At 60.9% G+C, this 113,993-nt stretch carries 106 protein-coding genes, 5 tRNA genes and 1 pseudogene (2 of these 112 running past the window's edge); 25 read left to right on the plus strand and 87 right to left on the minus strand.

What is annotated here, in order from left to right:
• From DKB71_RS25365 to DKB71_RS25395, 7 genes are all read right to left on the minus strand, one after another.
• Positions 1–313: the 5' end (the start) of a TenA family transcriptional regulator gene (locus DKB71_RS25365; RefSeq protein WP_274073019.1), read on the minus strand. The gene continues 482 nt to the left of window position 1, outside the view; only the first 313 of its 795 coding nucleotides appear in the window; its start codon is at positions 311–313; its stop codon lies off the left edge, out of view.
• A gap of 45 nt (positions 314–358) precedes the next feature.
• A complete protein-coding gene (locus DKB71_RS25370; protein ID WP_406591449.1) occupies positions 359–2,818 on the minus strand; it encodes an EAL domain-containing protein in 2,460 nt (819 codons plus the stop codon).
• A gap of 136 nt (positions 2,819–2,954) precedes the next feature.
• On the minus strand, positions 2,955–4,772 hold the full coding sequence (locus DKB71_RS25375) for an ABC transporter ATP-binding protein (protein WP_408598183.1): 1,818 nt from the start codon (positions 4,770–4,772) through the stop codon (positions 2,955–2,957).
• Positions 4,765–5,400, minus strand: coding sequence for a DsbA family protein (locus DKB71_RS25380; protein ID WP_274073016.1), 636 nt, complete (start codon positions 5,398–5,400; stop codon positions 4,765–4,767). Before DKB71_RS25380 ends, DKB71_RS25375 begins: the two co-directional genes overlap by 8 nt.
• 3 nt (positions 5,401–5,403) lie before the next feature.
• A complete protein-coding gene (locus DKB71_RS25385) occupies positions 5,404–6,345 on the minus strand; it encodes a rhodanese-related sulfurtransferase (protein ID WP_323626936.1) in 942 nt (313 codons plus the stop codon).
• A 211-nt stretch (positions 6,346–6,556) separates the two neighbouring features.
• Positions 6,557–6,856, minus strand: coding sequence for a BolA family transcriptional regulator (locus DKB71_RS25390; RefSeq protein WP_274073014.1), 300 nt, complete (start codon positions 6,854–6,856; stop codon positions 6,557–6,559).
• Positions 6,857–6,868: 12 nt separating this feature from the next.
• Entirely contained in the window at positions 6,869–7,393 is a 525-nt protein-coding gene (locus DKB71_RS25395) for a DUF2059 domain-containing protein (protein ID WP_408598186.1), read from the minus strand.
• A gap of 192 nt (positions 7,394–7,585) precedes the next feature.
• Between DKB71_RS25395 and DKB71_RS25400 the strand changes: the two genes are divergently transcribed.
• The gene (locus DKB71_RS25400; RefSeq protein ID WP_323609067.1) at positions 7,586–8,980 is read left to right on the plus strand and encodes a class II fumarate hydratase; all 1,395 of its coding nucleotides are present in this window, start codon (positions 7,586–7,588) and stop codon (positions 8,978–8,980) included.
• A 120-nt stretch (positions 8,981–9,100) separates the two neighbouring features.
• Here the strand turns inward: DKB71_RS25400 and DKB71_RS25405 are convergent, their stop codons facing one another.
• From DKB71_RS25405 to pap, 3 genes are all read right to left on the minus strand, one after another.
• Entirely contained in the window at positions 9,101–10,060 is a 960-nt protein-coding gene (locus DKB71_RS25405) for a DMT family transporter (protein WP_323609068.1), read from the minus strand.
• 238 nt (positions 10,061–10,298) lie between these two features.
• On the minus strand, positions 10,299–11,483 hold the full coding sequence (locus DKB71_RS25410; RefSeq protein ID WP_408598189.1) for a thiolase family protein: 1,185 nt from the start codon (positions 11,481–11,483) through the stop codon (positions 10,299–10,301).
• A 105-nt stretch (positions 11,484–11,588) separates the two neighbouring features.
• Entirely contained in the window at positions 11,589–13,094 is a 1,506-nt protein-coding gene (gene pap, locus DKB71_RS25415) for a polyphosphate:AMP phosphotransferase (RefSeq protein WP_274073009.1), read from the minus strand.
• A 160-nt stretch (positions 13,095–13,254) separates the two neighbouring features.
• Here pap and mnmC point away from each other — a divergent pair, with 160 nt between their 5' ends.
• The gene (mnmC, locus tag DKB71_RS25420; RefSeq protein ID WP_408598191.1) at positions 13,255–15,237 is read left to right on the plus strand and encodes a bifunctional tRNA (5-methylaminomethyl-2-thiouridine)(34)-methyltransferase MnmD/FAD-dependent 5-carboxymethylaminomethyl-2-thiouridine(34) oxidoreductase MnmC; all 1,983 of its coding nucleotides are present in this window, start codon (positions 13,255–13,257) and stop codon (positions 15,235–15,237) included.
• Positions 15,238–15,242: 5 nt separating this feature from the next.
• Here the strand turns inward: mnmC and DKB71_RS25425 are convergent, their stop codons facing one another.
• Positions 15,243–19,907 carry an NEL-type E3 ubiquitin ligase domain-containing protein gene (locus DKB71_RS25425; RefSeq protein WP_408598193.1) on the minus strand — a complete coding sequence of 1,555 codons (4,665 nt, stop codon included), beginning with the start codon at positions 19,905–19,907 and terminating at the stop codon, positions 15,243–15,245.
• A gap of 451 nt (positions 19,908–20,358) precedes the next feature.
• Between DKB71_RS25425 and DKB71_RS25430 the strand changes: the two genes are divergently transcribed.
• The 4 genes from DKB71_RS25430 to DKB71_RS25445 all read left to right on the plus strand — a co-directional run bounded on the left by DKB71_RS25430 (position 20,359) and on the right by DKB71_RS25445 (position 25,610).
• On the plus strand, positions 20,359–22,131 hold the full coding sequence (locus DKB71_RS25430) for an N-acetylglutaminylglutamine amidotransferase (RefSeq protein WP_408598195.1): 1,773 nt from the start codon (positions 20,359–20,361) through the stop codon (positions 22,129–22,131).
• Between the two features lie 3 nt (positions 22,132–22,134).
• Positions 22,135–23,883, plus strand: a complete 1,749-nt coding sequence (gene ngg, locus DKB71_RS25435) for an N-acetylglutaminylglutamine synthetase (protein ID WP_408598197.1) — start codon at positions 22,135–22,137, stop codon at positions 23,881–23,883.
• A 155-nt stretch (positions 23,884–24,038) separates the two neighbouring features.
• Positions 24,039–25,229, plus strand: coding sequence for an osmoprotectant NAGGN system M42 family peptidase (locus DKB71_RS25440; RefSeq protein ID WP_408598199.1), 1,191 nt, complete (start codon positions 24,039–24,041; stop codon positions 25,227–25,229).
• 153 nt (positions 25,230–25,382) lie between these two features.
• A complete protein-coding gene (locus DKB71_RS25445; protein ID WP_008060849.1) occupies positions 25,383–25,610 on the plus strand; it encodes a YheU family protein in 228 nt (75 codons plus the stop codon).
• Here the strand turns inward: DKB71_RS25445 and csrA are convergent.
• The 3 genes from csrA to DKB71_RS25460 all read right to left on the minus strand — a co-directional run bounded on the left by csrA (position 25,599) and on the right by DKB71_RS25460 (position 27,159).
• Positions 25,599–25,790: a carbon storage regulator CsrA gene (csrA, locus tag DKB71_RS25450; RefSeq protein ID WP_274073003.1), complete on the minus strand. Its 192-nt coding sequence runs from the start codon at positions 25,788–25,790 to the stop codon at positions 25,599–25,601. The genes DKB71_RS25445 and csrA overlap by 12 nt on opposite strands.
• Positions 25,791–25,946: 156 nt before the next feature.
• The gene (locus DKB71_RS25455; protein WP_274073002.1) at positions 25,947–26,279 is read right to left on the minus strand and encodes a YnfA family protein; all 333 of its coding nucleotides are present in this window, start codon (positions 26,277–26,279) and stop codon (positions 25,947–25,949) included.
• Positions 26,280–26,343: 64 nt separating this feature from the next.
• On the minus strand, positions 26,344–27,159 hold the full coding sequence (locus DKB71_RS25460) for an SDR family oxidoreductase (RefSeq protein WP_408598202.1): 816 nt from the start codon (positions 27,157–27,159) through the stop codon (positions 26,344–26,346).
• Positions 27,160–27,445: 286 nt separating this feature from the next.
• On the opposite strand from DKB71_RS25460, the gene DKB71_RS25465 reads away from it, so the two are divergent.
• Entirely contained in the window at positions 27,446–27,598 is a 153-nt protein-coding gene (locus DKB71_RS25465; protein ID WP_008060837.1) for a DUF3309 family protein, read from the plus strand.
• 44 nt (positions 27,599–27,642) lie between these two features.
• Here DKB71_RS25465 and DKB71_RS25470 read toward each other — a convergent pair whose 3' ends face one another.
• The 11 genes from DKB71_RS25470 to DKB71_RS25520 form a co-directional block, all read right to left on the minus strand.
• Entirely contained in the window at positions 27,643–28,974 is a 1,332-nt protein-coding gene (locus DKB71_RS25470; protein WP_408598205.1) for an IS4 family transposase, read from the minus strand.
• Between the two features lie 118 nt (positions 28,975–29,092).
• Positions 29,093–31,192, minus strand: a complete 2,100-nt coding sequence (locus DKB71_RS25475; RefSeq protein WP_274073000.1) for an LTA synthase family protein — start codon at positions 31,190–31,192, stop codon at positions 29,093–29,095.
• 274 nt (positions 31,193–31,466) lie between these two features.
• On the minus strand, positions 31,467–32,072 hold the full coding sequence (locus tag DKB71_RS25480) for an START domain-containing protein (RefSeq protein WP_408598207.1): 606 nt from the start codon (positions 32,070–32,072) through the stop codon (positions 31,467–31,469).
• A 41-nt stretch (positions 32,073–32,113) separates the two neighbouring features.
• A complete protein-coding gene (locus tag DKB71_RS25485) occupies positions 32,114–32,368 on the minus strand; it encodes a zinc/iron-chelating domain-containing protein (protein ID WP_046815979.1) in 255 nt (84 codons plus the stop codon).
• 165 nt (positions 32,369–32,533) lie between these two features.
• The gene (locus tag DKB71_RS25490; protein ID WP_408598210.1) at positions 32,534–32,995 is read right to left on the minus strand and encodes a translation initiation factor 2; all 462 of its coding nucleotides are present in this window, start codon (positions 32,993–32,995) and stop codon (positions 32,534–32,536) included.
• A 90-nt stretch (positions 32,996–33,085) separates the two neighbouring features.
• Positions 33,086–34,525, minus strand: a complete 1,440-nt coding sequence (locus DKB71_RS25495; protein WP_020799971.1) for a PLP-dependent aminotransferase family protein — start codon at positions 34,523–34,525, stop codon at positions 33,086–33,088.
• Between the two features lie 313 nt (positions 34,526–34,838).
• Entirely contained in the window at positions 34,839–35,651 is an 813-nt protein-coding gene (locus tag DKB71_RS25500; RefSeq protein WP_274072997.1) for an OmpA family protein, read from the minus strand.
• Entirely contained in the window at positions 35,648–36,004 is a 357-nt protein-coding gene (locus DKB71_RS25505; protein ID WP_274072996.1) for a DUF4398 domain-containing protein, read from the minus strand. Before DKB71_RS25505 ends, DKB71_RS25500 begins: the two co-directional genes overlap by 4 nt.
• Before the next feature lie 9 nt (positions 36,005–36,013).
• The gene (locus DKB71_RS25510; RefSeq protein ID WP_408598213.1) at positions 36,014–36,829 is read right to left on the minus strand and encodes a substrate-binding periplasmic protein; all 816 of its coding nucleotides are present in this window, start codon (positions 36,827–36,829) and stop codon (positions 36,014–36,016) included.
• A 186-nt stretch (positions 36,830–37,015) separates the two neighbouring features.
• Positions 37,016–37,945, minus strand: coding sequence for an electron transfer flavoprotein subunit alpha/FixB family protein (locus tag DKB71_RS25515; RefSeq protein WP_274072994.1), 930 nt, complete (start codon positions 37,943–37,945; stop codon positions 37,016–37,018).
• 2 nt (positions 37,946–37,947) lie between these two features.
• Positions 37,948–38,697, minus strand: a complete 750-nt coding sequence (locus tag DKB71_RS25520) for an electron transfer flavoprotein subunit beta/FixA family protein (protein ID WP_015093946.1) — start codon at positions 38,695–38,697, stop codon at positions 37,948–37,950.
• A 545-nt stretch (positions 38,698–39,242) separates the two neighbouring features.
• Here DKB71_RS25520 and DKB71_RS25525 point away from each other — a divergent pair.
• Complete coding sequence (locus DKB71_RS25525) at positions 39,243–40,907, plus strand: electron transfer flavoprotein-ubiquinone oxidoreductase (RefSeq protein ID WP_406591455.1); 1,665 nt, start codon at positions 39,243–39,245, stop codon at positions 40,905–40,907.
• Between the two features lie 180 nt (positions 40,908–41,087).
• Here the strand turns inward: DKB71_RS25525 and DKB71_RS25530 are convergent, their stop codons facing one another.
• Positions 41,088–41,978: an AraC family transcriptional regulator N-terminal domain-containing protein gene (locus DKB71_RS25530; protein ID WP_408598216.1), complete on the minus strand. Its 891-nt coding sequence runs from the start codon at positions 41,976–41,978 to the stop codon at positions 41,088–41,090.
• Between the two features lie 180 nt (positions 41,979–42,158).
• Between DKB71_RS25530 and DKB71_RS25535 the strand changes: the two genes are divergently transcribed.
• The gene (locus DKB71_RS25535; protein WP_408598218.1) at positions 42,159–43,211 is read left to right on the plus strand and encodes an NAD(P)-dependent alcohol dehydrogenase; all 1,053 of its coding nucleotides are present in this window, start codon (positions 42,159–42,161) and stop codon (positions 43,209–43,211) included.
• On the opposite strand, the gene DKB71_RS25540 is transcribed toward DKB71_RS25535, so the two are convergent.
• From DKB71_RS25540 to DKB71_RS25565, 6 genes are all read right to left on the minus strand, one after another.
• Positions 43,208–44,011 (minus strand): IclR family transcriptional regulator, encoded by an 804-nt coding sequence (locus DKB71_RS25540; protein WP_323628389.1) that lies wholly within the window; start codon positions 44,009–44,011, stop codon positions 43,208–43,210. The two genes, DKB71_RS25535 and DKB71_RS25540, sit on opposite strands and share 4 nt — an antisense overlap.
• A 60-nt stretch (positions 44,012–44,071) precedes the next feature.
• Positions 44,072–45,382 carry an MFS transporter gene (locus DKB71_RS25545; RefSeq protein ID WP_274072989.1) on the minus strand — a complete coding sequence of 437 codons (1,311 nt, stop codon included), beginning with the start codon at positions 45,380–45,382 and terminating at the stop codon, positions 44,072–44,074.
• Between the two features lie 192 nt (positions 45,383–45,574).
• A complete protein-coding gene (gene dgoD / locus DKB71_RS25550; protein WP_046815968.1) occupies positions 45,575–46,723 on the minus strand; it encodes a galactonate dehydratase in 1,149 nt (382 codons plus the stop codon).
• Positions 46,724–46,786: 63 nt separating this feature from the next.
• On the minus strand, positions 46,787–47,407 hold the full coding sequence (locus DKB71_RS25555) for a 2-dehydro-3-deoxy-6-phosphogalactonate aldolase (RefSeq protein ID WP_274072988.1): 621 nt from the start codon (positions 47,405–47,407) through the stop codon (positions 46,787–46,789).
• 19 nt (positions 47,408–47,426) lie between these two features.
• A complete protein-coding gene (locus DKB71_RS25560) occupies positions 47,427–48,419 on the minus strand; it encodes a 2-dehydro-3-deoxygalactonokinase (RefSeq protein ID WP_408598221.1) in 993 nt (330 codons plus the stop codon).
• A 260-nt stretch (positions 48,420–48,679) separates the two neighbouring features.
• Entirely contained in the window at positions 48,680–49,162 is a 483-nt protein-coding gene (locus tag DKB71_RS25565) for a GNAT family N-acetyltransferase (RefSeq protein ID WP_274072986.1), read from the minus strand.
• Between the two features lie 194 nt (positions 49,163–49,356).
• On the opposite strand from DKB71_RS25565, the gene DKB71_RS25570 reads away from it, so the two are divergent.
• The 4 genes from DKB71_RS25570 to DKB71_RS25585 all read left to right on the plus strand — a co-directional run bounded on the left by DKB71_RS25570 (position 49,357) and on the right by DKB71_RS25585 (position 51,687).
• On the plus strand, positions 49,357–50,562 hold the full coding sequence (locus DKB71_RS25570) for an MFS transporter (protein ID WP_408598224.1): 1,206 nt from the start codon (positions 49,357–49,359) through the stop codon (positions 50,560–50,562).
• Positions 50,563–50,646: 84 nt separating this feature from the next.
• Positions 50,647–50,985: a hypothetical protein gene (locus DKB71_RS25575; RefSeq protein WP_274072984.1), complete on the plus strand. Its 339-nt coding sequence runs from the start codon at positions 50,647–50,649 to the stop codon at positions 50,983–50,985.
• A gap of 39 nt (positions 50,986–51,024) precedes the next feature.
• On the plus strand, positions 51,025–51,279 hold the full coding sequence (locus DKB71_RS25580; RefSeq protein ID WP_274072983.1) for a hypothetical protein: 255 nt from the start codon (positions 51,025–51,027) through the stop codon (positions 51,277–51,279).
• Between the two features lie 27 nt (positions 51,280–51,306).
• Entirely contained in the window at positions 51,307–51,687 is a 381-nt protein-coding gene (locus DKB71_RS25585) for a Rho termination factor N-terminal domain-containing protein (RefSeq protein WP_408598226.1), read from the plus strand.
• Positions 51,688–51,803: 116 nt separating this feature from the next.
• Here the strand turns inward: DKB71_RS25585 and DKB71_RS25590 are convergent, their stop codons facing one another.
• Both DKB71_RS25590 and DKB71_RS25595 read right to left on the minus strand, forming a co-directional pair.
• On the minus strand, positions 51,804–52,733 hold the full coding sequence (locus DKB71_RS25590; protein ID WP_408598228.1) for a PfkB family carbohydrate kinase: 930 nt from the start codon (positions 52,731–52,733) through the stop codon (positions 51,804–51,806).
• Entirely contained in the window at positions 52,726–54,192 is a 1,467-nt protein-coding gene (locus tag DKB71_RS25595; protein ID WP_274072980.1) for a cytosine permease, read from the minus strand. The genes DKB71_RS25590 and DKB71_RS25595 overlap by 8 nt, the downstream gene beginning before the upstream one ends.
• Here DKB71_RS25595 and DKB71_RS25600 point away from each other — a divergent pair.
• Positions 54,191–54,358, plus strand: a complete 168-nt coding sequence (locus DKB71_RS25600; RefSeq protein ID WP_274072979.1) for a hypothetical protein — start codon at positions 54,191–54,193, stop codon at positions 54,356–54,358. The two genes, DKB71_RS25595 and DKB71_RS25600, sit on opposite strands and share 2 nt — an antisense overlap.
• On the opposite strand, the gene DKB71_RS25605 is transcribed toward DKB71_RS25600, so the two are convergent.
• The 24 genes from DKB71_RS25605 to DKB71_RS25720 form a co-directional block, all read right to left on the minus strand.
• Positions 54,345–55,343 (minus strand): ADP-ribosylglycohydrolase family protein, encoded by a 999-nt coding sequence (locus DKB71_RS25605; protein ID WP_408598231.1) that lies wholly within the window; start codon positions 55,341–55,343, stop codon positions 54,345–54,347. The two genes, DKB71_RS25600 and DKB71_RS25605, sit on opposite strands and share 14 nt — an antisense overlap.
• Positions 55,340–56,053, minus strand: coding sequence for a GntR family transcriptional regulator (locus DKB71_RS25610; protein ID WP_408598233.1), 714 nt, complete (start codon positions 56,051–56,053; stop codon positions 55,340–55,342). Before DKB71_RS25610 ends, DKB71_RS25605 begins: the two co-directional genes overlap by 4 nt.
• Positions 56,054–56,261: 208 nt before the next feature.
• Positions 56,262–57,230: an L-arabinose ABC transporter permease AraH gene (gene araH, locus DKB71_RS25615; RefSeq protein WP_408598235.1), complete on the minus strand. Its 969-nt coding sequence runs from the start codon at positions 57,228–57,230 to the stop codon at positions 56,262–56,264.
• Positions 57,231–57,242: 12 nt separating this feature from the next.
• Positions 57,243–58,787, minus strand: a complete 1,545-nt coding sequence (gene araG / locus DKB71_RS25620; RefSeq protein ID WP_408598237.1) for an L-arabinose ABC transporter ATP-binding protein AraG — start codon at positions 58,785–58,787, stop codon at positions 57,243–57,245.
• 64 nt (positions 58,788–58,851) lie between these two features.
• A complete protein-coding gene (locus tag DKB71_RS25625) occupies positions 58,852–59,856 on the minus strand; it encodes a substrate-binding domain-containing protein (protein WP_274072974.1) in 1,005 nt (334 codons plus the stop codon).
• 99 nt (positions 59,857–59,955) lie between these two features.
• Positions 59,956–60,774: an SDR family oxidoreductase gene (locus DKB71_RS25630; RefSeq protein WP_274072973.1), complete on the minus strand. Its 819-nt coding sequence runs from the start codon at positions 60,772–60,774 to the stop codon at positions 59,956–59,958.
• 272 nt (positions 60,775–61,046) lie between these two features.
• On the minus strand, positions 61,047–61,922 hold the full coding sequence (locus DKB71_RS25635; protein ID WP_408598240.1) for an SMP-30/gluconolactonase/LRE family protein: 876 nt from the start codon (positions 61,920–61,922) through the stop codon (positions 61,047–61,049).
• A gap of 61 nt (positions 61,923–61,983) precedes the next feature.
• Positions 61,984–62,736, minus strand: a complete 753-nt coding sequence (locus DKB71_RS25640) for a FadR/GntR family transcriptional regulator (RefSeq protein WP_406591464.1) — start codon at positions 62,734–62,736, stop codon at positions 61,984–61,986.
• A 187-nt stretch (positions 62,737–62,923) separates the two neighbouring features.
• Positions 62,924–63,484: a DUF1285 domain-containing protein gene (locus DKB71_RS25645; protein ID WP_274072970.1), complete on the minus strand. Its 561-nt coding sequence runs from the start codon at positions 63,482–63,484 to the stop codon at positions 62,924–62,926.
• A 16-nt stretch (positions 63,485–63,500) separates the two neighbouring features.
• Positions 63,501–64,109 carry a DUF4823 domain-containing protein gene (locus DKB71_RS25650; protein WP_323628401.1) on the minus strand — a complete coding sequence of 203 codons (609 nt, stop codon included), beginning with the start codon at positions 64,107–64,109 and terminating at the stop codon, positions 63,501–63,503.
• 66 nt (positions 64,110–64,175) lie between these two features.
• Entirely contained in the window at positions 64,176–65,144 is a 969-nt protein-coding gene (locus tag DKB71_RS25655) for a GTP 3',8-cyclase MoaA (protein WP_274072968.1), read from the minus strand.
• Positions 65,145–65,280: 136 nt separating this feature from the next.
• Complete coding sequence (locus tag DKB71_RS25660; RefSeq protein WP_274072967.1) at positions 65,281–65,919, minus strand: TetR/AcrR family transcriptional regulator; 639 nt, start codon at positions 65,917–65,919, stop codon at positions 65,281–65,283.
• Between the two features lie 342 nt (positions 65,920–66,261).
• Positions 66,262–67,047: a TatD family hydrolase gene (locus DKB71_RS25665; RefSeq protein ID WP_274072966.1), complete on the minus strand. Its 786-nt coding sequence runs from the start codon at positions 67,045–67,047 to the stop codon at positions 66,262–66,264.
• A 72-nt stretch (positions 67,048–67,119) separates the two neighbouring features.
• Positions 67,120–68,106, minus strand: coding sequence for a DNA polymerase III subunit delta' (locus DKB71_RS25670; protein WP_274072965.1), 987 nt, complete (start codon positions 68,104–68,106; stop codon positions 67,120–67,122).
• Positions 68,099–68,731, minus strand: coding sequence for a dTMP kinase (tmk, locus tag DKB71_RS25675; protein WP_274072964.1), 633 nt, complete (start codon positions 68,729–68,731; stop codon positions 68,099–68,101). Before tmk ends, DKB71_RS25670 begins: the two co-directional genes overlap by 8 nt.
• Before the next feature lie 19 nt (positions 68,732–68,750).
• Positions 68,751–70,031 carry an endolytic transglycosylase MltG gene (gene mltG, locus DKB71_RS25680; protein ID WP_408598244.1) on the minus strand — a complete coding sequence of 427 codons (1,281 nt, stop codon included), beginning with the start codon at positions 70,029–70,031 and terminating at the stop codon, positions 68,751–68,753.
• A gap of 3 nt (positions 70,032–70,034) precedes the next feature.
• Positions 70,035–70,850 carry an aminodeoxychorismate lyase gene (pabC, locus tag DKB71_RS25685; RefSeq protein ID WP_408598246.1) on the minus strand — a complete coding sequence of 272 codons (816 nt, stop codon included), beginning with the start codon at positions 70,848–70,850 and terminating at the stop codon, positions 70,035–70,037.
• Positions 70,850–72,094, minus strand: a complete 1,245-nt coding sequence (gene fabF / locus DKB71_RS25690; protein ID WP_077185643.1) for a beta-ketoacyl-ACP synthase II — start codon at positions 72,092–72,094, stop codon at positions 70,850–70,852. The genes pabC and fabF overlap by 1 nt, the downstream gene beginning before the upstream one ends.
• Before the next feature lie 109 nt (positions 72,095–72,203).
• Positions 72,204–72,440, minus strand: coding sequence for an acyl carrier protein (gene acpP / locus DKB71_RS25695; protein WP_007987170.1), 237 nt, complete (start codon positions 72,438–72,440; stop codon positions 72,204–72,206).
• 191 nt (positions 72,441–72,631) lie between these two features.
• A complete protein-coding gene (gene fabG / locus DKB71_RS25700) occupies positions 72,632–73,375 on the minus strand; it encodes a 3-oxoacyl-ACP reductase FabG (protein ID WP_274072961.1) in 744 nt (247 codons plus the stop codon).
• A gap of 16 nt (positions 73,376–73,391) precedes the next feature.
• Positions 73,392–74,330, minus strand: coding sequence for an ACP S-malonyltransferase (fabD, locus tag DKB71_RS25705; protein WP_033043587.1), 939 nt, complete (start codon positions 74,328–74,330; stop codon positions 73,392–73,394).
• Positions 74,331–74,455: 125 nt separating this feature from the next.
• Positions 74,456–75,466 carry a phosphate acyltransferase PlsX gene (gene plsX, locus DKB71_RS25710; RefSeq protein WP_323608683.1) on the minus strand — a complete coding sequence of 337 codons (1,011 nt, stop codon included), beginning with the start codon at positions 75,464–75,466 and terminating at the stop codon, positions 74,456–74,458.
• A gap of 4 nt (positions 75,467–75,470) precedes the next feature.
• Positions 75,471–75,653, minus strand: a complete 183-nt coding sequence (rpmF, locus tag DKB71_RS25715; RefSeq protein WP_003179396.1) for a 50S ribosomal protein L32 — start codon at positions 75,651–75,653, stop codon at positions 75,471–75,473.
• Positions 75,654–75,666: 13 nt separating this feature from the next.
• Entirely contained in the window at positions 75,667–76,194 is a 528-nt protein-coding gene (locus tag DKB71_RS25720) for a YceD family protein (RefSeq protein WP_008066540.1), read from the minus strand.
• 105 nt (positions 76,195–76,299) lie between these two features.
• Here DKB71_RS25720 and DKB71_RS25725 point away from each other — a divergent pair, with 105 nt between their 5' ends.
• Positions 76,300–76,878 carry a Maf family protein gene (locus DKB71_RS25725; protein ID WP_408598250.1) on the plus strand — a complete coding sequence of 193 codons (579 nt, stop codon included), beginning with the start codon at positions 76,300–76,302 and terminating at the stop codon, positions 76,876–76,878.
• A gap of 95 nt (positions 76,879–76,973) precedes the next feature.
• On the opposite strand, the gene DKB71_RS25730 is transcribed toward DKB71_RS25725, so the two are convergent.
• The 3 genes from DKB71_RS25730 to rluC are packed head-to-tail and all read right to left on the minus strand — an operon-like array spanning position 76,974 to position 79,599.
• Positions 76,974–77,963 (minus strand): S49 family peptidase, encoded by a 990-nt coding sequence (locus tag DKB71_RS25730; RefSeq protein ID WP_408598252.1) that lies wholly within the window; start codon positions 77,961–77,963, stop codon positions 76,974–76,976.
• Between the two features lie 24 nt (positions 77,964–77,987).
• Complete coding sequence (locus tag DKB71_RS25735; RefSeq protein ID WP_408598254.1) at positions 77,988–78,650, minus strand: HAD-IA family hydrolase; 663 nt, start codon at positions 78,648–78,650, stop codon at positions 77,988–77,990.
• Positions 78,637–79,599 carry a 23S rRNA pseudouridine(955/2504/2580) synthase RluC gene (gene rluC, locus DKB71_RS25740; protein ID WP_408598256.1) on the minus strand — a complete coding sequence of 321 codons (963 nt, stop codon included), beginning with the start codon at positions 79,597–79,599 and terminating at the stop codon, positions 78,637–78,639. The genes DKB71_RS25735 and rluC overlap by 14 nt, the downstream gene beginning before the upstream one ends.
• 702 nt (positions 79,600–80,301) lie before the next feature.
• Between rluC and rne the strand changes: the two genes are divergently transcribed.
• Positions 80,302–83,526: a ribonuclease E gene (rne, locus tag DKB71_RS25745; RefSeq protein ID WP_408598258.1), complete on the plus strand. Its 3,225-nt coding sequence runs from the start codon at positions 80,302–80,304 to the stop codon at positions 83,524–83,526.
• Positions 83,527–83,705: 179 nt separating this feature from the next.
• Here the strand turns inward: rne and DKB71_RS25750 are convergent, their stop codons facing one another.
• The 12 genes from DKB71_RS25750 to DKB71_RS25805 form a co-directional block, all read right to left on the minus strand.
• A complete protein-coding gene (locus tag DKB71_RS25750; RefSeq protein WP_408598260.1) occupies positions 83,706–84,296 on the minus strand; it encodes an NTP transferase domain-containing protein in 591 nt (196 codons plus the stop codon).
• Positions 84,293–85,276: an XdhC family protein gene (locus DKB71_RS25755; RefSeq protein ID WP_408598262.1), complete on the minus strand. Its 984-nt coding sequence runs from the start codon at positions 85,274–85,276 to the stop codon at positions 84,293–84,295. The genes DKB71_RS25750 and DKB71_RS25755 overlap by 4 nt, the downstream gene beginning before the upstream one ends.
• A complete protein-coding gene (locus tag DKB71_RS25760) occupies positions 85,276–87,597 on the minus strand; it encodes a molybdopterin cofactor-binding domain-containing protein (RefSeq protein WP_408598264.1) in 2,322 nt (773 codons plus the stop codon). Before DKB71_RS25760 ends, DKB71_RS25755 begins: the two co-directional genes overlap by 1 nt.
• The gene (locus DKB71_RS25765; protein WP_323608675.1) at positions 87,594–88,064 is read right to left on the minus strand and encodes a (2Fe-2S)-binding protein; all 471 of its coding nucleotides are present in this window, start codon (positions 88,062–88,064) and stop codon (positions 87,594–87,596) included. The genes DKB71_RS25760 and DKB71_RS25765 overlap by 4 nt, the downstream gene beginning before the upstream one ends.
• 240 nt (positions 88,065–88,304) lie before the next feature.
• A complete protein-coding gene (murB, locus tag DKB71_RS25770) occupies positions 88,305–89,324 on the minus strand; it encodes a UDP-N-acetylmuramate dehydrogenase (RefSeq protein ID WP_408598267.1) in 1,020 nt (339 codons plus the stop codon).
• Complete coding sequence (locus DKB71_RS25775; protein ID WP_408598269.1) at positions 89,321–89,785, minus strand: low molecular weight protein-tyrosine-phosphatase; 465 nt, start codon at positions 89,783–89,785, stop codon at positions 89,321–89,323. The genes murB and DKB71_RS25775 overlap by 4 nt, the downstream gene beginning before the upstream one ends.
• A complete protein-coding gene (gene kdsB, locus DKB71_RS25780; protein ID WP_323608674.1) occupies positions 89,785–90,549 on the minus strand; it encodes a 3-deoxy-manno-octulosonate cytidylyltransferase in 765 nt (254 codons plus the stop codon). Before kdsB ends, DKB71_RS25775 begins: the two co-directional genes overlap by 1 nt.
• Entirely contained in the window at positions 90,546–90,731 is a 186-nt protein-coding gene (locus DKB71_RS25785; protein WP_003179363.1) for a Trm112 family protein, read from the minus strand. Before DKB71_RS25785 ends, kdsB begins: the two co-directional genes overlap by 4 nt.
• Positions 90,732–90,756: 25 nt before the next feature.
• A complete protein-coding gene (gene lpxK, locus DKB71_RS25790; RefSeq protein ID WP_274072947.1) occupies positions 90,757–91,767 on the minus strand; it encodes a tetraacyldisaccharide 4'-kinase in 1,011 nt (336 codons plus the stop codon).
• On the minus strand, positions 91,767–92,195 hold the full coding sequence (locus DKB71_RS25795; RefSeq protein WP_046817688.1) for a biopolymer transporter ExbD: 429 nt from the start codon (positions 92,193–92,195) through the stop codon (positions 91,767–91,769). Before DKB71_RS25795 ends, lpxK begins: the two co-directional genes overlap by 1 nt.
• Entirely contained in the window at positions 92,192–92,827 is a 636-nt protein-coding gene (locus DKB71_RS25800; RefSeq protein ID WP_008066570.1) for a MotA/TolQ/ExbB proton channel family protein, read from the minus strand. The genes DKB71_RS25795 and DKB71_RS25800 overlap by 4 nt, the downstream gene beginning before the upstream one ends.
• A gap of 98 nt (positions 92,828–92,925) precedes the next feature.
• A complete protein-coding gene (locus DKB71_RS25805; RefSeq protein ID WP_408598271.1) occupies positions 92,926–95,160 on the minus strand; it encodes a DNA internalization-related competence protein ComEC/Rec2 in 2,235 nt (744 codons plus the stop codon).
• Between the two features lie 136 nt (positions 95,161–95,296).
• Between DKB71_RS25805 and DKB71_RS25810 the strand changes: the two genes are divergently transcribed.
• Positions 95,297–95,812, plus strand: coding sequence for a DUF2062 domain-containing protein (locus DKB71_RS25810; RefSeq protein ID WP_274072945.1), 516 nt, complete (start codon positions 95,297–95,299; stop codon positions 95,810–95,812).
• A 265-nt stretch (positions 95,813–96,077) separates the two neighbouring features.
• Positions 96,078–97,505: an IS1182 family transposase gene (locus DKB71_RS25815; RefSeq protein WP_408596762.1), complete on the plus strand. Its 1,428-nt coding sequence runs from the start codon at positions 96,078–96,080 to the stop codon at positions 97,503–97,505.
• Positions 97,506–97,921: 416 nt separating this feature from the next.
• Here the strand turns inward: DKB71_RS25815 and DKB71_RS25820 are convergent, their stop codons facing one another.
• The 4 genes from DKB71_RS25820 to DKB71_RS25835 all read right to left on the minus strand — a co-directional run bounded on the left by DKB71_RS25820 (position 97,922) and on the right by DKB71_RS25835 (position 101,090).
• On the minus strand, positions 97,922–98,701 hold the full coding sequence (locus DKB71_RS25820) for an ABC transporter permease (protein WP_408598273.1): 780 nt from the start codon (positions 98,699–98,701) through the stop codon (positions 97,922–97,924).
• Positions 98,698–99,630: an ABC transporter ATP-binding protein gene (locus tag DKB71_RS25825; protein ID WP_323628857.1), complete on the minus strand. Its 933-nt coding sequence runs from the start codon at positions 99,628–99,630 to the stop codon at positions 98,698–98,700. The genes DKB71_RS25820 and DKB71_RS25825 overlap by 4 nt, the downstream gene beginning before the upstream one ends.
• A 133-nt stretch (positions 99,631–99,763) precedes the next feature.
• Complete coding sequence (locus DKB71_RS25830) at positions 99,764–100,387, minus strand: glutathione S-transferase family protein (protein WP_408598275.1); 624 nt, start codon at positions 100,385–100,387, stop codon at positions 99,764–99,766.
• Between the two features lie 43 nt (positions 100,388–100,430).
• Positions 100,431–101,090, minus strand: coding sequence for a transglutaminase-like domain-containing protein (locus tag DKB71_RS25835; protein ID WP_408598277.1), 660 nt, complete (start codon positions 101,088–101,090; stop codon positions 100,431–100,433).
• Between the two features lie 248 nt (positions 101,091–101,338).
• Between DKB71_RS25835 and DKB71_RS25840 the strand changes: the two genes are divergently transcribed.
• Entirely contained in the window at positions 101,339–103,786 is a 2,448-nt protein-coding gene (locus tag DKB71_RS25840; RefSeq protein WP_408598279.1) for an acyl-CoA dehydrogenase, read from the plus strand.
• Positions 103,787–103,867: 81 nt separating this feature from the next.
• Complete coding sequence (locus tag DKB71_RS25845) at positions 103,868–104,275, plus strand: PA2817 family protein (protein ID WP_007991629.1); 408 nt, start codon at positions 103,868–103,870, stop codon at positions 104,273–104,275.
• An 89-nt stretch (positions 104,276–104,364) separates the two neighbouring features.
• Here the strand turns inward: DKB71_RS25845 and DKB71_RS25850 are convergent, their stop codons facing one another.
• Positions 104,365–105,363 (minus strand): LysR family transcriptional regulator, encoded by a 999-nt coding sequence (locus DKB71_RS25850; protein ID WP_323628852.1) that lies wholly within the window; start codon positions 105,361–105,363, stop codon positions 104,365–104,367.
• Positions 105,364–105,454: 91 nt separating this feature from the next.
• Between DKB71_RS25850 and DKB71_RS25855 the strand changes: the two genes are divergently transcribed.
• Positions 105,455–106,081, plus strand: coding sequence for an alanyl-tRNA editing protein (locus DKB71_RS25855; protein ID WP_408598282.1), 627 nt, complete (start codon positions 105,455–105,457; stop codon positions 106,079–106,081).
• Between the two features lie 117 nt (positions 106,082–106,198).
• On the opposite strand, the gene DKB71_RS25860 is transcribed toward DKB71_RS25855, so the two are convergent.
• From DKB71_RS25860 to DKB71_RS25880, 5 genes are all read right to left on the minus strand, one after another.
• Positions 106,199–106,274: transfer RNA gene (locus DKB71_RS25860), tRNA-Gly, on the minus strand.
• Between the two features lie 77 nt (positions 106,275–106,351).
• Positions 106,352–106,427 (minus strand) — tRNA-Gly (locus DKB71_RS25865).
• Positions 106,428–106,430: 3 nt separating this feature from the next.
• A tRNA-Glu gene (locus DKB71_RS25870) sits at positions 106,431–106,506 on the minus strand.
• 104 nt (positions 106,507–106,610) lie between these two features.
• Positions 106,611–106,686, minus strand: a tRNA-Gly gene (locus DKB71_RS25875).
• Between the two features lie 2 nt (positions 106,687–106,688).
• Positions 106,689–106,764: transfer RNA gene (locus DKB71_RS25880), tRNA-Glu, on the minus strand.
• Positions 106,765–107,150: 386 nt separating this feature from the next.
• Between DKB71_RS25880 and DKB71_RS25885 the strand changes: the two genes are divergently transcribed.
• Positions 107,151–107,909 (plus strand): hypothetical protein, encoded by a 759-nt coding sequence (locus DKB71_RS25885; protein ID WP_274072937.1) that lies wholly within the window; start codon positions 107,151–107,153, stop codon positions 107,907–107,909.
• A 120-nt stretch (positions 107,910–108,029) separates the two neighbouring features.
• Here DKB71_RS25885 and DKB71_RS25890 read toward each other — a convergent pair whose 3' ends face one another.
• The 3 genes and pseudogenes from DKB71_RS25890 to DKB71_RS25900 all read right to left on the minus strand — a co-directional run bounded on the left by DKB71_RS25890 (position 108,030) and on the right by DKB71_RS25900 (position 110,890).
• Positions 108,030–108,911 carry a methyl-accepting chemotaxis protein gene (locus tag DKB71_RS25890; protein WP_408601156.1) on the minus strand — a complete coding sequence of 294 codons (882 nt, stop codon included), beginning with the start codon at positions 108,909–108,911 and terminating at the stop codon, positions 108,030–108,032.
• Positions 108,888–109,994, minus strand: a pseudogene (locus DKB71_RS25895) (HAMP domain-containing protein); the annotation flags it as partial. The pseudogene DKB71_RS25895 and the gene DKB71_RS25890, both read right to left, overlap by 24 nt.
• A 134-nt stretch (positions 109,995–110,128) precedes the next feature.
• Complete coding sequence (locus DKB71_RS25900) at positions 110,129–110,890, minus strand: SDR family oxidoreductase (protein ID WP_008062892.1); 762 nt, start codon at positions 110,888–110,890, stop codon at positions 110,129–110,131.
• A gap of 235 nt (positions 110,891–111,125) precedes the next feature.
• Between DKB71_RS25900 and DKB71_RS25905 the strand changes: the two genes are divergently transcribed.
• On the plus strand, positions 111,126–112,130 hold the full coding sequence (locus DKB71_RS25905; RefSeq protein WP_274072935.1) for an NADP-dependent oxidoreductase: 1,005 nt from the start codon (positions 111,126–111,128) through the stop codon (positions 112,128–112,130).
• 105 nt (positions 112,131–112,235) lie between these two features.
• Here DKB71_RS25905 and pyrF read toward each other — a convergent pair whose 3' ends face one another.
• Positions 112,236–112,934 (minus strand): orotidine-5'-phosphate decarboxylase, encoded by a 699-nt coding sequence (pyrF, locus tag DKB71_RS25910; protein ID WP_274072934.1) that lies wholly within the window; start codon positions 112,932–112,934, stop codon positions 112,236–112,238.
• A gap of 296 nt (positions 112,935–113,230) precedes the next feature.
• Between pyrF and DKB71_RS25915 the strand changes: the two genes are divergently transcribed.
• Together DKB71_RS25915 and DKB71_RS25920 are read left to right on the plus strand one after the other, a co-directional pair.
• Positions 113,231–113,989, plus strand: coding sequence for a response regulator (locus tag DKB71_RS25915; RefSeq protein ID WP_408598285.1), 759 nt, complete (start codon positions 113,231–113,233; stop codon positions 113,987–113,989).
• Positions 113,989–113,993, plus strand: the 5' end (the start) of a protein-coding gene (locus DKB71_RS25920) for a sensor histidine kinase (RefSeq protein WP_408598287.1). The gene runs 985 nt beyond the window's last position; only the first 5 of its 990 coding nucleotides appear in the window; the start codon lies at positions 113,989–113,991; the stop codon falls past the right edge of the window. The genes DKB71_RS25915 and DKB71_RS25920 overlap by 1 nt, the downstream gene beginning before the upstream one ends.

Genomic DNA, 113,993 nt, shown 5'->3' on the forward strand with positions numbered 1-113,993 from the left:
CATGGTTCAATTCGACACGAATATTGCGCATCAACCAGCGACGCGCCATGTCCTCGCCGGGGTGGCGGGCAAAACGGGTCTTGGTCAGGTTCTGTGCCATGTATAACGCGAACTGTTCGACTACGGGCCAGCCACCGATCAGGTACTGGCGCATGGTCTTGGCGCTGAGTTTGTTATCTCGCATGCGTTGATACAGTTCGTGTTCGACAACCCGGCGCTTACTCGCGCTGCAATCCTGAATCAGGCGCTGGGCCCAGGCGGGATAACTTGCAGCTTCCATGAGTGGTCCGGTGCGGTTGAAAGTCTCGATCACTGTCGGGCTCCTTTTGATTGTGATTGTTCTGATCGACGAGAGACTTCAACGGAACGTACCGGGCGCCTTGAACAACAAGGGCTGCGGTCTGGCTGGACGACTTTGCAAACTATCGCAGGTAAACAGATGCGGGCGTTCAATAACATACCCTTGAGCGTAATCAACCCCGATCTCCAGCAATGCCTGCTCGATCTGGGGTGTTTCAACAAACTCGGCAATCGTACGCTTACCCATGACATGACCGATGTGGTTGATCACTTCGACCATGGCGCGGTTAATCGGGTCGTCCAGCATATCCTTTACGAAACTTCCGTCGATCTTCAGGAAGTCTACAGGTAAATGTTTCAAGTAGGCGAATGAGGACATACCGGCGCAAAAGTCGTCTAACGAAAACAGGCAACCTAAGCTTTTGAGTTCATTGATAAATCTAATTGCACTACCAAGATTTGAAATAGCGCTGGTTTCAGTGATTTCAAAACAAATTATTTCAGGTGGTATTTGGTAAGTAATGAACTGTTGACGCAGGAAGTCGAGGAACGCGTCATCTCCTATAGTTGTGCCTGACAGATTAATCGCACAAAGTGCTAAAGGTCCTTTGTGCTCTTCGGCAATACATTGGGCAATGATCTTGAATACGTTCTGTACAACCCAACGATCCAACGAAGTCATCAGCCCATAACGTTCGGCTGCCGGAATAAAACTGTCGGGCAATATCATGCGTCCGGCTTCGTCATGCAGGCGCAGCAGAATCTCGATATGCCCGCCACCCTGTTCGACATGTCCGAGCGGGGCAATTTCCTGGGCGTACAGACAAAAGCGGTCTTCTTCCAGGGCCATGTGCAGGCGCTGCACCCAGGCCATTTCGCCAAAGCGCAGGGACAGCTCCGAGTCGTCCGGGTGATACACCTGAACCCGGTTACGACCCTTTTCCTTGGCCATGTAGCAGGCCATGTCGGCAGCACGCAGGGAGACTTCGAGGGTGGTCGGATTTTGCGCGATATGCACCAGCCCGATACTCACGGTGGTCACGAACGGCCGGCCCTTCCAGACGAAGTGCAGGTTCTGCACGGTCTGGCGCAACCCCTCGGCAATTTTCTCGGCCGCCTCCGGCCCACAGTTCTCCAGCAGGATGCCGAACTCGTCACCGCCCAAGCGGGCCAGGGTGTCGCCCTCGCGCAACCCGGACTGCAACAGCGCACAAATGTGCCGCAGCAACTCGTCACCCGCCGCGTGACCGCAGGTATCGTTGACCAGCTTGAACTGATCCAGGTCGAGGAACATCAAGGCGTGGCGCCCCGATTGTCGCGTCAGGGCCTGCAATGCCTGTTCCAGGCGAAATTCGAACTCGCGGCGGTTGGCGAGCCCGGTCAAGGCATCATGGGTCGCCTGCCAGGACAGGTTGGCAATGTATTGCCGTTCCTGGGTCATGTCATGCAACACAAGCACGGTGCCGCTGACCTTGCCGGCATTGTGGATCGGCGCCCCGACCAGGGTGACCGACACCGTGCTGCCATCGAGGCGCTGAATCAGCTTGGAGTGTTCGCTGCCACCACTGAGCTGACCGCTGAGGATGTGCTCGATCAAGGTGAAGCCATCGGCCTGGGCGTTGTCGTCCAGCAGATTGAACAGCGCCGCCAGCGGCAAGCCGGTCGCCTGGTCGGCTTTCCAGTGGGTCAGGGCTTCGGCGGCCGGATTCATGTAGGCGATCGCGCCCTCGACATTGGTGGTGATCACTGCATCGCCGATCGATTGCAGGGTGATTTGCGCCCGCTCTTTCTCCAGTTGCAGGGCGTCGGCGAACGCATGGCGCTGCTTGAGCAGTTTATGCGTGCGCAGCAGCGCCAGGGCGATCAGGCCGAGGGCGGTGGCCAGGTTTGTCGCCAGCAGCAGCCGCAGGATCATCCGCGAGCCCTCGCCCAGCGCATCGCTGAAGGCCTTGGCCGCCGGTGTCACCTCGTCGTTGATGGCGAATATCTGTTCCTTCCAGCGCTGGATATCAGCCGGGGTGGTCTGCCTGACGCTGATGTGCTGATGCATGTCCCTCGCGACGTCATCGAGTTGCACCAGGTACCCGTCACCCACGGTCCACAGGTCGATGGCTTTTTCGAGGAAGCTGAAATGGCGGAAATTGAGGTACAGCCAGATCAGGCTGGGAACGTCGTCGGGGTGGTTGCCACCCTTGAGGATCGCCTGCCTGGCCGCCTCGAGATCGGGTGGCTGCTGATCCAGTGCCACTCGCAACTCGTGCCCTCCCTGAGGGACGGCAATGGCTTCCTGGTATTTGAGGAATTTGCTCTCGTCGCGGCCGTCGGCATACAGGTTGAGGTAATAGATGGCGTCTTTCTGACCCTTGGACCACAGGCTTTCACCCGCAACATAGCCGCGGACCGCCGACAGTACATAAAGGCTGACGCCCCCCAACAGGGCCTGAAATAACACGACGGCGATAAAAGGCCAGACGATGCCCAATAGCCGCGGCGTTCCGAGAGTCCGGGTTTGATTCATGGGGTCCCTTGTTTTAGCACTGCCAGATCATCATCCACGTGATCGCTACCGCTAGACTAGGGGGCCTTCTGCATCCCGGCAAGCGAGAGCCTCCTGCCAATGCGGGAAAGTCCACGCGACCTGCCTTGGCATTGCCTCAATGCTGCTGCAAATGCCCATAAAGCTTGGCGTAAAGACCACCCTCGGCAATCAGCTGCTGATGGTCGCCATCTTCGGCAATCTGCCCGCCGTCGAACACCAGGACCCGGTCGGCCTGCTTCACCGCCGACAGGCGATGGGCGATGATCAGGGTAGTGCGGTGGCTGAGGAATCGCGCCAGCGCCTGGTGCAGGTTGTATTCGGTGGCGGCATCCAGCGCCGAGGTGGCCTCGTCGAGAATCACCACCTTGGGATCGGCCAGCACCATCCGCGCGATGGCCAGGCGCTGGCGCTGGCCGCCCGACAGGCGCACGCCGGAACGCCCGACAACACTGTCCAGGCCATTGGGCAACTCGCGCACGGTGTTGTGCAATTGGGCGATTTCCAGGGCGTTCCAGCAGGCCTCGTCGCTGCGTTCGCGGCCCATGGTCAGGTTCGCCCGCACCGTGTCGTTGAACAGCGCCGGGTGTTGCAGGACCACCGCGACATTTTCCCGCACGGTATCCAGGCCGATCTCCTGCTGGGTCGAGCCGCCAAAGCGAATGGTCCCGGCCAACGGCGTGTACAAGCCCAGCAGCAATTGCACCAGGGTGCTCTTGCCGCCGCCGCTGGCGCCGACGATCGCGACCTTTTCACCGGGTGCGATCGACAGGTTCATCTGGTTCAAGACCAGCTCGTCACCGTAGCCGAAACTCAGGCCCTGAACCTCGATGCCCACGGTCTGGCGACCAATGAACGGGTCGACGCCGTTCGGGTACTGCGGCTCATCGGCGCGCGACAGCAGCTCATTGATGCGCGACAGCGCGCCGCCGGCGGCGTAGTAGGCATATTGCAGGTTGAGCAGTTGCTCGACCGGACCGATCATGAACCACAGGTAGCTGAATACCGCGAGCATCTGGCCGATGGACAGGTCGGAAAACAGCACGGTGAGCATGGCCGCCGCCCGAAAAATATCGATGCCGAACTGGAACAGCAAACCGCTGGCCCGGTTCGAGGCATCGGTTTTCCATTGCGAATTCACCGCGTAATCCCGTACGTCCCGGGCGCGTTGCCCCAATCGGCCGAGGAAGAAGCCTTGGCGATTACCGGCACGCACTTCCTGGATCGCGTCCAGGGTTTCGGTCAATGCCTGGGTGAAGCGCGAGGTGCTGTCGTTCTCGAGTTTCTTCAGGTGCTTGACCCGCTTGCCCAGCTGCACCGTGGCGTAGATCACCAGCGGATTGAACAACAGGATCAGCAGCGCCAGTTGCCAGTGCATCCACACCAGGATGGCCGCAGTGCCCACCAGCGTCAGCATGGCCACCAGGAAACGACTGAGGGTTTCGCCGACGAATTTGTCCAGGGTGTCGAGATCGGTCACCAGGTGCGTGGTCACCGTGCCGCTGCCCAGGCTTTCGTATTCCCCCAGCGAAATACGCTTGAGGCGCTCGATCAGGCGGATGCGAATGCGGTAGACGATGTCCTTGGCCAGGGCGGCGAACAGGCGCGCCTGCACCACGTTGAACAGCAAGGCCGCGCAACGCAGGGCCAGGGTCACCACCAGCATCAGGCCGATGTAACCCGCAGCTTTCTGCCAAGCCTCTGGCAGCGCGAGGTTCATGATTTTCAGCGCGGCGTCACCGTGCCCCAGCAACACTTCGTCCACCAGCAACGGCAGCAGCAAGGGAATCGGCACGCTGCACAGGGTCGCCAGCACGGCCACGCCGTTGGCGATCCACAGGGATTTCTTGTGATGCAGGGCCAGGCGACGGATTTCTGCCCAGCTCAGTCGGTCGACACGCTTTACGGCTGGGGTGTCGTCGGGCTGGTCATGCACAGGCGGCGCGCTCCAGCCAGCGGCCGAGCAACGGGGACAGGACACTGAGGGGCTGATAGCCATTGGTCAGCAACGCCAATTGACCATTACGCTCAGCCAGCAAGGTCGGAAAACCGGCGATGCCGAGGTCCTGGACCCAGGTGAAATCGGCAGCCGTCGCGACGTGCGTATCGGCACGGTCGAAAGCGGCGGCGAACTCGATGCGCGGCACCCCGGCCTGCTCCGCCAGTTCCACCAGAACGCTGGCGTGGGTGACATCGCGACCTTCGGCGTAAAACGCATGCTGGATCAACCCGAGCAGCTTCCAGGCGCAATCCGGCGCCAGCCCACGTGCCGTCACCAGCGCCCGGCAAGCGGGTTCGGTGTCATAGACGAAACCGTCGGGCAAAGCACCTTCAAGCTTGAAGGGTTGGCCGGTGGCCTCGGTGACTGCCTGCCAATGCTCCAGGATGTAGCGACGGGTGGTCGGCTCCAGCGCCGAACCACTGCCAGTGCGCAAACCACCCACCACCAGGTGTACGTCCACGCCGGCGGCTTGCGCCTGCTCGACCAATGCGTTGGCAACCGGCGCGAAGCCCCAGCACCAGGAACACATCGGGTCCATCACATAGAGCAGGCGTGCAGACATGGTTCAGGCCTCGGTGGATGTTTGCTTGTAGTTGTAGCCGATCGGGTGCGGCATGTTGCGCGCCTTGGCCAGTTCGATCTGCTTTTGCCGGTCGATGGCGCTGCGACGGGTCTTCTCGCTCAGCGTATTCCAGCAATGCGGGCAACTGATGCCGGGCACATAATGCTCGGACGCACGGTCGTCCACGCTGACCGGTGTGCGGCAGGCATGACATTGATCGTAGTCGCCTTCGCTCAGGTCGTGGCGCACGGTCACGCGGTTGTCGAACACGAAGCAGTCGCCCTGCCACTTGGTTTCTTCCTGAGGCACCTCTTCGAGGTATTTCAGGATGCCACCCTTGAGGTGGTAGACCTCATCGAAGCCCTCGCTGAGCATGTAGCTCGAAGCTTTTTCACAACGAATGCCGCCGGTGCAGAACATCGCCACCTTCTTGTGCACGGCCGGGTCGAAGTTGGCTTTGATGTAGTCGGGGAATTCGCGAAAACTGGTGGTTTTCGGGTCGATCGCGCCTTCAAAGGTGCCGATCGAGACTTCGTAGTCGTTGCGGGTATCGATCAACAGGACTTCCGGGTCGTTGATCAGCGCGTTCCAGTCCTGTGGGTCGACGTAGGTGCCGACCTTTTTGTTCGGGTCCACGCCCTCGACGCCCAGGGTCACGATCTCTTTCTTGAGCTTGACCTTGGTGCGGTAGAACGGCTGCTCGTCGCAGTACGACTCTTTATGGTCGATGTCGTCCATGCGCGGGTCGTTCTTGAGCCAGGCCATCAGCCCGTCGATGCCTTCGCGGCTGCCGGACACGGTGCCGTTGATGCCTTCTTCGGCGATCAGCAGCGTGCCTTTGATGCCGTTGTCGACCATCGCTTGCAGCAGTGGCTCGCGCAGGGCGACGTAATCTTGCAGGGTGACGAACTTATACAGTGCCGCCACGACAATCTGTTGTGTCATGGGTAAATCTCCAGGTGGCTACCCTCGTAAGGGGTGAACCGGATGCGAAAAAAAACGCGCCGCAGGAGCGGCGCGTTGGACATTCTAACAAAAATTACGCGATCCCTGTAGGAGCTGGCTTGTGTAGGAGCTGGCTTGCCAGCGAAAGCGATCTCATGGACGCCTTCGCTGGCAAGCCAGCTCCTACAACAAGCCAGCGCCACAAGGTGATTCAGGATTTACTGCCACCGGCACAGGTCGGCGAAGCCGGCGCCGCGTCGATCTGCGCCCATTCCTCAGGCGTGTAGGTGTGCAAGGCCAACGCATGGAATTCGCCCATCAGCTCGCCCAGCGTGCCGTAGACCTTCTGGTGGCGCTTGACCCGGTTCAGGCCTTCGAACTGCGCACTGACCACCACGGCCTTGAAGTGGGTTGAAAGCCCACGGCTGTGCATGTGGCTTTCGTCCAGCACCTGCAAATGCTCAGGCTGTAACAGGCCCAGCGTCGATTCGATACGTTGTTGCATGGTCATGCCGAACTCCGCTTATGGCTTTTTCTTGGCTGGAGCGGCGGCGCCTTTCGGATCCAGCTCGGCGGTCATGTCAGCCAGCAGCTTGTTGACCACAGGCACGGCGCTTTCCAGCTTGGCCTGGGTCATCTGGGCCGATTGCTGGGTCAGCTGCGGCATTTTCTCCAGGACTTTCTTGCCCAGTGGCGACTTGTAGAACGCGACCAGGTCCTTGAGCTCCGACTCGGTGAAGTTGGTGGTGTAGAGCTTGACCATGTCCGGTTTCAGCTTGTTCCAGCCAATGGCCTGGTCCAGAGCGGCGTTGGCCTTGGCCTGGTAGGTTTCCAGTACGGCTTTTTTCGACTCGGGGGCTTTGGTTTGCTGGAAGCGCTGGGCGAACATCTGCTGTACTTGCATGTACACCGGAGTGCCCAGTTTGTCAGCGTGCGCCAGGGTCAGGAAAGCCTCGGCACTGGCGTTGTGGCTGGCGGTATCGGCAAAAACAGGGCCGCTGGCGCAGACCAGTGCAACCGCGGTACAGATGGCACGAAGACGAGTCATCGAGTTTCCTTTTCTAGCAGGCGAGGTAAAACCCCAAGGACGACCATTCTGCGCCTAAAAAAGTGTGTCGCTCAACCCCAAGCCTTGTCGCGCCTGATTTAGAGGGGTTGAATGGGCAGAATACAGACTGATGGAACCACGGCCGTCGATCACGGCCTAAACTGCGCAACCAGACCTACAGGAGTGTGCATGATGAGCCGAATCGAAACCGACAGCCTGGGCCAGGTTGAAGTCCCGGAAGAGGCCTATTGGGGTGCTCAGACGCAACGCTCGCTGGTCAACTTCGCCATCGGCGAAGAACGCATGCCGCTGGCGGTACTGCACGGCCTGGCGCTGATCAAGAAAGCCGCGGCAAGGGTCAACGACCGCAACGGCGATTTGCCCGCCGACATCGCCAGGCTGATCGAGCAGGCGGCCGACGAAGTGCTCGACGGCGAGCATGACGATCAGTTCCCGCTGGTGGTCTGGCAGACCGGCAGCGGCACCCAGAGCAACATGAACGTCAACGAAGTGATCGCCGGACGCGCCAACGAACTGGCCGGCAACCCCCGTGGCGGCAAGTCTCCGGTGCATCCCAACGATCACGTCAACCGCTCCCAGAGCTCCAACGACTGCTTCCCCACGGCCATGCACATCGCCGCCGCCCAGGCCGTGCAACAGCGCCTGCTGCCGGCGATCAGCGAACTGTCCGGCGGCCTGGCCGAGCTCTCGGCCCGCCACATGAAACTGGTCAAGACCGGCCGCACCCACATGATGGACGCCACGCCGATCACCTTTGGCCAGGAAGTCTCGGCGTTCATCGCCCAGCTCGACTACGCCGAACGGGCGATCCGCAGTGCGCTGCCGGCGGTCTGTGAACTGGCCCAGGGCGGTACGGCGGTCGGCACCGGGCTGAACTCGCCCCACGGCTTCGGCGAAGCCATCGCCGCGGAACTAGCCGCCCTTTCCGGCTTGCCGTTCATCACCGCGCCGAACAAGTTTGCGGCCCTGGCCGGCCACGAGCCGCTGACCACCTTGTCCGGCGCGCTGAAAACCCTCGCCGTGACCCTGATGAAAATCGCCAATGACTTGCGCTTGCTCGGCTCCGGCCCCCGCGCCGGCTTTGCCGAAGTGAAACTGCCGGCCAACGAACCGGGCAGTTCGATCATGCCGGGCAAGGTCAACCCGACCCAGTGCGAAGCGCTGTCGATGCTGGCCTGCCAGGTCCTGGGCAACGACGTGACCATCGGCTTCGCGGCGAGCCAGGGGCACCTGCAGTTGAACGTGTTCAAGCCGGTGATCATCCACAACCTGCTGCAATCGATCCGCCTGCTGGCCGATGGCTGCAGCAACTTCCAGCAGCATTGCATCGCCGGCCTGGAACCGGATGCCGGGAAAATGGCCGAGCACCTGGAACAAGGGTTGATGCTGGTGACTGCGCTGAACCCGCACATTGGTTATGACAAATCGGCGGAGATCGCCAAGAAAGCCTATGCCGAGGGGCTGACACTGCGGGCGGCGGCGTTGCAGTTGGGGTATCTGACCGATGAAGAGTTCGATGCCTGGGTGAGGCCGGAGAATATGCTGGAGGCTGGGGCCAAGGGCTGAGTCTGTAGCGCCTGACAGTTCGCCTTCGCGAGCAAGCCCGCTCCCACAATGGACCGTGCACGGATCATGTGGGAGCGGGCTTGCTCCGGGCGGCGTTCCGACGAAGAACGATAACGCGGTCTAACTGACCGCCATTCGGGCTTTTCGCGCCTTCAACCCTGCAATCAACGACGGCCCCAACGCCACCAGCGCCGACCCCAACACCACCAACACCGCCCCGCCATACCCCAGGCCATTGATGGTCTCGGCGTGCACATACTCCGGCCACCACCAGGCCGCCACGGCCACGGCGGCCAAGGTCACCAGCGGCGTGATCGCCAGGGTCGCACTGACCCGCGATGCCTCCCAATGCGCCAGCGCCTCGGCGAATGCGCCATAGGCAATCAGGGTGTTCATGCAGCACGCCAGCAGCAGCCAGCCTTGCACGGGGGTCAATTGCAGCGCCTCCAGCGGATGCACCCACGGCGTCAGCAACAGCCCGCAGAACAGGTAGATCACCATCATCACCTGCAACGAATTCCACACGGTCAGCAACTGCTTCTGCCCCAGCGCATAAAATGTCCAGACCGTGGAGGCCAGCAACACCAGCAGGACACCGGCGGTGTAGTCGCTCAACGAGGTCAACAGTTCACTCAGGCGCTGGTTGAAAAACAGCACGAAACCGACCAGCAACACCAGCAAGCCAATCCCCTGCCCCAGGCTGAAGCGCTCCTTGAACACGAACACACTGGCGATCAGCAACATGATCGGGCCCATCTGCACCACCAGTTGCGCGGTGCCGGGGCTGAGCAGGTTCAACCCCATCAGATACAGCACGTAATTGCCCACCAGGCCGAGTACCGCCATCAGCACCAGCCAGCCCCCGCGCGGGCCGAGCACCTTGCGGCTCGGCAGGCGCCGGGTCGCCGCCAGGTAAATGAACAGGCAGCCACCGGAGACCATCAGGCGAAACCAGGTCACGGTGACCGGGTCCATCACCAGCAGCACCTGCTTGAGCTTGATCGGCAGGATTCCCCACAACAGCGCGGTCAGCAAGGCCAGGAACAGCCCATAAACCCAGCGACCCGATGAAATGTGCATGCGAACCCCAATCCGGAAAACAAGTAGCGCCATTCTAGGCGCTGAGTCGCTTCGGACACAGGGACAGTTAAGGACTGGCCGCGAATGAAACTGTGCAGGTCGCAGCAGTTATCTAATAACCAGCGGCCCCTTCGCGAGCAAGCCCGCTCCCACAGGGATCTACTGTGTGACGCAGATCCAGTGTGGGAGCGGGCTTGCTCGCGAAAGCTATCTGACAATCAATACAAATCCTGAAGACCTAACGCACCGCCTCAAACAACCCCGTAGCCCCCATCCCGCCCCCCACGCACATGGTGACGATGCCGTAACGCAGGTTGCGTCGCTGCAACTCGCGAACGATGTGCCCGACCTGGCGCGAACCGGTCATGCCGAACGGGTGGCCGATGGAAATCGAGCCGCCATTGACGTTGTACCGGTCGTTGTCGATCTCCAGCCGGTTACGCGCGTACAGGCATTGCGAGGCGAAGGCTTCGTTGAGTTCCCACAAATCGATATCGTTGATGTGCAAGCCCTTGGCCTTGAGCAGTTTCGGCACCGAGAACACCGGGCCGATGCCCATCTCGTCCGGTTCGCAGCCCGCCACGGTGAATCCGCGGAAGAACGCTTTGGGCTTCAAGCCCAGCGCCAGGGCTTTTTCCAGGCTCATCACCAGGGTCATGGAGGCGCCGTCGGACAGCTGTGACGAGTTACCGGCGGTGACCGAGCCACCCTCGGCAAACACCGGCTTCAATCCGGCCAGGCTTTGCAAGGTGGTCTCGGGACGGTTGCAGTCGTCGTGATCGACGACGCCCTCAAGTATCTGCACCTGGCCGGTGGCCTTGTCTTCCACCCGGTACTTCACCGCCATCGGCACGATTTCATCGTCGAACAATCCGGCGGCCTGTGCCTGGGCAGTGCGCTGCTGGCTTTGCAGGGCGTACAGGTCCTGTTCTTCGCGGCTGACGTCGTATCGACGCGCGACGATTTCGGCGGTCTGGCCCATCGGGAAATAGATACCCGGCACCTGCTCCTTGAGCAGCGGATTGATCAGGTGATCGGTGTTGATGCTTTTCATCGTCAGGCTGATGGACTCGACGCCACCGGCCACGATGATGTCGCTGCAACCGGAGGCGATCTGGTTGGCGGCAATGGCGATCGCCTGCAAGCCTGAGGAGCAGAAGCGGTTGAGGGTCATGCCGGCGACACCGATGCCCAGGCGCGACAAGACCGCGACGTTGCGCCCGATGTTGTACCCCTGGGAGCCTTCGTTGGAGCCGGCACCGACGATGCAATCCTCAACGCTGGCCGGGTCGATGCCGGTACGCGCCAGCAAGGCGTCGACACAATGCGCCGCCATGTCGTCGGGACGGGTCATGTTGAACTTGCCGCGAAAGGATTTGGCCAGGCCGGTCCGCACGCTGTCGACGATCACCACTTCACGCATGGCATACCTCATTGTTGTTGTCAGTTGAGAGTGGACTGAGCATAAGCCCACTCAATTACCGACCGCGACAATCATTCACCCCGCGTATGCGTAACCATCGCCTGACTATTTGCCCTTGCGCTTGCCCGACTTTTCGAACGCCTCTTCCAGGGCGTGGTTGATGGTGCGCAACACCTTGACCCGCGCCCAGCGTTTGTCATTGGCCTCCACCAGGGTCCAGGGCGAGATCTCCGTGCTGGTGCGGTCGACCATGTCACCGACAGCGGTGCGATAGTCGTCCCACTTGTCGCGGTTGCGCCAATCGTCCTCGGTGATCTTGAAGCGTTTGAACGGAATATTTTCGCGCTCCTGGAAGCGCTCCAGTTGAGTCTGTTTGTCGATGGACAGCCAGAACTTCACCACGATCACCCCGGCGTCGGTCAGCTGTTCCTCAAAGTCGTTGATTTCGCTGTAGGCGCGCAGCCAGTCCGCCGGGGTGCAGAATCCCTCGATACGTTCCACCAGCACCCGGCCATACCAGGAGCGGTCGAACATGGTGAATTTGCCCCGCGCGGGCACATGCCGCCAAAAACGCCAGAGATACGGCTGCGCCCGCTCCTCTTCGGTGGGCGCGGCAATCGGCACGATGTTGTACTGGCGCGGGTCCAGGGCAGCGGCAACCCGGCGAATCGCCCCACCCTTGCCTGCCGCGTCATTGCCTTCGAACACAGCAATCAGTGCGTGGCGGCGCATGCGTTTGTCGCGCATCAAACCGGAAAACCTGGCCTGTTCGGTGATCAGTTGCTCTTCATAATCGTCCTTGGCCAGATGCAACGTGAGGTCGAGGCTGTCCAGCAGGTTCAATTGATCGACGCTGGGGAACACGGGCGCGGCGTTGACTTTTTCCGGGCGGATTTTCGGCCTTTTCAGCGCGCCCTGCAGGCCTTCGAGCAGAATCTTCCCCACCACCAGGCTGCGGTAATGCGCATCCATGCCCGCGATCACATGCCATGGCGCATAGTCGCGGCTGGTGCGCCGCAAGACGCGCTCACCGTATTTCACAAAGCGGTCGTAGGTTTCGGACTGCTGCCAGTCCAGTGGGCTGATGCGCCAGCTGTGCAGCGGGTCGTCGGCCAACGCCTTGAGGCGTGCCTTCATCTGTTTCTTGGACAGGTGGAACCAGAACTTGAAGATCAGCGCGCCTTCGTCGCAGAGCATTTTTTCCAGGCGTTCGGCGGCGTTGATACTTTGATCGAGCCTTGGGTCCTTGATCACGCCGTGGACCCGGGCCTGCAGCATCTGGCTGTACCAGTTGCCGAAAAAGATGCCCATGCGACCCCGGGCCGGGAGCATCCGCCAATAGCGCCAGGCCGGTGGCCGCGCCAGTTCTTCGTCGGTTTGCTGATCGAAGGTGCGCACCTCGATCAGGCGCGGGTCCATCCATTCGTTGAGCAATTTCACCGTCTCACCCTTGCCGGCGCCTTCGATGCCATTGATCAGGATGATCACCGGAAACCGGCCCTGCTGGCGCAGTTCGAATTGCGCGTCGAGCAAGGCTTCACGCAAGGCCGGGACCTCGGCGTCGTAGGTTTCTTTGTCGATGGCGTGATCGATTTCAGCGGATTCGAACATGGGCAGCTCCCTGGCAGATGTGAGCAAGACTAGTGGATTGACCTCTCCTGCGGGGGAGAAATCCCATTTTCATCGCCGGGGCCGTTGCCGGCCTTGCCATGGATCAAGCACCCCGGCCGCGATCGGATAGAATGTGCGCCTTGCCGTGACCGAGCCTGCCATGAAACCTGTAATGCCCCACGCCCAGATCGACTGGGACGACCAAGGCCTCCCGCGCTCGCGGGTGTTCGACGATGTGTATTTTTCCGACCTGTCGGGGCTGGATGAAACCCGCTACGTGTTCCTCGAACAGAACGCCTTGCGTGAACGCTTTGCCGCGTTGCCGGTGGGCGGGCGACTGGTGATTGGCGAGACCGGTTTCGGCACCGGATTGAATTTCCTCTGTGCCTGGCAGTTGTTCGAACAGCATGCGCAGGCCGGTGCGCGATTGCATTTTGTCAGTGTCGAGAAATACCCGCTGAGCCTGCCCGACCTGCAACGAGCGCTGGCGTTATGGCCCGAACTCAAGCCGTTCGCCGATCAACTGCTGGCGCAATACCGGGCGATCCACCCGGGTTTCCAGCGCCTGGTCCTGGATAACGGCCGCGTCACGCTCACCTTGCTGATCGGCGATGCCCTGGAGCAACTGCCGCAACTGGACGCGCAGATCGACGCCTGGTTTCTCGACGGCTTCGCCCCGGCGAAAAACCCCGACATGTGGACCGCCGAACTGTTTGCCGAACTCGCCCGTCTGGCGGCACCCGGTTCGACCATCAGCACCTTCACCAGTACCGGCTGGGTGCGCCGGCTGCTCAATGCCGCGGGCTTCAAGATGAAACGTACGCCAGGCATTGGCCACAAATGGGAAATCCTGCGCGGTACGTTTCTCGGCTGGCCCGAAGAAGTCCCGATGCCCGCTGTAACCAAACCCTGGTTCGCTCGCCCGACACCGGCAACCGGCGAACGCCGCGCCCTGGTGATCGGCGCCGGGCTGGCCGGTTGTGCGACGGCCGCGAGCCTGGCGGCTCGCGGCTGGCAGGTGAGTCTGCTGGAGCGTCACGCCGGGCTGGCGCAGGAAGCCTCGGGCAATCCCCAGGGCGTGCTGTACCTCAAGCTTTCCGCCCATGGCACCGCGTTGTCGCAATTGATCATCAGTGGATTCGGTTACACCCGGCGCTTGCTCGAGCATTTGCAACGGGGCGTCGACTGGGACGATTGCGGGGTGTTGCAGCTGGCCTTCAATGCCAAGGAAGCCGAGCGTCAGGCGCAATTGGCCATAGCGTTTCCCGAAGGCTTGCTGCATGTACTCGATCAAACCCACGCCGAAGCTCGTGCTGGTATCGCGCTGCCCTCGGGGGGCCTGTTCTACCCCGAAGGCGGTTGGGTGCATCCACCCGCGTTGTGCCAATGGCAGGCAACGCAATCGAACATCGAGCTGCTGAGCCATCACGATGTGCTGGAGCTGCGCCGCGTGGATGGCGGCTGGCAAGCCTGGGATGGCGACAGGCTGCTGGCCGACGCCCCCACCGTGGTGCTGGCCGGCGCTGCCGAGATCAAGCGATTCACCTACAGCCGCGAGTTGCCGCTCAAGCGCATTCGCGGACAAATCACCCGCCTGCCGCAAACCCCTGCAAGCCAGTCACTGAGTACCGTGGTGTGCGCTGAAGGTTATGTCGCGCCGGCACGCCTGGGCGAACATACCCTGGGGGCGAGTTTCGATTTCAACAACGACGACCTGACCCCAACCTCTGCCGAACATCTGGGCAACTTGCAGATGCTCGAAGAAATTTCCCTGGATCTGGTCGCCCGTCTCGGCGCACACGCCTTGCAGGCCGATGAACTTGAAGGCCGCGCAGCGTTTCGCTGCACCAGCCCGGATTACTTGCCGATTGTCGGTCCATTGGCGGACAGCCAGGCCTTCGCCGACGCCTACAGCGTATTGAGCAAGGATGCCCGGCAAACCCCGGACATCCCCTGCCCCTGGCTGGATGGCTTGTACGTCAACAGCGGCCACGGTTCGCGAGGACTGATCACCGCTCCATTGTCAGGCGAATTGATCGCCGCCTGGCTGGATGACGAACCGCTGCCGCTGCCCAGGGCCGTGGCCGAGGCCTGCCATCCCAACCGCTTCGCCTTGCGGCGCTTGATACGCGGCAAGGCCTGAGGCGTTCAATCCAGGGCAAAACAAGTCTCTGACTCGACGGCCTTCATGGCCGCCTCGGTCAGGCGCTTCAACAACTTGCTCTCCTCTGTCTTCATGTTAGCGACGATGCCGTCGACCGTGGCGAGATAGTCCGCGCCAAACTCCTTCTCGCTATCAATGGCCGCCTGCATTTGCTCTTGAAAAGGCGCGGCCACATCAGTGAAGTCCTTGCCATGATGCTGTCGCAAAAAGTCACTCCAAAACGTGCGGCCCTGTATGTAAGTCGATAGTTCGGGGGATGTTTCGGCGGTGATGACCTTGCTGTAGGCGGTTTCCAGGTCCTTGGCTGTTACGCCGCTATTGGACGCATAGCGCATATGCCGGGGCTGACCGAAAATGTCGAGCCTGTCTGCCAGGCCGGTGCGATAGGCCAACTCCACTTCCAGCGGTTCGAGGTCGGGATGGGGCCGGGCATGTTCCCGGGCGAGCCTGGTCAGGTAATCCAGGCGGAACAAGCGGCGCCCAAGACTCAACAGCCGAGCGGCCCGATCATGGGCATTGGCGGACTGGCGAGCCACCGTATCGATATTCACGGCCACCTCAAGGTTACTGAAGATCGTGGCCGCCGCATCAGCGCAATTGGCTCTCACTGCCATCGCCAGCAATTGGTCGCGCAACGCCGAATCAGTCTGGATCGCATCAATGACACTCCACACCCGACGGGTCATGTCTTCGTGGACAAAGCGGTTATCTGCGCTGCCACCCAGTTCTGCCAGCAGTTCAAAGAATCCATTCGCGCCGGGTTCGTTCGTCAGCGCCAGCCATTGACGATTACGACGGGTATAGGTCTCTTCAGAATTTTCTGGCAGCCACAGGTCTCTAGCCCTTTGTTCACTGATCACCACGGCTTTATCGTCCAGCAACCCCATCCCGACCCCCCTATTGTTGCGATAGGTTTCCAGCAGCGTACGGCTTGTCTCGGATATCGGGTTATCACGCAGATTGATCGCTTCGGCGAAACGCCGAGGGACCTGGAACAGCCAGGCGGGCAATTCCATTATCTGATTACCACGCAGGTCGAGGAAATTCAGATACGGCAAACGGTTAAGACCGACGGGCAGTTCCGTGGCATGGGTATCGCGCAGGAACAGGTCTCTGAGATCCAGCATCTTGCTGACATCGATGGTGGCACCCAACCGATTGCCGCTGAGCCCCAAGGTACGCAATGTGCGCATGTCGGCCAGTTTGCGCAACGTGTGCTCGGTAAGCGCTATCCCATTACCGTCCAGCCTCAAATGTTGAAGGTTAGGCATGTGTGACAGCACTTCAGGCAATCGTGTGAGTCGATTGCGGTCCAGTTCCAGGCTGACAAGGCCTTTGAAGGGCTTGAGAAAATACTCCAGTTCATCGCCGGCCTGCATGTCCATGATGGAAAGGCTGCGCACATGGGCGACATCGTCCTCGGTCAGGGTCGGTAATGGGCCCACCGGGTTGCGAATCAGCGTGAGCGAGGTGAAGGGGTCATGTGGCGGCCAGCCTGCAGGCGTTATCCGGCGCCAGCAGTTCTCGATGGTCATGGCCACCTGACGACGGTTGACCCGGATAACATCAAGTTGCCCCCCAAGTGACTTCATTTGCATTTCATCGTCACGCCAGTCGCGCAGCACCTGGCGCAGTTTCTTCAATTGCTGTTCCAGAACCCTGATTCGATTTCCCCGCTGCATCTGCGTACTGCCGGCCGCGTCCAGGAACGCCAAGACCTGGATCTCGGTGAACAGCGGATAGAGCTTTTTGACTTTACGAATCATGCCTCTTGCATAAGCACTGGCAGCGGGAGGATCGGCCTGGACACAGGCAGACAGGTGTTCCGGTGTTTCATTGCGCTCACCCCGCAGCAGCCGCCCGGTGTGCGCCGGGTCAGCCGTGGCGGCCCTCGACAGGCGTGATCGCAGTGTCGGGACATCCAGGGTATCGCTGCCAGTCAAGCCCATGGCGGAGCGTTGTGAGGCAGGCAGTGCATCCAGTATCGACTCGAGCAGCGTTTCGCTCGTCAGTGTGGAGACCACATTGCCAGTGCCTTGGATGACCTGATAGCCGGTGGGTATCTTGACGATCACTCCACACGACTTCGCCTCTGCCTTGCCCACGCTGTCGAGCAAGGTGCCGGTTGTCGATCCCTGTCGCACTTCGAGTCGAACGTCGCCATTCCAGCCTTGCACCCGGTTCATCAGTCCGAGCGCCAGTTTGTCGGTATCGGCATTGGCCAGTGGCGGCAGATGCAGCCCCGTGAGTGCACGGTCCTGCCTGATCATGGCCTGGGCCTCACGAACCTGCCGGGCGAGGTCCACACCAGCTATCTTGCGATCAGCCAGAAAACTTCGATCCCTGCCAGAGGCGTTTTCCAGCAACTCCTGACCCACTCGGACGGGAAGGTCAGCGGCGTGTTCGCGCAGTGTCGCGACATCGTCGGTCGCGCTGCCGTCCCAGGTTGTATACAGCCACTCGAACAGCGACTGACGATCGCCCTCGAGGCTTATCGCGATCTTCTTTGCCAACAGATGCGAGTCCGATTCAGTCGATGCTTTACCGACGATGTTTTCCACTTCGTTCGGATAGAGGCCTTTGATAACGGTATCGAGCAGTTGCCCCGAATCCAGTTGTTTCTGACTGACTTGCACGCTGTTGACGTCGTCGTCCTGTGGTGCAGTCTCGGGGAAGCGGGACAAGACCCCGCCTTGTTCGTTGCGCACTTCGATGAAGCGTTCCTTCGGCCAGCCGGGCAGCCTCGGCAGCGTATGCAGTTGTTCCTGGATGAAGTCCGTATTCGCGATCTCTCCCCGCGCCATCGCTGCGACCAGCCTGGTAATGCGCCGCTCGATCCTGAAACGCTGGACACAGTCATACAGCCGCTGCGGTAACTTGAGGTTGCTTTCATGCAAAGGGTGCACATTTTCAGGGGTTATGTCGGTGATTTCGGCAATCGCTTCCAGATCACTGCCCAAATCACTCAGGTGCTGATCCGTGCGTTCCAATGCGTAAGCACCATCGCGCCACTCGTGCGCGTGCTCATGGACATGCCGCCAGCCACCGTGCACGTTGTGCAGGGCGGCAGGCTGGTAGGCATCCGTTCGCGCCGGGTGGTTGATGATCCATGCCGAGTCCCCAGCATTGCGGGTCACGCCATAGGGTGCTCCATCCATGACGATCGACGTCTGCCCGGCATGCCGGTAAAGCCCTTGCGAATCCGCTTGCACGTCGGCTGGCAGTGTCGTGGTCCGTTTATAGGGTTCGAGGTCGGGCTTCCATAACCTTGGCTTGCCATCCGTGCGCGTGACGGCCTCGAAACCGTCGAAGAATGCCACTTGCTCTTTCACGCCTTTGACGGCTGACGTGATCACTTTGCCGCCCGCTGCGAATGCCGCCATCTGCCCGAGGTTTTCCACGACGTTGAGCAAATGCGACAACGCCTGTTTTCGCTCACCGTGTGTCCAATCCTGCACACCTTCGAACACCTCGCTGACGATATCGACTGCAGCCGCCGCCAGCATCAGATGACCGATCACCGGGACGAAAAACGAGAATGCGGTCAATAGCACAAGACCCGCACCCTCCAATACCTGATAGGTTTTTTCCCTTTGTTGTGCATCGACGTCTTCGGTCGGGACAGCAAGGATTCGTGTGTCTTCTTCAATCTTGCTGACAAACGAACTGAAGAAAAAATCGGCAAGGCAGGTGTCGGCGGGTGTGGCAGTCAGCGTTCCCAGGTTCTTGTCCTTGTCGAACCCGGTAAAAAAACCGATCCTGTCATGGCCGTGCAGGTATTGCCCGCCGAAAAACTTCCTATAGCTTTTGCTTTGCAGATGAAGGGTGAGGTAGCTCTCGAATTCCTCCCGCGAGGCGTATTCAAACAGCGGTCGACGCGGTTCGTTCGGCATGTAGACCACGCACCTGGCCTTCGCGTCGGTCTCGATGGAGACCTTGCTGAACACCAGGACTCCACAGATGCAGGCGTCATGAATTCTCAGCCCTTGCCAACGCACCGGTGCGCCATCCAACAGGGCGCCCTTGGTTTGAGCCGCCGGGACATCCTGCTCGAGCACAGTCAGCAGCATCTTGTAAACGGCGGGGGTGATGTCCTTTTTAAGGTAGGCCATGTGCAGTGCGACCTGCATGTCCAGCACTTTGAGCCGCCGGATGTCCGCGGTACCCGCCCGATCATCGATGGGCGCTCCGTCTGCAGGCTTGGCCGGTAAGGCCAGGGCTTCAGTGATGTGACGTTGATAGCGGGCACCGAGATCGAGCTCACGACAGAGCGTTGCGAATTTTTCAGCGGTGACTTCAGTTCCTGATTGAGCCTTTGCATCGATTCGAATCACCGCGCCCTTCAGAACGCCGCCGCTCGTTGCTTCCCCAAAGGTGAAGTTTTCCATGGCCGCCTGGAGCAGGCTGCGTGATATGGTTTTTTCTTCAATCAGGCGACAGAACGGGGCCAGCCCCATTGCTTCGCAGGTTTTTTTTTCGATTTCCAGGGTGTCCCGCTCGACGTCGACCTCGATCGCCCATTTTTCTTTCAAGAGGTCAGTCAGTTGCTCTTTGCAGAACTCGTTCAGCGGCTTGAGTTGTTCAAGCGCCGTCGCCACCTTGCCTTGGGCTGGAAACGACTGCTCGAATGCAGCGTTCAACGCCTGCACCACTGGCAGATCCGCAGTGGCCAACCATGGCGGAATCGACGCTTGCAGGGCTTCAGCCTTGTCCAGGTCGCCTGTGTGCTCCACTAGAGCCTCGAGACGTTCTGCGTGGGTCAAGGGGACTGCCGCGGGGGCGGCCTTGGGTGTTGTGGCTGGCATGAGCAATATCCTTATTGCATGGGGAGACCCTCAGTTTATGAAGCTCAATGGGCAATTGATAATTCGAAAAGCGGAACGAATCTGGCACCGTCCTAACAGCTTCTCCTATGCATCCCAGCATTAATTACCACCCTGGCACTGCACACATGTGTACCCCCGGCATTAGCCAGTACACGCCTGCTTATAACCCATCGTTCTAAAACTCCCACTACCGAGACGGGTCAGTTTCTGAGTACCCGTCGTTTTGGCGCGGTATCGATTGCCCCTCCCCAACGGAAAAACCGGTAAGGAATTTATGTGCGGATTAGCTGGCGAGTTACGTTTTGACAATCAACCTGCAGACCTTGCAGCCATTGAGCGAATCACCCATCACCTGGCACCTCGAGGCCCCGACGCCTGGGGTTTTCACAGCCAGGGGCCAATTGCCCTGGGCCATCGCCGCCTGAAAATCATGGACCTGTCGGACGGTTCGGCGCAGCCGATGATCGACAATCAACTGGGACTGTCCCTGGCCTTCAACGGCGCGATCTACAACTTCCCGGAACTGCGCAGCGAACTTGAAAGCCTGGGTTATGCCTTCTATTCCGGTGGCGACACCGAAGTGCTGCTCAAGGGTTTCCATGCCTGGGGCGAAGCCCTGCTGCCGAAACTCAACGGCATGTTTGCCTTCGCCATCTGGGAGCGCGACAGCCAACGCCTGTTCATCGCCCGCGACCGCCTCGGCGTCAAGCCGCTGTACCTGTCGCGCACCGGCCAGCGCCTGCGTTTTGCCTCGGCCTTGCCTGCACTGCTCAAGGGCGGCGACATCAACCCGATCCTCGATCCGGTGGCGCTCAATCATTACTTGAATTTCCATGCCGTGGTCCCGGCGCCGCGCACCTTGCTGGCCGGCATCGAAAAATTGCCACCGGCGACCTGGATGCGCATTGAAGCGGATGGCCGTACCGAGCAGAAAACCTGGTGGACCCTGCCCTATGGCCCACACGACGATGAGAAAAATCTGACACTTGAGGACTGGCGTGACCGCGTGCTCGACAGTACGCGCGAGGCGGTGGCCATCCGCCAACGTGCCGCGGTCGATGTCGGCGTGCTGTTGTCCGGCGGAGTCGATTCGAGCCTGTTGGTCGGGCTGTTGCGGGAGGTCGGCGTGGAAAACCTGTCGACCTTCTCCATCGGTTTCCAGGATGCCGGCGGCGAGCGCGGCGACGAGTTCCAGTACTCGGACCTGATCGCCAAACACTACGGCACCCAGCACCATCAATTGCGCATCGACGAAAGCGAGATCATCGAACAACTGCCTGCCGCGTTCCGCGCCATGAGCGAGCCCATGGTCAGCCACGACTGCATCGCCTTTTACCTGTTGTCCAGGGAAGTGGCCAAGCATTGCAAAGTGGTGCAAAGCGGCCAGGGCGCCGACGAACTGTTTGCCGGTTACCACTGGTATCCCCAGGTCGACGGTGCCAGCGATCCGTACGCGGCCTATCGCGAAGCGTTTTTCGACCGCAGCTACGACGACTACGCCGCCACCGTGCAGCCAAAATGGCTGACGGCCAATGACGCTGCCGGCGACTTCGTGAAGGAACATTTCGCACAGCCCGGTGCCGACGCCGCGGTGGACAAGGCCCTGCGCCTGGACAGCACGGTGATGCTGGTGGACGACCCGGTCAAGCGCGTCGACAACATGACCATGGCCTGGGGCCTGGAAGCGCGCACGCCGTTTCTCGACTATCGCCTGGTGGAATTGTCGGCACGGGTGCCGGGCCAATTCAAACTGCCCGACGGTGGCAAGCAAGTCCTGAAGGAAGCGGCGCGCCTGGTGATCCCCAGTGAAGTGATCGACCGCAAGAAGGGTTACTTTCCGGTACCCGGCCTCAAGCACTTGCAGGGCGACACGCTGAACTGGGTGCGCGAACTGCTGCTCGATCCAAGCCAGGATCGCGGCCTGTTCAAACCCGCGATGCTCGACCGCCTGCTGACGGACCCACAAGGTCAACTGACGCCGTTGCGCGGCTCCAAGCTGTGGCAACTGGCGGCCCTGAACCTGTGGCTCAGCGAACAAGGAATCTGACCGATGAAACCTCACGCCACGGCTTTCAGCCAGCGCTTGTTGCGCGGTCAGGCGCCCTCCTACGAACGCTTGCAGGCGCGCCTGGCCGAAGACGGCAGCGCACTGGGAGCCGAGCCGATTGCCGTGCATTGCGGCTGGGGCCGCTTGCTGATCGGCCATACCTTCGCCGATGCCGCCAGCCTCGCCCGGGAGTTGCTCAACGAGCAGCCGGGCGAACGGGATATCGCCCTCTACGTCGCCGCGCCCCAGCAAGTATTGGGACTCGAGCCGACCCAGCTGTTCCTCGATCCGTCCGACACCTTGCGCCTGTGGTTCAGCGATTACCGTCAGGCCACCCGGGTGTTTCGCGGTTTTCGCATCCGCCGCGCCCAGAGCGACGCCGACTGGAATGCGATCAATCAGCTTTACCACGCACGGGGCATGCTGCCGATCGATGCCAGCCTGCTGACCCCCAGGCACCTGGGGGGGCCGGTGTACTGGCTGGCGGAAGACGAGGACAGCGGTGCGGTCATCGGCAGCGTCATGGGCCTCAATCATCACAAGGCCTTCAACGATCCGGAAAACGGTAGCAGCCTGTGGTGCCTGGCGGTCGATCCGTGCTGTTCACGGCCCGGCGTCGGCGAGGTGCTGGTGCGGCATCTGATTGAACACTTCATGAGTCGCGGGCTGAGTTACCTTGACCTGTCCGTGCTGCACGACAATCGCCAGGCGAAAAACCTGTACGCCAAGCTTGGCTTTCGCAACCTCTCGACGTTCGCCATCAAGCGCAAGAACGGCATCAACCAGTCGCTGTTTCTCGGCCCGGGTCCTGAAGCGAATTTCAATCCGTATGCGCGGATCATCGTCGAAGAAGCACACCGTCGCGGCATCGATGTCCAGGTCGATGATGCCGAAGCCGGCCTGTTCACCCTCATCCATGGTGGCCGCCGGGTACGCTGTCGCGAGTCCCTCAGCGACCTGACCAGCGCCATCAGCATGAGCCTGTGCCAGGACAAGAGCCTGACCCATAAAGTGCTCACGGCCGCCGGCCTGAACCTGCCGGCGCAGCAACTGGCAGGTAACGCCGATGACAACCTGGCGTTTCTCGACGAACACCATCGGGTGGTGGTCAAACCGCTGGACGGCGAACAGGGACAAGGGGTGGCGGTAGATCTACAGGCCATCGAAGAGGTCCAGCAAGCTATCGAAGCGGCACGCCAGTTCGACACGCGAGTGCTGCTGGAAAGCTTCCACGAAGGCCTCGACCTGCGGATCCTGGTGATCGGCTTTGAAGTGGTGGCCGCGGCGATTCGTCGGCCGGCCGAAGTGGTAGGCGATGGCCAGCACTCCATCGGCGCGCTGATCGAAGCCCAGAGTCGGCGGCGGCAGGCGGCCACGGGCGGCGAAAGCAAGATCCCGCTGGATCATGAGACCGAACGCACCGTTCACGCCGCGGGCTATGACTTCGACAGCATTCTGCCCGCGGGCGAGCATCTGTTCGTACGTCGTACAGCGAATCTTCACACAGGCGGGATTCTCGAAGACGTCACCGCGATCCTGCATCCCACGCTGGTGGACGCCGCGGTGCGCGCGGCGCGGGCACTGGATATTCCCATGGTCGGCCTCGACCTGATGGTGTCTGCCGCCGATCAACCGCAGTACGTGTTCATCGAAGCCAACGAGCGCGCCGGGCTTGCCAATCATGAACCGCAGCCGACGGCCGAGCGGTTTGTCGATCTGTTGTTTCCGCACAGTCAGCCGGCTGTTTCTTAATTGTGGTGACTGGACGGCCGCCTTCGCTGGCAAGCCAGCTCCTACAAGGTTTTGTGTTTGACCTGTAGGAGCTGGCTTGCCAGGGAAGACGGCCTGACAGGCCACAAAAAACCTTCATCGAAACCATCGATGGCCTCAACTCATCAGGAGTTTCCATGACCCGCCAATACCCGGAACCAGACCTGGCCTATTTGCAAAAAGTCCTGCTGGAAATGCTCGCCATTCCCAGCCCCACCGGCTTCACCGACACCATCGTGCGCTATGTCGCCGAGCGGCTTGAAGAACTGGGCATCCCCTTCGAGATGACCCGCCGCGGCACCATCCGCGCCACCCTCAAGGGCAAGAAAAACAGCCCGGACCGCGCCGTTTCCGCCCACCTGGACACCATTGGCGCCGCCGTGCGCGCCATCAAGGACAACGGCCGCCTGACGCTGGCCCCCGTGGGCTGCTGGTCCAGTCGCTTTGCCGAAGGCAGCCGCGTCAGCCTGTTTACCGACAATGGCGTGATCCGTGGCAGCGTATTGCCGCTGATGGCCTCCGGGCACGCGTTCAACACCGCCGTGGATGAAATGCCGATCAGCTGGGATCACATCGAGTTGCGCCTGGATGCCTATTGCGCGACCCGCGCCGATTGCGATTCCCTGGGCATCAGCGTCGGCGATTTCGTCGCCTTCGACCCGTTGCCGGAGTTCACCGAAAGCGGCCACATCAGCGCCCGTCACCTGGACGACAAGGCCGGGGTCGCGGCATTGCTGGCAGCCTTGAAAGCCATCGTCGACAGTGGCGAAGAGCTGGCGATCGATTGTCATCCGCTGTTCACCATCACCGAGGAAACCGGCAGTGGCGCAGCGGCGGCATTACCCTGGGACGTCAGTGAATTCGTCGGCATCGACATCGCGCCCGTCGCGCCCGGCCAGCACTCCAGCGAACACGCGGTGAGCATCGCGATGCAGGATTCCGGCGGGCCGTACGACTATCACCTGTCGCGGCACCTGCTGCGCCTGGCCAGTGACAACGAGCTGCCGGTACGCCGCGACCTGTTCCGCTACTACTTCAGCGACGCTCACTCGGCGGTCACTGCCGGCCATGACATCCGCACCGCCCTGCTCGCCTTCGGCTGCGATGCCACCCACGGCTACGAACGCACCCACATCGACAGTCTCGCCGCCCTCAGTCGCCTGCTCGGCGCCTACATCCTCAGCCCGCCGGTGTTCGCCAGCGACGCACAGCCGGCCCAGGGTTCACTGGACCGGTTCAGTCACCAGATCGAACATGAAACGCAGATGGAAAGCGATACGCGGGTGCCGTCGGTGGATAGCCTGGTGGGCCAACGCAACAACAGCTAAGGAAACACAATCCTGTTGGAGCTGCCGCAGGCTGCGATCTCTTGATCTTGTTTTTAAAAATCAAAGTCAAAAGATCGCAGCCTGCGGCAGCTCCTACTGGTGATGCGTTCATAACCACCGTAGCATCGCGCCATTGATTTGACCGAGGTGCCCATGCTTATTCCCCACGACCAACTTGAAGTCGACACCCTGACCCGCCTGATCGAGGACTTCGTGACCCGCGACGGTACCGACAATGGCGATGACACGCCGCTGGAAACCCGTGTCTTGCGGGTTCGTCAGGCCTTGATCAAGGGCCAGGCCCTGATTGTCTTCGATCCGGAAAGCGAGCAATGCCAGCTGATGCTCAAGCATGACGTGCCCAAGCACCTATTCGACTGATTTCCTGTTCCGCGCCAGCTTGCGCTGGATTCGCTCGTAGATCTCGGTACGGTGCACGCTGACGTCGTGCGGGGCTTCGATGCCGAAGCGCACATTGCCGCCATTGACGGCGATGATGCGCACCGAAATGGTGTCGCCGATGGAAATCAATTCGCCGACTACGCGACTCAGTACAAGCATGGCTGTGGTCCTTCAGAGTTATCGGACCTTGAAGATGCCCGGCGCACCGCGGGCCTACAAGGCAGCCGCGGTAATCCAGACCAAACCTACAAGCACAGGCCTACCTTGCTGAAGGAAATGTCTGACACACCACTTCTATCAAGCAAGGCCGATTCGTCAGGAGGCCGAGAAGCGCGGGCCGAACAGGATGATGCTTGCGCCGATCACGCACAGCGCCACGCCGAGCCAGTCGGAGCCCAGCGGACGAATCCGCTCGACCACCGCCAGCCAGCCAATCGAAGCAATGATGTAGATACCGCCGTAGGCGGCATAGGCGCGGCCTGCATAAGTCGCTTCTATTCGCGTCAGCAACAGCGCGAACAACGTCAGGCTGAGCAGCGCCGGCAGCACCCACCAGACGCTTTTACCCTGGCGCAACCACATCCAGAAGGCAAAGCAACCGGCGATTTCGAACAGCGCCGCGAGGAAAAACCACAGGTAATTGAGCATGGGAAGGTCTCGCGAGGATGGCCGATGGCGGCCACCCTAACGAGGCTGCTGCAGGCGGGCAAGTTCAGCTTGCGGATTGTTTGGCCTTGGCGCGCATCTTGTCGGCCATCAGGGTCATTTCGTTGTACAGCAGTTGCGGGTTCTTCTGCTTCAGCGCCCAGGCCTGGCGGCCCTGTTCGTGGGGCAGGATCATGAATTCGCCAGCGGCGACTTGCTGGTAGATATAGTCGGCGATATCGGCGGCACTGATGGGCGAGCTTTCCAGCAACTTGCCGACCTGGGCTTTCATGGCCGGGGTCGGGCCGCGGAAGGAGTCCAGCAGATTGGTCTGGAAGAACGATGGGCACACCACATGCACGCCGACTTCCTGATGCGCGAGTTCGATCAGCAGGCTTTCGGACAACGCCACCACGCCGGCCTTGGCCACGTTGTAGTTGCTCATGGCCGGGCCTTGCATCAACGCCGCCATCGACGCGATGTTGATGATCTTGCCCTTGCTCTTCTCCAGCAACGGCAGGAAGGCCTTGCAACCCTTGACCACGCCCATGAGGTTGATTGCGATCTGCCAGTCCCAGTCCTCCAGGGACAGCTCGCTGAAGAACCCGCCCGAGGCCACGCCCGCGTTGTTGACGATGACGTCGATGCCCCCCAGCTTGACTTCGCATGCCTGGGCGAAGGCGGTCAGTTGACTGTAGTCACGCACATCACAGCGCTGGATGAAGCCATCGCCACCGGCTTCGCGCACCAGCTTCAGGGTTTCCTGCAAACCCGCTTCGCTGACATCCGACAAGGCCAGCTGCCAGCCTTCGCGCGCCCAGCGCAGCGCGATTTCGCGACCCAGGCCGGAGCCTGCGCCAGTGATCATCATGCGATTTTGCATAGCAAACAGCCTTGTTGTTCCGGGGAAGATGCGTCGAGTGTAGCGAAGGCTGTAGGCCGACCCACGCTCTATCAGATTGCTGAATGCCCCAAGCAAACCACGAACGCGGCGCACCAACTAACTTAACAGCAGACGGAATAGGCAATAGTTCTAAAAACCGCAAAAAAACTTGGAATTTTCTGCCTCGTGTCGCGGTCGGATTTTTTAAGCAGCTCGAATTAATGACATTCCCGCTGACTGAATAACGGCTAGGTCATTCCTGAATACTTACAGCAAGGAAACAGACATGGGCACAATTCTTCTGATCATTTTGATCCTGTTACTGATCGGTGGTCTACCGGTCTTCCCACACTCCAGAAGTTGGGGTTACGGCCCGTCCGGTATCATCGGCGTGGTGTTGGTGGTGATACTGATCCTGTTGTTGCTCGGCAAGATATGAAGTTCTGACCGATAAAAAAAGAGGCCCTTGAAGGGTAATGCCAGTCAGTTAAGCTGACTGGCATTTTTATTTCTGATCGGATACTTCGGCGATTTGAGCCGGATGGTTCGGGGATAAATACGCTCCTCTCGCCGATGAGGCAGGACATAGTGCGGCGCTGAAGCATGAAGCTCGGCCAGGTATTTGGGGATGTTCCCGGAGCGGTCGGCCGAGACGCTGTTGATAAACCCTAAAATTGCCCAGGTGCAGGCGGTAAAACTCATTTCGCACGGGTAAATTCCCGGACAGTGACGGCTCATTTCTACCATCTGATAGCGCAACAGGTTGTAGCCCAGCAACACGCCCCACAGCTCCTGCTCGATCATCTCGGGTGTCTTGCTGCGCAAGGTATAGCTGCTGTTGAGCAGCGTCTGTTTCATCTCCCGAAAGCCCAATTCGATCTCCCATCGCTGGCTGTACAGGTCGACTATTTCGTCAGACGGGAAGCGCAGCGGGTCGGTCATCGACGTCAGGATCTGACACACCTTGCCCTTGACGGTTTTGCTCAGAAGGCGCGCAATCAGGCGCTCGGGCAGTCCCGGCCATTGCTTGCGGGCCTGCGGCGAAGTGCTTAACGAGACCATGGCATCCTGACGGCCCAAACGCTGAACAACTTCGTACTGCGCACCCTTGCGCAGTGGCATCAGCCAATGGCGCTCGGTGCCTGCTTGCTGCCACTGGTGCAGCAATCCCAGGGAGTAGAAACCTCGATCGAATAGGGTCAACGAGTGATCGGGCGTGGTGTCGATCAGTTGTTCGGCCAGTTTCATTTCGTTGCTGCGATAGCCATCAAATGCGCTGCCGATCAACATGTGGCTCGTCAATTCCATCTGACAGACCATGCGTACCTGGGGAAAACCGGTGTCGCCGTGCTGGTTACTGGCCGAATCGTAGCGCGCTCGATTTTCGCGGGTGTCAGGCGTTCGCCAGACGACACCGTCGACGCTCAACAAGCGCAAACCGGCCCAAGTCGGATGCTCAGCTGCTTCATGCCAACTTTTCTGAGTCAGGTCGAAGACTTGTCGTACGGCTTCGCTACCTAGTCTCTGACGTGCCTGGACTACGGCGCTGGGGGCCACTAACGGGCGTTGCCCCGGCAGCATGATGTTCATGCGACTGACCACATCCCACGCCGACATGCGCCGGAAGAACGCCATGGAAATCACGCACCAGAGCATCATTTCCAGCGGCAAGCGCCGCTTGCGCAGCGTCGCCACGCCGGCCTGTTCAAGCGCCTGCTCGACCAAAGAAGGATCGAGTAAGGAATCCAATCCCTCGATTGAGTTTGGAGTGGAAGCGAAGTTGTGGGTCAGTTCCAGTGCCCGAGCGAGACGCATAAAAAAATCCGATGCCAGTTCAGGCATCGGATTTTGATTTCTTGCGGCCAAAGGTCAAGCGAGATGGCTTAACTGATCGGCATTAGCCCTTGAAGGGCCTCTTTTATTGCAGCGTTGTTTAGTCCGGCTTGCCGTCGACCACACCAGCGGTGTTATCGATCAGGCTCTTGGTCGCCGTTTGCAGGAACGCTTCGAGCTTGGTTTTAAGCTCGGCGGTACGCGGTGCATTCGGAACGACCACGGCACGAGGCGTAGCGCCCAGCTCATACTGGTACATCTTCGGCTCCATGTCCTTGTCCTTCGGCAACACCAGAATCTGGTCCGCGGTGATGATCGCGGTGGTCTGCTCGCTGCCCGATGGCTTGATCACGCCAAATCCGGTATCGCCCTCAGGCAGGTTGAGCAAGTCGCGGCCCCAGCACTGATGACGCACTTCGCCACCGATCCGGCCCATGATGGTCGGTACGATGTCGACCTGGGTGCCAACGGTGTGGTCGAGGGTGCCGAATTTTTCCTGGATGCCCGGTGCGATCAGCAGCATCGGCACGTTGAAACGACCAAGGTCCATTTCGGTGATCTGGCGTTCGTTGCCGAAACCGTGGTCGCCGACGATGACAAACAGGGTTTCCTTGAAGTACGGCTCATTGCGCGCCTTTTCGAAGAACTGGCCCAGCGCCCAGTCCGAGTAACGCATGGCCGTCAAATGCTCGTTCAGGCTGCCGCGATCGGTCACACGCTCAACCGGCAATGGGCTCGGCAAGGCGTACGGGGTGTGGTTGGACAGGGTTTGCAGCAAGGCATAGAAGGGTTTCTTGTCCTTGCCATCGCGGGCCTTGAGCTCCACCAGGCCACGGTCGAACATGTCCTGGTCGGACACACCCCAGGTCGGGTCGGAGAACACCGGGTTAACGAAGTCGTTACGCCCGATGAAGTTGGTCATGCCCTGGTTGCTGAAGAAACCCGACTGGTTGTCCCAGGCGAAATCGCCGTTGTAGACATACACGTCGTCGTAGTCACGAGCGCTGAGCAGCTGCGGCAGGCCGGACAGTTTGTGGCTGCCCTCCGGGGTCTGCATCAGGTATTCGAAACCCGGCAAGTTCGGGAAGCAGGCCATGGTGGCGAACATGCCCTGGTGGGTGTGGGTACCGTTGGAGAAGAAGCGGTCGAACAACAGGCCTTCCTTCGACAGTTTGTCGAGGTATGGCGTGATGTTGCCCGGCCCGCCCAGTACACCCACCGAGTGACCGGCCATGCTTTCCATCAGGATCACGACGACGTTCTTGATCGGCAGGGTCTTGTCCGCCGGCGGTGTGTAGTCGCGACGCACGGCGGCGGTCTCGCCATCCACCAGTTTGTCGTCCTGCATCACCAGCAGGTCGCGCACGGTCTGCTGCGCCATCGGTTGCGGCAAGGTGGCTTTCCAGATGTTGTCGCGATCTTCGGACATCCGGCTCTTCGCCGCCGCCACCAGGGACAGGGTACCGTTGAGGCCCAGCTGGTTGGCGAAGTTGGAATCGGTGGTGTAGACATCACCCCAACGCATGGGCGGGCCTTGGCGCAAGGTACCGCGGGCCGCGACCACGCAGATCAGCAGGCAGACCACGAACACCATGGCGCGCGAGTACCAGGGAGCCACCTGGCGGGTGCTGATGCTGCCGCCACTGAACGGGCCACGGGGACGCGTGGCACGGTCGGCACCCTTGAACGCCAGGCTCAGGATCCAGGTACCCAAGGCCCAGGCCAGCAGGTAGCGAACCACCGGGAAACCGTACCAGAGCATGCTCATCACGGTTTTCGGGTCTTCCTTCACATACTGGAAGACCAGCCCGTTGAGGCGCTGGTGGAATTCACGGTAGAAGTCCATCTCCATCAGGCCGAGGAACAGCGCGATGCTGGAAGTTACCGTCAGCCACAGGCGAAAGATCCCGCGCGCGGCCATGGCCCTGGCACTGAACAGCGCCAGCACCAGCGGAATGCTCAGGTACACCACCAGGCGCAGGTCGAAACGCAGGCCATTGGCGAATGCTTCGAAAAAGGTCGCGGCCGGTGTATCGAGGATCATTTCGCGGTTGTAGACCAGCAGCGCGAGGCGCAGTGCGGAAAACATCACCATCATGACCAGAGCGCACAACAGCGTGTAGGCCAGATGCGATTTGACGGTCGGTTGCAGCAAGCGACTCGATGCTCGCTTCTGACTCAGGGCGTCCGGGATTGCCATGTCGTTTTAGGACCCATTGGAAGTTGAAGTTTCGAAAATACAGCTGCGCCCTGCCCTCTGTTGGCCAGTACTCGGCCCCGGGGTTTGCGCGGTGCGCAAATGTTGCACGATCAATCGCGGCATTGCCATTGATTACTGTTCGTCGATGGCGGCGCGGGCGAATTGTCTTGGAGGCTTTGTGAAAATTTTGTGCAACGAATATCTGGAAACATAATAAAGGCGAAAGATCGCAGCCTTCGGCAGCTCCTACAGGGGCTGCGATCTTTGATCGGCGTTACTTCTCGGCGCGCTCTTTCAGGGCTTTCAACGTATTGAACGGGGCATCGACCACAAACTTGTTGGCCACCATCGATGGCACGCTGCCGCCCGGCTCGGTATGCACCTGGTAGGTCACCTCGACCTGATCGCCCTTGGGTACGAACTTCCAGAAACCGTCGACCTTGGCGACCCGGACAAAACCTTTTTCTTCAGGAATGTATTTCGGCACGCCCTCGAGCTTGCGGGTCAGGCTGCCATCGGCGCCAACAATGGTGGTGATATGCACCACCGAATCACGCGGCGTGACCGGCCATGGCGTATTGAACTGGGTGTAGGTCCAACTCTGGTCGCCTTCGCGCTTGAGCAACTTCTGGGTCTTGCACTCGTGAATCCAGGCGCAGGTGCCGACCACGTCTTCCTGCAGCGCGCGCAGCTTGGCCACGGTGGTCTTCATCAGCGTGACGCCCTGATAGGCCTTGTAGTCGGAGCCGGGCACTTCACTCAGGGATATCTTGATGCCGTCTTCATTCCTGGCGACCTTCCAGTCTTCGGCCTGGGCGACCGACGTGGCCAGGACAGCCGTCAAACCACACAACACAGCCATACGATGCAGCGAACCCATAATCTTATTCCTTATTGTTGAAGTTCCGTTCGTCGAACACATCACGCGGCCGTCATTTGCTCCCACCAGCCAATCAACCGAATAGCCTCTTCGCTGCTGCTGCCACACACCTCGACGTCAGCCTCGAACGCCGAACACACCGCCGGACGCTCGGGTTTACCGAAAATGTTGCACAGGTTTTCTGCAGAGAGTTGCAGGCAACGCTCCCCGGCGGCTTTGCCATTGGGCATACCGGGAATCGGTGAACTGATGGAAGGGGCAATGCAGCAGGCGCCACAGCCCTCACGGCATTTCATGACGAACAGCTCCTCGCGACGAGCAATGTTTTAAAGGACGGGGCACAGAGTAACCGCTAAAACAGTTGTTTTAAATTACTCGGCCTCGGGTTTTTACCCGCAAGCCAGCGTGACCGGGCAGTCTCCGACCAAGCGTCTTTGCTTGCGGGCATGCAAAGGCGGGATTCAGCGCTTGAATTCGAATTCCAGCGCCGCGCCTTCGACTTCACGGCGTTCTTCGTTACGCAGTTGCAACTGCATTTCGTTATTGATCAGCTTGCCGTTGATCTGGAACTGGTTGTTTTTGTCCCCGAACATTTCCGGCAACACCGGTTCGCGCTTGGGCAATGGCACTGTACCGACCGGTTTCAGCTCTTCGACCATGTCCTTGGGCAAACTCAGGTCCAGGTCGGCTGAAGGGATTGGGGTTTTCACCACCTCGCTGGCCGGTTTTGACTTTGAAGCAACCGGTGGGCGCTTTTTTACCGCGGCGGTCTTTTTCGCCGGTGCGGTTTTATTCGCAGATGTGGTTTTTTTCGGGGTGCTGGCGGTGGGTTTTTCCTGCACGGATTCGGCCTGCGCGGTCGCCGGCTGAACACTCACTAACAGGCAGATCAACAGCCAGGCGGCAGGAAAAATCGGCTTCATGGACCCAACGATGCAAACGGCGAAAACGACAGAGGTGCATATGCTCGCCTGTTGCGCGCCCCCTGACAAGCACGGACCGGAACCGCTCGGTCAAAAGCCGCCGGCCATCTCCTGGCAGAGCTGGGTGGCAAGCATGCCCAGGGTCATCAACGCCCGTTCGGCTTCGCGGTTCCATGGGATCCCGCAATTGAGCCGGATGCAGTGATTGAACTGCTCGGTGTTACTGAAGATCAGCCCTGGCGCGATACTGATGCCCTGCTGCAACGCGCGCACGTGCAGCTCCTGGGTGTTGACCCGTCCCGGCAGGCTCACCCACAAAATGAAACCGCCGGTCGGCCGGGTCATCTGCGTGCCTTCGGGGAAATACTGCTGCACCGCCAGCTGGAAAGCGCTGAGGTTCTTGCGGTACTCCTGGCGGATGTAACGCAAATGGCGGTCGTAGCCACCGTTTTCCAGATAGGCGGCAATGCCCATCTGGGTGACGCTGCAGGCCGAATGAGTACTGAAAGTCTGCAGGCGCTGTATCTCCTGCTGGTACTTGCCGGCAATCATCCAGCCGATCCGCACCCCGGGTGACAGGGTCTTGGAGAAGCTGGAGCAATAGATCACGCGATCCAGGCGGTCATAGGCCTTGAGCGATTTGGTGCGGCCCTGCTCGAACATCAGCTCGCCGTAGATATCGTCTTCGACGATCTGGATATCGAAGTCCGACGCCAGGCGCAGCAGTTGCTTCTGCCGCTCTTCGGGCATGGTGCCGCCTAGCGGGTTACTCAGACGAGTGGTCAGCACCAGCGCCTTGATCGACCACTGGTTGGCGGCCAATTGCAGGGCTTCCAGACTCATGCCGGTTGACGGGTCGCTGGGAATTTCGATGACCTTGAGGCCCAGCAGATCGGCCAGCTGCAACAAACCGTAGTAGGTTGGCGACTCGGCTGCGATCAGGTCACCGGGCCGGGTCAGCACCCGCAGGGACATCTGCAAGGCGTCGACGCAGCCGTGGGTGATCACCACTTCCGAGGGGTCGACCACCACGCCGGCATCGCGCATGCGGATCGCCACCTGTCGGCGCAAGGGTTCGAAACCGGGGCTGAACATGTAGCTGAAAGCCCGCGGGCTATGGAACCGGGTGACCTTGGCCAACTGCTGATGCAGCGCCCGCACCGGTAGATAGTCGACGCTGGGCACCGCGGCGCCCAGGGGAAAAACGCCCTCACGGCGCGATTCGACCAACACCTGCTGGATGATGCTGCTGCGGGTGACCAGGCCTGGCCGTTCGACCCGGGCGATGTCCGGGGTCGGCGCCGTCAGCGCCGGGGTCTGGTGCACGTAGTAACCGGACTGCGGCCGCGCGCGGATCAGCCCCTGATCCTCGAGGTTGGCATACGCCTGCAACACCGTGGCATGGCTGACGTTGAGCTGCGAACTCATCTTGCGCACCGAAGGCACGCGCTCGCCCGGTTGATAGACACCACGGCGGATGTCTTCGGCCAGTTGCTGAGCAATACGTTGGTAGAGCAAGAGGTTGGTCATGACGCAGCACTCGATTTCACGGGTATTTTATTCTTGTGTAAAACAATACCGGAACAGTTTAGAAGTGTACGGGGACAGTTGCCACAATAGTCGACAGTACAGTGCAGTGTCAGCAAGAACTGTACTGTTTTGCGAGATATTTGGCAGACATAAAAAACCCGGCGCTGTTTGGCAGCGCCGGGTAGTACGAGATTTGCAGGAGCTGTCGACTGAAACGAGGCTGCGATCTTTACAGGGTCACTTGAGTTTCAAGCAAGATCAAAAGATCGCAGCCTCGTTTCACTCGTCAGCTCCTACAGGCCGGATTTCACATTCAGCGGGCGGCGCCCAACTGGCCTTTTTCGTCGGAAAACACGATTTCCACTCGACGGTTCTGTGCACGGCCGCGCTCGGAAGCGTTCACGTCTACCGGGTATTCATCGCCGTAGCCTTCCACCTTGATGCGCTTGTCGTCGATGCCCAGGTCCATCAAGACGTCAGCCACCGATTGCGCACGGTCCCGCGACAACTTGAGGTTGTCCTGCTTGCCGCCGGTGCTGTCGGTGTAGCCCTCGATCCGCACCACACGCTTGGGGTTGAGCTGCAGGAATTGCACGATCTTGAGCACCACACGATTGGCCGAGTTTTTCAGCTCTGCTTCACCGGTGTCGAACAGCACATCGCCCAGGGTCATCACCAGGCCACGATCGGTCTGGGTGGTCGCCAGCGCAACAATTTGTTCTTCGAGCAACTTGCCCTGCTGCTGCACGCTGAACAGCTTGGATTCGCGCAACGCCAGTTGCAGGCGTTGACGCTCCAGTTCGAGCTTCGCGGCGCGCTCTTCGTTGAGCACCTGGTTGGTGTGCTCGCGAGCGATTTCGCTGTAGCGCTGGCTCAGGTAGGCGTAATGCACCACGTCCGAGCCGCTGCCCCAGTAGCTGGACAAACGGTCGGCACGGGCCAGGGATTCACCGGCCCGAATCACGTCCTTTGGCGCGATGCGCAACACGTTGGAGTCTTCCTTGACCTTCTGGAAATCAGCACCGGCCTGCTGCAATGCCGACTCACTGTGCTGACCGGCGCAACCATAAAGGTTCATGCAGCCGGCCAGGATCACACCGCCGAGGGTTAGGGTCTTGAGGCTCATTGGGCATCTCCCAGTTGCTTGCGCAGGCGGGCGATGCGGGTGTTGAGCACGTTCAGCTGCTCTTCGCTCTTGAGGGTCAGGACCCGGGCTTCCGCCAGGCGCGCATCCAGTTCGGCCTGTTCAGCGCGCATCCGCGCATTCCTGAACGATTGGTCGGCCATGCTGCCCTTGGCGCGGTTGTACTTGTCTTCGGCCAGTTTCATTTGCGGCACTTCGTCGGCAGTGGCGCCCACGGCCTTCGCTTGCTCGAGTGCCTGTTCGGTCAGGCGCATTTGTTCAATCGGCGCCGGATCGGCTGCACAACCCGCCAGGGCCAGAAGGGCCAGGGCAGCGAAAAGAGGTCGGATACTCACTAAAAATCCTTACTGTTTTGGGGTACTGACAGGTTTTTTCTGCTGCGCGTTCCAACGCTCGATATTGCGTTGCAGCGCGACCTCCGTCAGTCCGGACGCGGGCAATTCTGTCATCTTTTTGGCCAGCTGTCCGCGCAACCACGGATCGTTGCAGGCGGAGTTATGGGAAACCGCCAGGAACAGTCCAGGTTTGTCGACCGGTTGCTCACGGGCGACCAGGTCATTGGCCATGCCCAACGTCTGCGCCATTGCCATGCCGGAGTAGCGCCCGGCCAGGACAAATTCCACCTCGCCCAACAGCAGTTTCTGAAAGGCCTGGGTCAGGTTTGGCGTACGGGTGAGGGCCAGTTGCTGCTCGGCGAAAGTAGCGAATGCCGAGGTCAATCGAGACTTTTCCGACAAAGCGCCTGGATGACCATGCAGGTCCTGCACTTCGTTGTAGACCAGCGACGAGTCCCTGCGGGTCCAGACCAGGTAATCGCTTTCCAGCAACGGTGGATGAATGTAATCCAGGGATTCCAGCTCAGTGACCGTCAAAGGTGCATCGGCCAGCATGTCCATGCGCCCGCTGCGTACTTCGTCCAGGGCTTGGGAGCGTTTGCCGGCATAGAGCATTTCGACCTTGATCCCCAACTGCCCTGCTACCTGCTGCAACAAATCGGCACTGGCACCGATCAGGTGCTTGGGATTTTGCGGGTCCTGCCACAGGTACGGTGGCGCATCCGGGCTGCCGGTGACCACCAGGCGTTCGCACTTGCCGGCGGCGACGGACAGCGTCGGCAAAAGCATCAATCCCAGCAAGCTCCACGCAAGACGCAGATCCATGGCAATACTCTCCCGTTGGAACCGTGTATATCCCTGTAGGAGCGAGCTTGCTCGCGATGGTCTCAGATGTGCCGCGTTCATGCAGAATTCGCGCGTCATCGTTGACGTCCATCGCGAGCAAGCTCGCTCCTACAGGAAAAAAAGCCCGACCAAAGGGTCGGGCTCTTTATAAGTGAAGCAGCCGGATTAGACCAGCTTCTCCAGCTCAGGGATGGCTTCGAACAGGTCCGCCACCAGGCCGTAATCGGCCACCTGGAAGATCGGCGCTTCTTCGTCCTTGTTGATCGCAACGATCACCTTGGAGTCTTTCATGCCGGCCAGGTGCTGGATCGCGCCGGAGATACCGACGGCGATGTACAGCTGTGGAGCAACGATCTTGCCGGTCTGACCGACCTGCATGTCGTTCGGAACAAAACCTGCGTCGACCGCGGCGCGGGAAGCACCGACGGCAGCGCCCAGCTTGTCGGCCAGGGCGTACAGGTGTTTGAAGTTGTCGCCATTCTGCATGCCGCGCCCGCCGGAAACGACGATCTTGGCAGCGGTCAGTTCCGGACGATCGGACTTGGCCAGCTCTTCGCCGACGAAGCTGGAGATACCAGCGTCGTGGGCAGCGCCAACGGCTTCAACAGCCGCCGAACCACCGGTAGCGGCAACCGGATCGAAACCGGTGGCACGCACGGTGATCACTTTCACTGCAGCGTTCGATTGAACGGTAGCGATGGCGTTACCAGCGTAGATCGGACGCTTGAAGGTGTCAGCGCTTTCTACCGAGATGATCTCGGAGATCTGGTCAACGTCCAGTGCAGCGGCAACGCGCGGCAGGATGTTTTTGCCGTTGGAAGTGGCGGCAGCCAGGATGTGGCTGTAGCCATTGCCCAACTCTGCGACCAGAGGAGCGACGTTTTCCGGCAGTTGGTGAGCGTAGGCAGCGTTATCAGCGACCAATACTTTGCTCACGCCAGCCACTTGCGCAGCGGCTTCAGCCACGGCGCCAGCGCCTTGGCCTGCAACCAGAACGTGGATGTCACCGCCAATCTTGGCGGCGGCAGCAACGGTGTTCAGCGTGGCCGGGGCCAGCACTTTGTTGTCGTGTTCAGCGATTACCAAGATAGTCATGATTAGATTACCTTCGCTTCGTTTTTCAGTTTCTCGACCAGTTCAGCCACCGACTTGACCTTGATACCCGCGCTGCGTGCAGCAGGCGCTTCGACTTTCAGAGTCTTGTTGGTGGAGGCGGTGGAAACGCCCAAAGCGTCCGGAGTCAGCACTTCGAGAGGCTTCTTCTTGGCTTTCATGATGTTTGGCAGGGACGCATAACGCGGCTCGTTCAAACGCAGGTCGGTGGTGACGATGGCCGGCAGTTTCAGGGAAACGGTCTGCGCGCCGCCGTCGATTTCGCGAGTCACGGCAACGCTGTCGCCGCTGATTTCGACTTTCGAAGCGAAGGTGCCCTGACCGTAGCCGCTCAGTGCAGCCAGCATCTGGCCAGTCTGGTTGTTGTCGCTGTCGATCGCTTGTTTGCCAAGGATCACCAGCTGAGGCTGTTCCTTGTCGACTACAGCTTTCAACAGTTTGGCAACGGCCAGGGAGGTCAGGTCTTCGGCGGACTCGACGAGGATGGCGCGGTCAGCACCCAGGGCCAGCGCGGTGCGCAGTTGCTCTTGAGCGGTGGACGGGCCGACGGAGACGACGACGATTTCAGTCGCAACACCCTTCTCTTTCAGGCGTACGGCTTCTTCCACGGCGATCTCGCAGAACGGGTTCATCGACATCTTGACGTTGGCAAGATCGACGCCGGAATTGTCCGCCTTGACGCGAACTTTCACGTTGTAATCCACAACGCGTTTGACAGCTACAAGAACCTTCATGGATTCCTCGTTACTCTCCGGTGAAAAGAAAGTCGCCTAGGCGAACCTGGCGGTTGATGCTCATCGGGCGCAAGGGCACCTCCAAAAACGCCGGCAAAGGTGTCAAGTGACCATCGCTCATGATCTGTATGACCGTTCGTCAGTGGTGACTGAGGAGTCATTCAACATCGCGGCGTGTAAACTGCGCATCAAGCAAGCGCAGCGTCATTCTCTCCTGCCATCGCCCTGTCTTTAGAGGTGCTCTTGAAACCAACAGTCAGCCTACGGCGAGCGCAAAACCGCCCGTATCTTGACCGGAACACCTATTCCGGTCAATACGCCAAAATGGCCGTTCATAAGCCGGGTGACTTTGATTTCTCTGGCTTGGAGCCATTTCAAACAAACGTTTGTATTGGACGCTGAGAGTGGTGTAGATATAATGCGCCACCAAAGAGAAAGGTGGTTAATCGATTGTCCTCTCCCGGCGTCACGCAGGGATTCACGGATGCGACACCCAACCTCCCTATTAGAAAAAAAACTGTTGAGCCTTGAGTAGGAGATAACCTGTGGAACGCGAATACATGGAATTCGACGTGGTCATCGTCGGTGCCGGCCCCGCTGGTCTTTCCGCTGCCTGCCGATTGAAGCAGAAGGCCGCCGAAGCCGGTAAGGAAATCAGCGTCTGCGTGGTCGAAAAAGGCTCCGAAGTCGGTGCTCACATCCTGTCCGGCGCGGTGTTCGAGCCACGGGCCCTGAACGAACTGTTTCCGGACTGGAAAGAACTTGGCGCGCCGCTGAACACGCCGGTCACCCGCGACGACATCTTCGTGCTGAAGAACGCTGAAAGCGCGCAGAAAATTCCAGACTTCTTTGTGCCCAAGACCATGCACAACGAAGGCAACTACATCATCTCCCTGGGCAACCTGTGCCGCTGGCTGGCCCAGCAGGCCGAGAACCTGGGCGTGGAGATCTACCCGGGCTTCGCCGCCCAGGAAGCCCTGATCGACGAAAACGGCGTGGTACGCGGGATCATCACCGGCGACCTGGGCGTTGACCGCGAAGGCAATCCGAAAGAAGGCCTGTACACCCCGGGCATGGAACTGCGCGGCAAGTACACGCTGTTCGCCGAAGGCTGCCGTGGCCACATCGGCAAGCAGCTGATCAAGCGCTTCAACCTCGACACTGACGCCGATGCCCAGCACTACGGCATCGGCCTGAAGGAAATCTGGGAAGTCGACCCGGCCAAGCATCAGCCAGGCCTGGTGGTGCACACCGCCGGTTGGCCGATGGACATCATGGGCACCGAGAACACCGGTGGCTCGTTCCTCTATCACCTGGAAAACAACCAGGTAGTAGTCGGCCTGATCGTTGACCTGTCCTACAGCAACACTTACCTGTCGCCGTTCGACGAGTTCCAGCGCCTCAAGCATCACCCGGTGCTCAAGCAGTACCTGGAAGGCGGCAAGCGCATCAGCTACGGCGCCCGCGCCATCTGCAAGGGCGGCCTGAACTCGCTGCCGAAAATGGTCTTCAAGGGCGGCGCGCTGATCGGTTGCGACCTCGGCACCCTGAACTTCGCCAAGATCAAGGGCAGCCACACCGCGATGAAGTCCGGCATGCTCGCCGCTGAATCGGTGGCTGACGCACTGTTCGCCGACAAGGACGGTACTGAAGAGCTGACCACCTACGTCGACGCGTTCAAGAACAGCTGGCTGCACGAAGAACTGTTCGCCAGCCGTAACTTCGGCCCGGCGATCCACAAGTTCGGCGCCATCGTCGGTGGCGGTTTCAACTGGCTGGACCAGAACATCTTCGGCGGCAAACTGCCGTTCACCCTGCACGACACCAAGCCGGATTACGCGTGCCTGAAACTGGCGGCCGACTGCAAGAAGATCGACTATCCGAAACCGGACGGCAAGATCAGCTTTGACAAACTCAGCTCGGTGTTCATCTCCGGTACCAACCACGAAGAAGAGCAGCCTTGCCACCTGAAGTTGACCGATCCAAGCATCCCGATCAGCAAGAACCTGCCACTGTACGATGAGCCGGCACAGCGTTACTGCCCGGCTGGCGTGTACGAAGTGATCACCAAGGAAGACGGCGAGAAGCGCTTCCAGATCAACGCCCAGAACTGCGTTCACTGCAAGACCTGCGACATCAAGGACCCTGCGCAGAACATCACCTGGGTGACGCCGGAAGGCGCTGGCGGCCCGACTTACCCGAACATGTAAGCCGAACGCCTGGACATCGAGGCTCCCGAAATGGGGGCCTTTTTGTTGCCTGCGATTGATGAATCAACCTAGATCCAATGTGGGAGCGGGCTTGCTCGCGAAAGCGGTATGTCAGTCAACATCGATGTTGGATTTCAGACCGTCTTCGCGAGCAGGCTCGCACAGGGTTTCCCTACGGGTTCAGGCAGCGCGTTCCTCGCCTGGATTACGCTCGAAGTAGCGCTTGTACTCGCGACTGAACTGCGACGTGCTCTGATACCCCACCCGATGTGCCACCTGCGCCACGCCCAGCCCCTCGCCCAGCAACAACTGCTGCGCCCGAAGCAAACGCAATCGCTTCAGATATTGCACCGGCGACAGCAAGGTGCTGCGCTTGAAATGCTCGTGAAAGGTCGACGCACTCATGTTGGCGCAGCTGGCCAGGGTCTCGACGTTCAGCGGTTCGGTGTAATGCGCATGCAGATGACTGAGCGATGCCGCGATCCGCGCGAATTGTCCCTGCTGCTCGACCAGGGCGCGCAACACATCCGCCTGCGGACCGCGCAAGGCGACGAACAGCAATTCGCGCAAACGCGCTTGCCCCATGATCTGGCATTCCAGCGGATCGTGCAGGCAGCGCAACAAGCGTTCGACACAACCGCGCATGGCGTCATCGAGCACCGCCGAGGTCATGGACTCCGGTGTTTGTGCCGCAATATGCCGCCCCGGCGCCAAGCCCATCGCCAACACCAGCTCGCCGAGCATCACCCGGTCGATCGCCACAGACACACCCAGCATGGGCCCGCTCGGCGCGGCAAAGGTTTCACACTCGAACGGCACCGGCAGCGCCTGGATCAGATAGTGCCCTGCCCCATATTCCAGGGTGCGCGGCCCCAGGTACGCCAGTTTGCTGCCCTGGGCGATGATCACCAGGCTCGGCTCGTAGATCTGCGGGCCACGGGCCACATCGCAACTGGCGCGCAGAACCTGCACGCCCGGCAACGCGGTCGGGACGAATCCGTCGCGGGTCGATAGCGGCTCAATCAGCGAAACCAGCGCGGCATTGGCATCAAGGTGACGGGTCAACAACATTGGAAAAACTTCACGGAAATAGGGATGAAAGCATCATCGCAGGTCTGATCGCCAGTGCGATCGATCAAGAGCCGATACCGGAGGAATAGGCATGACACCCGGAGGAATCGCCATGGCCGCGATGGGGTCCGGCGCCCAGAATGCGCCACCTCACTTGTCAGCGCTTTTGCGAGGTTCACCATGTACACCGCCATCGGATACGCCGCCCAGTCGGCCACCACGCCCCTCGCCCCGGTAAAATTCGAACGCCGCAGCCCACGCCCCGACGACGTTGCCATCGAGATTCTCTACTGCGGCGTGTGCCACTCCGACATCCATCAGGCCCGCAACGAGTGGGGCATTGCCGTATACCCCTTGATGCCTGGCCACGAAATCGTAGGCAAAGTTACCGCCATCGGTGCGAATGTCACCAAACACAAAGTCGGCGATCTGGTCGGCGTCGGCTGCATGGTCGACTCGTGCCGCAGCTGCGACGCCTGCCAGGCCAACCTCGAGCAATACTGCCTCGAAGGCCCGACCATGACCTACGCCACTCCCGACCGTGTGGATGGCAGCAACACCATGGGCGGTTACTCCGACAGCATCGTGGTCAGCGAGCACTTCGTGGTGCGTATTCCGCAAAAGCTCGACCTGGCCAGCGCCGCGCCGATCCTGTGTGCCGGCATTACCACCTACTCGCCGCTAAAGCACTATGGCGTGAAGGCCGGCGACAAGGTGGGGATTCTGGGCATGGGCGGCCTTGGCCACATGGGCATCAAGTTTGCCAAGGCCCTGGGCGCCGAAGTGACGTTGTTCACCCGTTCGGCGAGCAAGGCTGAAGAGGCCCGCCACCAAGGCGCGGACCACGTCATCGTGTCCACCGATGCCGAACAGATGAAGGCCGCGGCGGGACATTTCGACTTCCTGCTCGACACCATTCCGGTGCAGCACGACCTCAATCCCTACCTCGACACCCTGCGCTTCGACGGCGTGCACATCCTGGTGGGCTTGATCGAACCGGTGGATCCACCCATGCATGCCGGAAAGCTGGTGATGAGCCGTCGTGTGCTCGCCGGTTCCTTGATCGGCGGCATCGCCGAAACCCAGGAAGTGCTGGATTTCTGCGCCGAGCACGACATCACCTGCGACATCGAAATGCTCGACATCCGCCAGATCAACGAGGCCTACGCCCGCATGATCGCCGGTGACGTGAAGTACCGCTTCGTCATCGACATGGCGACCCTCAAGGTCTAAACCTTGAGGCCAAGCTCCGCCGACAGCCGGGCCGTGACCCCTTTGATCAGGGGAATCAGCTCGGCCATTTTTTCCAGCGGCATGTACGGCACGGTGCTGGCGATGCTGATGCCGGCGACGATGCGTTTGCTGGCATCGCGGATCGGCGCCGCCACGCAGCGGATCGACGGTTCGTTGTCTTCCAGGTCGAAGGCGTAGCCGCCGGCCACGTACTCGACCATACGCTGCTGGAACTGCTCCCAGGACTGCTCCGGGTGCTGCGGCCAGAACAGATTTTTCCCACCCACCGGCAAGCTGACTTCGTACAGGCGCTGCCATTCCTGCGGCGAGTCATCGAGCATCAACGCCTTGCCGATCCCGGTGCGCGCCAACGGCATGCGATGGCCGACCCGCGAGCGCATTTCCGGTCCGTTGCGCCCCGGATTCTTGAGCAGGTACAGCACCTCGTCGCCTTCACGGATCGCCAGGTGGATGGTGTCGCCAGTGGCTGCCGACAATTCATCCAGATACGGCCCGGCCAGGGTCACCAGCGGCAATTCTTCGCGCGCCTGGAATCCCAGCTCGATCAGCTTGGGCCCCAACAGATAACCGACCTGCGGCACCACCCGCAGATAACGCTCGTCCACCAGGCAACTCGCCAGGCGATGGGTGGTGCTGCGCGTGGTGCCGATCAACCGGGCGATTTCCTTGAGATCGCGGGCGCCACTGGCCACGGCCTGAACCACACCCAGACCGCGAAGCAGGGTCTGGGTGCCGGTGGGCGCGGCGTCCTTGGTGATTTTTGGGGCGTCTTCCTGCATATCCAGCCTTTACCGTTGAGCGAGTGAACGGGCGGCATTATGGTCGCCCGCAGGTCACGACTACAACTTGATACGCTCGACCTTGCCCACCAGCAAGATGTAGGAAAGTGCACCGATCAGCGCCAGCACCGAGATATAGGTGATGGCCGGGGCAAAGGAGTCACCGCTGGCCAAGAAGCCGATGACGATGGGCGTGGCGATGGCCGACAGGTTGCCGATGAAGTTGAACACCCCGCCGGTCAGCCCGAGCAAGCGCGCCGGTGCCAGGGTCGACACCAGCGACCAGGTGATCGACGCCAGGCCGTTGCCGAAAAATGCCAGCGCGAGGAAGGCAATCACCAGAGGCGTCGATTCGACGAAGTTGGCGCCGATGATCGAGGTGGAAATCAGCAGGCCACTGATGATCGGCAACTTGCGCGCGAACCCTACGCTGTAGCCGCGACGGATCAAAAAGTCCGAGAAGAACCCGGAACACAGCACGCCGACGAACGCCGCGAGAAACGGCAGCGATGCCAGCAGGCCGGACTTGATGAAGTCCATGCCGCGGTATTTCACCAGGTACGTCGGGAACCACGTCAGGAAAAACCACAGCGTCGAGTTGAGGCAGAACTGGCCGAGGTAGATGCCCCAGAGCTTGCGTTTGGTCAGGACAATGCCCAGGTCGGTCCAGCTGAATTTGGCTTTGACCTTGGCTTGTTCGGCCTGGATATCCACCAGCCCGCCGCCTTCGCGGATCAAGTCGATTTCGGCCTCGTTGGCGCCTTTGAAATCCCGTGGCTCGCGATACACCGCGTACCAGATCACCGCCCAGAGAATGCCCACTGCGCCGGTGGCGACGAACACCATGTGCCAGCCGAATTCATGTTGCAGCCAGGCCAGTACCGGCGTCAGGAAAGCCAGGCCGACGAACTGCCCGGAGGTGTAGAAACCGATGGCCGTGGCGCGCTCACGCTCCGGGAACCAGGTGGTGACCACGCGGCTGTTGATCGGATAGGCCGGCGCTTCGAGAGCACCAACCGCCATGCGCAACACGAACAAGGCGATGAAACTGCCGGCGAAGCCGAGCATGACCGTGGCAATCGACCACAGCAGCAGTGCGGCGGTGTAGAGAATGCGCGGCGGCACCCGGTCCACCAGCCAGCCACCGGGAATCTGCATGGCGGCGTAGGTCCAGCCGAAGGCGGAGAAGATCAGGCCGACGTGGATCGGATCGATGCCCAGGTCGCTGGTCAGCGCTGGTGCGGCGATCGACAGGTTGCTGCGGTCCAGGTAGTTGATCACCACGGTGATGAACAGCAGCACCATGATGAAAAAACGCTTGCGGCTGGGCGCCGCCAACGACGCCTGCCCGGTGAGGGTTTGCGGTTGCATGGGGAGTGCCTCTTTTTATGTTTATTGAGGTCGAAACCAGGGTTAACGCAGATCTCACTACCTATGGAGATCAAATGTGGGAGCGGGCTTGCTCGCGAAAGCGAAGTGTCAGCCAACATCTGTGTTGAGCGTGCCGACCTCTTCGCGAGCAAGCCCGCTCCCACAGTGGATTTGTGTAAGGTCAGAGGGATCTCACCACTCGGCAAAACTGCCATCGGCATGGCGCCAGATCGGGTTGCGCCAGCGGTGGCCGACGGCGGCGCGTTCGATCACGTATTCCTCGTTGATCTCGATGCCCAGGCCCGGGCCGTTGGGGATCTTGACGAAACCTTTGTCGTAGTCGAAGACACGCGGGTCTTTGACGTAGTCGAGCAGGTCGTTGCTCTCGTTGTAATGGATGCCCAGGCTCTGCTCCTGGATGAACGCGTTGTAGCAGACCGCGTCCAGTTGCAGGCACGCCGCCAGGGCAATCGGACCCAGCGGGCAATGCAACGCCAGCGCCACGTCGTAGGCTTCGGCCATGTTGGCGATCTTGCGGGTTTCGGTGATGCCACCGGCGTGGGAAGCATCGGGCTGGATGATGTCGACGTAGCCTTCGCTGAGCACGCGCTTGAAATCCCAGCGCGAGAACAGCCGCTCACCCAGGGCGATCGGCGTGCTGGTCAGCGGCGCCAGTTCCTTCAGCGCTTCGTAGTTTTCGCTGAGCACCGGCTCTTCGATGAACATCAGTTTGTACGGGTCGAGTTCCTTCATCAGCACCTTGGCCATGGGCTTGTGCACCCGGCCATGGAAATCGACGCCGATGCCGACGTTCGGCCCCACCGCGTCACGCACGGCGGCGACGTTGGCCAGGGCCAGGTCGACCTTGTCGAAGGTATCGAGGAACTGCAGCTCTTCGGTGCCGTTCATTTTCACGGCGGTGAAACCCCGGCTGACCGCTTCCTTCGCCGCCCGCGCGGTGTCTGCCGGACGGTCGCCGCCGATCCACGAATACACGCGGATCTTGTCCCGCACCTGGCCACCCAGCAGGTCACTGACCGACACACCCAGGGCCTTGCCCTTGATATCCCACAACGCCTGGTCGATACCGGCCAGGGCGCTCATGTGGATCGCGCCGCCTCGGTAGAAGCCGCCGCGATAGAGCACGGTCCAGATGTCCTCGATGTTGCGCGGGTCTTTGCCGATCAGGTAGTCGGACAATTCTTCAACGGCGGCAGCGACGGTGTGGGCGCGGCCTTCGACCACGGGCTCGCCCCAGCCGGTCACGCCTTCGTCGGTCTCGACCTTGAGGAAGCACCAGCGTGGCGGAACGATGAAGGTGGTCAGTTTGGTGATTTTCATCTGTGCTCTCTTTTTATCAATGCAGCTCTTATTAGATGCAGCGCACGCAGCGCCAAAAAAGTCTCAGCGAAGGGCTTTCCAGGCAGCGACATAGGCCTTGGCATTGGCCGCCACTTGCGCCGGGGTCATGCCCGGTTTGAACAGCCCGGAACCGAGGCCGAAACCCTTGACGCCGGCGTCGATGAACACCTGCATGTTGTCCGGGGTGATGCCGCCAACCGGCGCCAGAATGGTCCCGGCGGGCAACACCGCGAGCCAGGCCTTGACGACCGCCGGGCCCATCTGCTCGGCGGGGAACAGCTTCAGCACATCAGCGCCCTCGGCCAGTGCCGCGAAGGCCTCGGTTGGGGTGGCGACACCGGGCGACAGGTACAGGCCGGCCGCTTTCGCCGCACGCAACACCTTGGGATCGCTGTGGGGCATGACGATCACCTGGCCGCCCGCCGCTTTCACCTGCTCAACCTGCTCCGGCGTCAGCACCGTGCCCGCGCCGATCAGGCAATCGGCGGGCAGGCTGCTGCGCAGGATGCGTATGCTTTCGTACGGCTCGGGGGAATTGAGCGGCACTTCGATGACGCGAAAGCCGGCGGCGTACAGGACTTCGCCGATGGCAGCTGCTTCTTGCGGACGCAGGCCACGCAGGATCGCGATCAGACCGTTTTGCGCCAGTGCTTGTTTGAGCATGTCAGGACTCCAGTCAGGGTTAACGATGGGGATTGGCCGCGACCAGGCCGGCCGCCAGGGCCAGCTGCCACAAGCCGCGTTCGGTGGCCTGCTCGGCCAGCGTCACTTGGGAAAAACCGCAGGCATCGAGCGCCCGGCTGTAGCGGCTGCACAGTTGGACATTGCCGATCAGGATGATCGAAGGCAGGTGCACGCTGTTGCGTCGACGCCGCTGCACGCACGCCAGGGCCGACAGTTCATGGCCGATGAGCAGGCCGGACAGATAATCCGCTTGCGCCGTGGCGCTGAGTTCACCGGTCAGGCCAAGGCTGCGGGCGCTGAACAGGGTCGACAAGGGACCGATTTCGCCGTCCGTCGACAACGCCACCTGCACGCCGCGATCGAACGCGTCGCCATCGAATGACCCGCCACGCTGCTGGGTGCGCCCCAGGATGCTGTGTTCGCTGAGCACGGCGAAGATTTCGCCGGTCATGAAAGTATCGAAATGCACGATGCAGCCATCGGCCACTTCCACCCATTTCGAATGGCTGCCCGGCAGTCCGATCAGCAGATCGGCGCCCGCCTCGCCCGCCAGGTTGTGCAGCACGCCAAGCACCTGGGTTTCCTCGCCGCGCATCACGTTCGGCAGGCGCGAACGCTGGATCACGCCCGGCACGATGTGTACATCGACGCCGCGAAGGCTGCGTACGGTTTGCAGGGCGGTGCCGAGGTTGGCGACGTTCGCCGGCGTGTCGCGATAGGCCGCTTCGCGCCAGCCCTGGGCGCTGCCGACCATGCCGCAGGCGATCACCGGCAAGTCGGGCTGTTGGTCGAGCCAGTCACCGCAGGCTTCGTCAAACGCCAGTTCAAACCCGTCGACGCATTCGCGGCCGTTGATTATTCGCCCAGCCTTGGGCAACTGCATGATCCCCGACGACAGCGAACGCTGTTCGAGCACCTGGCCGCCCGCGGCCAGTTTGTAGGCACGTAATGAGGTTGTCCCCCAGTCGAGCGCGATCAATTGCGCCTGCATCGCTTCACCTGTTCTGTTTTTGGCAGTGAGTGAGGGGACTATAAACCTTGACGCCGATAAATCTCAATATATAAATATCACTCCCATATATTGGGATTTTTTATTTCAGGCAAAAAAAATCGCAGACGTTGATTTCTGCGATATTTGAAACATACACAGCCCTGGAGCCGGCTTGCTGGTGATCCAACCTGAGGTGCTGCGCTGCTCTCCAGATCGCCTTCGCTGGCAAGCCAGCTCCTACAGATGGGTCTACGCCGTGATTAATTACCGTCTGCGAACTCTCTCAGCACCTTGCCATCCATGCGGTAGCGAACCCACTCCTCCTGCGGCTGCGCACCCAGGGATTTGTAGAAGTCGATGGCCGGCGTATTCCACTCCAGCACGCTCCATTCGAAGCGCCCGCAGTCGTTGGCACAGGCGATTTTCGCCAGGTGGCGCAACAGGGTCTTGCCCGCCCCGCCGCCACGCTGCTCAGGCGTGATGTACAGGTCTTCGAGGTACAGGCAGTTGCTGCCCAGCCACGTGGAGTAGCTGAAAAAGAACACCGCAAAACCGATGGGCACGCCTGCGCGCAGGCAGATCAGGCCATGGGCCGTGGCCCCTTCGCTGAACAGGCTGCGTTCGATGTCGGCGACGCTGGCGATGACTTCATGGCGGGCACGTTCGTAGTCGGCCAGTTCAGTGATGAACGCGAGGATTTGCGGTGCGTCACTGGGGGTCGCCGGGCGGATTTCGATCGTCATGGACGTGCCTTGTCAAAAGTTGAAAACGCCATACTAAGGCGGTGCGTGGCGCTCGTCACATGGGAAATGAAAATGTCATCCCGGGCATTACTCCGCCCACCGCTAACCCTGGCATCGCGAACCTCGGACCTATCCTTGGCGCCCGGCGTGGTAGATAGAGGCCCTGGGTATCTATCGGGTCAAGGAACCGCGTCATGTCTACTGCAACACCTCAAGTTTCCAGCAAGTTGTTCGGCCTGTTTTGCCTGGCCAGCTACTTGCTGTCCCTGTCCTACGGCTCGACTTTTTTGCTGTCATTGCTGATCGGCTCTCGCGGGGGTAACGAGCACGATGCCGGCAGCGTGATTTCGGCGGCGATGCTCAGTACCTTCGCGGCGGTGATCGTTTCCGGCCACCTGTGCGACCTGCTCGGTGCGGCCCGCTCGGTGGCACTGTTCGGCTTGTTGCTGGTGGCCGCCAGCCTGGGCTTTGCCCTGACACCGGGCTTTGGCCAATGGCTGCTGTTTTTCGGGCTGCTGCTGGGCTTGGGCTGGGGGGGGTTCTATACCCTCGGGCCGATCATCGTCGCGAGCCTGGTGACGCCTGCGCAACGGGCGAAATATTTTGCCCTGCTGTCGGGCAGCATGATGAGCGGAATCGGCAGTGGTCCTTTGCTCGGTCGTGCCGCCAGTGCCTTGGGCTATCCGGTGACGGCCGCGTTTTACCTGGCCGCGCTGGCCAGCCTGATGGGCGTGTTGCTGTTCTGGAGACTGGATGGCCAGCTGAAAAAAGCGGCCGTGCCCTCGACTGCCGTGTCGCGGATTTCCTGGCGTGCCGCCGCGCAAGTGCTGTCGTCCCGGGCGGTGCTGCCGATCGTCATGGTCGGCCTTGGCGGTTGCGTTTTCGGCGGCCTGTCGAGTTTCCAGACCAGCTACGCCGCCGCGCGCTCACTGGACTATTCGCTGTTCTTCCTCGGCTTCATGGGTGCGGCGATCAGCAGCCGCCTGCTGATCGCCGGCTTCGTGGTCAAGCGCGATCCGCTGCGCGCCTCGTGCCTGCTGTCGGGCCTGATGATGGGCTCGATCCTGATGTTCGGTTTCGTGGTCGACGATGGCTTGAGCTATGTGTTGGCGGCGGTGATGCTCGGGGTCGGTTACGGCCTGACCTATTCGGTGATCAACGGCCTGGCCGCGAATGAGGCGCCGAACGGCACCACCGCGCAATCCTTGCTGCTGTTCAGTCTGTCGTATTTCATCGGCGTGTTCGGCTTCCCGCTGCTTGCCGGGAAAATCATCGTCGAGCAAGGAATGGCGACGCTGCTGTACACCCTGTTGGCGGTCGCCGGCCTCAACTGGCTGATCACCGTGGGTCGCCTGATCTGGCGTCGGCTGAGTTCGACCAGGTCATTGCTGCAAGCCTGAACCGTTCGTCGTTCATCAGGCACCAATCCGAAACGGGGGCGGACCAACATCAGGTAGGGACTCTAAATCAATGGAGACACCACCATGCGCACGCCCCGGTTGACCGCTCTCGCCCTCGCTGTCCTGCTCTCCCCGCTTGCCAATGCTGCCACCACCGCGTCCGGCACCGGCCCGACCAACCCGGTCGAATCGCCCAGAGCCCCCGCCATCCAGAGCGCCCCCGGCATCAACACCAACGGCACGGGCGTCGACAGCAGCCTGCCGCCGTCAACCGGTACCGATCCGCGCATCCAGGGCAACGATGCCGGCCGCCAGGGTGGCCTGAACCAGCCCGATACCAAGACACCCGATAACGCCGCCCCCGGCATCGGCTCGACCACCACCGAAGGTGGCTCGGGCTCTTTAGGGGGTGTGAGCCAATAGTTCACCGCACCACCTACCTATCGCAACGAAGAGGTAACCATGAACGTCGATAAAAACCTGGAAAAAGAAGTCCTGACCCGCCTGCTGCACGCCCACCCGAGTGGCCTGGGCAAGGAGGTGCTGGACAATTACCGGGGGGAGAAGATCGTCGCCAGTACCCTCGCCGAACTGCAGGAACGTGGACTGATCCAGCACGGCAACGTGCAGTGCAACGAGGACGGCGAGCACTCGCTGAATCTGCCGATCAAGCTCAGCGCTGCTGGCGTTGAGGCGGCACGCAAGCTGGATGTTTGAACCCATCAGCAAGCCTGGAGAAATCCCATGCCTCGTGGAACCAAAGACAAATACACCGCCGAGCAGAAACGCAAGGCCGAACACATCGAAGAGAGCTATGAGCACAAGGGCGTGTCCAGGGACGAAGCCGAAGCGCGTGCCTGGGCGACGGTGAACAAACAGTCCGGTGGTGGTGAGCGTGCCGGGGGTTCCGGGCGCAAGAAGCCGGCCAGTGCCAAGTCCGCGGATCGCAAGGAATCTGCACGTCGCGCCGTCGTCAGCCGTGACGGCCATCCGCGCAGCAGCAAGGTTTCGCGCGATACCCAAACCGTCGATAGTTTGAGGAAAGAGGCCCGGGCGAAAGACATTCCCGGGCGATCGTCGATGCGAAAGCAGGAGTTGATCGAGGCGTTGCGCGAGGCTGGTTGAAGATCGGTTGAATTTGAGGGCCTCTTCGCGAGCAAGCCCGCTCCCACATTCGACCGGTTTCTCCTTGAAGAAATGCGATCACATGTGGGAGCGGGCTTGCTCGCGAAAGCGACAGATCAGACGCCGCAGGTCTTCCTGATCAAATCATCCACCTCAGCAGCCCCCGGCGAAGTCGCCGGCCCCCACCGGGTCACCGCCAACGCCGCTGCCGCATTCGCCCTTCGCGCCGCATCAAACGCCGACAACCCCTGCGCCAGCCCCGCCACGAACACCCCGGCATGGGCATCGCCGGCGCCATTGCTGTCCACCGCCTGCACCTTGAAACCCGGCACATGCCGACGCTCGCCCTGCTGATGAATCCAGCAGCCCTGGGGCCCGTCACGCACTACCAAGAGCACGTCGCGCGGCAAATGCTCGACCAGACGATCCAGCGCCTGAGCAATGTCCGGCGCACCGGTAATCTTCAGCGCTTCGACGCTGTTGCTGGTCCATACGTCGATGCGCGCCAGCAGCGCCTGCATCACCGGCATGTCCGGCGAATCCACCAGCGGCCCCGGATCGAACACCACCTTGACCGCGCCCGGCAACGCCAAAACCCAATCCACCAGCGCCTGTGCCTTGCCCGCCTGCAGCAGGCTGTAGCCGCTGACGTAGACGTAATCGCCCGCCTCGGCCGGCACACTGGTCAGGTCCTGCGCAGTCAACTCGCCTTCGGCGCCGATGTAGGAGACGAAACTGCGTTCGGCCGAAGCGTCGGTGATGGCCACGCACAGCCCGGTGTCGCGCTCGGCAGGGTCAGCGATGCCGATCCGGATGCCTTCGGCATTCATCGCCTCACGCGCCAGGTCACCGAAACGTCCGCTGCCGTGGCGACCGAGGTAGACCACCGGCAGGCCGTTACGTTGTGCGGCCGCCATCACATTGAAACCGCCGCCCGCTTCGAAACTGGCGGACTGCGCCAACACGTCGCCTCCCGCTTGCGGCAATTGATCCACGGCCATGACCAGGTCGATGATGACCTGGCCCGTGTGCAGCATCTTAGGCATGAGCATTCTCGACCATTGCGGCACGACGGTCCTTCGCCCCGCCGAGTACCAGATAAATGCCACCGGCGACCACAAAGGTCACGATCCAGCCGAGGCCGTTATGCCCCAGCCACGAGTCGGACAGGAATCCCTTGAACCAGACGTTTTCTGCCGTGGTGCCGATGGTGGTGAAACTGAACCCGAGCACGATCGCCAGCGCCCAGGCACCGAACGCGCGCCACTCGACGCCGCCGCGATACCAGTAGGCGCTGCTCGGGCTGACGTCCAGCAGGTCCTTGGGGCTGTAGTAGTGACGATGAATCAGGTCGACCACGAAGATCCCGACCCACGCCGTGATCGGCACTGCCAGCAGGGAAATGAAGGTGATGAACGGGCCGTAGAAACTGTCGGCGATCAGCATGAAGTAGATCGAACCGGCGAAGATCGCCACGATGTCCACCACCACGGCGTAGACGCGCTTGACCTTGAGGCCGAGGGTCAGCGTGGTGAGGCCGGCGGAGTATACCGACAGGTTGTTCGACAGCAGCAGGCCACCGAAGGCGGTGATCAGGTACGGCACGGCCATCCAGGTCGGCAGCATGTCGCGGATGGCGATGATCGGGTCGGTGGCCTGGGCCAGGTCGTTGTTGCCCACCGACAGCAGGCCGCCGAGGGTGATCAACAGCACCAGTGGGATGCCCGCGCCGAACGCCGCCGACGCCACCAGGCGCACGGCCTTGACGCTGCGGTGCTGATAACGGGACATGTCGGCACCGGCGTTCGCCCAGCCGATCCCGGTGCCGGCGGCCATGGTGCCGATACCGATGATCATTGCGCTCATCGGCGCTGGCGTGGCGTTGAACACCGCACTCCAGTCGATGGTGGCGCAGAGGAAGCCGCCGACCAGGATGTTCAGGGCGCCGAACACGTAGGTCGCCCATTTCTGAATCACCAGCAGCGTGGCGTGACCGAGGCCGGAGACCGACAAGGTCAACAGTACGAAAATCGCGATGAACACCAGGGTCAGCAGCGGCGCGCTTTTCGCTTCCACCGGCGAACCAAAGAGGATCGAGCACAGCGACAGCAAGACGAACGCGGCGGTGGTGGTGTTGACGGTTTCCCAGCCCAGGCGCGACATCAGCGAGACCAGGGTCGGGCCGATATTGCCGCGCACGCCGAAGATGGCGCGGGACAGGGTCAGGCTCGGTGCGCGGCCACGACGACCGGCAATGGAAATGATCCCGACCACCGCGAAGGAACCGGCGGCACCGAGGATCGCGACGATGACTGCCTGCCAGATCGCCAGGCCGCGAAAAGCCACGAGGGTCGCACCCAGCGGCAGGCCGAGGATGGAGATGTTGGCGGCGAACCAGACCCAGAACAGCTGCAGCGGATGCCCATTGCACTCGGCCTCCGGCACCGGCTCGATGCCGCGGGTTTCCAGCTGCCCGGCGTTCTGCCCGGCGTTCGATGAACTCATGAAAAATGCTCCTGTTGCCATTTTTGTGGTTGTGGGCAAGGTAGGAGCTGCCGCAGGCTGCGATCTTTTGATCTTGATTTTCAGCGACCTCAAGACCGCCAAAGATCAAAAGATCGCAGCCTGCGGCAGCTCCTACAGGGGATTTGTGTTCCTCAGCGCAGGGTGAGGAGTCCTTTCACAAGGGGCTCCAGCTCCAGCTCATTGACGGCCTTGATCGTGTCGACCATCTCGACCGGCCAACTCGCCAGCCCCAGGCAGGCCCCGAGCATCGCCCCCAGAATCGCCGCGATGGTGTCAGTGTCACCGCCCAGGCTGGCGGCCATGCACAGTGCGTCGAAGGCGCTCATTTCGCCGATGGCCACTTGCTGGGCCAGGGCAAACGACACCACCACCGACTCCTGGGAAGCCACCGAAGTGCCGATAACGTCGTACAGCAGATCGGCGAGCAACAGCTTGTCACTGTCGACGCTGATGCTGCGTGCCCAACTGATGCGCGAAGCGATGCGACCGCCAGCCACCCAGTGGCCATGGCCTTCGGCTTGCTGGGCAAATTGCTGGCCGAGGTTCAATGCCTCGCCCAGGTCCATGCCGTTGATGCCGGCGGACACCACCGCCGCCACCGCCGCTGCGCTGGAAATGCCCAGCGTGGTGTTGTGGGTGACCTGGCAGGCCTGTACCACGGCATCGATGAAACGCTCGGGATTGGCCACGTCGGCAGCAATCCCCACCGGTGTGATACGCATGGCCGCGCCGTTGGTGGTGCCGTAGCGCCCGGCCTCTTCAGGCGAATGGCCGGCAAGGATCATCTCGATCGCCCGCTTGGTCGAAGGGCCGAGCAAGTCCTGCGAGCCCTTGGCCTGCATCACCGCTTCCCATTCGATCAGGCGTTGAGCAAGGACCGAGGGTTCAATGTGGCCTTTGCCCTCGACCAACAACTGACCGACCAGGATCGCCTGTTCAGTGTCATCGGTGATCGAGCCCTTGGGCATATTGGCGGCGATCGGTTGATCGGGACCGGCATCTTCAAGGTGGGTGATGTCGCCAAAGCGCGCCTGGATCTGGCCGCGGCTCAGGGATTGGGTCGGCATGCCCAGCGCGTCGCCCAGGGCCAGGCCGTAGAACGCGCCAAGCGCACGATCGAGGGCGGTCATTTCGAAGGTCCAAATTGCAGGTGCAGACGAAAATGCACAGGGTCGAGCAGGCTTTCCACCTGCTCCATGAAGCGGTGTTGCCGGTCATAGGTGGTGCGCAAGGCCCTGAGGAATACCGTGCCGACCGGACGCCCCAGCAGCTCCGCATCTTCGGCGTTCAACGGTTCGGCGCCGATCCATTGATCACCACGTTCGCTGATGTAGCCATAGGCGGCCAAGGTAATGGTCAGCGAATTATCGATCAGGCCAACCCGCGGCAGGCTTTCCAGGCCTCCGCTAGCGGGCATCAATGAGCGTTCGAGGGAGACCAGCGTGCCGTCATTGGTGCGGCGGCGACGGTCGAGGGTGATGAATTGGTCGGTGCCGAAACGCAATAGCAGGTCAGGACGGGTCACCGCCTCGAACCGCAACACTTCGGTATTGACCAGCGCGCCGCTGTCGGCCAGGGCCTGGGCCCAGCCGCTGCGCTGATCCAGTGCCACACCGTCGAAAGTGACGATGGAACCGACCCCGCTTTGCGTCGCAATGTAGTTGCGCCGTTTCAACTCGGCCAGCGCTTCACGCAAGGTTCCTCGGCTGACTTTGAATTCCTGGGCCAACTGATGCTCGCCCGGCAGATGAAAGCCGTCTTCCATGAGACCGCTTTCAATACGCCGGATGAGTTCGTCGACCACCCGTTGTTTCTTGTCGAATCGTACCTGTCTAATCATGTACAAATTAGTAACCGATACATGTTATGACGGGCAAGGAATATTTATGGGAGGTGACAGAAGGGAATGGAGTCGAAGTGGGAGCGGGCTTGCTCGCGAATGCGGTATGTCAGCCACTGTTTAGTTGACTGACACACCGCATTCGCGAGCAAGCCCGCTCCCACACTGGATCGCCTGCACATTCAGTCTTGTGCAGGACACAGGTTGATCAGCGCTGTTTCAGGCGATCAATTACTACCGCCAGCAACAGGATCAAACCCCGAATCACATACTGGTAGAAGGTATCGATGTTCTTCAGGTTCATCGCGTTCTCGATGATCGCCAGGATCAACACCCCGGCAATCACATGCCGGATCATGCCGATCCCGCCACTGAGGGACACGCCACCCAGCACGCAAGCCGAGATCACCGTCAACTCGAAACCCTGCCCGATCATCGGCTGGCCCGAGGTCATGCGCGACGCCAGGATCACCCCGGCCAGCGCACCGATCAGGCCGTGAACGGCGAAGATGATGATCTTGGTCCGGTCGACATTCACGCCCGCCAGCAGCGCCGCTTCCTGGTTACCGCCGATGGCCATGGTGTTGCGCCCGTAGGTGGTGTAGTTGAGCAACCAGCCGAAGAACAGGAAGCAGACGATGGTGATCAGGATCGGCACCGGCACGCCAAACAACTGGCCGTTACCGAACACGAAGAACGACTCCTGGGACACGCCCACCGCTTTGCCATTGGCGAAGATGTAGGCCAGGCCGCGGACGATCTGCATGGTCGCCAGCGTGGTGATCAGCGCATTGACCCGCAGCTTGGCGATCACGATGCCATTGATCAACCCGACGATCAGTCCCATCGCCAGTGCTGCACTGACCCCGAGAAAGAGACTGTCGGTGTCACGCATCACTACGGCGGCAACCACCCCGGCGCAGGCGATCACCGAACCCACCGACAGGTCGAAGTGCCCGGACGCCAGGCAATACAACATGGTGCACGCCGCGATCCCGGTGGTGGAAATCGCCAGGCCCAGGCCACGCATGTTCAAGGGCGAGAGGAAGTTGTCGATCATCAAGGTGCAGAGCACGAAGATCCCCACGGCCGCCAGCAACATCACCCAGTCGTCGAGAAAGCGCCGCAGGTCCAGGGGCTTGCGCGGGGTTGGCAGTGCGTCGTTTTGGCTTGTCATCATAGTCACCTCTCAGTTCGCCACGCCGTCAGCGCGTTGGCGCGGCAAAGCCAGTTGCAGCAGGTTGGATTCATTGGCCTGTTCGCGGCTCAGCTCGCCGCGCAGGGCGCCTTCGCACAGCACCAGGATGCGGTCGGAAATACCCATCACTTCCATCAGGTCGCTGGACACCACGATCACCGCAATGCCACTGGCGGCCAGGTCATGGATGATCTGGTAGATTTCCGCCTTGGCGCCGATGTCGATGCCGCGGGTGGGCTCGTCAAGCAGCAGGACTTTCATCGGCATCGACAGCCAGCGACCGAGAATGGCCTTCTGCTGGTTGCCACCGGAGAGAAACTTGATCGGCTGGCCGGCGTGCGGTGTTTTCACCTTGAGCGCCTTGATCTGCTTGTCGGCGTTGCCCTTCTCCCACAAACCGCGCAACAGGCAACCGAAGGTGGAATGCGCACCGCGGGCGCTGATATTGATGTTCTCGGCAACGCTCGCCAGCGGCAGGATGCCTTCCTTCTTGCGGTCCTCGGGACAGAGCAGGATCCCGGCCGCAATCGCGTCCCGGGGTGAGCGCAGTTTCAATTCATGGCCGCGCAGCTCAAGGCGACCGGCACTGTTGCGTTCCAGGCCGCTGAGCAGGCGAAACAACTCCGTGCGCCCCGCGCCGACCAGGCCGAACAAGCCGAGAATCTCGCCTTTGTGCGCGTCGAAACTGACCGGTTCACGCAGGCCCGGCCCGAGCAGGCCGTCGACCCTCAACGCCACCGCACCGCGCGGGCGCGGGCGGTAATCGTAGATGTCCTGGATGTCGCGACCGACCATGCAGGTGACCAGTTGATCGTGGGTCAGTTGGCTCATGTCTTCGAAGGTGCGCACGTAGCGGCCATCCTTGAACACCGTCACCGCGTTGCAGATGCGGAACACTTCCTCCATGCGATGGGAGACGTAGAGCACCACTTTGCCCTCGTCGCGCAGGCGCGCGATGATCGCCATCAAGCGGTCGATCTCCCGCGCCGACAGGCTGCTGGTGGGTTCGTCGAAGGCGATGACATGGGCGCCACGGGACAAGGCCTTGGCGATCTCGACCAGCTGCCGCTGGCCGAGGGACAGGCGCCCGACCTTCTCCTGCGGGTCGATTTCGTCGGCCAGCCCCTTGAGACAGGCCAGGGCCTGCTGGCGCAACGTGCCGCGATTAATCAGGCCGAAACTGGCGGGCAGGTGACCGAGAAAAAGATTCTCCGCGACCGTCATTTCCGGCACCAGGTGCAGCTCTTGATGGATGACTGCAACGCCGCTGCCGATGCTGTCGGCGGTGGACTTGAAGGCCATTGTCTGGCCGCCGATCTGCAGCTCGCCACTACTCGGGATGTAGGCGCCGCCGAGGATTTTCAGCAAGGTCGACTTGCCGGCGCCGTTCTCGCCCATCAAGGCATGAACCTGCCCCGGATGGGCGACGAAGTTGATGTTGTCCAGCGCCTTCACCCCGGGAAAGGTCTTGCCGATCCCGTTGAAGCGCAAGCTGAGTCCGGCGGGATGTTTCTGTACTTGTGTTTGCGCGTGCATAACCACCTCATCACACAGATCAGGCAACCCCGTTGCCGGGGCCGCCAATGAAATCAACCGGCCCTCAATTCCACAGGCCGATCTTTTCCAGTTCCTGCTTGAAGTTGTCGCGCGTGATCAGCGTCACGTCGTCCATGGCGGTGTACTTCGCCGGTTCTTTGCCGCTGGTAACCCACTCGTACATCATGCTGGCGGTGTTGTAGCCCTCGATGTGCGGGCTGGGCAGCATCGAACCGTAGAAGCCGCTGTCGGGTTTCTTCAGCTCGCCAATGGCGTCGGTGCCGTTGATGCCGATGCCGATCACGTTCGCCGCGGCAAAACCGGCGGCCTCGGTGGCACGCACGCCGCCGAGCACGGTGTTGTCGTTCATGCCGCCGATGATCAAGTTCTTCGCCGCGCCCGGCAGTTTCACCAGCGCCGAGTTGGTGGCGTCCATGCTGCCCGGTACGTCGAGGGTTTTCAGGGCGGAGAAGAGGATGTGGTCCTTGGGCATGCCCGCATCCTGCAAGGCCTTGACCGAACCGTCGGTGCGTTTTTTGCCGGTGTCGAGTTCGTTGTAGGTGTTGATCACGGCATAGGTGTCTTTCCATTCCCAGCCGCGTTTTTTCGCTTCGGTGGCCATGGCGCTGCCCTGCTTCTCGCCGACTTCGAACGCCGCCATGCCCAGGTACGGCACGTCTTCCATGAACTTGCCGCTGGCATCGACGAAGCGGTCATCCACGGCGATCACTTTCAAGCCGTTGAGCTTGGCCTTGGCCATGATCGCCGGGCCCAGGGACACGTCCGGCGGGCAGATCACGAAACCCTTGGCGCCGTTGGCCGCCAGGCTGTCGATGGCCGACAGGGTTTTCTCGCCATCCGGCACGGCGATCTTGATCAAGGTGAAGCCCTTATCCTTGCCGGCCTTTTCGGCGAATGCCCATTCGGTCTGGAACCAGGGCTCTTCCGCTTGCTTGACGAGGAAACCGATTTTCACTTCTTCGGCCGCCAGCAGCGTGCTGCTGAGACTGACCGCGCTGACCGCCAGGGCGGCACAGCACAGGGTACGGATGGCATGACGACGATTCATAAGCTGACTCCTTGTTGTTTTTGTTGAGCGTACTGCCAATAGTCATATCGTATGATGATTGGATTTCAGGCGTAGCTTTACACCGGAAAACCGGACGACTCAGTCGTGGTACATCACTGAGCGCCCGCCATCGATGGTGATGCACGAAGCGTTGATGAACGGCGCTTCATCACTGGCCAGGAACACCGCGGTCATGGCCACCTCGATCGGCTGGCCGATGCGGCGTGGCGGATGCAGGTCGAAGGCGCGCTGACGTTCGGCATGGGGGTCGGCAAAGCCGTTCCAATAGTCGACGTTCAATTGGGTCTCAATGTAGCCCGGTGCGATGGCGTTGACGCGAATGCCCTTGGGTGCGTATTCGATCCCCAGGGCGCGGGTCAGGCCGAGCAGGCCGTGCTTGGCCACCGGATAGGGGAAGCAGCCCGGAATGATGTGGGTGGAATGGGTGGACGCGATGTTGATGATGCTGCCGATGCCCTGCTCGATCATCTGCGGCAACACTGCCTTGCAGCCGTACCAGGCGCCATCGAGGTCGATGGCGAAGCAGCGACGCCAGTCTTCCTCGGTCATTTCCAGCGGATCGCGGAACACGTTGACCCCGGCGCAATTGACCAGCACGTCGATTCGCCCGTGCAGCTCGACCGCCAGCCTGGCCATCGCCTGCAGGTCTTGCGGCTGCGAAACGTCGGCCTTGATCGCCACCACGTCAGCCCCTTTGCCCCGCCACTGCGCCGCGACATTTTCGACTTTTTCACCCTGGATATCGCTGATGACCAGCTTGGCTTGCTGGGACGCGAAGGTCGCCACGATCGCCTCGCCGATGCCTTGGGCGGCGCCGGTCAACAGCACGACTTTATTTTTCAGGCGCTCGCCCTTTGGGGGTTCGGGCACTGGTGGCAGCGAAAGAGGTTCAGCCATGGATCAGGACTCCTGTTCGAAAGCACGACGAAAACCGGGCATCGGTGGATGTCCGGTCAAAAGGCGAGTGGAAGAAACAGGCAGGCGCGAAAACGTTTCAGCCCTGAGGTACTCTGAAACGCGGACTCCACGCGGGAGTGCGGGGGAATATCGCTGCATCACTTCACCTGTTTTGTTTTTTTAAGTGTGAGTGCGTGTAACTGATGGAGCCGACTATAAACCCGGCTCGCCGATAATCTCAATATATATATTTACATCCCATATTTAGGGATTTAACCGGCGAATCGGCTACAGAGCTTTCCTGCAACGTCGACGCGGATCGCCAGTACCGCTCCATCCAGCGGATGCCCAAGCGGACTCGCGGCACTGGTGATGTACAAAGTTTTCAGGTCGGCATCGCCAAATACGCAACTGGTCGGACGGCTGACGGGCAGTTCGATCACCCGATCGACCTGCCCGTCCGGTGTCAGCCTGAGCAGGCAACTGCCATCCCATCGGGCATTCCAGATAAAACCTTCGGCATCCATCGCCGAGCCGTCCGGGCCGCCGCGGGTGTGGGGGCCGAACCAGGCCTGTGCCGGTTCGAGGTGGCCGTCGGTACGGATGAAATGCCGGTACAACGTGCCGTCGAGGCTGTCGCCGAAATAAACGCGGGTGGCGTCATCGCTCCACAACAACGTATTGGGAATGCCCAAGCCACGCAGCAGCGGCGTCACCCGTGCGTCGCGATCAATGCGGAACAGGCCACCGGAACGCCGTTCGACAGGCAGGTCTTCGCCCTGCTCGCCAATGTTGTTTTGCAAGGTGCCGAGCCAGAGCCGGCCCTGGGCATCGCAGCGGGCCTCGTTGGCGCGGTTGCCGGGGTGCGGATCGGCGACGCAGAACAAGGTCAGTCGAGGCGCTAGTCCAGGTGAATCCAGATCCAGCCGATACACCCCGCTGCTCAAGGTCACCAGCGCATCGCCGCTCGCACAGGGGATGAACGCCGACACGTGCTCCGGCATCTGCCAGATCTGCACGTTGGCGCCGATCAAGCGCAGCGCCTGTTTGCCGGCGATGTCCACCCAGTACAGCGCCTGGGTCGGCGCATCCCAGAACGGGCCTTCGCCGAGCTGGGCGCGGTGTTCGGTCACTGCGGTGCACTCCATGAATCCTCCTGCATTGTTCTTGTTTTTATTTGTGTAGAAGCGTCCAACGATGGAGTGTCAGCTACATCGACGTCGACTGATACTCCATCGCGAGCAAGCTCGCTCCTACCCTGTCGGCCATCACTTGTGGGTAGAAGCGTTTGATCGCCAGGTCAGCGTTATCGATCAGGGTCATGCAGGCCCAGACGCCCCGCGCGGTATCCCGGGCGGCGATGGCGTCGGCCATATCTTTATGAATCGGCAAGGTGCGGCGCAGTTCGTCGGGGTCGGCGGCGGACACTTCGAAACACACGGCCAGCAGCGCGCCCAGGGCCGGGACCATTTGTTCGATGAATTGATTGTGGCTGGCGGCGAGGATGCACTCGTGGAAGAGCTGGTCGGCGCGGTTGTAGTCGACGCCGCTGTCCACTGCTCGCTCCAACGCGTTGTAGGCCAATGAAATGGCGTCGAGCTGTTGCGCGGTTGCGCGTTCGCAGGCCCAACGCACGGCCATCGGCTCGATGGTGCGGCGCAGGTCGAGCAAGTCATCGACGAAGTTTTCCGGCAAACCGCTGCGGGACAGCCAGCCGACGACTTGCGGATCGAAGAGGTTCCAGCGCCGTACCGGCAACACCCGCGTACCGACCTTCGGCCCGACCTCGAGCATGCCCTTGGCGACCAGGGTCTTGATGGCTTCGCGGATAACGGTGCGGCTGACACCCAGTTGTTCGCCGAGGTCGGCTTCGACCTTGAGCGCCTCACCAGGCTTGACCTGCCCGGCAGCGATCCAACAGCCCAGCCAATCGACGGTCGACGCATGAAAACTGCTGGACATGGACACCTCAAAGCCGTTCGCGATGGGTGTCCACGCTAATCATCATATGATTGGCTGTCAATCACATTAAAATAATACATAGATCAAATGTGGGAGCGGGCTTGCTCGCGAAAGCGTCTGTACATCTAACATCCATGTGTCAGGCACACCGCCTTCGCGAGCAAGCCCGCTCCCACATTTTGACCGATTAAGGCTCTAGACCGATGGGGAAGAATTCACCGCCACTCCACACCCCCAACCAGCGCTGACCCTCGATCTCACGGCTCACCGCCAGCTCAACCAGTTGATAGAACACATTGCGATGGATTAGCGCTTCGAGGTTGGTGCGCACATGCACATAGGGCGCCGGCTCTTGTGTGTCGGGATCGATGACCACGCGAATCGGATGCTCGGTGCCGGCCTCGGCAGTCTCATCGACATTGGTGGTGAAGCGCAGGACCTGCTTCTCGCCCTTACCTTCCACCTCCACGGCAATCGCCACAAAGGGCGCGTCATCGACCTTGATGCCAACCTTCTCCACCGGCGTGATCAGGAAGTAATCATCACCGTCGCGGCGAATGATGGTGGAGAACAGCTTGACCATCGGCTTGCGCCCGATCGGCGTGCCCAGGTAATACCAGGTACCGTCGCGGGCGATGCGCATGTCGATGTCGCCGCAGAAGTCGGGGTTCCACAGGTGGACCGGTGGCAAGCCTTGGGTCTTGGGGATTTGCCCCAGCAGGTCGTTGGCTTTTTGCGGGCCACTCATGGCGTTCTCCTTGAAATTACTGGTCGCTGAGCCCCAGCAGGCTGCGCGCGTACTGTTGCAGCGGCGGGCCCATCAGGTCTTCGGGTTTTTCGTCGTGGAAGGTCAGCAGACCACCACGACCCTGGATACGTGCAGTATCAATCAAATACTGGGTGCTGGTCTCGATCAACATGACCTGAATCACTCCGGTGTCGATACCGAGGCGATCCAGGGCTTCCTGGTCCAGCCACTCATCCGAGTTGCCGATGCGGTCATCGGAGTTGGCGAAACGCGTATAGAGCAGGTAATGGGCACCCACGGCACGGGCTTCGCCCATGGCCTGGTCAAGACCTTGCGGTGTGCGGGCGCGGCGGACCATCGGGAAATATTCGACGAAACCATCGAAGGCGACTTCGGCGATCACGTTGGGGCGCGGGTAGACGGCACTGCCAGGCGGCACGAAGGCGCCCTGGGCAATGTAGACGAAGGAGTCCGGCTGAATGCGCAGGTTGTTCACCCGGCGGCTGTCGCTGTGGTCCAGCAGGCCGGCGTCGCTCATGTGGTAGCGAGTCCCTTCGGCCATGTCGCTGACATTCATGCAGCCACCGAGCGCCAATATGGCCAGCAGCAAAACCAGGCTACGCATCCTATCCTCCAGAGGCCGGTGACGGAAAACCGGCGAATGGCCGTGGGATGCAGCTTTTGCGCCAGCTCAGCCGCCAATAATCTTCATGACCGTGGCACCACCGGAAAACGCCACTTCCTGCTTATCGCCCAATGCCTTGACCAGCAGTCGCTGCAACGCCGGCAAAGCCTGATGGCGCGGTTTGTCCAGCAGGTCGCCGACATAGTGGCGATTGCTCGACGACAGGCAGCCATGCAGCCAGCCAGTGGAGGACAGGCGCAACCGTGAGCAGGTACGGCAGAACGGAACGCTTTCGTTGGCAATCACGCCAAAATAGCCCTGCCCCGGAATCTCGTAGCGCACGGCGGTGGCATCGACAGGCGCATCGGCCTGGAGATACTCATATCGCTCGCCGATCAGGCTCAGCAGCTGTTGCAGGCTGACAAACTGCTGCAGGAAGGCATTGGAGTCGCTGGCCAGGTGGCCCATGCGCATCAACTCGATAAAGCGCAGTTCATAGCCACGCTCCAGGCAATAGTCGAGCAGTGGCATCACCTGGTCGAGGTTCTGGCCGCGCAGCGGCACCATGTTGACCTTGACCTTCATGCCCGCTGCACGGGCCTGGTCCATGCCGCCGAGCACCGTCGCCAGGTCGCCGCCACGGGCAATGCTGCGAAACGCAGAGGCGTCCAGAGTATCGAGGGAAACGTTGATGCGTCGAATGCCGGCGTCGATCAGGATCGGCAGCTTCTTCGCCAGCAGCTGCCCGTTGGTGGTCAGGCTGATGTCCTGCAGCCCCATCTGCCCGACCGCGGCCATGAAGGCTTCGAGTTTCGGGCTGACCAGCGGTTCGCCACCGGTGATGCGCAAGCGCTCGATGCCCGCCGCTTCGATCAGGTAGGCCACCCCGCGTGCCATGGCTTCGGCCGACAATTCATCCTGCGCAGCCACCAGCCGCTTGCCGTTGGGCACGCAGTAGGTACAAGCGTAATTGCAGGCTGAGGTCAGGCTGACTCTTAAATTGCGAAAGCGCCTGCCTTGACGGTCGACGATCATGATGACTCCGGCGAAGAATATACGGGCTGGTAAAACTTGACTCACAAATCAAGTTTTAGCAAGCCCTATGCCTGAGTATATTCCTGCGGTACTGCGCCATGTAGAGAAATCATGGGCAATAAGGCGGCTGAATGGCTCAGCTGCTCGGGGTGTCGTTGTCGCGCTTGCGCTTGTTGCCCATGCGCACGCCGATGTCCATCAGGAACTGGAAGAAGCCTTCCTGGTCTTCCAGCACGTTGCTCCAGAACGGCGAGTGATACAGCGCCACGGCACCGTGTACCAGCGCCCAGGACGCGCAGTAATGGAAGTAAGGCGGCACGTCTTCAAGCTTGCCTTCGCTGATCCGGCCCTTGATGAGCAAGGTCAGGCGTTCGAAGTTGGAGGCGCGGATCTTGTGCAGTTCCTCGACCATCTCCGGTACCTGGTTGCCCTTGACGACCTTCTCTTCCAGGCGGTCAAACAAGCGGTAACGCTGGGGATCGCGCATGCGGAATTCGAAATAGGCGCGGGACAGGGCTTCCTTGTCCTTGTCGACATCGGCCGAATGCAACAGCTCGTTCAAATCGCGCTCATAGTCGAGCATCAGGCGCAGATAGATCTCGGCCTTGGACTTGAAGTGCTTGTAGATCGTGCCTTTGCCGATACCGACAGCATCAGCGATCATCTCGACGGTGACACTGTCTTCACCCTGGTCGAGGAACAGCTTGAGCGCGGTATCGAGAATTTCTTGCTCGCGGCGACGAAACTCACGGACCTTACGAGGTTCTTTATGCATAAGAAAAGGTCTGTAGGGGTCAAAATTCGAAGCCGCGTATTATGCCTAAATTACGCCAAAATGCACGGATCATCCGTCCATATCTGTGTTTCTTGATGATTTCGCGCAAGACAGCCGCTTGATGAGAACTCTTCTGAAGCGTGCGTATTCCAAATTTGTTTAAAAACCGCAGCCTACAAACTGGACGGTGCGAAATACTGATCAATACTTGAACTGTCGGCGGGGCATCTCCCCCAAGTGTCACGCCGATATTGGTACCAACGGACCGCGTGCCATTGTTTTACTCCTAATGGTCTTAACCCGGATTCACCCCCCAGAACCCGGGTTTTTTTTGCCTGCGATTTAACCTTTCACATGCGCCAGCGGGAACAACCGCTTGAAGTTCTCGGTGGTCTGCTCGGCAAATCGCTCGTAAGCCTCCCCCCGCAACATTGCCAGAAATTCCGCTACCTCACGAACGTACTGCGGCAGGTTCGGCTTGCCACGGTACGGGATCGGCGCCAGGTACGGTGAGTCGGTTTCCACCAGCAAACGGTCGGCCGGCACCTTGCTCGCCACGTCGCGCAGCGCGTCGGCATTGCGGAACGTGACAATCCCGGACAGGGAAATGTAGTAACCCATGTCCAGCGCGGCTTTCGCCATGTCCCAGTCCTCGGTGAAACAGTGCAGCACGCCCGCCTGGGGCAGCGCCGCTTCACGCAGCAGGTCCAAGGTATCGGCGCGGGCACCACGGGTATGGATGATCACCGGCTTGCCGGTCTGCTGGGCCGCTTGCAGGTGCAACCTGAAGGATTGCTGCTGCAACTCTGCCGCTTCCGGTTCGTAGTGATAATCCAGGCCGGTTTCACCGATCGCCACGACGCGCGGATGATTGAGCTCGTGCAACAGCCAGTCCAGCGCAGGCGCCGCACCCGGCTGCACGTCCAGCGGATGCACGCCGACTGAACAATCGACGTCGTCGTAACGCTCAGCCAGGGCTTTGACATCGGCCGCGTTGTCGGCGCTGACACCGATGCACAGGAAGTGCCCTACCCCGCGCTGGCGGGCCGCCTCGAGGGCGGCATCCAGCGAGCCGTCATGGGCGGCGAGGTCAAGGCGATCGAGGTGACAATGGGAATCTACGAGCATAAAGGGCTGCAACTTACATCGTATGAGTGGGACAGTCGGTTTGTCTGATACCTGGAGTCTAGGCGCAGACGGTTACCTCTGGGTAGGCAAAGTCGCCCATTGCACCAGCAACGCCTCCAGCAACAACACCCGGTTGAGGTTGGCTTTGCTCAACACTTTCTGCCGCTGGGCGAGGATCCAGTCCTGGATATTCAGGACTTTGTCCTGCGCGGTTTTTTGCGCCAGGTACTGAATCACCTTGCGCATGTCCATCAGCCCCAGGCCTTCTTCATCCTGGGTCAGCTGATAACGCAGGATCAGGCTCGACCAGTCACAAAACCAGTCGAACAGCAGCAACAACGGAATCGCATTCCAGCCCTCGGCCAGCTGCGTCGGCGATTGTTGCTGCTTGAGCAATTTCTTCACCCCATCGACCACTTGCGCGCGCTGCTCGCGCACGCCTTGGGCGTGCAGGTTGACGGCGGCCAGCGGCGAACCGGCGGCCAGGGTCAGTAACTCGACACGTTCTTCCTGCGAACAGTCGGGCAAGGCCCTGGCCAGCCAGTCCAGGCTCATGGCCTCGCCCGGCAGCGGGCAGGCTTGCTGCACACAGCGGCTCTTGATAGTCGGCAACAGCCGGCTGGGCTGGTGGCTGACCAGCAGCAACACGGTGTCGCCGGACGGCTCTTCCAGGCTTTTGAGCAAGGCGTTGGCGGCGTTGATGTTCATCGACTCGACCGGCTCGATCAGCACCACCTTGCGTCCACCCAGCTGTGCGGTCTGCACCACGAAACTCACCAGGTCGCGCACCTGGTCGACCTTGATCGCCTTGTCGGCCTCTTCCGGCTCCAGGATGTAGTTATCGGGATGACTGCCGGCCTTGAGCAACAGGCACGACTTGCATTCGCCACAAGCGCCCTGGGCGGTCGGGCGCTGGCACAGCAGGCTGGCCATCAGGCGCTCGGCCAGCGCGCGCTTGCCGATCCCGGCCGGGCCATGCAGCAAATAGGCGTGGGCGTGTTGCGCACGCCCGGCCAGCTGCTGCCAGAGACTGTCCTGCCACGGATAGGCGTCAGCCACGGCTTAACTCCAGCAGGCGTGGCAGCAAGGCATCCAGGGATTGCTGAACCTGCGCCAACGGCTGCGCGGCGTCGATCAGCACGTAACGCGCAGGCTGCGCCGCCGCGCGCTTGAGGAAAGCACCGCGCACGGCATCGAAAAAGGTCCGGCCTTCCAGCTCGAAACGATCCAGGCGTCCGCGGGCACTGGCGCGCGCCAGGCCCACTTCCACCGGCAAGTCGAAAATCAAGGTCAGGTCGGGACGCAGGTCGCCCTGAACAAAGCTTTCCAGGGTCTCGATACGCTCCAGGGACAGGCCACGGCCACCGCCCTGGTAGGCGTAGGTCGAATCGGTGAAGCGATCACACAACACCACGGCACCACGGGCCAGCGCCGGGCGAATGACTTCGGCCAAGTGCTGGGCGCGCGCGGCGAACACCAGCAACAGCTCGGTGTCCGGGTTCATGACTTCTTCGATCGGCGCCAACAATACTTCGCGGATGCGTTCGGCCAGTGGCGTGCCACCCGGTTCGCGGGTCAGCACCACCTCGATACCGGCCGCACGCAGGCGTTCGGCCAGGTATTCGCGATTGGTGCTCTTGCCGGCGCCTTCCGGGCCTTCCAGCGTAATAAACAAGCCAGTCACAGGCAGTCCTTAGTCAGATTCATTGCGGGCTTTGCGGTGTTGTTGCATTCGGTTGTGGTTCAGGCTCCGGGTGCGCCTGCGGAGCAACTGCAGGTTCAGGCGCAGGCTCTTGCACGGGAGGTGCAGCCTCGGGCGCCGGGTCGGGTGAAGCCGCCGGGACAGGGGGCTGGGCCTCGGGAACCTCAGTAGCCTCAGCAGCCCCAGGTTGCGCCGTCTCGGCTGGCGGCACCTGGGTATCCGGCGCTTCGGGCGTTTCGGGCGCGGTCGCCGGCGCCGGGCTGGAACGGTAATCGGCGCGACGTTTGAGCTGGAACTCTCGCACGGCGTTGTTGTGCGCGTCCAGGTCATCGGAGAACACATGGCTGCCATCGCCGCGAGCCACGAAGTAAAGGCTGCTGCCCTCCACCGGATTGAGCGCCGCATGGATGGCTTCGCGGCCGACCATGGCAATCGGGGTCGGCGGCAGTCCGGCGATCATGTAGGTGTTGTAAGGGGTCGCTTCCTTCAGATGGGCGCGGGTCAGCTTGCCGTTGTAGCGGTCACCCAGGCCGTAGATCACCGTCGGGTCGGTTTGCAACAGCATGCCGATCGCCATGCGACGCACGAACACCCCGGCAATCTGCCCGCGCTCCTGTGGCACGCCGGTTTCCTTCTCCACCAGCGAGGCCATGATCAGGGCTTCATACGGGCCGGAGTAAGGCAGGTCGGCCGCCCGCTGGTTCCACTCCTTGGCCAGCACTTCGTCGAGGCGGTCGTAAGCGGTTTTCAGCAGCTCGGTGTCGGACATACCGCGCACGAAGCGGTAAGTGTCGGGAAAGAATCGCCCTTCAGGAAAAATCCCGTTGTGGCCGAGTTTGTCCATGACCTGACTGTCGCTCAAGCCGTTCAGGGTTTGCTCGAGTTTTTCTTCCTTGGCCAGGGCCGCACGGACCTGGTGGAAATTCCAGCCTTCGACCAGGGTCAGGCTGTACTGCACCATTTCCCCGCGCTTCCACAGATCGATCAGGCCTTCGACGGTCATACCCGGCGTCATGCGGTACTCGCCGCTGTGCAACGGCTGTTTTGGTAAGTTGAAGCGCCAATAGACGCGCAGCCAGAAGGAGTCCTTGATGACGCCATCGGCTTCCATGCGCAGGAAAGTGCGGTTCGGGGTGGTGCCCTTGGGCACCTCAAGCAGTTCTTCCTGTGTGATATTCAGCGGCTGCACCAGCGCCGAATGAATTTTCCAGGCAGAAGCACCTAACGTCAGCCCCGCCAGAACCAGTCCGGTTTCCAGCAGCAGCAAGAGTTTACGTCTCACGTATCAAGCATCCAGTAGCGCGCGGGCAATGGTTTGGAGTTTACGGGTGAGCGGCCCAACCGGCCAGCTCAGTGCTGCATAGGCGCGCACCGGCCAAACGCCATACACGCTGTTGCAGACAAAGACTTCGTCAGCGTCTTGCAGCTGCTCAAGCGTGATATCGGTGATTTGTATGGGGATGCCCAACGATTCGGCCTGAGACAACAACTCGGCACGCATCACACCTTCTACGCCGCAGCAGCTCAAATCCGCGGTGATCAACACGCCGTCACGCACCAGGAACAGGTTGCTGAAAACGCCCTCGATCACGCGACCGGCCTGATCGAGCATCAAGCCTTCGGCATGTTCGGTATCCTGCCATTCGGCGCGCGCCATCACCTGCTCAAGACGATTCAGGTGCTTGAGCCCTGCGAGAAGAGGTTGCAAGGAAAGGCGTGTGGTGCACGGGAACAGGCGTATGCCCTGCTCTGCATGGGCGTGCGGGTAAACCGCAGGAGGATTACCCGACAGGATACGACGGGCCTGGGCCGAAGGATCGAAAGCGTAACCGCGCAGGCTGTCGCCGCGGGTAACGATCAGCTTGATTACGCCTTCGTTCAGCTGCTCGGCATAGGTCAACAATTCCGCGACCACGGCAGCATGATCAAGATTGATCGCCAACCGCCGGCAGCCCCTGGCCAGCCGCACCAGATGACGATCCAGCAGGACCGGAAAGCCATCATGCACGGCGATGGTCTCGAACAGACCGTCGCCGTAGGCCAGGCCGCGATCCTTCAGCGACAATGCGTCAGCCGGCTGACCGTCGACCCAGCTGTCCATCAACCTGCGAACCGGCGGAACACCAGCGAGCCGTTGGTACCGCCAAAACCGAAGGAGTTGGACAGGACCACATCGATATCCATGTTGCGCGCGGTGTGCGGCACGAAATCGAGGTCGCAGCCTTCGTCCGGCTCGTCGAGGTTGATGGTCGGTGGCGCCACCTGGCTGTTGATCGCCAGCACGCTGAAGATCGCCTCCACCGCGCCCGCCGCGCCCAGCAAATGCCCGGTCATCGACTTGGTCGAACTGACGGCCATCTTGTAGGCGTGCTCGCCGAACACCGACTTGATCGCATTGACTTCCGCGAGGTCGCCAGCCGGCGTCGAGGTGCCGTGGGCATTGATGTACTGCACTTGATCGCCATTGATCCTGGCGTCACGCAGCGCATTGGTGATGCAGCGCGCAGCCCCGGCACCATCGGCGGGTGGCGAAGTCATATGGTAGGCGTCGCCACTGGTGCCGAAACCGATCAGTTCGGCATAGATGGTCGCGCCGCGGGCCTTGGCGTGTTCCAGCTCTTCCAGGACCAGCGCACCGGCGCCATTGGACAATACGAAGCCATCACGGCCCTTGTCCCATGGACGGCTGGCGCGGGTCGGCTCGTCGTTGCGGGTCGACAGTGCGCGGGAGGCGCCAAAACCGCCCATGCCCAGGCCGCAGGCGGCCATTTCGGCGCCACCGGCGATCATCACGTCGGCTTCGTCGTACATGATGTTGCGCGCAGCCATGCCGATGCAGTGCGTACCGGTGGTACACGCCGTGGCGATGGCATAGTTAGGCCCCTGTGCCCCCAGGTGGATGGACAGGAAACCGGAAATCATGTTGATGATCGAGCCAGGCACGAAGAACGGAGAAATTCGTCGCGGGCCGGTCTCATGCAAGGTGCGGCTGGTTTCTTCGATGTTGGTCAGCCCACCGATACCCGAACCCATGGCCACGCCGATGCGCTCGCGGTTGGCGTCGGTGACTTCCAGGCCGGCATTGCGCACTGCCTGGAAACCTGCGGCCAGACCGTACTGAATGAACAGGTCGAGCTTGCGCGCTTCCTTGAGCGACAGGTATTCCTCGACATTGAAGCCCTTTACCGAGCCGCCAAAACGAGTGGAATAGGCAGAAAGGTCGGTGTGTTCGATCAGACCAATGCCACTGCGGCCAGCCAGAATGCCCTGCCAGCTGCTCGGCACATCAGTGCCCAGTGGCGACAACATACCCATACCGGTGACTACGACGCGTCTACGCGACACAGCACTCTCCTTTTTTCAAATGACGACTTTGCATCAGGCCTAAAGAAAAAACCGCACGCCATGATGGCAGTGCGGTTTTTCCATGACAGCGAGCAACGATTACAAACTATTACGCCTGGTGGGCAGTAACGTAGTCGATTGCAGCTTGTACAGTAGTGATCTTCTCAGCTTCTTCGTCAGGGATTTCGGTCTCGAATTCCTCTTCCAGAGCCATCACCAGCTCAACGGTGTCAAGGGAGTCAGCACCCAGGTCTTCAACGAAGGAAGCAGTGTTGACCACTTCTTCTTCTTTAACGCCCAGTTGCTCGGCAACGATTTTCTTGACGCGCTCTTCGATGGTGCTCATACCTTGTTTTCACTCCTAATGGACAAATTCAGGCAGCTGGCCAGTGGGTAAGTGTATAGAAAGACTTTTCAGCTTTTCAACTGAAAGCTTCACTCCTCAAACCCGGCGACCCGCTGCCTATAAATAGATTGCAGCTTTATAACGGATTTTAGACAGCTCGTATGACATTTTTTTGAAACGATCCGTCACATTTAACTCATGTACATCCCGCCGTTCACCGGGATTGTAGCCCCAGTAACGTAAGCCGCACCGTCCGACGCAAGAAAAGCGACCACAGACGCGATCTCTTGAGCTTGCCCCAGACGACCCAGCGGAATCTGCGTCTGCAAGGCTTCACGCTGTGCCTCGGGCAGTTCGCGGGTCATATCGGTATCGATGAACCCTGGGGTCACCGAGTTTACCGTAATCGAACGCGAACCGACTTCACGCGCCAGAGAGCGGCTGAAACCTTCCAGGCCGGCCTTGGCGGCAGCGTAGTTTACTTGGCCTGCGTTGCCCATGGCACCCACAACCGAGCCAATACTGATAATTCGTCCCCAACGGGCCTTGGTCATACCGCGCAAAACGCCCTTGGACAGGCGGAACAGACTGTTCAGGTTGGTATCGACGACGCTATGCCACTCGTCGTCTTTCATCCGCATCATCAGGTTATCGCGGGTGATGCCGGCATTGTTGACCAGGATCGCCGGCGCACCGAACTGCGCCTGGATGCTCGCCAGGACAGCCGCCACGGACTCGTCGCTGGTGACATTGAGCTCAAGGCCAGTGCCCTGAATGCCGTTTTCCTTCAGGGTGGCGGCAATGCGCTCGGCACCCGAGGCGGAGGTCGCGGTGCCGACAACGATGGCGCCCTGACGACCCAGTTCCAGGGCGATGGCCTGGCCGATACCGCGGCTCGCACCGGTGACCAGTGCAACTTTACCTTGCAGACTCATGCAAGCTTCTCCTGATTCAGGCCAGCGCTGCACGGGCGGCAGCGAAAGCGTCTGGGGTGTTGAGATTGGAAGTCGATACGCCTTCGGCGCAGCGCTTGTTCAGACCGGCCAGTACTTTGCCCGGGCCGCATTCGACAAGATTGGTCGCGCCTTTGGCGGCCAGGGTCTGCACGGATTCTACCCAGCGTACTGGCTTGTACAGTTGCTCGAGCAGATCACGCTTGAGGGTTTCCAGATCCGCCGGCACCTGGGCGCTGACGTTCTGTACCACCGGGATCTGCGGGGCCTGCCAATCGATCGCCGCGATCGACTCGGCGAAACGCTCGGCCGCCGGACGCATCAGTTCGCAGTGCGACGGCACGCTGACCGGCAACGGCATGGCACGCTTGGCGCCACGGGCCTTGCAGCCTTCGATGGCACGCTCGACCGCAGCCTTGGCGCCGGCGATGACCACTTGGCCCGGAGAGTTGAAATTGACCGCGCTGACCACTTCGCCCTGCGCCGCTTCGGCACAGGCAGCCAGTACGTCGGCGTCTTCCAGGCCGAGGATCGCAGCCATGCCGCCCTGCCCGGCCGGAACAGCTTCCTGCATCAGCTGGCCACGGCGCTCGACGAGCTTCACCGCGTCCGCCAGGCTCAGGCTGCCAGCCGCCACCAGGGCGCTGTATTCGCCCAGGCTGTGACCGGCGACATAAGCCGGACGCGCGCCGCCTTCAGCCAGCCACAGACGCCACAGGGCGATCGAAGCGGTGAGGATCGCCGGTTGGGTTTTATCGGTCTGGTTGAGTTGCTCTTCCGGCCCTTGCTGGGTCAGGGCCCACAGGTCGTAACCGAGGGCATCGGAAGCTTCTTTGAAAGTGTCGAGGACGACCGGGTGTTGCGCGCCCAACTCGGCCAGCATGCCGAGGGACTGCGAACCCTGTCCCGGAAAGACGAATGCGAGGGAAGCAGACATGTAACAAGCCCCTAATGATCTGGTCGTCGGAGAATTGGCGCCCCACTCGGGGGACGCAAGAAACTGACAGTTGGATGGCCAAATAGCCCAAGCGGTCACATTTAAGCATTGTCCGACGAAAACGCCTAAAGCAACAAATCCTCCAGACGACCGTGGATGCGTTCCGGCAGGTTTTCCTGGATCTCGATCAAGGCGCGGGAAATCGCACTCTGGAAGCCCTGCACCCCCGCAGATCCGTGGCTTTTAACCACGATACCCTGCAACCCGAGGAAGCTCGCGCCGTTATGCCGTGCGGGTGCCAGGTCGGCCTGCAGGCGCTTCATCAGTGGCAAGGCCAAGGCTCCGACCATGCGCGATGGCAGGCTTTTCTTGAACAACGCCTCGATGCGCCCGGCAATCATCGTGGCCAGGCCCTCGCTGGACTTGAGCAGGATGTTCCCGACAAAACCATCACAGACCACGACGTCCGCTTCACCACGGTACAACCCGTCGCCTTCGACAAAACCGATGTAGTTGATGCCACGGGCACTTTGCAACAGGGTTGCAGCCAGCTTGACCTGCTGGTTGCCCTTGATGTCCTCGGTGCCGATATTCAGCAGGGCCACGCGCGGGCGCACGATGCCCAGAGTCTCCGCCGCGACGGAACCCATCACCGCGAACTGCAACAGATGCTCGGCGCTGCAATCGACATTGGCGCCCAGGTCGAGCAATTGGCAGTAACCTTTCTGCGTCGGGATCGCCGCCACCATGGCCGGTCGATCGATGCCCGGCAAGGTCTTGAGCACAAAGCGCGACAACGCCATCAGCGCCCCGGTATTGCCGGCACTGACACAGGCCTGGACCTTGCCGTCGCGCAGCAATTCAAGGGCCACGCGCATCGACGAGTCGGGCTTGCCACGCAGGGCCTGGGTCGGCTTTTCGTCCATGGCGATGACTTCGGACGCTGCAGCAATCGACAGGCGCGCGCGATCCACAGCCGGTTGGCCAGCGATCAATTCTTCAAGGAGGGAGGGTTGACCGACGAGGGTCAGGTGCAGCGAGGGCGTGGCAGACAGGCAAGCAAGGCTGGCCTGGACAATGCTGCGGGGACCGAAGTCCCCGCCCATTGCGTCAATCGCGATGACTTGAGCGGACAAGTGATTACTCGTCAGCGCCCTTGTCGATCACTTTACGACCACGGTATACGCCTTCTGGCGATACGTGGTGACGCAGGTGAACTTCACCAGTGGTTTTTTCTACAGACAGGGTGCTAGCCTCGAGAGCGTCGTGCGAACGGCGCATGTCACGGGCAGAGCGGGATTTTTTGTTCTGCTGAACAGCCATAATTGATTAACTCCTAAACGTTTGGGTCACGCTTTAACTGCGCCAATACACTGAACGGGTTGGACCGCGTTACCTCGTCCTCGCTCGGTTCGGGCTCATCTGCTCCCGCCGGCTGCTGGCATTCTTCCGGATGATGAGCAGGCACAATGGGCAAGGCGAGCAGAAGCTCCTCCTCGATCAGTGACTGCAGATCCAATGGATCTTCGCCCAGTTCCAGCACGTCATAACCTTTCGGTAACGACTGGGTATTCGCACCCTCCTTCACCACAGCGTAACTGCATTCGCTATGGATCGGCAGGGTGACCAGCTCAAGACAACGCTGGCAAACCATTTTGACTTCAGTGTCGATAAAGCTGTGGATGACCACAGATTTACGTTCATCTCGTTCAAAAACGAATTTAGCCTGCACCGTACCGACATTGTCGGAAAGCGGGTCGCAGAGTCTCTTCAAATCGGCCAGCAGCATTTCACCCTGGAGGGTGGTGCCACGATCAGCCAATTTGCGCGGGTCAACGTGAGGTGGAATCGGGTCATTCAACATAGGCGCAGCATTATAGGGATGCACCCGCCCATGTCAAAGGAAATTCAGCCCTGTCCGTCACTTGGAAGCCTCGCTAGAATTCGCGCCAGTCATTTGGAGTTGCCCATGCTGCCTTTATTACTCGCTTCCAGCTCGGTCTATCGCCGGGATTTGCTGGCCCGCCTGCAGCTGCCATTCAGCTGCAGCTCGCCGGATATCGACGAAAGCCACCGCCCTGGCGAATCCGCCATCGAGCTGGTCAAACGCCTCGCCGAACAGAAAGCGCGGGCATTGGCCGCCAGCCATACCGCTCATCTGATTATCGGCTCCGACCAGGTCGCGGTGCTAGGCGAGCGGATTATCGGCAAGCCTCACACCTTCGAAAAAGCCCGCGAGCAACTCCTGGCTTCAAGCGGCGCCAGCGTGACCTTCCTGACCGGGCTGGCCTTGCTGAACAGCCAGACCGGCCACTGTCAGGTCGACTGCGTGCCTTTTACGGTTCATATGCGCGCACTCGACAGCGAACGCATCGAACGCTACCTGCGTGCCGAACAACCCTACGATTGCGCTGGCAGCTTCAAGGCCGAGGGATTGGGGGTGAGCCTGTTTCAAAGCACCGATGGGCCTGATGCTACCAGCCTGGTAGGCCTGCCGCTGATTCGCCTGGTGGATATGCTGCTGGCAGAGGGTGTGAAAGTCCCTTGAAAGCAAAAGATCGCAGCCTTCGGCAGCTCCTACAGGTGTACACATAACCTTGTAGGAGCTGCCGCAGGCTGCGATCTTTTGATCTTTAAATCGGCTTAACGCAGCGACGGACCGTTAAACCCCATCCACATCGCCAAATGCTCAGCCACGCTGGCACCGAGCTTTTTCGAGAAGCGGTCGAATGGCGATTCCTGAACGGTGAAGTCCACCAGTTCTTTTTCGCCGACCACATCGCGAGCCACCGAACTGGCACTGCCCAGGCCATCGATCAATCCCAGCGGCAGCGCCTGCTCACCCGACCAGACCAGCCCGGAATACAGCTCCGGATGCTCTTTGTCTTTCAGGCGGTCGCCACGACCCTGCTTGACGCTGTTGATGAACTGTTTGTGAGTGGTATCCAACACGCCCTGCCAGAACGCCGTTTCTTCAGGCTTCTGCGGCTGGAACGGATCGAGGAATGACTTGTGCTCGCCCGAGGTGTAGGTGCGACGCTCCACACCCAACTTCTCCATGGTGCCGACGAAGCCATAACCAGCCGCCGTAACCCCAATGGAACCCACCAGGCTCGCCTTGTCGGCATAGATCTGGTCCGCCGCACTGGCAATGTAATACGCACCGGAAGCACCCAGGTCGGAAATCACTGCGTAGAGCTTCGTATCCGGATGCAGGCCACGCAGACGGCGAATCTCGTCATAGACGTAGCCCGACTGCACCGGACTGCCGCCAGGGCTGTTGATACGCAGGATGACGCCCTTGACCTTTTCGTCTTCGAAAGCGGCCCGCAGGCTGCCGACAATATTATCGGCGCTGGCCGGCTCCTTGTCGGCGATCATGCCGGTGATGTCGATCAACGCGGTGTAATTGCCACTGCGGGTAGCCGCCTTCTCCATGTCCATCAACGGCGTAAACAGCGCCAGCGCGACAAACAGGTACACGAAGGTCAGCAACTTGAAGAAAATCCCCCAGCGCCGGGAGCGACGCTGCTCCTGCACACCGGCCAGCAGGGTCTTTTCCAGCAGCTTCCAGCTTTTTTCGTCACCGTTCTCTGCACTCGCCTTGGCGGGCGCTTTCCATTCGTCGGCCATGCCATCTACCCCAGCAATAACGTATTAAGCCCGCTGGCCCAGCCAGTCGTGCAATTGTGAAAAACGATCGATGGTCAGTCGCGGTTCGAACAGCTTCAGCGCTTCGATCGATTGCGCGCCGTAGCTGACCGCCACCGAATCCATGCCGGCATTGCGTGCCATCTGCAAGTCGAAGGACGAATCACCCACCATCAGCGCCTGGTCCGCACGCACCTCGCAATGGGCAAGTATCTGCTCCAGCATCAACGGATGGGGCTTGCTGGCCGTCTCGTCGGCGGCACGGGTGATGTCGAAGTAATCTTCCCACCCATGGGACTTCAGCACCCGATCCAGCCCGCGACGGGCCTTGCCCGTGGCCACGGCCAGGTGATAACCCTGGGCACGGAACGCCTCGAGCGACTCGACCACTCCGTCAAACAAGGGCGAAGGCACCGCCTCCGAGGCGATATAGTGGTCGGCGTAGTGCTGACGGAAGGCAATCAACTCGGCCTCGCCGATCTCGGGATACAGGGTACGGATAGCCTCCGGCAGCCCCAGGCCGATGATGCCCTTGACGGCAAAGTCATCGCACTGCGCAAACCCGGACCGCTGCGATGCCACATGCATTGCCTCGACAATCCGACCAATGGAATCGGCCAAGGTGCCGTCCCAATCGAAAATCAGCAGCTTGTAATCAGATGGGCGCACTCAAACGCTCCACAGTCTTGGCCCACATCTCGTCGACCGGGGCCTGCAACTTCAGCTCACCGCCATCTGGCAACGGCACGGTCAGCATGTAGGCATGCAGGAACAGGCGCTTGCCGCCCAGATCGCGGATTTCCTTGCTGAAACCTTCCTCACCATATTTGCTGTCGCCAGCGATGCAATGCCCGGCGTGCAGGGTGTGAACACGGATCTGGTGAGTGCGGCCGGTAATCGGCTTGGCTTCGATCAGGGTGGCGAAGTCGCCGAAGCGGCGCAGGACCTTGAACACGGTCACGGACTCCTTGCCTTCCTCCTCGTCGACCTCGACCATGCGCTCGCCAGAGCGCAGGTTGCTTTTGCCAAGCGGCGCACGGATTTGCTTGATCGAGCTCGCCCAGTTACCGCGCACCAGCGCCATGTAGCGCTTGTCGACGCCATCACCGCGCAACGCGGTGTGCAAGTGGCGCAACATGCTGCGCTTCTTGGCGATCATCAGCAGGCCGGAGGTATCACGGTCGAGACGGTGAACCAGCTCGAGCTCCTTGCAATCGGGGCGCAACTGACGAAAGGCTTCGATCACCCCGAACATCAGGCCGCTGCCGCCGTGAACCGCAATGCCGGCGGGCTTGTTGATCACGATCAGGGCCTTGTCTTCGAAGACAATCGAGGCTTCCAGGCGCTGCAGCAGCCCTTGGGCCAGCGGCACCGGCTCGTCACGTTCAGGCACGCGAACCGGCGGCACGCGCACGATATCGCCCGCCTGCAGCTTGTATTCGGGCTTGATCCGGCCCTTGTTCACTCGCACTTCGCCTTTGCGCAAAATGCGGTAAATCAAGGTCTTGGGCACGCCTTTGAGCCGAGCGAGAAGGAAGTTGTCAATACGTTGGCCGGCATATTCCGGCGAGACCTCAAGCAGTTGTACGCCTGGAGTCGGGGGGGTAGTCGTCGTCATGCCGCGGATGATAACAATTTTTTATGGAATTGAAGCACTTAATCATTGCTGCTATAGTCGCGAACGCCGCCAAAAGCGGCCTGGACAGCGGACCAACGGTCAAAAACCGGCCCTGACCAACGCAATTCACCAGGACGCGAGGCCGTCCTACGGGGCTTTCGCTACGTAACGGTGGAGTTTGCAGGTGTAACAAGCGCAGGTGACATGAGGCCTGAATCAAGCCGCAGAACAGAGTTTTGACTCGTCCTGCGAGTGAATATTCACGGCCAGTTCACAAAGTGCAGTCAGCTGCGAATGACCCCGAGCGAATGCTACGGAAACAACGCCTAAATTAGCCATGATGCGTGACCCTCCCCTTTCGGAGCTCACGGTAAATGCCAACCCGCTGCGGATTCTGCGCGCGGCAGCACCCGAATTATCAGGGATACGTGTAGGGTGGAGATGCACAACCGCTGGCCTGTGTAGCAATAGGCTTTATCAAGACGCTTCATCTCGTCCACAGCCGCCGGTTGATTCCTCCTCCTGACTGAGTGCTTAAGTAGCCACAGCAAGCAGGACGCGTACGTCGCGATGAAGGCCCACATTGGCCGGACTTCGCTGGACACGGGAATGGCCAACCACTCCCGACGCACCTGACACCGACCATGAGAAGTCGTGTGTGCCGAACGCCGTTTCCGGCAGCCCGGAAACCGACGGTACTACATGAAAAGAATGCTGATTAACGCAACTCAACCCGAAGAGTTGCGTGTTGCACTGGTAGATGGCCAACGCCTCTACGACCTGGACATCGAATCCGGTGCACGCGAGCAGAAGAAGGCCAACATCTATAAAGGCCGGATTACTCGCATCGAACCAAGCCTTGAGGCTGCCTTTGTCGATTTCGGCTCTGAGCGCCACGGCTTCCTGCCCCTCAAAGAAATCTCCCGCGAATACTTCAAGAAAGCCCCTGAAGGCCGCGTCAACATCAAGGACGTCCTGAGCGAAGGCCAGGAAGTCATCGTTCAGGTCGAAAAAGAAGAACGTGGCAACAAGGGCGCGGCCCTGACCACCTTCATCAGCCTGGCCGGTCGTTACCTGGTGCTGATGCCGAACAACCCGCGTGCCGGCGGTATCTCCCGTCGCATTGAAGGTGAAGAGCGCAACGAACTGCGTGAAGCGCTGAACGGCCTGGTTGCACCGGCCGACATGGGCCTGATCGTGCGCACTGCCGGCCTCGGCCGCAGCAGCGAAGAAATGCAGTGGGACCTCGACTACCTGCTGCAACTGTGGACCGCCATCAAAGAAGCTTCGCTGGATCGTTCCGCGCCTTTCCTGATCTACCAGGAAAGCAACGTGATCATCCGCGCGATCCGCGATTACCTGCGCCAGGACATCGGCGAAGTGCTGATCGACAGCGTCGAAGCCCAGGACGAAGCCCTGACCTTCATCCGCCAGGTGATGCCGCAGTACGCCAGCAAGATCAAGCTGTACGAAGACAGCGTTCCGCTGTTCAACCGCTTCCAGATCGAAAGCCAGATCGAAACCGCCTTCCAGCGCGTGGTCGAACTGCCTTCCGGTGGTTCCATCGTTATCGACCCGACCGAAGCCCTGGTGTCCATCGACATCAACTCGGCACGTGCCACCAAAGGCAGCGATATCGAAGAAACCGCCCTGCAGACCAACCTTGAAGCCGCCGAAGAAATCGCCCGTCAATTGCGCCTGCGCGACATCGGCGGCCTGATCGTCATCGACTTCATCGACATGACCCCTGCCAAGAACCAGCGCGCCGTGGAAGAAAAAGTCCGCGAATGCCTGGAAGCCGACCGCGCTCGCGTGCAAGTCGGTCGCATCTCGCGCTTCGGCCTGCTGGAAATGTCCCGTCAGCGCCTGCGTCCATCCCTGGGTGAAAGCAGCGGCATCGTTTGCCCGCGTTGCAACGGCACCGGCATCATCCGTGACGTTGAATCGCTGTCCCTGGCGATCCTGCGCCTGATCGAAGAAGAAGCCCTGAAAGACCGTACCGCCGAAGTTCGTGCACAAGTGCCGATCCCGGTGGCCGCGTTCCTGCTCAACGAAAAACGCAACTCGATCACCAAGATCGAACTGCGCACCCGTGCCCGCATCGTCATCCTGCCGAACGATCACCTCGAAACGCCGCACTTCGAAGTGCAGCGCCTGCGCGATGACAGCCCGGAAGCCGCGATCAACCAGTCCAGCTACGAAATCGCCGCTGCCGCTGCCGAAGTGGAAGAAGTGCAACCCGCTGCCGCGACCCGCACCCTGGTTCGCCAGGAAGCCGCGGTCAAGACAGCTCCAGCCCGCGCCAATGCTCCGGTTCCGACCGAAGTCGTCGCCGCTCCGGTTGCCGCACCTGTCGCCGTACCCGAGCCAAGCCTGTTCAAAGGCCTGGTCAAGTCGCTGGTCAGCCTGTTCGCCACCAAGGAAGAGCCAGTGGCTCCAGCCGTGGTCGAAAAACCGGCTGCCACCGAGCGTCCAGCCCGTAGCAACGAAGAGCGTCGCAACGGCCGCCAGCAGAGCCGCAACCGTAACGGTCGCCGCGATGAAGAGCGCAAGCCACGTGAAGAGCGCGCACCTCGTGAAGAGCGTGCACCACGCGAACCGCGCGAAGAGCGTCAGCCTCGCGAAGTCCGTGAGCCTCGCGAAACCCGCGAAGAAACCCCGGCCGTAGCCCGCGAAGAACGCGCACCGCGCGCGCCACGTGAAGAACGTGCACCCCGCGCCCCACGCGAAGATCGCAAGCCACGTGGCGAGCGTGAAGAGCGTGTGCGTGAACTGCGTGAGCCTCTGGACGCCGTCGCTCCAGCCGCTGCCGCTGCCGCTGCTACTCCGGCTGCTGCCACTGAAGAACGCCCGGCCCGCCCGCCACGGGAAGAACGCGCTCCACGCCCACCGCGTGAAGAACGTCAACCTCGTGCCGAACAAGCGCCAGCCGTTGTTGAAGAAGAGCTGACCGGCAACGAAGAGCAACTGCAGGAAGACGGTCAGGAGGGCGCCGAAGGCGACCGTCCACGCCGCCGCTCCCGTGGCCAGCGTCGTCGCAGCAACCGTCGCGAGCGTCAGCGTGATGCCAATGGCAACGTGATCGAGGGTTCGGATGAGTCCGAAGCCGGCGAAAGCAATGAAGCGCCTAGCACTGCTGACCTGGCCGCCGGCCTGGCGGTTACCGCCGCCGTTGCCAGCAGCGTGATCAGCGCTCCGGCCGAAGCACAGGCCAACGAGCAAGCCGAACGCGCCACTGCCGCCACCCTGGAATCGGCTCCGGTCGAAGCACCAGTCGTGGAAGCGACGACGCCGGTCGAAGTCACCGCCTCGCCGGAAATCGAAGTGGCAGCAGCGCCAGAAGCACAGCCAGTGGTTGAAGCTGCCGCTGAGCCGACCGTGGTTGCTGAAACCGTTACTGAAACCGTGACCGAAGCCGTTCGTGAAGTTCGCGAAGAGCAAACCGCCTTCAACTGGGTTGCCGAGCCAGCTGTAGTCGAAACGCCTGCTCCGGCACCAGCTGCTGAAGCCGAAGTGGCTGAACCGGTAGTCTCCGAGCCGGTTGTCGCGGCTGCCGAGCCTGCTCCAGTGGTTGAAGCGCCGGTTGTTGCCGAAGTTGCCGCTCCAGTGGTCGAAACGGCCCCTGTCAGCGCCCTGACGCCAAGTGGCCGTGCGCCGAACGACCCACGTGAAGTGCGTCGCCGCAAGCGTGAAGAAGAGCGTCTGCAGCGCGAAGCCGAATTGGCGGCCGCTGCTGCTCCGGTTGTCGCTGACGAGCCAGCGCCGGTTGCTGCCGAAGTGGTCGAGGCAGCTCCTGCCCCGGCTGCCGAAGTCGCTGCCGAGCAGGCTGAATCGGTAATCGCCGAAGCGCCTCGCTCCGTTCAGGAAGCGGTTGTGCAACACGAGCAAGCCCAGGAAAAAGAGCACGAGCCTAAACCTCTCGTCTGATTTCCTCGGCTAATGAAAAGCCCCGCCTGGTGATGCCAGGCGGGGCTTTTTTATTTGCGAACATCACACCGATCCCCTGTGGGAGCGGGCTTGCTCGCGAAGGCGGTCGACCAGTCGATAGTGATGTCGTCTGACCCGCCGCTTTCGCGAGCAAGCCCGCTCCCACAGGGGATCTTCGGTTACTTGAAATTCAGCCTCTGCGGTACATCCACATCCCACAACACGCCTGGATCATCCACCGTCACTTCAACCACACGCCCCTGGGCAAAAAGCGCCTTGGCGCCACGATCACCCGCCAATGCCATCAAACCCGGACCAAAGCTGCGCCCGAAGCCCACCGGATGCCCGTACTCACCCTCCTGCACCGGCACACTGATGCAGTCATCGGCGATGTTCGCCACCACCTGTTCGATACTTGAAGGCAGGATGAACGGCATATCCCCCAGCACCATCAGCCAACCCTCAAGCTGCGCACACGCCGTCACCCCGGCCGCAATGCTGTCGCCCATCCCGGTCGATTCGATCAGGACGATCTCACAGCCATAGGCCTTGGCCATGCGGCTCACTTGCGGGCGATCCGCCGTGGTCACCAGCATGCGTTTTTCCAAGGTGGCAGGCAGATTGACCAGAACCTGTTCGATCACCGATCGAACCGTCCCATCACGCCCCGTGCAATCAGCCAGCAGCTTGTCCTTTTCGTCACCGGCGACCTGTCGAAAGCGACTGCCCTGCCCCGCCGCCAACACGATCACCCCGATGGATTCACTCATACACCCTCCCGCAGCGGTTTTTTCTGCTTGAGCTCGACGCCATTCTTGATTGCGACAATCTCGGCCATCAGCGACAAGGCGATTTCCGCCGGGCTGTGGCTGCCGATGTGCAAGCCGACCGGACCATGCAGCCGCTCGATGGCCTGTTGCGACAAGCCGAGCTGAGCCAGGTTGTCCCGCCGCCGCTGGCTGTTGATGCGCGAGCCCAGCGCGCCGACATAAAAGGCCCGGGAGTCCAGGGCCGTGAGCAGGGCCATGTCATCCAGGCGGGGGTCGTGAGTCAGGGCGACGATGGCCGTGCGCTCGTCTGTCTGTATGTTCACCACCGCCTCATCGGGCATGCCCGAGACGAATCGACCGTGCTGTTCCTCCCAGCCGTAGACGAACTCGCTGCGCGGGTCGCAAATCAATACTTCGAAATCCAGCAACCGCGCCATCTCGGCGACATAGCGGGACAACTGCCCGGCGCCAATCAATAGCAAGCGCCAGCGCGGGCCATAGATGGCCCGCAGGGTCTGGCCATCGAAAGCCAGCACATCAGTCTTGTCGGCGGGCTTCAAAATCACCTCTCCGGTGGCGATATCCAGCGAACGTGCGACGATTTCATGGGCTTGGCAGCGCGCCAGCAGCTCGGCGACCCACGCAGGATCGCCGACGCGCTCCTCAGTCAAGCGCAAGGTGCCGCCGCAGGGTAAACCGAACCGAGCCGCCTCCTCACGGCTCACCCCGTAGGTGATCAGTTGCACCGGCGGCCCGTCGGCCGTGATGCGACCGTCATGCAACCGTGCGATCAGGTCGTCCTCGACACAACCACCGGACACCGAGCCGATCACCACGCCGTCCTCACGCAGCGCCAGCATGGCGCCAGGCGCCCGGGGCGCGGTGCCCCAGGTCTGCACGACGCTGTACAGGATCACCCTCTGGCCGGCGCGGCGCCACTCCAGCACGCTGCGCAAGACATTCAGATCGGCACTGTCCATCACGCCTGGACCTTCTGCCAGCCCTGCAATTGATAACGGATCGGCAGGTCGCGGATACGCTTGCCGGTGGCGGCGAAGATCGCGTTGCACAGGGCCGGCGCAATCGGCGGCACACCCGGTTCGCCGACACCGCCCAACGGCACCTCGCCCGGCGGCGTGACCAGGTGCACCGCGACTTCCCTGGGCGCCAGGGACATGCGCGCTACTTCGTACATGTGGAAGTTGTCCTGCTGGACCTTGCCGTCCTTGAAGCTGATTTCGCCCAGCACCGCGTTGCCCAGGCCCATGACACAGGCCCCCTCGAACTGCGCGCGAATCCGTTCGGGGTTGATCTGCGGACCGCAATCCACGGCGATGTCGGCCTTGTGCACGATCAAGCTACCGTCGTCCTTGACCTCGACTTCGATCACCGCCGCCACGTAGGTCACGAAGCTGTAATGCACCGCCAGGCCCAGGCCCCGGCCTTTGGGCAACTCGCGGCCCCAGCCGGCGGCCTTGGCGGCGGTTTCCAGCACCGTGCGCAATCGCGCGGTGTCGATCGGATAACGCTCGGGCGATTCACCGTAGTTCCACTCTTCACTCAAGGTACGCGGATCGATCTGACGGTCCGGGCCGAGCAGCCTGACCTGGTACTTGAGCGGGTCCTCCCCGGCCTTGTGCGCCAGTTCATCGATGAAGCTCTGGATCGCAAAGCCGTGGGGGATGTTCGACACCGAGCGATACCAGCCCACCCGCGTATGCACGGTGGCCTCGGGGTTTTCCAGGCGAATGTTGGGAATCGCGTAGGCCATGTTGGTGAAGCCCATGCCCAATTCGAAGGCCGCCTCGTGGTTCATGCCCGGGGCGAACAACGCGGTGATACTCGGCGCCACCGTACGGTGCAGCCAGCCGGAAGGCAGCCCATCCTTGTTCAGGCTGGCCTTGAGGTATTCGGCCGACACGGTGTGAAAATACGAACAGTGGATATCGTCTTCGCGGGTCCATTGCACCCGCACCGCCTTGCCGGGGAATTCCTTGGCCAGGATCGCCGCTTCGATGATGAAGTCGGGTTTGGATTTGCGCCCGAAGCCACCGCCCAGCAGCGTCACGTTGAACGTAACGTTATCGAAGGGCACGCCCAGGCGTTCACCGATCCGCTCGCGGGTGACCTGTGGCGCCTGGCTTGGCCCCCAGGCTTCGCACACTCCGTCCTTGTAGCGAGCGATGGCGACCATCGGCTCCATTGGCGATTGTGACAGGTGCGGCAAGTAGTAGGAGGCTTCCAGCGTGCTGTCGGCGCCGCTCATGGCCTCGTCGATATTGCCGGTGTTGCGCACCACTTTTCCGGGTTTGAGCGAGGCGGCCTCCAGCTCCTTGCGGTAGGCAATCGAGTCGTAGCTGGCGTTAGGGCCATCGTCCCATTCGATTTTCAGCGCATCGCGCCCCTTGATCGCTGCCCAAGTGTTGCTGGCCACCACTGCGATGCCGCCCAGGGGTTGAAACTCCGAGGGCAAGGGACGGCTCTCGATCTGGATGACCTTGACCACCCCCGGCACTTTCATCGCCGCACTGCCATCGAAGCTCTTGACCTTGCCGCCGTACACCGCCGGCCGGGCAATGGTGGCGAACAGCATGCCATCGAAATGCACGTCGGCGCCGTATACCGCGCGACCGTTGACGATGTCGTCGCCATCGATGGCCTTGGTGCCTTCCTTGCCGATATAGCGAAATTCCGCGGGCTGCTTGAGTCGCAAGCTGTCCCGTGCCGGCACGGCCAGGGCGCTGGCAGCTGTGGCCAGGGCGCCATACTCCAGCTCACGCCCGGAAGGCTTGTGGATGACTTTATGCAGCTGGGCATGGCATTCGCCCACCGGCACTTTCCACTGGTCGGCGGCGGCCTGTTCGAGCATGGTCCGCGCGGCGGCACCGCAGCGACGCATCGGCTCGTACCAGTGGCGCATGCTGCGCGAACCATCGGTGTCCTGGTTGCCGAAGCGCACTTCATCGCCCGGCGCCTGCTGCACCTTGACCCGTGCCCAATCGGCTTCCAGTTCATCGGCCACCACCATGGTCAGGCTGGTCCGTACGCCCTGGCCCATTTCCGAACGGTTGCATACCACTGTCACCGTGCCATCAGTGGCGATACTCACATAAACCTTGGGATCGTCGACCCAGCCGTGGGGCATGCCGTCGGCACCGAACTTTTTCTGCGCTTCTTCGGCAAATGCGTCCTGCCAGCCCCAGCTCGCGGCGACCACCAGTGCACTGGCGGCGCCCACACCCTTGAGAAAACCACGCCGACTGAGGTTGCTCAGGGCGAAATCATCGGGTAACCGGCTCATGCCTTGGCCTCCTTCAGGTGAGTGGATGCCTGGCGGATGGCGGTCTTGATGCGGTTGTAGGTGCCGCAGCGGCAGATGTTGCCGACCATTGCCTCTTCGATCTGTTCGTCGCTCGGGTTCGGGTTGGTCTTGAGCAGCGCGGTGGCGGACATGATCTGCCCGCCCTGGCAGTAACCGCATTGGGCCACGGCCGTATCGAGCCAGGCCTGCTGCACGACTTTGCCCACCGGGTCGGCATGCAGGTTGTCGATGGTGGTGACATTCTGGCCGACGACCGAGCCGATCGGCGTGATGCAACTGCGCGCCGGGGCACCTTCGATATGAATCGTGCAGGCGCCGCAAAGGCCCATGCCACAGCCGAATTTAGTGCCGTTGTAACCGGCCACGTCGCGGATCGCCCAGAGCAAGGGCATATCCTCGGTGACGTCGAGCGGATGGTCTTGACCGTTGAGTTTCAGGGTAATCATGGGCACGCCCGCATAGTGCTTGGGTTATGGGTCGAGCAATCTGCCGATGGATCATTGGTGGGTAACGCAGATCGACTCAGGCTAATGGGCTCTCTTGTGCGAACGGACACGTCTGCACCGGGCCTTTGGTGGAGCAAATGCTTGCATCGTCAGCAGACCAGGTTAAGCCTGCATTAACAAAAAAGCCCTGCACAACGTGAGTTGTACAGGGCTTTGGCAATCCGTCATGAAAGCTTAGCTTCAATACCGGTTGGGCTCCATTTCCAGATCAACATGAAAACGCTCTGCAATGTCTTTCTGGATGCGCTGCGCCAGGTCCAGCAGTTGCAATCCCGTCGCACTGCCGTAATTGACCAGCACCAGTGCCTGCATCTTGTGCACGCCGGCATCGGCCTCGCGGAAACCTTTCCACCCTGCCCGCTCGATCAGCCAGCCCGCCGCCAGTTTCATCTGCCCGTCGGGTTGCGCGTAGGCCACCAGGTCGGGGTATTCGCCCTTGAGCCGGGCGACCAGCGCCGCTGGCACCAGGGGATTCTTGAAAAAGCTGCCGGCATTGCCGAGCACCGCCGGGTCCGGGAGTTTCTCGTTGCGAATGCTGCAGATGGCCTGGCTGACGTCCGTGGCGGTCGGATGATCGATGCCCTGTTCGGTCAGGCGCTGACGCACCGGACCATATTCCAGGTGCAGCTGTGCAGCGCGATCGAGGATGAAACGCACGCGCAGGATCAACCAGCGCCCAGGTTCCTGCTTGAACACACTGTCGCGGTAAGCGAAGTTGCATTCTTGCAGGCTGAAGTCGCGCAACTCGCCACTCTGGCGATCAAGGGCGGTCAGGCCGGCGAACACATCCTTGATCTCCACGCCATAGGCGCCGATGTTCTGCATGGGCGCGGCGCCCACGGTGCCGGGAATCAGGCTGAGGTTTTCCAGGCCCGACAAGCCCTGCACCAGGGTGTGTTGCACGAACGGATGCCAGGGCTCGCCCGCCTCGGCCTCGATCACGACTTTGCTGCCATCGTCGCTGATCACGCGGATTCCGCGGCTGGCCATGCGCAGTACCAGTGATTCAACATCGGCCGTCAGCAGCAAGTTGCTGCCACCGCCGATCACCAGCAAGGGCACCTGGTGCTCCCGTGCATAAGCCAGGGCCTCACGCACATCAGCGTCGCTGTGGGCCTCGGCGAACAGACGGGCCTGGACATCCACGCCAAAGCTGTTGAACGGCTTGAGTGAAACCCCTGATCGCACCTGCAAACTCATAACCGTTCCTTCAGTTCGATCACCAGCAGGTCACTGGCGCGCTCGATCAGGTCCAACACAATTTCAAAGCCATGCTCACTGTCGTTGTACGGGTCCGGGACTTCTTCGATCTCCGACGGGTAGCGACGCAGGAACAGGTCCAGCTCCGCCCTGCCCTTGGCCGGTTGCAAATCCATGAGGTTGCGCAGGTTGCTGTTGTCCATTGCCAGGATCAGGTCGTACTCGGCGAAATCGGCGCGGGTGACCTGCTGGGCGCGCTGGGCGGACAAATCATAACCGCGCTTTTTCGCCGCCGCCTGGCTGCGCTTGTCCGGTGCACTGCCCACGTGCCAGTCGCCGGTACCGGCGGAGGCCACTTCGACTTGATCGGCCAGCCCCGCTTCGCGCAGTTTATGCCGCAGTACACCTTCGGCCGTGGGTGAACGGCAGATATTGCCCAGGCAGACAAACAGAACCCGCATCAGGCCTCCAGCAGGCGACGAACGCGCTCAAGGTCTTCAAGGGTATCGACACCGGCCGGCGGCGCGATCAGCGCATCGGCGACGTGAATCCGCACCCCGTGCCACAAGGCACGCAGCTGTTCCAGGCATTCGGTGTTTTCCAGCCAGCACGGGCCCCAGCTGACGAAGTCATGCAGGAAACCGGCGCGGTAGGCATAGATGCCGATGTGGCGGCGATACGGCACACCTTCCGGCAACTGCTCGAGGCTCTTGGCGAAGGTGTCCCGGGCCCATGGCAAGGTGGCGCGACTGAAGGTCAGTGCCAGGCCATTGAGGTCGCTGACGACCTTGACCACGTTGGTATTGAACAGACTCTCGACGTCTTCGATTGGCTCGGCCAGGGTGGCCATGCGCGCTTCAGGGTGGGCCGCCAGGTTGACGGCCACCTGATCGATGACACTTGGCGGGATCAGCGGCTCGTCACCCTGGACGTTGACCACGATCGCGTCAGGCGCCAGGCCCAGCTTCGCTGCGACTTCGGCCAGGCGATCGGTGCCGGAGTTGTGATCTACGCGAGTCATCACCACTTGCGCACCAAACCCTTCGCAGGCCTGGGCGATGCGTACGTCGTCCGTGGCCACTACCACACGCTCGGCGCTGCTTTTGCACGCCTGTTCCCACACGTGCTGGATCATCGGCTTGCCGGCGATCAACAGCAGCGGTTTGCCCGGCAGACGGGTTGAGGCATAGCGCGCAGGAATAACAACGGTAAAGGCTGTAGTCATTTATCCAGACGCTCGTCGGTGGTCAGGGTGCGGGCTTCGCTTTCGAGCATGACCGGGATGCCGTCGCGAATCGGGTATGCAAGGCCAGCGCCCTTGCTGATCAGCTCGGTCTTGTCGGCGCTGAGCTTGAGCGGACCTTTACAGACCGGGCAAGCGAGGATGTCGAGCAATTTGGTGTCCATGAACATTCCCTGGATAGAAACGGAGTTAAGGCAAAAGACGAGCCGGCAACAGGCGCATCAACTGTGTATCGAACCAGGCCGTGAAGGCTGGCGACGGCACAGCGTCGACCGCCAGGTACCACCAGTCGGCGGCGGCGAAGGCACGGCACTTCACCGCGTCCTTTTCGGTCATCACCAATGGCAATGGCGGATTGAAATTCAAGGCCTGCACGCTGTATTCGGCGTGGTCGGCGAACGCGTGCGGGACCGGCTGCCAGTGTAACGTTTCGAGGGTCCTGAAGAAACGCTGCGGGTTACCGATCCCGGCCACGGCATGCAGCGCCTGGCCCGCGGGAAAGTGATCGAGCGGGCGCCGTTCGCCGCTTTGCAGGTTGACCAGTGCGGTCGGTTGCAACTGGAAGGCGAAGCCGTCACCGCTGTCGGCCGTGGCGCCGTTGTAGAGCACCGCGTCGACACTTTGCAGACGCTCGACCGGTTCACGCAGTGGCCCGGCCGGCAGGCAACGGCGGTTGCCCAGGCCACGGGCGGCATCGATCAGCACCAGCTCCAGGTCCCGCGCCAGGCGGTAATGCTGCATGCCGTCATCGGACAGGATCAGGTCCAGCGGCTCACTGGCCAGCAAGGCTTTGACCGCCGCGCTGCGATCTGGATCGATCATCAAGGGCACGCCAGTACGCTGCACGATCAACAGCGGCTCATCGCCAGCGATCTCGGCCCCTTGATCCGCCTCGACCCGCCATGGCAATTGCGCAGGCTTGGCGCCGTAACCGCGGCTGACCACGCCGACCCGCAAGCCGCTGCGTTGACAGTGCTGGATCATCCACAGGATCAGCGGGGTCTTGCCGGTGCCGCCGACGGTGATGTTGCCCACCACGATCAGCGGTACCGGTGGCTGATAGATCTCACCCTCGCCCGCCAGAAAGCGCTGGCGCTTGTTGTTGACCACGCGCCGGTACAACCACTCCAGCGGCTGCAGCAGTTTCAGGGCCGGATGGCCTCGGTACCACGCGGCGAGCAGGCGATCGGACATGGCCATCAGGGCGCGGGCGGCGCCGCCTCGACTGTGGTCATGCGCAAATGGCTGAAGCCAAGCTTGCCGGCGGCGTCCATGGCGGTGATGACCGACTGATGCTGGGATTTTCCGTCGGCGCTGATGGACAGCGGCCGGCTGGTGTCGCCATTGGATTGTTTCTGCAGGGCATCCATCAGCGTCGCCAGGTCGCTTTTGGGCAATACCTGGTTGTTCACCGAAAACACTCCGTCGGCGCTGATCGCGATATCCAGCTGCCGGGTCTGGTCGTCGGAAGGCGCGCCGCTGACCGCTTCGGGCAGATCGACGCGCAACTGGGTTTCACGGGTGAAGGTCGTGGTCACGACAAAAAACAGCAGCAGGATAAACACCACGTCGATCAGCGACGCGAGGTTGATGTCCACATTCTCCCGTTGCTTGCGGCGGAATTTCACGCTTTGACCCCCGCCAGATCCACGTCACGATCACCCTGCACCACTTCGACCAGCTTGATCGCTTCCTGCTCCATGCCCACCACCAGCTCATCGATCCGGCGTTGCAGGAAACGGTGGAAGAATACCGAAGGGATACCGACCATCAAACCGGCAGCCGTGGTGATCAGCGCCTTGGAGATACCCCCGGCGAGCACTGCGGCGTTGGTGGTCATGCCCGTGCCCATGAACGCACTGAAAATGTCGATCATGCCCAGCACCGTACCCAAAAGCCCCAGCAACGGGGCCATCGCGGCGATGGTGCCGAGGGCATTGATGTAGCGTTCCAGCTCGTGGATGACCCGCGCGGCAGCCTCTTCGATGCATTCCTTCATGATCTCGCGACCATGCCGGGAGTTGGCCAGGCCCGCGGCCAGGATTTCACCCAGGGGCGAATTGGCGCGCAGCTCCTTGAGCTTTTCCTTGTTCAGTTGCTTGTCCTTGATCCAGACCCAGACCTGCCCGAGCAAATGCTCCGGGGTCACGCGACTGGCTCGCAGGGTCCACAGACGTTCGGCAACGATCGCCATTGCCGCGATGGAACTCAGGATGATCGGCAGCATCATCCAGCCGCCGGATTTGACCAATTCCCACACAGTGACAGTCCCCTCGAAAAAGTGCGCCACTCTAACATAGGGGGTGGGCGCACCGAAGACTGTGATGTCGCATCCGGTCGGCCTTTGCTAACGCCCGGTTATTTGCCCGGGGGTGGTGGATCGCGCCAGAAGCGCCGTTCTTGACGCATCGCGCGTGGCGGCTCGAAACGCCCCAGTTGCAGATGAACGGCGCCTTGCTGCGCGCTGTCGTAGATCGCCGTGCCGCGATTTCGATAGCGGGCAATCACCACCGCATGCGGATGACCGAACGAGTTGCCCTGGCCACGGGAGATCAGCACCGCCTTGGGCTGCAAGACATTGAGCAGCGCCATCGACGACGAACTGCGGCTGCCGTGGTGCGGGGCCTGCAACCAGTCGGTGGGCACGGCCAATGGGCTGTCGAGCAACGCGCGCTCGGCGCTGCTGTCGATGTCACCGCTGAGCAGCAAGCGCTCGCCATTGGCTGTTATCTGCAAGACGCAGGAATTCTGATTGCTGTCCCTGGCCTGTGGCCAATGCCAAAGCCGGAACTCGACCCCGTCCCACGTCCATTGCCGGCCGCTCTCACAGCCCTCGGCCTGCAACCCGGCAGGCAGGTCGGCAGGTTCGCCACTGACCACCCGTTTCACCGGCAACCCATTGGCAACGGCCCGGGCGCCACCGGCGTGATCGGCATGGGCATGGCTGATCAACATCAGGTCAATCTCCTTCACCCCCAGTTTGCGTAACGCTGGCAGTACCACCCGCGCGCCCTGGTCGAGATCTCGAAAACGCGGGCCAGCGTCATACAGCAGCGTGTGATGGCGAGTACGCACCATGATCGCCAACCCTTGGCCCACATCCAGTTGCCAAACCTCGGCAATGCCTTCGGGTAGCAGCGGCCGCGGAGGAAAAACCAGAAGCAGCAGCAAAGGCCATCCTAGCGGACGCAGGGGCACGCCTCGCGGCAGCAACAACAGAAAGGCACCCAGAGTGCCGAGGCCCCAGACCCACAACGGGATGGCCGCGGGCAGCCACGCGGGCACCTTGCCGGCGACCAGTGCCAGCGCGGTGAACAGCCAATCGATCAAACCGCCCGCCAGCCACAGTAACCACTCGCCGACGTGGGGCACCGGCAATAACAAAGTCCCGAGCAATGCCGGAGGCAGCACCACCAGGCTGATCCAGGGCACCGCCAGCAAATTGACCAGTGGGCCGCTGAGGCTGATCGGCAATCCCAGGACCAGCAAGAACGGGCCAAGGCCGATTGCGATCAGCCACTGGGCACGGGTCCAGGTTTGCCACCATGGCCAAGGGCCCAAGCGACCACCGAAGGTGAAGATCAACACCGCCACGGCCGCGAAGGACAGCCAGAATCCCGGCTGCAGACTCGCCAACGGGTCCATCAGCAAGACGCCATTGAGTGCCAGCAACAGCGGCCACCACGCACCCAGGTGACGAAAGCGAAGGCGCCACAGCAGTACCAGGCCAATCATCAGGCAGGCTCGGCGAACCGGCACCTCGAAACCAGCCAACAGCCCATATCCCAGGGCGGCTGCAAAAGCCAGGCCGCAGGCCCAGGGCAACCAAGGCAGACGGCCTGGCCACAAGCCAAAACGGGCAAGCCCGGCGATCAACAGATAAACCATCCCAGCCAACAAGCCGACGTGTTGCCCGGAAATCACCAGCAGATGCACAGTGCCGGTGTCTTGCAACACCTGCCAATCCTCGCGACTGAGCCCCGCGCCGTCGCCCAGCACCAACGCTGTCAGCACGCCCGTTCGCCCCTGGGCGTCCACAGCCTGCAGCCGCTGCCGGACACCGTCGCGCAAGGCCCACCGGGCTGGCGCCAGTCGCTCCCCGGCCTTGACGGTCCCGGTCGCACCGATGCGTTGCGCCAGTAGCCAGGCCTCATAGTCGAACGCATGGGGATTGAGCAAACCCCCAGGTCGCTTCAGCTTGACCGCCAGCCGCCACTGTTCGCCGCTGTTGACCGGCGGGCCGTCGTACCAGGCCAGGCGCAAATGTCGCGGCAGGTCGCTGCGGCGTGACCGGCTGTCGGTCAGTTCGAAACGCACCACCCCTTCGGCGTTCTGCGGCAACCCGGTCACCCGCCCTTCAAGCCAGCGCGTTTCCCCGTCGAGGGTCGGCGCCAGCCGATCGTCCAGGGCCCATTGCGCATGGGCGCAAGCCCAACTCAGGCCGAACAGGAAAAACGCCGCCGGATACGTCCTGAACGGCAGCAAAATCAAACCTGCCACCGGCATCAACAACCACAACCAGACCGGCGGTAACACCGGTAAAAAACGCAAGGCCAACAGACCCAACGCCAGCGCCATCATCCCTGTGCGCATAAGCCCGTCCTTGAGAGTCCCGTCCCTAGGCATAGCCCGCGCAGGGCACGTCCGTCGTTAACAATTGTCACAAAGTCTGAATGGGCGCCTCATGGAATCCAGACATACTTGCCGACCTGACCGACCGAGAAGCCTTATGCCCCGGCGATTATTCAAACGTTACATGCCAGACCCGACCAGCATCAGGGAACACAAGTCCTTACGCTTTCTCGGCACCCTGCTGCATGACCCGAACCTCTGGCACCTCAATCGCCATTCCGTGGCCCGGGCCATGGCGGTCGGCCTGTTCGCGGCATTCCTGCCGATTCCATTGCAGATGCTGGTGGCGGCGATTCTTGCGATCATCGTGCGCGGCAACATGCCGATTGCGGTCAGCCTGGTCTGGCTGACCAACCCGATCACCATGCCGGCCGTGTTCTTCTGCACCTACCAGACCGGTGCCTGGCTGATGGACGTTCCGCCGCGCCATCTGCCGGACGAGCTGACCTGGGAATGGATCAGCGGCGAGCTCTCGACCTTGTGGCAACCGTTTTTGCTGGGATCGGTGGTGACCGGGTTGGTGCTGGGGGCGTTGGCCTATTGCCTGGTGATGATGTATTGGCGCTGGTGGGTGGCGCGACAGTGGCGTCGGCGCAAGCAAAGTCGGCTGTGACAATGCAAAACGGCGCCATAAGGCGCCGTTTTGATTTGGAATGCAACGCGTACCACCAAACAACAAGGTCGAGCGTTAGCTCGCCTCGCTTTTGCTTTGGCTTTTGATCTTGATTTTCTTGCCCCGTCGAGAGGCCGAGTGGAGGTTCTGCGCAGTGGGCAAACCGGCATGGATGCCGGTTTAGCCGCCCTCGGCCCAGAGTGTGTCAAAACATCCAAGCCAACCCTTGCTATGATTCCCCAGGATTTCATCGCAAGGGTTGCCCATGAAACGCTTTATTCAAGGTGAACACCGAGGTCAAAGTACCTTGCTCCCCGAGAGCCTGGACGATTACGTCAGCGACACCAATCCTGTGCGTGTTGTCGATGTCTTCGTGGATGAACTCGACCTGATCGCCTTGGGTTTTCAAAGCGCCGTCCCTGCTGAAACGGGCCGACCGGCTTACCACCCCGCAGTCATGCTGAAGATCTACATCTACGGCTATCTCAATCGCATCCAGTCGAGCCGGCGCCTTGAGCGCGAGGCGCAGCGCAACGTCGAACTGATGTGGCTTACCGGTCGGCTGATGCCGGACTTCAAGACCATCGCCAACTTTCGCAAAGACAACGGCAAGGCCATTCGAGGCGTCTGTCGGCAGTTTGTCGTGCTGTGTCAGCAACTGGGGCTTTTCTCGGAAAACCTCGTTGCGATCGACGGCAGTAAATTCAAGGCGGTGAACCACCGCGACCGCAATTTCACCAGCGCCAAGCTGAAGCGTCGGATGGAAGAAATCGAATCGAGCATTGCCCATTATCTGAAGGCGCTGGATGCGGCTGATCGAGAAGAGACCAAGCCTTCAGGGCCCAAAGGGGGGCTGGAGGAGAAAATCGCCAAACTGAAGGAGCAGATGAAGGCGCTTCAAGCGATTGAAATACAGCTTGAGGCGTCGCCGGACAAACAGGTCTCACTGACCGACCCGGACGCGCGCTCCATGATGACGAGCGGCAAAGGCATCGTGGGTTACAACGTCCAAGCGGCGGTCGATACCAAGCACCATCTGATCGTCGCGCACGAGGTGACCAATGAGGGTCACGACCGTGATCAGCTCAGTTCAATGGCGCTGCAGGCCCGTGAGGCGATGAAACTCCAATCGTTGTCGGTGGTGGCTGACCGAGGGTATTACAAAAGCGGGGAGATCCTTGCCTGCCACGAGGCAGGGATTAGTGCTTATGTACCGAAGACGCTGAGCTCGCGCGCCAAATACGAAGGTCGCTTCGGCAATAATGAATTTGTTTACGACGCGGATAACGATGTGTACGTCTGCCCAGCCCATGAAGCGCTGATCTGGCGCAACTCTTACGTCGATAATGGCAGGACGTTGAACAGTTACTGGAGCTCTAACTGCCGGTCCTGTTCGATCAAGGCGCAATGCACTCCGGCCAGAGAGCGAAAGATACGTCGCTGGGAACATGAAACTGTGCTGGAGGAAATGCAGGTTCGCCTGGCCAATACGCCGCAGATGATGAGCATCCGCAAGCAGACCGTCGAGCATCCCTTCGGGACGCTCAAACAATGGATGGGTGCGACACACTTTTTGACCCGACGGCTTGCCGGAGTGAGCACCGAAATGAGTTTGAATGTGCTCGCTTACAACTTGAAGCGAGTGATGAAAATCCTCGGTGCGCAGAACCTGATGAAAGCGTTGACGGCCTGAAAGGGCTCCTGTTTTGCTCGATGGACGAGCAGAGAAGCCCTACGAGTGGCATTGAAGCGTAATGGAGCTACGGAGAGCACTTTAGGTGTAATTAGCCAGCCAACCACCGTCGGCGCTACGCGCCGACCATGCTTGAATCAGTTTTTACACACTCTGGGCCATGGATGGCCGATGGCGGCGGGCCCACGGAGCAGGACCGGAAGGAGGGCATGCCGAGCCACAGCGAGGCATCGAACGTCAGGGGCAAGAGCCCTTGGTTACTTAGGGCCGGGCGGCGTTCCGTTTTTCCAAGTGACTCGCCGTAAGGGCGAAACCATAAGTGGCCGTTACCGCAGCAATGGATATGTACTCAGTCAAGCCGCCATCGCTGGCAAGCCAGCTCCTACAGTAGATCGGGTACATCCGCGAGACAATGATCAGGTACGCATCCCGCGCCCACTCACCAGCAACCGCGCACATCCCAGGTACAGAATCACAGTCGCCACCAACATGAACGTGATCGCGATACTGATCCGAATATCCGAAACGCCAAGAATGCCGTAACGGAACGCATTGACCATGTGCAATACCGGGTTGGCCAAGGATACGGTCTGCCAAAACGGCGGCAGCAACGAAATCGAGTAGAACACCCCGCCCAGGTAGGTCAACGGCGTCAGCACAAAGGTCGGGATGATCGAGATGTCATCGAAGTTGCGCGCAAATACGGCGTTGATGAAGCCCAGCAGCGAGAAGATCGTCGCCGTCAGCACCACCACCAGAACGGTCACGCCCAGGTGATGCACCTGCAAATCAGTGAAGAACAGCGACAGCAGCGTCACGATGATCCCGACCATCAGGCCGCGCAGCACGCCACCGAGGGTGTAGCCGATCAGGATGGTGTGCGGCGACACCGGCGACACCATCAGCTCTTCGATGGAACGCTGGAACTTGCTGCCGAAGAAACTCGACACCACGTTGCCGTAGGAGTTGGTGATCACCGACATCATGATCAGGCCCGGCACGATGTACTCCATGTACGTGAAGCCACCCATGTTGCCGATCTGTCGACCGATCAGGTTACCGAAGATCACGAAGTACAGAACCATGGTGATCGCTGGCGGTAGCAGCGTCTGCGGCCAGATCCGGGTAAAGCGCCGGACCTCACGGTAAACGATGGTGTTGAGGGCAACGAGGTTGGGTTGCAGCTCGGAACTCATACCGCCACCTTCGACAGATTTTTCTCCACCAGGGACACGAACAACTCCTCGAGGCGATTGGTTTTGTTGCGCAGGCTCAGCACTTCGATGTTCTGCTGCGCCAGCTGAGTGAACAGCGCGGTGATGCCCATGCTTTTGTCCACTTGGACTTCCAGGGTGTGAGCATCGAGCAAGCGTGACGGATAGCCAAGCAGCTGCGGCGGTGCGCTCACACTGCTCTTCAAATCCAGCAGGAAGGTCTCGACATGCAGTTGGCCGAGCAACTGCTTCATGCTGGTGTTTTCGACGATAACGCCGTGGTCGATGATGCCGATGTTGCGGCACAGCTGCTCAGCCTCCTCCAGGTAGTGCGTGGTGAGGATGATGGTGATGCCTTTCTTGTTCAGCTCGGTGAGGAAGGTCCACATCGAGCGACGCAGTTCAATGTCCACGCCAGCAGTCGGTTCGTCGAGGATCAACAGGCGCGGTTCGTGGACCAGCGCACGGGCGATCATCAGGCGCCGCTTCATGCCGCCGGACAGCGAACGCGACGGCACATCGCGCTTGTCCCACAGACCAAGCTGGGTCAGGTACTGCTCGGCGCGTTCCTTGGCGACTTTCGCCGGGATGCCGTAGTAACCGGCCTGGGTCACGACAATGTCGAAGGTCTTTTCGAACTGGTTGAAGTTGAATTCCTGGGGCACGACGCCAATGGAGCGCTTGAGCGCCGCCGGGTTCTTGTCCAGGTCGTGACCGAAGATATTCACCGTGCCGCTGGTCTTGTTCACCAGGGTCGACAGAATGCCGATGGTCGTGGATTTGCCGGCGCCGTTGGGGCCGAGCAAGGCGAAGAAGTCACCTTCGGCGACATCCAGATCGATACCACTCAAGGCCTGGAAACCGTTGCCGTAGGTTTTGGTTAGCTGCCGGATGGACAGAGCGGAACTCATATCGGATTACGCACCAAGAAGGGGAAGAAAGGGACAGATATGGGCGGGCGGCAAGCAAAACAACCGCGGCGCATGGACGCAATGGTGCTTGTCGCCGCCGCACAAGTACAGTCAAGTGTGTCGATAGTGAGTATTAAGTCAACGCGGTCATGACCGCCTTGCGATACGCCGGACGCTCTTGCAATCGTGCGTACCAGGCCTCCAGATGGGGCTTGGGCGAACGTTCGATCGGCATCTCGAACCAGGCATAAATGAAACTGCCCAAGGGAATGTCGCCCATGCCGATCTCGTCACCGGACAGGTAGGGCTGGGTCACCAGCGCCTGGTCAGCCATCGCCAGCAGCGTCTCGCATTCCTTGATCGCCGCGTTGATCGCGGGCCAGTCCTGTTGCTCGGCCGGGGTGCGCAGAACGCCCCAGAACACCGTGCGGAACGGCCCGGCAAGACTGGACGTGGTCCAGTCCATCCACTTCTCGGCGCTGGCCCGCGCTTGCAGGTCTGCTGGATACCACGGGGTGTTGGGCGCATGCCTGGCCATCAGGTAACGCACGATGGCGTTGGATTCCCACAGCACGAAGCCATCGTCTTCAATCACCGGCACGCGGCCATTGGGGTTCATGGCGCGGTACTCGGGCGTATCGACGACACCAAAGGCACCGCCGGCGTCGATGGCCTCATAGGCCAGGCCCAGTTCCTCGGCGGCCCACAATGGTTTCCTGACATTCGATGAATTCTTCCGACCCCAGATCTTCAGCATGACCGCCTCTTTATGGATGAATGCGCAGGCAGCATACGCCGGATCAGGCGCGACTCAAATCGCTCTGCATGTCCCCCAGCAGCGCCGGCAGTTGCTCGTCGAACAGGTGCGGATAACACTTTTCGAGGTGTTCGAAGAAGAACTTTTCCGGCACTTCGCTGAACTGGCCGTGATCGATCATGTACTCCATCAACTTCTCGCCGTCGCGATTGTAGGGATGAAAAACGCTGTCGTTGATCCCGTCGAATTCCAGTGGCGCCACATTGAACAGGTCGCACAAGCCCTGGTTGAACGCCGGGGTAGCCTTGACCCAACGCCCGTTCAGATAAAGTTCGGTGTAGCCGTGCATGGCGAACACGTCGCTCTTGAGCAATTCGAGCAAGCGCGGCGTCGACAGATGATTGCGCACATCCGCCAAACCGATCCGCGCGGGTATGCCGCAGTGCCGCGCTGTACCGGCCAGCAGTGTGGCTTTCGGCACGCAGTAACTTTCCCCGGCCGCCAGCGCATGACTGCCGCACAAGGTCTGCGGATCACGGCTGAAGGTATAGGGGTTGTAGCGCACTGCCTCTCGCACCGCGTAATAGAGATGGACCGCCTGCTCGAGCGGGTCGCGACTGGCACCGCGGTGTTTTTCGGCGAACTCCACCACCGAGGGGTGGTCACTATCGATGAAGCGGCCGGGGCTCAGGTACTCGTGCATGCGGGCAATCTCCTTGAGAAGTCTCGAGTCTATCGAGAGGTTCAGCACAGAGATAACGACGTTTCGGCCAAACATGGGCGCTTTGCCGCCCGCTCAATGAACGATTTTTCACGGTCTGTCGCGCCTAAGGCCTACACAATCATCCAGGGTTTCCCACGATTTCAATCCCCTCGCTCTGACCACCCGGTTTTACGGATGCCGTCTAAGCTCTGTGGGTTGGTACGCCCTGGGTTCACGGAGGATTAAATATGCTGCTGTTGTGGATACTGGTTCTGGTTGTCGGGATAGCTTATTTAGCCCACCGTCGCATCGCGCCGCTGCCTGCCCTGGGCATCGTGGCTGTCTATCTGCTGGCAATGGGCGCGTTCAGTCGCGCGCCGGGTTGGCTGCTGCTAATTTTCTGGGTGCTGACCGCCGCCGTGGCGGCGCCCCTGCTTTTGCCTGACCTGCGCCGCAAGTTCTTCAGCGCACCGATGTTCAACTGGTTCCAGAAAACCCTGCCGCCGATGTCGGAAACCGAACGCGATGCCATCGAAGCTGGCACCGTGTGGTGGGACGGCGAACTGTTCAGCGGTCGTCCGGACTGGAACAAACTGTTGTCCTATCCCAAGGTGCAACTGAATGAAGAAGAACAGGCCTTCATCGACGGCCCGACCGAAGAACTCTGCGCCATGGTCAGTGACTGGCAGCTCGGTCAAACCATGGACTTGCCGGCCGAGGCCTGGGCTTACATCAAGGACCAGGGCTTCTTTGCCCTGATCATCCCCAAGGAGTTTGGCGGCAAGGGTTTCTCGGCCTACGCCCACTCGCAAGTGGCGATGAAACTGGCCAGTCACAGCGGCGATCTCGCCTCCACCGTAATGGTCCCCAACTCCCTCGGCCCTGCCGAACTGTTGCTGCATTACGGCACCGACGAACAGCGCAACCATTACCTGCCACGCCTGGCGCGCGGCGATGAAATCCCCTGCTTTGCCCTGACCGGTCCCCTCGCCGGTTCGGACGCCGGCGCCATGCCCGACACCGGGGTGATCTGCAAAGGCGAATGGGAAGGCAAGGAAACCCTCGGCCTGCGCCTGAACTGGGAAAAACGCTACATCACCCTGGGCCCGGTCGCTACCCTGCTCGGCCTGGCGTTCAAGGCCTATGACCCGGACCACCTGCTGGGCGAAGAGGAGGACCTGGGTATCAGTCTGGCGCTGATTCCAACCGACCTGCCCGGCGTGGACATCGGCCGTCGTCACCTGCCCCTGGGGGCGGCGTTCATGAACGGCCCGAACTCCGGCAAGGATGTGTTCGTGCCGCTGGAGTTCCTGATCGGCGGCCAGGAAATGCTCGGCAAGGGCTGGATGATGCTGATGAATTGCCTGTCCGTCGGGCGTTCGATCTCCCTGCCGGCGGTGGGCACCGGCATGGCCAAGTTCACCAGCCTGGTGACCGGCCAGTACGCGCAGGTTCGCGAGCAGTTCAACGTGCCGATTGCCGCGTTCGGAGGCATCCAGGAAGCCATGGCGCGCATCGGCGGCAACGCCTGGATGATGGACGCCACGCGGATGCTGACCGCCAACGCGGTGGACCTGGGCGAGAAACCGTCGGTGCTGTCGGCGATCCTCAAGTACCACCTCACCGAGCGCGGCCGCGAGTGCATCAGCCAGGCGATGGATGTGCATGGCGGCAAGGCGATCATCATGGGGCCGAACAATTACCTGGGGCGCAAATGGAACGGCGCACCGATCTTCATCACCGTGGAAGGCGCGAACATTCTTTCGCGCAACCTGATGATCTTCGGCCAGGGCGCGATTCGCTGCCACCCCTTCGTACTCAAGGAAATGGCCCTGGCCACACGGGAGGACAAGGACCAGGCACTCACCGAGTTCGATGGCCTGCTGCTCAAGCACATCGGCTTTGCCGTGGGCAACGCCGCCAGCACGCTGGTGTTGAACCTGGGTTTCGGGCACCTGGAGCACATGCCGGGCGACAAGCTCAGCCAGGGTTATTTCCGCGCGCTGAACCGTCAGGCTGCCGCCTTCGCCCTGCTCGCCGACCTCAGCATGATGCTGCTCGGCGGCGAACTGAAACGGCGCGAACGCCTGTCGGCACGGCTGGGCGATGTGCTGAGCAACATGTACCTGGCCAGCGCCGCGCTCAAGCGCTACAACGACCTCGACTCACCGGAGTACATGAGGCCGCTGTTTACCTGGGCCATGGAGGAAAGTCTCGGGCACGGCGAGCGGGCCATGGATGAACTGCTCAACAACTTTCCGAACAAGGTGCTGGGCTGTCTGTTGCGAGTGATCGTGTTCCCGTTCGGCCGTCGCCACAAAGGGCCGTCGGACAAACTCGGCGCCGAAGTGGCGGCGGTGATTGGCCGCGCCAAGGGCGATCCGGCCCTGGAAGAAGTGCTGCTGGGTTGCTACCGCCCACAATCGGTCGAAGACCCTGTTGGCGTCCTGCAGCACACCTGCAATCTGTTGGACGCTGCGCAACCCTTGCGCAAGAAACTGCACGTGGCGCTCAAGAGCGGTCAGGTCAAACCGGTCGCCGGGGAAAATGTCATCGAGGCCGCACTGGAAGCCGGCGTGTTGCAACCGGTAGAAGCACAGACACTGCGTGAGGCCGAAGCATCGCGACGCAAAGTCATCGATGTCGATGCTTTCGATAAAGAGGAAATAGCCCTGACCGAGGGTAGCGTGCGCTGATCCATCCAGCTCTCGATCATGGGAAAATGCGCGCGGGAGCTTTATACTCCCGCGCCCGTTTTGCTCTTGAGGACTTATCTCGTGTCCAACATCGTTGCCGATCATCTCGTTTTGCTCGACCACTTGCGCAGCATCCTGGTCGCCGTAGGTGAGGCCGAACAGGTTCCCGAAGAAAGCCATGCCTTGTTCCTGGAGCGCTTCGACGAACTGCTGGCGTCCCTGCCGATCGATCCGATCGAAAGCCAATACCTGGGCCAGGACATCCTGACTCAAGTCATTTCCCGTTATCCGCAAATCGCCCACCTGATCCCACGGGATCTGCTGTGGTATTTCGCCGGTGACTGCCTGCACTACTTGTCCGATGAAGAAATCGACCTGTACCAGGCACTGGAAGAGCGTCGTTTCGAAGCCGAACAGAATGACGAACCTTTCGACTGGAACCAGGAGAAACAGCTGCTGGCGTTGTCGAATCAGGACAGCAAGCACTGATACAAAAGATCGCAGCCTGCGGCAGCTCCTACAGGGGAATTGCGTACCACCTGTAGGAGCTGCCGCAGGCTGCGATCTTTGCTTTTGCCTCAGAACAACCCTTCACTCTCGGGCAACTCATACTCCGAAACCGGCGTACTCAGCGTGCTCGACTTGCCTGGCTTGCCCAACGTCGGCTCCTTCTCCAGACACTCCACCAGGTAATCAATCAATACCCGTAGCTTGGGCGGCAGGTATCGGGTTGGCGAATACAGCAACCAGGCGCCTCCGTGGTAGGACGCCAGGAACGTCCAGTCCGGCAGCACCTGCACCATCAACCCCTTCTCCAAGGCACGACGCGCGGTGAAATACGGCAGGCTGCCAATGCCGATGTGCTGCAACACCGCGCCAAAACGTACACCGGTGTGATTGGCGGCATACCGTCCGCGCACTCCGACGGTTACGGTTTTGCTGCCTTTCTTAAACTTCCACCGCGCATCGCTCGGGGTTTCGCCCAGATAAATGCAACTGTGGTTGAGCAGGTCATGGGGGTGAGTCGGCGTCCCGTGCTCGGCCAGATACTCGGGTGTGGCGCAGAGCAGATGGTCGATGCTCAGCAGCTGTCGCCCCACCAACCCCGCTGGTGGCCGGTCGGTGATGCGAATCGCCAGGTCGACGTGATCGTCGATCAGATCCACCTGACGATCCTCAAGCAACAACTCCACATCCACCTTGGGATAACGGCGCAAAAACTCCGGCATATGCGGGTGAATCACGATTCGGCCTACCGCTTTAGGGACGCTGATGCGCACCACTCCCTCGGGCTCATCAGTGAACTGACCACTGATTTCCATCACGGACCGGGCCGCGTTGACCATCTCCTGGCACCGCTTGAAGACCTCCTCGCCACCATCGCTCAAACGCAGCTTTCGTGTAGTCCGTTGCAGCAAACGGGTGGCCAGGGCCTTCTCCAGTCGCGAGATGCTGCGACTCACCGCCGAGGGCGAAGAGCCCAATTGCCGAGCGGCTTCGGAGAAGCTGCCGGTTTCGACGACCTTGACGAAAATCGCCATTTCACCCAGTAATGGCAGTGGAAGATTTATGCTCACAACGCAACAGTCCTTTGATGTTTGAACGGATTATCACGCTAATCCACGCTTCATATAATAAAAAATAGAAATTTGATTACGAGCTTGGAATATGACGCTTCGCCTCTTTTTCCACAGTGATGACCTCAAGGCAAATGTGGAAGTCCTGGATTGCGCACCTCACGAGAACGAATTCGCCGTGGTGCTGCGCGCAACCTTGTTTCACCCTCAGGGCGGCGGACAACCTTGCGATACGGGGTGGATCGGCGACAGCCGGGTACTGCGCGTAGTCCAGGATCCTGACCGGATCGTCCATTTCGTCGATCAGCCGGTCAACCCCGGCATGACCCAGATCCGCATCGACGAGCAACGTCGCCAGTTCAATACCCGCATGCATTCGGCCGGCCACCTGATTGGCCACTTCGTCCAGGCCATGGGCTGGATGCCGATCAAGGCGCATCACTGGCCCGGCGAAGGACGTGTGCAATTCAAACCGGCAGACTCGGCCCAGGACGTTGACACGCAGACCGTTCAGGACGGCCTCGAACAGTGGATCGCCCATGATCTGCCGCGCCTGACATCGCTGCGCGAAGGCGCCCGGGAAATCAGTTTCGGTGAACTGCCGGCCTATGGCTGTGGCGGCACCCATGTACGTAGCCTGAAAGACCTGGGCACGGTCACGATCTCGTCCCTTTCGCAAAAGAAAGGCACGTTGTCCGTCCACTACCACGTGGACTGAACCTGCGACGCGCCTATAAAGGCCCGCTCAGTCTGACTGGCGGGCCTTTTCTCTGCGATGGACATAAATCGCGCACAAACAAAAACGCCGCTCAATGAGCGGCGTTTTTGTTAAATATGGAGCGGGAAACGAGACTCGAACTCGCGACCCCGACCTTGGCAAGGTCGTGCTCTACCAACTGAGCTATTCCCGCAAAAAGCATCCCCTGGGGGACTCTAACACCTGTTACAAACAAAAACGCCACTCGGTGAGCGGCGTTTTCGTCAAATATGGAGCGGGAAACGAGACTCGAACTCGCGACCCCGACCTTGGCAAGGTCGTGCTCTACCAACTGAGCTATTCCCGCAAATGGCGTCCCCTAGGGGACTCGAACCCCTGTTACCGCCGTGAAAGGGCGGTGTCCTAGGCCACTAGACGAAGGGGACACGCTGCCCGGAACACATGGTGTGTGTTTCGGTGCCCAGATCCGCATCCGAAGACTTGGTTCTGGTTTCACTCAGCCCTGCCCGAAAGCAAGACCGTTTAAAAATGGAGCGGGAAACGAGACTCGAACTCGCGACCCCGACCTTGGCAAGGTCGTGCTCTACCAACTGAGCTATTCCCGCAATGGCGTCCCCTAGGGGACTCGAACCCCTGTTACCGCCGTGAAAGGGCGGTGTCCTAGGCCACTAGACGAAGGGGACACACTACAACATTCACTGCCTGCTTCGTTTCGCTGTGTGCTTTACGCTGCAAGTGGCGCGCATTCTATGGATGGATTGAGAGGTCGTCAACCCCCTGTTATAAATTTATTTAAATCAATGACTTCGGACTGCTTTTAAGGCCCCTTGCGGTTTTCCGTCGCCCGGGGTCTGGCGCCTATATTCTGACACTCGCCAAGACGTTATAGTCGACGCCATGAGTGATGGCAATATGCTCCTGAGGTGCCAGCATTTATATAAGCGGGCTGCGGCCGATAAAACCTTGGCCACGCCGAGTCAAGCAGTCGAGCGGCTCCAGGCAGCTGGAGACCAAGCCACTACACTCGCATGCAAACCCTATAAAAGAGGTCTTACCGGTGACACCACTCATGATCACCCTGCTCGTCGTAGCCGGGATTGCACTCTTGATCGCCATTGGCTACATCAACCATGTGGTGGAAAACAATAAGCTGGAAAGGGCCCGTACCAAGGTGGAACTCAATGACCGTTTGCGTCGCTGTGGTGAGATCACCGAGACGTTTCCCGGCCAGTTGATGACGCCAGCACTCAAGCTGCTGCTGACCCGCCTGGAGCTGAATGTTTGCCAACGCCTGTTGAACCTGGAAAAGACCAGCGCCAATCTCAAGGCACGGATAACCGAACTGGAGGCCCTGGTTGCCCAGGGCCAATCGATTCCGGTCAACAACCCGCCGGCACCGATCCAGACTGAAGCCAAGGCCAAGGACGTGCGTTTCCTGCTCGAAGCCCTGCACGGGCAAATCACCCGCGCGGCACAGGATGGTTTCCTGCCACCCAACGAAGCCAAGGGCTGGATCCGTGAAGTGCGCCATATCCTTGTGCTGCTGCACATCGAGTTTTTCAACAACCTCGGCCAGCACTCCCTGCAGCAGAACCAGCCCGGCCAGGCGCGGTTGGCGTTCGAGCGTGGCGTGCAGTACCTGCGCAAGCAGCAGGACCCCCAGGTCTACGCCGAACAATTGCAATACCTGGAAAAACTCCTGGCCCGCGCCAACGACCAGGTCATGGACCGCATCGCTCCGGTGGAGGGCGATGTCAACCAATTGACCGAAGGCCTCAAGGACGTCGAGGCGGATGCGGACTGGAAGAAGAAAGTGATTTACGACTGATCACCGAGCGAACGTAGAAACAAGATCAAAAGATCGCAGCCTGCGGCAGCTCCTACAGTGGAATGCGATCCCTGTAGGAGCTGCCGCAGGCTGCGATCTTTAGTGGCAGTCAGGCCTGCATCAGAGCCTGAAATGCCCCACCATCCCCTTCAACTCAACCCCCAACTGCGCCAGCTCGATACTCGACGCCGCATTGCCCTGCATCGCCAGCGAAGACTGGTCCGCACTCGCACGAATACTCGTGACGCTGCGATTGATCTCCTCGGCCACCGAGCTCTGCTCTTCGGCAGCCGCCGCGATCTGCTGGTTCATCTGCTGAATCAAGGACACGGCCGCCGCAATGCTCCCCAGCGCACTCTCGGTCTGCAGTGCATCACTGACGGCCAGTTTCACCAACTCGCCGCTGCTCTGTATCTGCTGCACCGACGCCTGCGCCGCCGAGCGCAAGGCGCTGACCAGTCGCTCGATCTCTTCGGTTGATTGCTGGGTCCGCTTGGCCAGGGCCCGCACTTCATCGGCCACCACCGCAAACCCCCTGCCCTGTTCGCCGGCCCGGGCCGCTTCGATGGCCGCGTTGAGGGCCAACAGGTTGGTCTGTTCCGCCACGCTCTTGATCACGCCGAGCACCGTACCGATGTTCTGGATTTCCGCGCTCAGGCTTTCGATGCTTGAACTGGCCGAAGTGGCGGATTCCGCCAGTTGTTCGATTCGCACCATGCTCTGGCGCACCACCCGTTGCCCACTTTCAACCTTGCCGTCCGCCGTTTGCGCCGCCTGGGCGGCCTCCTCCGCATTACGCGCGACGTCATGTACGGTGGCGGTCATCTGGTTCATGGCCGTCGCCACCTGCTCGGTTTCTTCCTTCTGGCTGCTGACTTCGAGGTTGGTCTGTTCGGTCACGGCGGACAAGGATTGCGCTGACGTGGCCAACTGCTCGATGCCCGCCTGCAAACCGCTGACGATCTGGCTCAGCCCTTCGCCCATCTGCTGCATGGCTTGCATCAACTGGCCAATCTCGTCTCGGCGGGTCACTTCAACCTTGGCACTCAGGTCCCCGGCAGCGATCTGCTGCGCCACACCAATCACGGTGCGCAGCGGCGCGACGATCAAGCGGGTGATCACCCACGCCGCAATCAGGCCGACCAGCAAGGCCAGCACGGAAGAACCGAGGATCAGCAGCGAGTTGTTCTTTAGCTGCGTCTGCATCGACTGGTCTTCGGCGACATAGGCCTGATCCACCCGCTCCACCACTTGGGCAGCGCGTTGATGCAATTGCTGGTAGACGGTTTTTTCCTGTTCCAGCAGGCCGGTGTACTCGGCGAGCTTGTCGCTGAAACTGGCGATATGGCCGCTGACTTCATTGAGGACGGTCTGGTAGCCCTCATCCTTGACCGTGGTCTTGAGTTGTTCGGCCTGGGTCAGCGCCTGACTGGCCTGCTCGATCTTGCCCTGTGCGGCGCTGTCGTCGCCCTTGCGGCTCTGGTCCAGGCGCACGCGCGCTTCGTTCATGGCTTGCAGCATCAACCGCGAAACCTGGCTGACCTGACTGGATTGCTCGATGAATTGCGCGCCGTCCTTGCCTTCGGATTCCTTCAGCGTATAAGCGCCGTCGTCGGCGAGCCCGGCTTGCAGGACGTCGAGGTTGTTGGCCACGCTGGACACCGACCAACTGGCCATTTCCAGCGCCAGGTCCTTGGCTTGGCTGAGCGAGACAAATTCGTCAAACGCCTTGCGGTAGGCCCCCAGGGACTGCTCGACGTCATTCATCACCAGTACGTTGGCCGCCGACGCCGCCTTGAGCTGCTTTGCCAGGTCGATCAGGCCGTCAACGCCTGCGTGCAGGGCGTCGACGGTTTTCGGGCTGCCGTGCAAGGCATATTCCTGCTCCAGCAGCCGCACCTTGAGCAAGCCGCTGTTGAGCGAAGACATCTGCTTGAGCCCGTCGAAGCGTTGGCTGATGGTGTGCAGCGACCATACACCGATGGCCGCCACCAGGGCCGTCAGCAACAGCACCAGCACAAACCCGACACCCAGTTTTTTTGCCATACCGAGGTTGGCAAAACGTCCTTGCACGGCCGAAATCATTGCACTCAGTCCCCCGCCATTATCAATAGCGGCAGAGTCGCAACGGGCCTTTGGCAACACAAGTCTCTGGCGTCGCAATAATGGCAAAAAGCTACGCCACCGTCGTTTTCAGAACGCTGGAGGTCGATCCGCAATCAAAACGCCGTAACCCCGCCATCCACGGCCAATGAGTGCCCCGTGGTGAACGCCGCGCCATCGCTGCACAGGTACAGCACCGCGCTGGCGATTTCCTCGACCTTGCCGATGCGACCCACCGGGTGCATGGCATTGGCGAACTCGCCTTTCTTCGGGTCTGCTTCGTAAGCGCGGCGGAACATGTCGGTGTCGATCACCGCCGGGCACACGGCATTGACGCGGATTTTTTTCTTGGCGTATTCAATCGCGGCCGATTTGGTCAGGCCGATGACCGCGTGCTTGGACGCCGCGTAGATGCTCATCTTCGGTGCAGCCCCGAGACCGGCCACAGAAGCCGTGTTGACGATTGCACCGCCGCCCTGGGCCAGCAACAAAGGCAGTTGGTACTTCATGCACAACCACACGCCTTTGACGTTGACGCCCATGATCGCGTCGAACTCGTCGACCGTACCCTCGGCCAGTTTGCCCTTCTCGATCTCGATGCCGGCGTTGTTGAAGGCATAGTCGAGACGGCCGTAGGTATTGACCACTTCATCCATCAGATTTTTTACATCGCTTTCCAGCGTCACGTTGCAACGCACGAACGTCGCTTCGCCGCCTGCCGTGCGGATCAGCGCTACCGTGCCCTCACCGCCCGCGGTGTCCATGTCGGCCACCACCACCTTCAGGCCTTCGGCGGCAAACGCCTGGGCCGTGGCCCGGCCGATGCCGGCTGCCGCGCCTGTCACTACGGCCACCTGGCCGGAAAACGTCATGCTCATTGTTCTGTCCTCGAAGAGAAGTTTGCGGGGGGTCGCGTTTTTCCAGCATAGCCAGAGCCCCCGCCGCCAGGCAGCACTATCAAAAGGCCGGTTGAGTCCCCATGCATCGCAGTGATGGAACTACCGTACCAACTATCACCGCACTGGATCAGACCTTATTCGCCGCATCAGCCGAACTTGCGACATCGACCCTGAGGGTCTATCAACAAGGTTTCATTCATCCTGAGTGCCTGCCATGACGTCCCAGACCAATCGCCAATTTCTCCTCGCCAAACGCCCGGTGGGGGCCGCGACCCGGGAAACCTTCACCTATCAGGAAGTACCGGTCGGCGAACCGGCTGCAGGCCAGATCCTGGTCAAGAACGAATACCTGTCCCTGGACCCGGCCATGCGCGGCTGGATGAACGAAGGCAAGTCCTACATCCCGCCGGTCGGTCTTGGCGAAGTGATGCGCGCGTTGGGAGTGGGCAGGGTCGTGGCCTCGAACAACCCCGGGTTCGCAGTCGGTGACTACGTCAACGGCGCCCTCGGCGTGCAGGATTATTTCCTCGGCGAGCCGCGCGGGTTCTACAAGGTTGATCCGCAACTGGCGCCGCTACCGCGCTACCTGTCCGCGCTGGGCATGACCGGCATGACCGCGTACTTCGCGTTGCTCGACGTGGGTGCGCCCAAGGCTGGCGATACGGTCGTACTGTCGGGCGCTGCGGGAGCGGTGGGCAGCATTGCCGGGCAGATTGCCAAGATCAAGGGCTGTCGGGTCGTCGGCATCGCCGGCGGCGCGGACAAGTGCCGGTTCCTCATCGACGAACTGGGGTTTGACGGCGTCATCGACTACAAGAATGAGGATGTCGTTGCCGGACTCAAGCGCGAATGCCCGAAAGGCGTCGATGTGTATTTCGATAACGTGGGCGGCGATATCCTCGACGCGGTGTTGAGCCGCCTGAACATGAAAGCCCGGGTGGTGATCTGTGGCGCCATCAGCCAGTACAACAACAAGGAAGCGGTCAAGGGCCCGGCCAACTACCTGTCGTTGCTGGTCAACCGTGCGCGCATGGAAGGTTTTGTAGTGATGGACTACGCCGCGCAGTTCGCCGCCGCCGGACAGGAAATGGCCGGCTGGATGGCCAAGGGGCAGCTCAAGAGCAAGGAAGATATTGTGGAGGGACTGGAGACGTTCCCGGAGACGCTGATGAAACTGTTCAGCGGGGAGAATTTTGGCAAGTTGGTCCTGAAAATCTGAAGCTGTTCTGTAGGAGCCGGCTTGCTGGCGATGCGGGCGCCGCGGTCATTCAGATAAACCGCGGCGCCTGCATCGCCAGCAAGCCGGCTCCTACAGGTTTGGCATTTAGGCGAGCTCGGCCACTACAGAAGCCAACGCCTTGGCCGGATCCGCCGCCTGGCTGATCGGACGGCCGATCACCAGGTAATCGGAACCGGCATCCAGCGCCTGGCGCGGGGTCAGGATACGGCGTTGATCGTCCTGGGCGCTGCCCGCCGGACGAATCCCCGGGGTCACCAGTTGCAGCGACGGGTGCGCCGCTTTCAGCGCCTGGGCTTCCAGGGCCGAGCACACCAGCCCATCCATCCCGGCTTTTTCCGCCAGTGCGGCCAGGCGCAACACCTGCTCCTGCGGCTCGATGTCCAGACCGATCCCTGCCAGGTCCTCACGCTCCATGCTGGTCAGCACGGTCACGCCGATCAGCAATGGCTGCGGGCCGCTGCGCTTGTCCAGCACTTCACGGCAAGCCGCCATCATGCGCAGGCCACCGGAGCAATGCACGTTGACCATCCACACGCCCATCTCCGCTGCCGCTTTCACGGCCATCGCGGTGGTGTTGGGGATGTCATGGAACTTGAGGTCGAGGAACACTTCGAAACCCTTGTCACGCAGGGTGCCGACGATTTCCGAAGCACAGCTGGTAAACAGTTCCTTACCGACTTTGACCCGGCACAGTTTCGGGTCCAACTGATCGGCCAGCTTCAGTGCGGCGTCACGGGTAGGGAAATCCAGGGCGACGATGATGGGAGTCTGGCAGGCGGACATGAGTGGGCTCTCAGGCAAGTCGAAATCGGCGCGCATTGTAGCGGAAGCAAACGCCCTGCGGGACCCGATGATCGGTAAATCGTCGAGAACGCTCAGGCAAGACTAGTCTCTGCGGCAATTGTGTCGAGTTCGATACAGTCACGACACGCCCTCAACATGCTTGCCCGCTACCCTCGGCAACCGCAATACGTCCTTACCTCAGCACTTCCCGCCTCCGGGCAGGACGCCTATGCTGGAACCACAACCTCGCAGCCTATCTTTGTGGTTGGCAGCCTATCTGGCAGATGAACCCACGCATGTACAACACTCCCGCCCCCGTGAACGACGATCAAAAAGCGCTTGGCGACGATAAACGCTGGAGCATTCGCGCCCTGATCGTCGACGATGACGTGCCGATCCGCGAGCTGATGATCGACTACCTGGCCCGTTTCAACATCCACGCCAGCGGTGTCACCGATGGTGCGGCCATGCGCCTGGCGTTGCAGGCGGAGCATTTCGACGTGGTGGTGCTCGACCTGATGCTGCCCGGCGAAGATGGCCTGTCGCTGTGCCGCTGGCTGCGTGCCGAATCGGATATTCCGATCCTGATGCTCACGGCCCGCTGCGAACCCACCGACCGGATCATCGGCCTTGAACTTGGCGCAGACGATTACATGGCCAAACCCTTCGAACCGCGCGAGCTGGTCGCGCGCATCCAGACCATTTTGCGTCGGGTGCGTGACGACCGCAGCGAACAACGGGCGAACATCCGCTTCGACAATTGGCGCTTGAACAGCGTGCTGCGCCAATTGATTGCCCCCGATGGCCTGGTGGTGCCACTGTCCAATGCCGAATTTCGCCTGCTCTGGGTGTTCATTGAACGACCGCGTCGGGTCCTGAGCCGCGAACAATTGCTGGATGCCGCTCGTGGCCGCTCGATCGAAGCCTTCGATCGCAGCATTGACCTGTTGGTGTCGCGCCTGCGCCAGAAACTCGGTGACGACCCCAAAGCCCCGCAACTGATCAAAACCGTCCGTGGCGAGGGTTACCTGTTCGACGCCCGAGACATCGGCTGATGCG

The sequence above is a fragment of the Pseudomonas sp. PLMAX genome, assembly GCF_046042685.1.
In the GTDB taxonomy this organism is placed as follows: domain Bacteria; phylum Pseudomonadota; class Gammaproteobacteria; order Pseudomonadales; family Pseudomonadaceae; genus Aquipseudomonas; species Aquipseudomonas putida_AE.

Bases quoted from the DNA above. Each gene is read 5' to 3' on its own strand.
- mnmC (WP_408598191.1), top strand. From the start codon at position 13,255: ATGAAACCTGTAATGCCCCACGCCCAGATCGACTGGGACGACCAAGGC.
- DKB71_RS25470 (WP_408598205.1), bottom strand. From the start codon at position 28,974: ATGCGTCTCGCTCGGGCACTGGAACTGACCCACAACTTCGCTTCCACT.
- rpmF (WP_003179396.1), bottom strand. From the start codon at position 75,653: ATGGCTGTTCAGCAGAACAAAAAATCCCGCTCTGCCCGTGACATGCGC.
- DKB71_RS25405 (WP_323609068.1), bottom strand. From the start codon at position 10,060: ATGCACATTTCATCGGGTCGCTGGGTTTATGGGCTGTTCCTGGCCTTG.
- DKB71_RS25555 (WP_274072988.1), bottom strand. From the start codon at position 47,407: ATGCTCAAACAAGCACTGGCGCAAAACGGTCTGATCGCGATCCTGCGT.
- DKB71_RS25590 (WP_408598228.1), bottom strand. From the start codon at position 52,733: ATGCCTAAGATGCTGCACACGGGCCAGGTCATCATCGACCTGGTCATG.
- DKB71_RS25495 (WP_020799971.1), bottom strand. From the start codon at position 34,525: ATGACCAACCTCTTGCTCTACCAACGTATTGCTCAGCAACTGGCCGAA.
- DKB71_RS25810 (WP_274072945.1), top strand. From the start codon at position 95,297: ATGCCCCGGCGATTATTCAAACGTTACATGCCAGACCCGACCAGCATC.
- DKB71_RS25460 (WP_408598202.1), bottom strand. From the start codon at position 27,159: ATGCAAAATCGCATGATGATCACTGGCGCAGGCTCCGGCCTGGGTCGC.
- DKB71_RS25785 (WP_003179363.1), bottom strand. From the start codon at position 90,731: ATGGACACCAAATTGCTCGACATCCTCGCTTGCCCGGTCTGTAAAGGT.
- araG (WP_408598237.1), bottom strand. From the start codon at position 58,787: ATGCACGCGCAAACACAAGTACAGAAACATCCCGCCGGACTCAGCTTG.
- DKB71_RS25400 (WP_323609067.1), top strand. From the start codon at position 7,586: ATGAGCCGAATCGAAACCGACAGCCTGGGCCAGGTTGAAGTCCCGGAA.
- DKB71_RS25900 (WP_008062892.1), bottom strand. From the start codon at position 110,890: ATGAGCATGACGTTTTCCGGCCAGGTGGCCGTAGTGACAGGCGCGGCA.
- pap (WP_274073009.1), bottom strand. From the start codon at position 13,094: ATGTTCGAATCCGCTGAAATCGATCACGCCATCGACAAAGAAACCTAC.
- DKB71_RS25430 (WP_408598195.1), top strand. From the start codon at position 20,359: ATGTGCGGATTAGCTGGCGAGTTACGTTTTGACAATCAACCTGCAGAC.
- DKB71_RS25580 (WP_274072983.1), top strand. From the start codon at position 51,025: ATGAACGTCGATAAAAACCTGGAAAAAGAAGTCCTGACCCGCCTGCTG.
- DKB71_RS25820 (WP_408598273.1), bottom strand. From the start codon at position 98,701: ATGAGTTCCGAGCTGCAACCCAACCTCGTTGCCCTCAACACCATCGTT.
- lpxK (WP_274072947.1), bottom strand. From the start codon at position 91,767: ATGGCCATGTCCGATCGCCTGCTCGCCGCGTGGTACCGAGGCCATCCG.
- DKB71_RS25565 (WP_274072986.1), bottom strand. From the start codon at position 49,162: ATGACGATCGAAATCCGCCCGGCGACCCCCAGTGACGCACCGCAAATC.
- csrA (WP_274073003.1), bottom strand. From the start codon at position 25,790: ATGCTTGTACTGAGTCGCGTAGTCGGCGAATTGATTTCCATCGGCGAC.
- DKB71_RS25465 (WP_008060837.1), top strand. From the start codon at position 27,446: ATGGGCACAATTCTTCTGATCATTTTGATCCTGTTACTGATCGGTGGT.
- DKB71_RS25485 (WP_046815979.1), bottom strand. From the start codon at position 32,368: ATGAAATGCCGTGAGGGCTGTGGCGCCTGCTGCATTGCCCCTTCCATC.
- DKB71_RS25515 (WP_274072994.1), bottom strand. From the start codon at position 37,945: ATGACTATCTTGGTAATCGCTGAACACGACAACAAAGTGCTGGCCCCG.
- DKB71_RS25530 (WP_408598216.1), bottom strand. From the start codon at position 41,978: ATGTTGTTGACCCGTCACCTTGATGCCAATGCCGCGCTGGTTTCGCTG.
- DKB71_RS25750 (WP_408598260.1), bottom strand. From the start codon at position 84,296: ATGAGTGAATCCATCGGGGTGATCGTGTTGGCGGCGGGGCAGGGCAGT.
- DKB71_RS25840 (WP_408598279.1), top strand. From the start codon at position 101,339: ATGCTGCTGTTGTGGATACTGGTTCTGGTTGTCGGGATAGCTTATTTA.
- DKB71_RS25645 (WP_274072970.1), bottom strand. From the start codon at position 63,484: ATGAGTGGCCCGCAAAAAGCCAACGACCTGCTGGGGCAAATCCCCAAG.
- dgoD (WP_046815968.1), bottom strand. From the start codon at position 46,723: ATGAAAATCACCAAACTGACCACCTTCATCGTTCCGCCACGCTGGTGC.
- pabC (WP_408598246.1), bottom strand. From the start codon at position 70,850: ATGGACAGCTGGGTCGACGGTCAGCCGGCTGACGCATTGTCGCTGAAG.
- DKB71_RS25440 (WP_408598199.1), top strand. From the start codon at position 24,039: ATGACCCGCCAATACCCGGAACCAGACCTGGCCTATTTGCAAAAAGTC.
- DKB71_RS25455 (WP_274073002.1), bottom strand. From the start codon at position 26,279: ATGCTCAATTACCTGTGGTTTTTCCTCGCGGCGCTGTTCGAAATCGCC.
- DKB71_RS25885 (WP_274072937.1), top strand. From the start codon at position 107,151: ATGATCACCCTGCTCGTCGTAGCCGGGATTGCACTCTTGATCGCCATT.
- DKB71_RS25600 (WP_274072979.1), top strand. From the start codon at position 54,191: ATGAAAAATGCTCCTGTTGCCATTTTTGTGGTTGTGGGCAAGGTAGGA.
- DKB71_RS25610 (WP_408598233.1), bottom strand. From the start codon at position 56,053: ATGATTAGACAGGTACGATTCGACAAGAAACAACGGGTGGTCGACGAA.
- DKB71_RS25480 (WP_408598207.1), bottom strand. From the start codon at position 32,072: ATGGGTTCGCTGCATCGTATGGCTGTGTTGTGTGGTTTGACGGCTGTC.
- DKB71_RS25830 (WP_408598275.1), bottom strand. From the start codon at position 100,387: ATGCTGAAGATCTGGGGTCGGAAGAATTCATCGAATGTCAGGAAACCA.
- DKB71_RS25835 (WP_408598277.1), bottom strand. From the start codon at position 101,090: ATGCACGAGTACCTGAGCCCCGGCCGCTTCATCGATAGTGACCACCCC.
- DKB71_RS25395 (WP_408598186.1), bottom strand. From the start codon at position 7,393: ATGACTCGTCTTCGTGCCATCTGTACCGCGGTTGCACTGGTCTGCGCC.
- DKB71_RS25635 (WP_408598240.1), bottom strand. From the start codon at position 61,922: ATGGAGTGCACCGCAGTGACCGAACACCGCGCCCAGCTCGGCGAAGGC.
- DKB71_RS25475 (WP_274073000.1), bottom strand. From the start codon at position 31,192: ATGGCAATCCCGGACGCCCTGAGTCAGAAGCGAGCATCGAGTCGCTTG.
- DKB71_RS25665 (WP_274072966.1), bottom strand. From the start codon at position 67,047: ATGCTCGTAGATTCCCATTGTCACCTCGATCGCCTTGACCTCGCCGCC.
- DKB71_RS25730 (WP_408598252.1), bottom strand. From the start codon at position 77,963: ATGGCCGACGAATGGAAAGCGCCCGCCAAGGCGAGTGCAGAGAACGGT.
- DKB71_RS25385 (WP_323626936.1), bottom strand. From the start codon at position 6,345: ATGACACAACAGATTGTCGTGGCGGCACTGTATAAGTTCGTCACCCTG.
- DKB71_RS25500 (WP_274072997.1), bottom strand. From the start codon at position 35,651: ATGAGCCTCAAGACCCTAACCCTCGGCGGTGTGATCCTGGCCGGCTGC.
- murB (WP_408598267.1), bottom strand. From the start codon at position 89,324: ATGAGTTTGCAGGTGCGATCAGGGGTTTCACTCAAGCCGTTCAACAGC.
- DKB71_RS25650 (WP_323628401.1), bottom strand. From the start codon at position 64,109: ATGCGTAGCCTGGTTTTGCTGCTGGCCATATTGGCGCTCGGTGGCTGC.
- DKB71_RS25755 (WP_408598262.1), bottom strand. From the start codon at position 85,276: ATGGACAGTGCCGATCTGAATGTCTTGCGCAGCGTGCTGGAGTGGCGC.
- DKB71_RS25575 (WP_274072984.1), top strand. From the start codon at position 50,647: ATGCGCACGCCCCGGTTGACCGCTCTCGCCCTCGCTGTCCTGCTCTCC.
- DKB71_RS25890 (WP_408601156.1), bottom strand. From the start codon at position 108,911: ATGCAAGCCATGCAGCAGATGGGCGAAGGGCTGAGCCAGATCGTCAGC.
- DKB71_RS25765 (WP_323608675.1), bottom strand. From the start codon at position 88,064: ATGATTACCCTGAAACTCAACGGTCAAGACCATCCGCTCGACGTCACC.
- DKB71_RS25380 (WP_274073016.1), bottom strand. From the start codon at position 5,400: ATGTCTGCACGCCTGCTCTATGTGATGGACCCGATGTGTTCCTGGTGC.
- DKB71_RS25520 (WP_015093946.1), bottom strand. From the start codon at position 38,697: ATGAAGGTTCTTGTAGCTGTCAAACGCGTTGTGGATTACAACGTGAAA.
- DKB71_RS25540 (WP_323628389.1), bottom strand. From the start codon at position 44,011: ATGCAGGAAGACGCCCCAAAAATCACCAAGGACGCCGCGCCCACCGGC.
- DKB71_RS25605 (WP_408598231.1), bottom strand. From the start codon at position 55,343: ATGACCGCCCTCGATCGTGCGCTTGGCGCGTTCTACGGCCTGGCCCTG.
- DKB71_RS25630 (WP_274072973.1), bottom strand. From the start codon at position 60,774: ATGGCTGAACCTCTTTCGCTGCCACCAGTGCCCGAACCCCCAAAGGGC.
- fabD (WP_033043587.1), bottom strand. From the start codon at position 74,330: ATGTCTGCTTCCCTCGCATTCGTCTTTCCGGGACAGGGTTCGCAGTCC.
- DKB71_RS25640 (WP_406591464.1), bottom strand. From the start codon at position 62,736: ATGTCCAGCAGTTTTCATGCGTCGACCGTCGATTGGCTGGGCTGTTGG.
- DKB71_RS25660 (WP_274072967.1), bottom strand. From the start codon at position 65,919: ATGCATAAAGAACCTCGTAAGGTCCGTGAGTTTCGTCGCCGCGAGCAA.
- rluC (WP_408598256.1), bottom strand. From the start codon at position 79,599: ATGACGACGACTACCCCCCCGACTCCAGGCGTACAACTGCTTGAGGTC.
- DKB71_RS25390 (WP_274073014.1), bottom strand. From the start codon at position 6,856: ATGACCATGCAACAACGTATCGAATCGACGCTGGGCCTGTTACAGCCT.
- DKB71_RS25655 (WP_274072968.1), bottom strand. From the start codon at position 65,144: ATGATCGTCGACCGTCAAGGCAGGCGCTTTCGCAATTTAAGAGTCAGC.
- fabG (WP_274072961.1), bottom strand. From the start codon at position 73,375: ATGAGTCTGCAAGGTAAAGTTGCACTGGTCACCGGTGCGAGCCGCGGT.
- kdsB (WP_323608674.1), bottom strand. From the start codon at position 90,549: ATGACTACAGCCTTTACCGTTGTTATTCCTGCGCGCTATGCCTCAACC.
- DKB71_RS25560 (WP_408598221.1), bottom strand. From the start codon at position 48,419: ATGCAGGCGCAATTGATCGCGCTCGACTGGGGGACAACCTCATTACGT.
- DKB71_RS25490 (WP_408598210.1), bottom strand. From the start codon at position 32,995: ATGAAGCCGATTTTTCCTGCCGCCTGGCTGTTGATCTGCCTGTTAGTG.
- DKB71_RS25855 (WP_408598282.1), top strand. From the start codon at position 105,455: ATGACGCTTCGCCTCTTTTTCCACAGTGATGACCTCAAGGCAAATGTG.
- DKB71_RS25720 (WP_008066540.1), bottom strand. From the start codon at position 76,194: ATGTTGAATGACCCGATTCCACCTCACGTTGACCCGCGCAAATTGGCT.
- DKB71_RS25725 (WP_408598250.1), top strand. From the start codon at position 76,300: ATGCTGCCTTTATTACTCGCTTCCAGCTCGGTCTATCGCCGGGATTTG.
- DKB71_RS25570 (WP_408598224.1), top strand. From the start codon at position 49,357: ATGTCTACTGCAACACCTCAAGTTTCCAGCAAGTTGTTCGGCCTGTTT.
- DKB71_RS25370 (WP_406591449.1), bottom strand. From the start codon at position 2,818: ATGAATCAAACCCGGACTCTCGGAACGCCGCGGCTATTGGGCATCGTC.
- DKB71_RS25815 (WP_408596762.1), top strand. From the start codon at position 96,078: ATGAAACGCTTTATTCAAGGTGAACACCGAGGTCAAAGTACCTTGCTC.
- DKB71_RS25805 (WP_408598271.1), bottom strand. From the start codon at position 95,160: ATGCGCACAGGGATGATGGCGCTGGCGTTGGGTCTGTTGGCCTTGCGT.
- DKB71_RS25915 (WP_408598285.1), top strand. From the start codon at position 113,231: ATGTACAACACTCCCGCCCCCGTGAACGACGATCAAAAAGCGCTTGGC.
- DKB71_RS25595 (WP_274072980.1), bottom strand. From the start codon at position 54,192: ATGAGTTCATCGAACGCCGGGCAGAACGCCGGGCAGCTGGAAACCCGC.
- DKB71_RS25585 (WP_408598226.1), top strand. From the start codon at position 51,307: ATGCCTCGTGGAACCAAAGACAAATACACCGCCGAGCAGAAACGCAAG.
- araH (WP_408598235.1), bottom strand. From the start codon at position 57,230: ATGACAAGCCAAAACGACGCACTGCCAACCCCGCGCAAGCCCCTGGAC.
- DKB71_RS25410 (WP_408598189.1), bottom strand. From the start codon at position 11,483: ATGCGTGAAGTGGTGATCGTCGACAGCGTGCGGACCGGCCTGGCCAAA.
- DKB71_RS25625 (WP_274072974.1), bottom strand. From the start codon at position 59,856: ATGAATCGTCGTCATGCCATCCGTACCCTGTGCTGTGCCGCCCTGGCG.
- DKB71_RS25510 (WP_408598213.1), bottom strand. From the start codon at position 36,829: ATGGATCTGCGTCTTGCGTGGAGCTTGCTGGGATTGATGCTTTTGCCG.
- DKB71_RS25905 (WP_274072935.1), top strand. From the start codon at position 111,126: ATGACGTCCCAGACCAATCGCCAATTTCTCCTCGCCAAACGCCCGGTG.
- DKB71_RS25775 (WP_408598269.1), bottom strand. From the start codon at position 89,785: ATGCGGGTTCTGTTTGTCTGCCTGGGCAATATCTGCCGTTCACCCACG.
- rne (WP_408598258.1), top strand. From the start codon at position 80,302: ATGAAAAGAATGCTGATTAACGCAACTCAACCCGAAGAGTTGCGTGTT.
- DKB71_RS25535 (WP_408598218.1), top strand. From the start codon at position 42,159: ATGTACACCGCCATCGGATACGCCGCCCAGTCGGCCACCACGCCCCTC.
- ngg (WP_408598197.1), top strand. From the start codon at position 22,135: ATGAAACCTCACGCCACGGCTTTCAGCCAGCGCTTGTTGCGCGGTCAG.
- pyrF (WP_274072934.1), bottom strand. From the start codon at position 112,934: ATGTCCGCCTGCCAGACTCCCATCATCGTCGCCCTGGATTTCCCTACC.
- DKB71_RS25545 (WP_274072989.1), bottom strand. From the start codon at position 45,382: ATGCAACCGCAAACCCTCACCGGGCAGGCGTCGTTGGCGGCGCCCAGC.
- acpP (WP_007987170.1), bottom strand. From the start codon at position 72,440: ATGAGCACCATCGAAGAGCGCGTCAAGAAAATCGTTGCCGAGCAACTG.
- DKB71_RS25445 (WP_008060849.1), top strand. From the start codon at position 25,383: ATGCTTATTCCCCACGACCAACTTGAAGTCGACACCCTGACCCGCCTG.
- DKB71_RS25760 (WP_408598264.1), bottom strand. From the start codon at position 87,597: ATGAGCCGGTTACCCGATGATTTCGCCCTGAGCAACCTCAGTCGGCGT.
- DKB71_RS25825 (WP_323628857.1), bottom strand. From the start codon at position 99,630: ATGAGTTCCGCTCTGTCCATCCGGCAGCTAACCAAAACCTACGGCAAC.